At 42.8% G+C, this 115,343-nt stretch carries 97 protein-coding genes and 6 tRNA genes (2 of these 103 only partly in view); 28 read left to right on the top strand and 75 right to left on the bottom strand.

The window, feature by feature from the left end:
* From GGD38_RS18050 to GGD38_RS17975, 16 genes are all read right to left on the bottom strand, one after another.
* Positions 1–623, bottom strand: partial view of a zinc-binding alcohol dehydrogenase family protein gene (locus GGD38_RS18050; protein ID WP_375297648.1) — the 5' portion only. It extends 388 nt beyond the left edge of the window; the window shows 623 of its 1,011 coding nt (coding positions 1–623); its start codon is at positions 621–623; its stop codon lies beyond the left edge, outside the window.
* A 24-nt stretch (positions 624–647) separates the two neighbouring features.
* Positions 648–1,130, bottom strand: a complete 483-nt coding sequence (locus tag GGD38_RS18045; RefSeq protein WP_375297647.1) for a hypothetical protein — start codon at positions 1,128–1,130, stop codon at positions 648–650.
* Positions 1,131–1,139: 9 nt separating this feature from the next.
* A complete protein-coding gene (locus tag GGD38_RS18040; RefSeq protein ID WP_375297646.1) occupies positions 1,140–1,721 on the bottom strand; it encodes a DUF420 domain-containing protein in 582 nt (193 codons plus the stop codon).
* A 5-nt stretch (positions 1,722–1,726) separates the two neighbouring features.
* Entirely contained in the window at positions 1,727–2,539 is an 813-nt protein-coding gene (locus tag GGD38_RS18035; protein ID WP_375297645.1) for an SCO family protein, read from the bottom strand.
* Between the two features lie 199 nt (positions 2,540–2,738).
* The gene (locus tag GGD38_RS18030) at positions 2,739–3,215 is read right to left on the bottom strand and encodes a cytochrome C oxidase subunit IV family protein (RefSeq protein WP_375297644.1); all 477 of its coding nucleotides are present in this window, start codon (positions 3,213–3,215) and stop codon (positions 2,739–2,741) included.
* 69 nt (positions 3,216–3,284) lie between these two features.
* Complete coding sequence (locus GGD38_RS18025) at positions 3,285–3,959, bottom strand: cytochrome c oxidase subunit 3 (RefSeq protein ID WP_375297643.1); 675 nt, start codon at positions 3,957–3,959, stop codon at positions 3,285–3,287.
* A 30-nt stretch (positions 3,960–3,989) separates the two neighbouring features.
* Positions 3,990–4,559 (bottom strand): heme-copper oxidase subunit III, encoded by a 570-nt coding sequence (locus tag GGD38_RS18020; RefSeq protein WP_375297642.1) that lies wholly within the window; start codon positions 4,557–4,559, stop codon positions 3,990–3,992.
* Between the two features lie 45 nt (positions 4,560–4,604).
* Positions 4,605–5,507, bottom strand: coding sequence for a heme o synthase (cyoE, locus tag GGD38_RS18015; RefSeq protein WP_375297641.1), 903 nt, complete (start codon positions 5,505–5,507; stop codon positions 4,605–4,607).
* A 72-nt stretch (positions 5,508–5,579) separates the two neighbouring features.
* Entirely contained in the window at positions 5,580–7,388 is a 1,809-nt protein-coding gene (locus tag GGD38_RS18010) for a cbb3-type cytochrome c oxidase subunit I (protein WP_375297640.1), read from the bottom strand.
* Between the two features lie 48 nt (positions 7,389–7,436).
* Entirely contained in the window at positions 7,437–8,549 is a 1,113-nt protein-coding gene (locus GGD38_RS18005; protein ID WP_375297639.1) for a cytochrome c oxidase subunit II, read from the bottom strand.
* Between the two features lie 73 nt (positions 8,550–8,622).
* Positions 8,623–9,849: a quinol:cytochrome C oxidoreductase gene (locus GGD38_RS18000; RefSeq protein ID WP_375297638.1), complete on the bottom strand. Its 1,227-nt coding sequence runs from the start codon at positions 9,847–9,849 to the stop codon at positions 8,623–8,625.
* Positions 9,850–9,883: 34 nt separating this feature from the next.
* The gene (locus GGD38_RS17995) at positions 9,884–10,567 is read right to left on the bottom strand and encodes a c-type cytochrome (protein WP_375297637.1); all 684 of its coding nucleotides are present in this window, start codon (positions 10,565–10,567) and stop codon (positions 9,884–9,886) included.
* A 17-nt stretch (positions 10,568–10,584) separates the two neighbouring features.
* Entirely contained in the window at positions 10,585–11,178 is a 594-nt protein-coding gene (locus tag GGD38_RS17990; RefSeq protein ID WP_375297636.1) for a DUF3341 domain-containing protein, read from the bottom strand.
* Between the two features lie 56 nt (positions 11,179–11,234).
* Positions 11,235–12,686 (bottom strand): NrfD/PsrC family molybdoenzyme membrane anchor subunit, encoded by a 1,452-nt coding sequence (gene nrfD, locus GGD38_RS17985; RefSeq protein ID WP_375297635.1) that lies wholly within the window; start codon positions 12,684–12,686, stop codon positions 11,235–11,237.
* Positions 12,687–12,760: 74 nt separating this feature from the next.
* Positions 12,761–15,934: a TAT-variant-translocated molybdopterin oxidoreductase gene (locus tag GGD38_RS17980; RefSeq protein ID WP_375297634.1), complete on the bottom strand. Its 3,174-nt coding sequence runs from the start codon at positions 15,932–15,934 to the stop codon at positions 12,761–12,763.
* 117 nt (positions 15,935–16,051) lie between these two features.
* Entirely contained in the window at positions 16,052–17,341 is a 1,290-nt protein-coding gene (locus GGD38_RS17975; RefSeq protein WP_375297633.1) for a c-type cytochrome, read from the bottom strand.
* A gap of 265 nt (positions 17,342–17,606) precedes the next feature.
* On the opposite strand from GGD38_RS17975, the gene GGD38_RS17970 reads away from it, so the two are divergent.
* The 6 genes from GGD38_RS17970 (at position 17,607) to GGD38_RS17945 (ending at position 23,316) form a co-directional block, all read left to right on the top strand.
* The gene (locus tag GGD38_RS17970) at positions 17,607–18,674 is read left to right on the top strand and encodes a phosphoribosylglycinamide formyltransferase (RefSeq protein WP_375297632.1); all 1,068 of its coding nucleotides are present in this window, start codon (positions 17,607–17,609) and stop codon (positions 18,672–18,674) included.
* Positions 18,675–18,740: 66 nt separating this feature from the next.
* Positions 18,741–19,499 carry a carboxypeptidase-like regulatory domain-containing protein gene (locus GGD38_RS17965; protein WP_375297631.1) on the top strand — a complete coding sequence of 253 codons (759 nt, stop codon included), beginning with the start codon at positions 18,741–18,743 and terminating at the stop codon, positions 19,497–19,499.
* Between the two features lie 151 nt (positions 19,500–19,650).
* Entirely contained in the window at positions 19,651–20,943 is a 1,293-nt protein-coding gene (locus GGD38_RS17960) for a serine hydrolase domain-containing protein (protein WP_375297630.1), read from the top strand.
* Positions 20,944–20,965: 22 nt separating this feature from the next.
* Positions 20,966–22,489, top strand: coding sequence for a serine hydrolase (locus GGD38_RS17955; RefSeq protein WP_375297629.1), 1,524 nt, complete (start codon positions 20,966–20,968; stop codon positions 22,487–22,489).
* A 53-nt stretch (positions 22,490–22,542) separates the two neighbouring features.
* Entirely contained in the window at positions 22,543–23,088 is a 546-nt protein-coding gene (locus GGD38_RS17950) for a hypothetical protein (RefSeq protein ID WP_375297628.1), read from the top strand.
* A gap of 39 nt (positions 23,089–23,127) precedes the next feature.
* Positions 23,128–23,316, top strand: a complete 189-nt coding sequence (locus GGD38_RS17945; RefSeq protein WP_375297627.1) for a CsbD family protein — start codon at positions 23,128–23,130, stop codon at positions 23,314–23,316.
* A gap of 152 nt (positions 23,317–23,468) precedes the next feature.
* Here GGD38_RS17945 and GGD38_RS17940 read toward each other — a convergent pair whose 3' ends face one another.
* Positions 23,469–23,723, bottom strand: a complete 255-nt coding sequence (locus tag GGD38_RS17940; RefSeq protein ID WP_375297626.1) for a hypothetical protein — start codon at positions 23,721–23,723, stop codon at positions 23,469–23,471.
* 162 nt (positions 23,724–23,885) lie between these two features.
* Here GGD38_RS17940 and GGD38_RS17935 point away from each other — a divergent pair, with 162 nt between their 5' ends.
* On the top strand, positions 23,886–25,463 hold the full coding sequence (locus GGD38_RS17935) for an amidohydrolase family protein (RefSeq protein WP_375297625.1): 1,578 nt from the start codon (positions 23,886–23,888) through the stop codon (positions 25,461–25,463).
* 223 nt (positions 25,464–25,686) lie between these two features.
* Positions 25,687–27,861, top strand: coding sequence for a penicillin acylase family protein (locus GGD38_RS17930; RefSeq protein ID WP_375297624.1), 2,175 nt, complete (start codon positions 25,687–25,689; stop codon positions 27,859–27,861).
* Positions 27,862–27,976: 115 nt separating this feature from the next.
* Here GGD38_RS17930 and GGD38_RS17925 read toward each other — a convergent pair whose 3' ends face one another.
* From GGD38_RS17925 to GGD38_RS17900, 6 genes are all read right to left on the bottom strand, one after another.
* Complete coding sequence (locus GGD38_RS17925) at positions 27,977–28,690, bottom strand: hypothetical protein (RefSeq protein ID WP_375297623.1); 714 nt, start codon at positions 28,688–28,690, stop codon at positions 27,977–27,979.
* Between the two features lie 240 nt (positions 28,691–28,930).
* Positions 28,931–29,545 (bottom strand): hypothetical protein, encoded by a 615-nt coding sequence (locus GGD38_RS17920; protein WP_375297622.1) that lies wholly within the window; start codon positions 29,543–29,545, stop codon positions 28,931–28,933.
* A 470-nt stretch (positions 29,546–30,015) separates the two neighbouring features.
* Entirely contained in the window at positions 30,016–30,642 is a 627-nt protein-coding gene (locus GGD38_RS17915; RefSeq protein WP_375297621.1) for a hypothetical protein, read from the bottom strand.
* A 456-nt stretch (positions 30,643–31,098) separates the two neighbouring features.
* Complete coding sequence (locus tag GGD38_RS17910; protein ID WP_375297620.1) at positions 31,099–31,989, bottom strand: AbiJ-NTD4 domain-containing protein; 891 nt, start codon at positions 31,987–31,989, stop codon at positions 31,099–31,101.
* Between the two features lie 99 nt (positions 31,990–32,088).
* On the bottom strand, positions 32,089–32,532 hold the full coding sequence (locus GGD38_RS17905) for a clan AA aspartic protease (protein ID WP_375297619.1): 444 nt from the start codon (positions 32,530–32,532) through the stop codon (positions 32,089–32,091).
* A 32-nt stretch (positions 32,533–32,564) separates the two neighbouring features.
* Positions 32,565–32,984: a helix-turn-helix domain-containing protein gene (locus GGD38_RS17900; protein ID WP_375297618.1), complete on the bottom strand. Its 420-nt coding sequence runs from the start codon at positions 32,982–32,984 to the stop codon at positions 32,565–32,567.
* Positions 32,985–33,410: 426 nt separating this feature from the next.
* Between GGD38_RS17900 and GGD38_RS17895 the strand changes: the two genes are divergently transcribed.
* Complete coding sequence (locus tag GGD38_RS17895) at positions 33,411–33,725, top strand: hypothetical protein (protein ID WP_375297617.1); 315 nt, start codon at positions 33,411–33,413, stop codon at positions 33,723–33,725.
* Between the two features lie 58 nt (positions 33,726–33,783).
* Positions 33,784–34,116, top strand: coding sequence for a SymE family type I addiction module toxin (locus tag GGD38_RS17890; RefSeq protein ID WP_375297616.1), 333 nt, complete (start codon positions 33,784–33,786; stop codon positions 34,114–34,116).
* A gap of 116 nt (positions 34,117–34,232) precedes the next feature.
* Here GGD38_RS17890 and GGD38_RS17885 read toward each other — a convergent pair whose 3' ends face one another.
* From GGD38_RS17885 to GGD38_RS17850, 8 genes are all read right to left on the bottom strand, one after another.
* Complete coding sequence (locus GGD38_RS17885) at positions 34,233–35,285, bottom strand: hypothetical protein (RefSeq protein ID WP_375297615.1); 1,053 nt, start codon at positions 35,283–35,285, stop codon at positions 34,233–34,235.
* Positions 35,286–35,317: 32 nt separating this feature from the next.
* Positions 35,318–37,396: a carboxy terminal-processing peptidase gene (locus GGD38_RS17880; protein ID WP_375297614.1), complete on the bottom strand. Its 2,079-nt coding sequence runs from the start codon at positions 37,394–37,396 to the stop codon at positions 35,318–35,320.
* Between the two features lie 87 nt (positions 37,397–37,483).
* Entirely contained in the window at positions 37,484–38,017 is a 534-nt protein-coding gene (locus tag GGD38_RS17875) for a Uma2 family endonuclease (RefSeq protein WP_375297613.1), read from the bottom strand.
* A 96-nt stretch (positions 38,018–38,113) separates the two neighbouring features.
* Positions 38,114–40,126: a thiamine pyrophosphate-dependent enzyme gene (locus GGD38_RS17870; protein WP_375297612.1), complete on the bottom strand. Its 2,013-nt coding sequence runs from the start codon at positions 40,124–40,126 to the stop codon at positions 38,114–38,116.
* A 66-nt stretch (positions 40,127–40,192) separates the two neighbouring features.
* Positions 40,193–40,540, bottom strand: a complete 348-nt coding sequence (locus GGD38_RS17865) for a phage holin family protein (protein WP_375297611.1) — start codon at positions 40,538–40,540, stop codon at positions 40,193–40,195.
* Positions 40,541–40,795: 255 nt separating this feature from the next.
* Positions 40,796–42,088, bottom strand: a complete 1,293-nt coding sequence (locus tag GGD38_RS17860; protein WP_375297610.1) for a M16 family metallopeptidase — start codon at positions 42,086–42,088, stop codon at positions 40,796–40,798.
* Positions 42,089–42,119: 31 nt separating this feature from the next.
* A complete protein-coding gene (locus tag GGD38_RS17855; RefSeq protein WP_375297609.1) occupies positions 42,120–43,358 on the bottom strand; it encodes a M16 family metallopeptidase in 1,239 nt (412 codons plus the stop codon).
* Between the two features lie 237 nt (positions 43,359–43,595).
* Positions 43,596–44,798 (bottom strand): aspartyl protease family protein, encoded by a 1,203-nt coding sequence (locus GGD38_RS17850; RefSeq protein ID WP_375297608.1) that lies wholly within the window; start codon positions 44,796–44,798, stop codon positions 43,596–43,598.
* A 195-nt stretch (positions 44,799–44,993) separates the two neighbouring features.
* Here GGD38_RS17850 and mqnC point away from each other — a divergent pair, with 195 nt between their 5' ends.
* From mqnC to GGD38_RS17835, 3 genes are all read left to right on the top strand, one after another.
* Positions 44,994–46,118 (top strand): cyclic dehypoxanthinyl futalosine synthase, encoded by a 1,125-nt coding sequence (gene mqnC / locus GGD38_RS17845; RefSeq protein ID WP_375297607.1) that lies wholly within the window; start codon positions 44,994–44,996, stop codon positions 46,116–46,118.
* Positions 46,119–46,347: 229 nt separating this feature from the next.
* The gene (locus GGD38_RS17840) at positions 46,348–50,337 is read left to right on the top strand and encodes a response regulator (protein WP_375297606.1); all 3,990 of its coding nucleotides are present in this window, start codon (positions 46,348–46,350) and stop codon (positions 50,335–50,337) included.
* An 80-nt stretch (positions 50,338–50,417) separates the two neighbouring features.
* On the top strand, positions 50,418–50,723 hold the full coding sequence (locus tag GGD38_RS17835) for a hypothetical protein (protein ID WP_375297605.1): 306 nt from the start codon (positions 50,418–50,420) through the stop codon (positions 50,721–50,723).
* On the opposite strand, the gene GGD38_RS17830 is transcribed toward GGD38_RS17835, so the two are convergent.
* Both GGD38_RS17830 and GGD38_RS17825 read right to left on the bottom strand, forming a co-directional pair.
* Positions 50,720–51,412 (bottom strand): response regulator transcription factor, encoded by a 693-nt coding sequence (locus GGD38_RS17830; protein WP_375297604.1) that lies wholly within the window; start codon positions 51,410–51,412, stop codon positions 50,720–50,722. The genes GGD38_RS17835 and GGD38_RS17830 overlap by 4 nt on opposite strands.
* On the bottom strand, positions 51,409–52,959 hold the full coding sequence (locus GGD38_RS17825) for a sensor histidine kinase (RefSeq protein WP_375297603.1): 1,551 nt from the start codon (positions 52,957–52,959) through the stop codon (positions 51,409–51,411). Before GGD38_RS17825 ends, GGD38_RS17830 begins: the two co-directional genes overlap by 4 nt.
* 66 nt (positions 52,960–53,025) lie before the next feature.
* Here GGD38_RS17825 and GGD38_RS17820 point away from each other — a divergent pair, with 66 nt between their 5' ends.
* A complete protein-coding gene (locus GGD38_RS17820) occupies positions 53,026–53,814 on the top strand; it encodes a GLPGLI family protein (RefSeq protein WP_375297602.1) in 789 nt (262 codons plus the stop codon).
* Between the two features lie 363 nt (positions 53,815–54,177).
* On the opposite strand, the gene GGD38_RS17815 is transcribed toward GGD38_RS17820, so the two are convergent.
* The 3 genes from GGD38_RS17815 to GGD38_RS17805 form a co-directional block, all read right to left on the bottom strand.
* Positions 54,178–55,995, bottom strand: a complete 1,818-nt coding sequence (locus GGD38_RS17815; protein WP_375297601.1) for an alpha-amylase family glycosyl hydrolase — start codon at positions 55,993–55,995, stop codon at positions 54,178–54,180.
* Between the two features lie 61 nt (positions 55,996–56,056).
* A complete protein-coding gene (locus GGD38_RS17810; protein WP_375297600.1) occupies positions 56,057–58,873 on the bottom strand; it encodes an outer membrane beta-barrel family protein in 2,817 nt (938 codons plus the stop codon).
* 95 nt (positions 58,874–58,968) lie between these two features.
* On the bottom strand, positions 58,969–59,538 hold the full coding sequence (locus tag GGD38_RS17805; RefSeq protein WP_375297599.1) for a hypothetical protein: 570 nt from the start codon (positions 59,536–59,538) through the stop codon (positions 58,969–58,971).
* A gap of 146 nt (positions 59,539–59,684) precedes the next feature.
* On the opposite strand from GGD38_RS17805, the gene GGD38_RS17800 reads away from it, so the two are divergent.
* Entirely contained in the window at positions 59,685–59,852 is a 168-nt protein-coding gene (locus GGD38_RS17800) for a hypothetical protein (RefSeq protein ID WP_375297598.1), read from the top strand.
* Between the two features lie 163 nt (positions 59,853–60,015).
* On the opposite strand, the gene GGD38_RS17795 is transcribed toward GGD38_RS17800, so the two are convergent.
* On the bottom strand, positions 60,016–63,018 hold the full coding sequence (locus GGD38_RS17795) for an outer membrane beta-barrel protein (RefSeq protein WP_375297597.1): 3,003 nt from the start codon (positions 63,016–63,018) through the stop codon (positions 60,016–60,018).
* 190 nt (positions 63,019–63,208) lie between these two features.
* Entirely contained in the window at positions 63,209–66,979 is a 3,771-nt protein-coding gene (locus tag GGD38_RS17790; RefSeq protein ID WP_375297596.1) for an SNF2-related protein, read from the bottom strand.
* 449 nt (positions 66,980–67,428) lie between these two features.
* On the opposite strand from GGD38_RS17790, the gene GGD38_RS17785 reads away from it, so the two are divergent.
* The 3 genes from GGD38_RS17785 (at position 67,429) to GGD38_RS17775 (ending at position 69,924) form a co-directional block, all read left to right on the top strand.
* Complete coding sequence (locus GGD38_RS17785) at positions 67,429–69,078, top strand: M20/M25/M40 family metallo-hydrolase (RefSeq protein ID WP_375297595.1); 1,650 nt, start codon at positions 67,429–67,431, stop codon at positions 69,076–69,078.
* Positions 69,079–69,107: 29 nt separating this feature from the next.
* Entirely contained in the window at positions 69,108–69,542 is a 435-nt protein-coding gene (locus GGD38_RS17780) for an IPExxxVDY family protein (protein ID WP_375297594.1), read from the top strand.
* Between the two features lie 148 nt (positions 69,543–69,690).
* On the top strand, positions 69,691–69,924 hold the full coding sequence (locus GGD38_RS17775) for a 4a-hydroxytetrahydrobiopterin dehydratase (protein WP_375297593.1): 234 nt from the start codon (positions 69,691–69,693) through the stop codon (positions 69,922–69,924).
* A gap of 277 nt (positions 69,925–70,201) precedes the next feature.
* On the opposite strand, the gene rho is transcribed toward GGD38_RS17775, so the two are convergent.
* The 12 genes from rho to GGD38_RS17715 all read right to left on the bottom strand — a co-directional run bounded on the left by rho (position 70,202) and on the right by GGD38_RS17715 (position 83,692).
* On the bottom strand, positions 70,202–71,881 hold the full coding sequence (gene rho, locus GGD38_RS17770; RefSeq protein ID WP_375297592.1) for a transcription termination factor Rho: 1,680 nt from the start codon (positions 71,879–71,881) through the stop codon (positions 70,202–70,204).
* Between the two features lie 872 nt (positions 71,882–72,753).
* Complete coding sequence (locus tag GGD38_RS17765; RefSeq protein ID WP_375297591.1) at positions 72,754–73,491, bottom strand: 2-phosphosulfolactate phosphatase; 738 nt, start codon at positions 73,489–73,491, stop codon at positions 72,754–72,756.
* 115 nt (positions 73,492–73,606) lie between these two features.
* Positions 73,607–74,089: a cell division protein gene (locus GGD38_RS17760; RefSeq protein ID WP_375297590.1), complete on the bottom strand. Its 483-nt coding sequence runs from the start codon at positions 74,087–74,089 to the stop codon at positions 73,607–73,609.
* A 190-nt stretch (positions 74,090–74,279) separates the two neighbouring features.
* Positions 74,280–75,365, bottom strand: coding sequence for a glycine cleavage system aminomethyltransferase GcvT (gene gcvT / locus GGD38_RS17755; RefSeq protein ID WP_375297589.1), 1,086 nt, complete (start codon positions 75,363–75,365; stop codon positions 74,280–74,282).
* Positions 75,366–75,666: 301 nt separating this feature from the next.
* Positions 75,667–77,883: a PspC domain-containing protein gene (locus GGD38_RS17750; protein ID WP_375297588.1), complete on the bottom strand. Its 2,217-nt coding sequence runs from the start codon at positions 77,881–77,883 to the stop codon at positions 75,667–75,669.
* Positions 77,884–77,910: 27 nt separating this feature from the next.
* Positions 77,911–78,321 (bottom strand): PadR family transcriptional regulator, encoded by a 411-nt coding sequence (locus tag GGD38_RS17745; RefSeq protein ID WP_375297587.1) that lies wholly within the window; start codon positions 78,319–78,321, stop codon positions 77,911–77,913.
* Positions 78,322–78,362: 41 nt separating this feature from the next.
* Positions 78,363–78,665, bottom strand: a complete 303-nt coding sequence (locus tag GGD38_RS17740) for a hypothetical protein (RefSeq protein WP_375297586.1) — start codon at positions 78,663–78,665, stop codon at positions 78,363–78,365.
* 487 nt (positions 78,666–79,152) lie between these two features.
* A complete protein-coding gene (locus GGD38_RS17735; protein ID WP_375297585.1) occupies positions 79,153–80,574 on the bottom strand; it encodes a COG3014 family protein in 1,422 nt (473 codons plus the stop codon).
* Between the two features lie 37 nt (positions 80,575–80,611).
* Positions 80,612–81,199: a penicillin-binding protein activator LpoB gene (locus GGD38_RS17730; RefSeq protein WP_375297584.1), complete on the bottom strand. Its 588-nt coding sequence runs from the start codon at positions 81,197–81,199 to the stop codon at positions 80,612–80,614.
* Positions 81,200–81,319: 120 nt separating this feature from the next.
* Positions 81,320–81,799 (bottom strand): hypothetical protein, encoded by a 480-nt coding sequence (locus GGD38_RS17725; protein WP_375297583.1) that lies wholly within the window; start codon positions 81,797–81,799, stop codon positions 81,320–81,322.
* Between the two features lie 209 nt (positions 81,800–82,008).
* A complete protein-coding gene (locus GGD38_RS17720; RefSeq protein ID WP_375297582.1) occupies positions 82,009–82,953 on the bottom strand; it encodes an isopenicillin N synthase family dioxygenase in 945 nt (314 codons plus the stop codon).
* Between the two features lie 178 nt (positions 82,954–83,131).
* Positions 83,132–83,692: an ExbD/TolR family protein gene (locus tag GGD38_RS17715; protein ID WP_375297581.1), complete on the bottom strand. Its 561-nt coding sequence runs from the start codon at positions 83,690–83,692 to the stop codon at positions 83,132–83,134.
* A 93-nt stretch (positions 83,693–83,785) separates the two neighbouring features.
* Here GGD38_RS17715 and GGD38_RS17710 point away from each other — a divergent pair, with 93 nt between their 5' ends.
* Positions 83,786–84,619, top strand: a complete 834-nt coding sequence (locus tag GGD38_RS17710; protein ID WP_375297580.1) for a universal stress protein — start codon at positions 83,786–83,788, stop codon at positions 84,617–84,619.
* Positions 84,620–84,681: 62 nt separating this feature from the next.
* Here the strand turns inward: GGD38_RS17710 and asnS are convergent, their stop codons facing one another.
* Entirely contained in the window at positions 84,682–86,121 is a 1,440-nt protein-coding gene (gene asnS / locus GGD38_RS17705; RefSeq protein WP_375297579.1) for an asparagine--tRNA ligase, read from the bottom strand.
* 175 nt (positions 86,122–86,296) lie between these two features.
* Here asnS and GGD38_RS17700 point away from each other — a divergent pair, with 175 nt between their 5' ends.
* The 3 genes from GGD38_RS17700 (at position 86,297) to feoB (ending at position 90,234) form a co-directional block, all read left to right on the top strand.
* Complete coding sequence (locus GGD38_RS17700) at positions 86,297–86,545, top strand: hypothetical protein (RefSeq protein WP_375297578.1); 249 nt, start codon at positions 86,297–86,299, stop codon at positions 86,543–86,545.
* A 461-nt stretch (positions 86,546–87,006) separates the two neighbouring features.
* Positions 87,007–87,990 (top strand): 2-hydroxyacid dehydrogenase, encoded by a 984-nt coding sequence (locus GGD38_RS17695; RefSeq protein ID WP_375297577.1) that lies wholly within the window; start codon positions 87,007–87,009, stop codon positions 87,988–87,990.
* 120 nt (positions 87,991–88,110) lie between these two features.
* A complete protein-coding gene (gene feoB, locus GGD38_RS17690) occupies positions 88,111–90,234 on the top strand; it encodes a ferrous iron transport protein B (protein WP_375297576.1) in 2,124 nt (707 codons plus the stop codon).
* A gap of 384 nt (positions 90,235–90,618) precedes the next feature.
* On the opposite strand, the gene GGD38_RS17685 is transcribed toward feoB, so the two are convergent.
* The 6 genes from GGD38_RS17685 to GGD38_RS17660 form a co-directional block, all read right to left on the bottom strand.
* A complete protein-coding gene (locus GGD38_RS17685) occupies positions 90,619–91,107 on the bottom strand; it encodes a GNAT family N-acetyltransferase (protein ID WP_375297575.1) in 489 nt (162 codons plus the stop codon).
* A gap of 25 nt (positions 91,108–91,132) precedes the next feature.
* Positions 91,133–92,284 carry a methionine aminotransferase gene (locus tag GGD38_RS17680; RefSeq protein WP_375297574.1) on the bottom strand — a complete coding sequence of 384 codons (1,152 nt, stop codon included), beginning with the start codon at positions 92,282–92,284 and terminating at the stop codon, positions 91,133–91,135.
* Positions 92,285–92,294: 10 nt separating this feature from the next.
* Positions 92,295–92,657 (bottom strand): MmcQ/YjbR family DNA-binding protein, encoded by a 363-nt coding sequence (locus GGD38_RS17675; protein WP_375297573.1) that lies wholly within the window; start codon positions 92,655–92,657, stop codon positions 92,295–92,297.
* 11 nt (positions 92,658–92,668) lie between these two features.
* Positions 92,669–93,385 (bottom strand): 3'-5' exonuclease, encoded by a 717-nt coding sequence (locus GGD38_RS17670; RefSeq protein WP_375297572.1) that lies wholly within the window; start codon positions 93,383–93,385, stop codon positions 92,669–92,671.
* Positions 93,386–93,387: 2 nt separating this feature from the next.
* Complete coding sequence (locus GGD38_RS17665) at positions 93,388–94,467, bottom strand: mannose-1-phosphate guanylyltransferase (protein WP_375297571.1); 1,080 nt, start codon at positions 94,465–94,467, stop codon at positions 93,388–93,390.
* 135 nt (positions 94,468–94,602) lie between these two features.
* On the bottom strand, positions 94,603–95,580 hold the full coding sequence (locus tag GGD38_RS17660) for an SIS domain-containing protein (RefSeq protein ID WP_375297570.1): 978 nt from the start codon (positions 95,578–95,580) through the stop codon (positions 94,603–94,605).
* Between the two features lie 486 nt (positions 95,581–96,066).
* Here GGD38_RS17660 and recQ point away from each other — a divergent pair, with 486 nt between their 5' ends.
* From recQ to GGD38_RS17645, 3 genes are all read left to right on the top strand, one after another.
* A complete protein-coding gene (recQ, locus tag GGD38_RS17655; RefSeq protein WP_375297569.1) occupies positions 96,067–98,373 on the top strand; it encodes a DNA helicase RecQ in 2,307 nt (768 codons plus the stop codon).
* 211 nt (positions 98,374–98,584) lie between these two features.
* Positions 98,585–99,016: a hypothetical protein gene (locus GGD38_RS17650; RefSeq protein WP_375297568.1), complete on the top strand. Its 432-nt coding sequence runs from the start codon at positions 98,585–98,587 to the stop codon at positions 99,014–99,016.
* Between the two features lie 279 nt (positions 99,017–99,295).
* A tRNA-Phe gene (locus GGD38_RS17645) sits at positions 99,296–99,368 on the top strand.
* A 525-nt stretch (positions 99,369–99,893) separates the two neighbouring features.
* Here the strand turns inward: GGD38_RS17645 and GGD38_RS17640 are convergent.
* Positions 99,894–100,877 (bottom strand): helix-turn-helix domain-containing protein, encoded by a 984-nt coding sequence (locus GGD38_RS17640; RefSeq protein WP_375297567.1) that lies wholly within the window; start codon positions 100,875–100,877, stop codon positions 99,894–99,896.
* A gap of 74 nt (positions 100,878–100,951) precedes the next feature.
* On the bottom strand, positions 100,952–101,905 hold the full coding sequence (locus GGD38_RS17635; protein WP_375297566.1) for an alpha/beta hydrolase: 954 nt from the start codon (positions 101,903–101,905) through the stop codon (positions 100,952–100,954).
* Positions 101,906–102,104: 199 nt separating this feature from the next.
* Here GGD38_RS17635 and GGD38_RS17630 point away from each other — a divergent pair, with 199 nt between their 5' ends.
* The gene (locus GGD38_RS17630) at positions 102,105–102,755 is read left to right on the top strand and encodes a DUF2306 domain-containing protein (RefSeq protein ID WP_375297565.1); all 651 of its coding nucleotides are present in this window, start codon (positions 102,105–102,107) and stop codon (positions 102,753–102,755) included.
* Between the two features lie 296 nt (positions 102,756–103,051).
* Here GGD38_RS17630 and GGD38_RS17625 read toward each other — a convergent pair.
* The 11 genes from GGD38_RS17625 to GGD38_RS17575 form a co-directional block, all read right to left on the bottom strand.
* Positions 103,052–103,137: transfer RNA gene (locus GGD38_RS17625), tRNA-Tyr, on the bottom strand.
* A 48-nt stretch (positions 103,138–103,185) separates the two neighbouring features.
* Positions 103,186–103,277 (bottom strand) — tRNA-Ser (locus GGD38_RS17620).
* 47 nt (positions 103,278–103,324) lie between these two features.
* Positions 103,325–103,411, bottom strand: a tRNA-Ser gene (locus GGD38_RS17615).
* An 11-nt stretch (positions 103,412–103,422) separates the two neighbouring features.
* Positions 103,423–103,498 (bottom strand) — tRNA-Cys (locus GGD38_RS17610).
* A 91-nt stretch (positions 103,499–103,589) separates the two neighbouring features.
* Positions 103,590–103,662, bottom strand: a tRNA-Leu gene (locus GGD38_RS17605).
* A 272-nt stretch (positions 103,663–103,934) separates the two neighbouring features.
* Positions 103,935–105,998: an elongation factor G gene (gene fusA, locus GGD38_RS17600; RefSeq protein ID WP_375297564.1), complete on the bottom strand. Its 2,064-nt coding sequence runs from the start codon at positions 105,996–105,998 to the stop codon at positions 103,935–103,937.
* Positions 105,999–106,479: 481 nt separating this feature from the next.
* Positions 106,480–107,391 carry a bestrophin family protein gene (locus tag GGD38_RS17595; RefSeq protein ID WP_375297563.1) on the bottom strand — a complete coding sequence of 304 codons (912 nt, stop codon included), beginning with the start codon at positions 107,389–107,391 and terminating at the stop codon, positions 106,480–106,482.
* Positions 107,392–107,422: 31 nt separating this feature from the next.
* Complete coding sequence (locus GGD38_RS17590) at positions 107,423–107,932, bottom strand: hypothetical protein (RefSeq protein WP_375297562.1); 510 nt, start codon at positions 107,930–107,932, stop codon at positions 107,423–107,425.
* Positions 107,933–108,062: 130 nt separating this feature from the next.
* The gene (locus tag GGD38_RS17585; protein WP_375297561.1) at positions 108,063–109,436 is read right to left on the bottom strand and encodes an ATP-binding protein; all 1,374 of its coding nucleotides are present in this window, start codon (positions 109,434–109,436) and stop codon (positions 108,063–108,065) included.
* A gap of 8 nt (positions 109,437–109,444) precedes the next feature.
* Positions 109,445–110,134: a response regulator transcription factor gene (locus GGD38_RS17580; RefSeq protein WP_375297560.1), complete on the bottom strand. Its 690-nt coding sequence runs from the start codon at positions 110,132–110,134 to the stop codon at positions 109,445–109,447.
* 134 nt (positions 110,135–110,268) lie between these two features.
* Complete coding sequence (locus tag GGD38_RS17575; RefSeq protein WP_375297559.1) at positions 110,269–111,030, bottom strand: hypothetical protein; 762 nt, start codon at positions 111,028–111,030, stop codon at positions 110,269–110,271.
* Between the two features lie 329 nt (positions 111,031–111,359).
* Between GGD38_RS17575 and GGD38_RS17570 the strand changes: the two genes are divergently transcribed.
* Positions 111,360–111,869: an asparaginase domain-containing protein gene (locus tag GGD38_RS17570; protein ID WP_375297558.1), complete on the top strand. Its 510-nt coding sequence runs from the start codon at positions 111,360–111,362 to the stop codon at positions 111,867–111,869.
* An 18-nt stretch (positions 111,870–111,887) separates the two neighbouring features.
* Here the strand turns inward: GGD38_RS17570 and GGD38_RS17565 are convergent, their stop codons facing one another.
* Positions 111,888–112,109, bottom strand: coding sequence for a CDGSH iron-sulfur domain-containing protein (locus GGD38_RS17565; RefSeq protein ID WP_375297557.1), 222 nt, complete (start codon positions 112,107–112,109; stop codon positions 111,888–111,890).
* A 33-nt stretch (positions 112,110–112,142) separates the two neighbouring features.
* Positions 112,143–112,610: a hypothetical protein gene (locus GGD38_RS17560; protein ID WP_375297556.1), complete on the bottom strand. Its 468-nt coding sequence runs from the start codon at positions 112,608–112,610 to the stop codon at positions 112,143–112,145.
* A 234-nt stretch (positions 112,611–112,844) separates the two neighbouring features.
* Here GGD38_RS17560 and GGD38_RS17555 point away from each other — a divergent pair, with 234 nt between their 5' ends.
* Positions 112,845–114,005 (top strand): hypothetical protein, encoded by a 1,161-nt coding sequence (locus GGD38_RS17555; protein WP_375297555.1) that lies wholly within the window; start codon positions 112,845–112,847, stop codon positions 114,003–114,005.
* 93 nt (positions 114,006–114,098) lie between these two features.
* Here the strand turns inward: GGD38_RS17555 and GGD38_RS17550 are convergent, their stop codons facing one another.
* The 3 genes from GGD38_RS17550 to GGD38_RS17540 form a co-directional block, all read right to left on the bottom strand.
* A complete protein-coding gene (locus GGD38_RS17550; RefSeq protein WP_375297554.1) occupies positions 114,099–114,461 on the bottom strand; it encodes a DUF3127 domain-containing protein in 363 nt (120 codons plus the stop codon).
* 76 nt (positions 114,462–114,537) lie between these two features.
* Entirely contained in the window at positions 114,538–115,029 is a 492-nt protein-coding gene (locus tag GGD38_RS17545; RefSeq protein ID WP_375297553.1) for a hypothetical protein, read from the bottom strand.
* 246 nt (positions 115,030–115,275) lie between these two features.
* Positions 115,276–115,343 carry the 3' end of a hypothetical protein gene (locus GGD38_RS17540; RefSeq protein WP_375297552.1) on the bottom strand. 202 nt of this gene lie beyond the right edge of the window, so only the last 68 of its 270 coding nucleotides appear in the window; its start codon lies off the right edge, out of view; its stop codon occupies positions 115,276–115,278.

Here is a 115,343-nt window from a genome sequence, read left to right as displayed (position 1 = left end):
TTGATGGTGTGTGCCACCTGCAATTTCTCACGGCAAAACTCCAGGCGTTGTTCGTTTATGTCCATGGCAATTACATTACCACCGGCAATACGGGCAAACTCCATAATGCCAAGGCCTATAGGTCCGGCACCAATTACCAGCACAAATTCACCAGGCTGTACCGCCGCCCTGCGTACACCATGTGCGCCAATGGCCAGTGGTTCTACCAATGCCAGCTCATCAAAGCTCAATCCCTCACCATGCAGCAATGAATAGGTGGGAACAACCAGGTATTCACGCATACCGCCATCAACGTGTACACCACAAACTTTTATGTTGGTGCAGCAATTGGGCTTACCACTGCGGCAGGCAATACAGGTTCCGCAATTAAAGTAAGGGATAATGGTAACGGCTTCGCCGGGTTTAAAACCAACTGCACCACCCATAACATATTCAGCCGCCAGCTCATGGCCTAAAATCCGTGGATAATTAAAAAATGGCTGTGTACCTTCATAAGCATGCAGATCGGTTCCGCAAATGCCTATCCGTCTTATTTTAATTAAAGAATGTTTTTCGGGTGTAACCGGCATCTCACCATCCTGGTATTCCAGTTGTCCGGGAGTAACACAAACTAATTGCTTCATATTGAGAAATGTTTTTAATCAGAACTACTTTTTTCCTGCTCCTTCTAACCGCTTTACTTCATCGTTATTGAGGTTCAGGAACATGGTGATATTCGCTTTTCGCGGCGCAAACACCATCATGGCCAATAAATGAAATATGGCCAGGGCAAAAAATGCAAAGTTGCCCGAGATAATAAAACCTATTCCGGCCACTATGCCCGGCGCCTCAATCATTGCCCACCACATTATACACGCTGCGCGGTACATTTCCATCCTTTTCTCTCCTGGTTCGGTACTATTACGGGCGGCAAATATCCTTTTCTTGAAGATCTTAAAGCCACCTATCAGCAATAATGCTGATAGCAACACACAACCTACCTGCAGGTTCCTTTGCATGGGCTCATCGGCAATAACAGGAATACCCTGCAGCACAATAATGAGCGACACAATATCGAACATGGCCATACCTACCAGTAAGCCAATATGCACGATCTTTATTACACTAAATGCGTTGGGTTGATGTTGCATGAAACGTGATTAATAATACGGGCTTATGAGCAAATACACCAATACGCCCGTTACCGAAACATATAACCAAATAGGCCACGTTATACGGGCCAGTTTAATATGTTTAGGCCACTCGCCTATTAACGCCCGGTATGCAGTAAATAATACAAACGGGAGAATTATTGCTGCTAATGGAATGTGTGTAGCAAGAATTATATAGTAGAATGTTCTTTTGCCGCCTACCAATGCTTTTTCGGCTTCGGTAACCACACCATCATGATCGATATCGCCAAACTTGGTTTCACCGGCAAACAGGTGATGGCAAATGTAAGAAAGCAGGAAAATAACCGATAGTATCAATGCGGCCATCATGATCTTTTTGTGCTGCTCGTATTTACCCTGCCTTACTACCATTAACCCCGCCAGTAACAACAGGCTTACTATTGAGTTAACAAAAGCATTCAGTTTTGCAAACACATGCACATCAAAACCAAGATCAACGTCGAGTTTAATGCGGCTTAATAATACCACCGCGGCAAATACAACGAAAGAAACTACAAGGATCAGCCATTTGGCTTTATTATCATTTTTTGCCAGTACAGGAGGAAGCATACTTATTAAAATTTGGGTTCTTTTGCAGGTTTACGGGTGATCCATACAAACAGCACAACGGCCACTATTACGGCAATATAAATTGGCCAAATACTTTTCAGTTGTGCTAAAACCGGCGAAGCTTCGTTCTTTTCTTTTTCAAGCATCAGCAGGGTAATATCCTCTGCCAGGCGCGATAGTGATGCTGTATCTAAACCATTATAATATCCACGTACAACACCTTTTTTATCGAGTACTACAAATTTCTCGGTATGAATGAAATTTGAATCAACGCCTTCGCCATCCTGCAAACCAAGTTTCACCTCGTTCAATGCAAAATCATAGATGGTTTTCTTGGGGCCGGTAAGCATCCACCACACATCGCTGTTCACCCCAAAAGCATCGGCATATTTCTTTATCTGCGCTACGCTATCCCTTTCAGGGTCTACAGTAAATGATACAAACTGTACAAATGAGGTATCTATTCTTTTGGTAACATCCTTCATTTTAAGCGCATCCTGCAGGCCTTTCATATTCCTGGTAAGGTAGGGGCAAATTGAAGGACAGTGTGTGAAGAAATAGTCTGCCACTACGATCTTGCCATGCAGATCGTGCATGGATACTTTTTCGCCCAACTGGTTTTGCAAGGTAATATTGCCCACCTGGTGCCAAATGGTATCGCTTACTCTTTTCCCATTCTTTACCGTATCAATTACTTCATCGGCATAATAATGCGGCGGCATGTGAATGGCGTCGCGGCTTACCCCTTTTACTATGAAATAGCTTATTACTGGTAAGAAAATGGCAATACACAGGGCTAATAATGCTTTCTGACTCACGATTATTTCTTTTGCTGCGCAAAGTTACCTCACGAGGCAATGCCATGCAGCTTTTTATTAAAATAAGACACATTTATGTATTTCCAATAAGACACCTCTTTACAACTCTTTGTTCGCTAGCCGTTTCTACCTACAAAAAAAGAACCACCGCTGTAGCAGCGATGGTTCTTTTTTATATCACATTTAGCAGTAAAGTCAATTAATGTATTTTACCAGGCTCCTGGGTTTCACCATGCTTTTGCTCGCCATGTTCTTCACCATGTGCTGGTTGTGGAGCAGCTTTTTCTGTGCTACGCTCAATATAATGCCTATCGTAGGTATTACGCAGGTTTTTGTAAGAATTTCCATCCCACAAAAAGGCGGTAATAAACCAAATGAACAGCAATGCAGGAATTGAAATGGTCAATATCATATTCCTGATCTCATGACGCAAGTGCATGAACTCAGCTATAATAAAGAAAGCTTTTGCCAGTGTAAGAACGATGAACACACCATTCAATAAATGCTTAACCAGGTGCGGATTTGAAAATTCAACTGAATAATATCCGATAGCCAGTATAAGCTCAAATACAGTTATGTATAAAAGTATGCGGAAGGTTTTCCAGATCGCTTTTCTGTCGAAAGTATGTTGCTCGTCATGAGCGTGCTGATGTTCTGCTACATGTGCATTTTCCATAATCGCAATATTATATATAAATCAATTAACTGCCTATATTGTTATAAACCGTGTTGTTCTTGCTACAACCTAGAACAGGTAGAAGCAGGTGAATACGAATACCCAAACCAGATCAACGAAGTGCCAGTACAAACCAGCTTTTTCGATCATCAGGTAGTGACCTCTTCTGTCGAACACACCCTGGTAGGTCATGATGAACATAATGATATTGATCACTACACCACTCAATACGTGGAAGCCATGGAAACCAGTGATGGTAAAGAAGAAGTTGGTAAAGTTGGTTGAAGAAACGGTTCCATCGATGTTAGGGAAAGGATTGTGACCCCACCATGCACCCTGATGGTGTAAGTGCCACCATTCCCATGCCTGACAACCCAGGAACGCAGCTCCACCGAGGATGGTCCAGCCTAACCATTTCAAAACTTCTTTTCTATTGTTTTCATGGCCGGCGCCTACTGCCAGTACCATGGTTACAGAGCTCATGATGAGAATGAAGGTCATCAAGCTCACAAACGCCAACGGAATGCTCATTTCACCTACAACAGGGAATGATCTGAACACGTGATTGGGATCGGGCCATGAGTTAGTTGAAAAACGAATGGTTCCGTAAGAAATCAGGAATGCGCCAAAAGTAAAAGCATCACTCATTAAGAAATACCACATCATCAGCTTTCCATACTCCACTTTAAATGGGCTCTTTCCACCTGACCACATGCCTGTATTAGCCGTTGCTGCTTGTGCCATGTTACTATTTTAGTATTAGTAGTTCTGCAATTATAATTTAAACAAAAAGAACACGAACAAATAAACCCATAACAGGTCTACAAAATGCCAGTAGGTGCTCATTACTTCTACTGGTATTGAATTATAGTTTCGGATGCGTGCACTAAAGGCTTTGATAAACATTATTATCAATGCGACAACTCCGCCTAAAACGTGCACCGCGTGTAACCCGAAAATTACATACAGGAACTGGGCTGCCCCAGTTGGTCCTTTCAATTTGGAACCGGCATCCCATAACTGCGAAAATCCAATGATCTGCATAGTTATGAAACCAAAGCCCAATACCATGGTTACCGTTAATAAACGTCGGTATTGCTGCATGCCCCGCTCTTTGAACGATTTCAGCGCCCACTGCATAGTGAGGCTGCTGATAAGCATTACTGCAGTTGAATAATAAAAGAGCGTTGGCATGGTTACGGTTTCAAAACCAGCCATGCTGCCTTTTACAATATAGGCACTGGTTAAACCGGCAAACATCATAATGATGCTGCCTATGGCAACCCACAAAGTGAATTTGTGGGGATGTATTTTTTTTCTTTGCGTACTCACTGCTTCTGTCATCACGGTTTTTAAGTTTTATGATTCGTCGATGATGAATCTTGTTCCTTAATGTATCTTATCTGCCAGCAACGCCAGTAACACAACAGGCAAATAAATGTAGCTGCCGAACATTACGCGGCGGGCTGCTTTCTTCTCCATTTCACGATACAGGCGTATGCTTTGCCACAACATCAACAGGTTTGCTGCCAGTACAATGTAAAAGCTTACCATGCCGCTCATGCCTACCAGGTAGGGCAACATACCCACGGGTATCAATACAAGCGAATAGATGATCGATTGTATGGCCGAATACTTTGTGGGGCCTTCTACCGATGGCATCAGTTTAAATCCGGCATTGGTGTAATCCTTGTGTGCAATCCAGGCAATAGCCCAGAAGTGCGGAAACTGCCAGAAGAACTGAATGGCAAACAGCACCCACCCACCTGCGCTTAACTCATCCTGCCCTGCCGTCCAGCCAATTAAACAAGGTAACGCACCAGGTACAGCGCCTAACAGCACTGATATAGCACTTATCTTTTTTAACGGTGTGTACATGTATGCATATACAAACCAGCTAAACAGGGCCAAACCTGCCGATAACCAGTTAAAATAATAACCGAGTATAAACAAGCCGGCTGCAATGGAAATGATGACAAATGCCCAGGCTTCTGCCGGTTGCATTCTGCCAGCGGCCACGGGCCGTTTGGCAGTACGCGCCATCATGGCGTCGGTATCCTTCTCAACAATCTGGTTTACCCCATTGGCACTGCCGGTTACCAGCAAACCGCCTATAAACAACAGAATGATGTGAAGCCAGTCGAACTCAACCACTTTCGGCGCCAGCAGGTAACTGATAACAGAAGAGAATACAACCATGAAGCTGAGGCTGAACTTAATCAGCATCATATAATCTCTTACCTTACCGGCAATATTGAAAGAACTCTGTTGCTTCACGGTTACTTGCTCCATCAGTTATTGAATATTGTTTAGTGTGCCTTTTTCTTTGGCTAATTAGCACATTATCTCATTAGCACATTCTGCTTAGTGTTTGCTCTCATTCGCACTGATAGGCTCAGTTTGCGGAATGAAATCACGTCCATCCTTGCTATAGTCATAAGCCCAACGGTGAACTTCAGGTATTTCACCTTCCCAGTTACCGTGGCCAGGATGAATTGGAGCTGTCCACTCAAGTGTGGTAGCACCCCATGGGTTTTGTGTTGTTACTTTTCTTCCTTTGAAGATAGAGTAGAAGAAGTTGAACACAAACAGTAATTGTATAGCGAATACGATGATAGCTACAGTAGAGATGAACTTGTTCAGATCACCGAACTGGTTAAATGAAGCCCAGTTGCTGTAATCCAGGTAACGACGTGGCATACCGGCCAAACCTTCATAGTGCATAGGCCAGAAGATAAGGTAGGCGCCTGCCAGTGTAACCCAAAAGTGAATGAAGGCCAGTGTATTGTTCATGTAACGGCCATACATTTTGGGGAACCAGTGGTAAATACCGGCAAACATTCCAAAGAAGGCAGATACACCCATTACTATATGGAAGTGCGCTATCACGAAATAAGTATCGTGCAGGTGAATATCCAATGTAGAGTTACCCAGGAAGATACCAGTTAAACCACCAGAGATGAACAGGCTCACAAAACCTAATGCGAACAGCATACCGGGGGTGAACTTGATATTTGCCTTCCAAATGGTAGTTAACCAGTTGAACACTTTGATGGCTGAAGGTACAGCGATCAACAGGGTCAGCAATACGAACACAGAACCAAGGAATGGGTTCAAACCGGTTACAAACATGTGGTGCGCCCAAACCAGGAAGGCGAGGATGGTGATGGCGAACATTGAGCCCACCATGGCCATATAACCAAAGATCGGTTTGCGCGAGTTAACTGAGAGGATCTCAGATGCCATACCCATCGCAGGCAACAGGATGATGTATACCTCAGGGTGACCCAGGAACCAGAACAAGTGCTGGTAAAGGATGGCACTACCACCTTCATTTGGTAAAGCCTGGTTAGTAGCAGCAATATAAATATCTGACAGGTAGAAGCTGGTGCCGCCGTGACGATCGAACAGCAACAGAATGAAACCTGATAATAATACAGGGAATGATAAGATACCTAATACAGCAGTAAAGAACAATGCCCAGATTGTAAGAGGCAAACGGGTCATGCTCATACCTTTTGTACGCAGGTTCAATACAGTTGAAACGTAGTTCAAACCACCAAGCAGTGACGACACTACGAACAGCGCCATAGCTGTGATCCACAGATCCATACCCACTTTAGAACCAGGTGAAGCATCACCCAGGGCACTTAAAGGCGGGTAGGCTGTCCAACCACCACTGAATGGACCGGTTTGTACGAACAGTGAAGATAACATTACGATGCTACCGGCAAAGAAGAACCAGTACGACAGCATGTTCATCATGGGAGAAGCCATGTCGCGGGCGCCCACTTGCAAAGGAATGAGGAAGTTGGCGAACGTACCACTTAAACCACCGGTTAACACGAAGAATACCAGAACGGTACCGTGCATAGTTACAAGGGCATAATAGTTCTCGGGGGTAATTTTACCACCGCGTGCCCAGTTGCCCAGAATATCTTCCAGCCAGGGGAAAGTTTGATCGGGATAACCCAACTGTAAGCGGAATAATACAGACATCAAACCACCCAGTATGGCCCAGATCATGCCAGTTATCAGGAACTGCTTGGCAATGATCTTGTGATCCATGCTGAATACATATTTTGAAACAAACGACTGATGGTGATGATGCGCACCATGTTCGTCGTGATGCACTTCATGCGATGTAGCTACTTCTGCGTGACCGTGGCTCATTGTATCTTATTTTGAAGGTCGTAATTTAAATTCTGTTTCTGTTACCAGTTATTTTTTGGTTGTAACGTGCGCTGCAGAATCTACAACTGCAGGTTGTGGTGCAGGAGCAGCGGCTGGAGCCGGAGCAGCAGTAGCTGCTGGCTTGTAGCCTGGCTCTTGCTTGGCACGCCATAAAATAAACTCATCACGTTTTACTACCTTAATAAGCCCTTTCATTGAATAGTGGCCGTTACCGCACATTTGGTCGCAGGCAATTTCATATTCAAAATTGGGGTTATTTGTGATCTTCTTCATCTCTTCTGTAGTGAACTTAGGCGTAAACCACAGGGTTGTTGGAGTACCAGGAACGGCGTCCATTTTCAAACGGAAGTGAGGCAGACCTACGTCATGGATCACATCGCGTGAATTGATGATCAGTTTTACCGGTTGATCTTTTACCAACACCATAGCAGTGGTAGTAATGATATCATCGAATCCGGCAGCATCTGCTTTCAGGTTACGAACACCATTTGGCGTTTCCATGGTAGAATCTTTCCATACCATACCCAACATGTTGCCATTGGCCTCATCTATCATACGGAAATATTTCTTACCAAATGTATTGTCCTTACCGGGGTAACGATAGATCCAACCGAACTGACGACCGGTAATTTCAACCTGCATAGCATCCTGTGGAGCTTCGCCGGTGATCTTGAACCAGTAGTACAAACCAAAACCTACCAGTATACACAGGGTAATAGCAGGAACGGTAGTCCAAATAAGTTCCAGTTTGTTATTGTGGGGATAATAGAATGCTCTTCTTTTATCGCTATGCTGGTATTTGTAAGCAAACCAGAATAATAAGATCTGGGTAATGAAGAATACGATACCTGTAATAAGTAACGTGATCTTCAACATGGTATCGATGTTCTCACCATGCTCAGAAGCTGAAGGGAAAGGCATCAGCGTTTTGTGGTACAACGCTTTGTTGCACCAGTATACACCTATGATACCCAATACCAGGAACACTACCATCAAAAATCCATTGATCCTGTTATTTTGTTCGAAAGACTTTTTTTCTCCCTTTAATACGGAGACATACTCACTCGCCTTGGCTATCTGAAACGTAATCAGAAACCCAAGCGCCAGGATAGCTAATAAAAATAATCCGGTAGTTGTCATGATCTTTCAATAATTTTTATACTATCGAAACTGTGTTCGTTGTTTTATTAAGTCTCATACCGTTAAGCAATGCTTACGTATGATGTATAATACTCTCTTTGATGAACGGGTGGTTTTGGGCAACCAGGGGCGCTTTTGTTAAAGCACGGCCTACGGCAAACATGATCAAACCTACAAAACCGGCAGCCACACCAAAATCAAATACGTTCAGCGAAACCTTCTCAGGGAACAAGCTGGCGTGGATCATTTGATAGAAATCGAGCCAGTGACCGAAAATGATCAGGATAGCCATAAACGTAACCGTTGTATAATTTCTTTTTGAACCACGGCGCATTAATATTAATAACGGAGCCAGGAAGTTTATGATAAACATAAACCAGTACAGGCCGCTATATGCACCACTGTGGCTATGGCTGGTGATACGTGAATTGAAGTAAACAGTTTCTTCAGGCACGTTCGCATACCATATAAGCATGTATTGTGAGAACCACAGGTACGTCCAGAAGATAGAGAAGGCAAACATGAACTTACCCAGGTCATGAATGTGCTCTTCGTTGGTATACTCGAGGTAGCTTTGATTTTTCAGGAACACCACAAAGATGGTGATCAGGGCCATACCGCTTACAAAAGTACTGGCAAAGGTGTACCAGCTGTACATGGTAGAATACCAGTGTGCATCGATACTCATTAACCAGAACCATGGCGTAACGCTCATTACGGTCAATGCAAACCATACGATGAATACGGCAGCCCAAACGGTATTTTTAAAGATGTATTTACGACCAGCCTCAGCATCGGGCAGCGGAGTGGTATCCAGCTCACGGCTTAACTGACGCATTTTATAACCTAATACAATCCACAAACCAATAGACAGGATGGTCCAGGTAATAAAGAAACCTCTGTTCAAAAAGGCCGATTTGCCTTCGAGGATCTTATCGCCATGTGGCTCTAACCAATGGAATATATGAATGTCAGGAATTAACACCAGGCATAATAATACGATACCGGCTATAATACCTAAAGGAATTACTGCAACTGAGATCGCTTCGGTAACCCTACGGAAAGATAACTGCCAACCGCCCCAGGCCAGGGTAGTAGCGCAAATAAAAAACATGGCGGCATTGGTAACCAGCAGAAAGAAAACACTGTTCTGCAGCATGGTAGCCCAAAATCTAGCTGGGTGATGACCGGTTCCGTATAAAACAAAACCGATGATTACAGATAAAATGCCGACTCCCATCAAAGCCAATGACCAGGTTCTGTATCGTGCGGGGATGGCGAAAAATTCTTTAATAGCCATTATCAGTAATTTATATGTTCTGTGTTCGTGTCAGTTATTTTTTTGTTGTATCGGCAACTTTTGCTGCTGCAGGCGCTGCTGGTTTTGCAGCTGCTGCTGAATCAGCGGCAGGCGCTGCTGCGGCTGCAGGTTTACCACCACCCTGTTTTGATTTCACATAGTGAATGATCTGCCAGCGTTGTGTGGTGCTCAACTGAGAAGCGTAGCTACCCATTTGACCTTTACCATAAGTTACAGAATAAAACATCTGTCCCTCAGGCATGTTAACATATTTTGCATTACCTGCAAGGTTAGCAGGAGCTGCTGAGAACGGGCCATTACCACCATTGTACAATGGGCCATTACCATCGAGCGCCGTACCATGGCAGATACCGCAGTTTACAAGATATAAACGTTCTGCTTCTTTCATTTGTACTGCATCCAGGGCAGGTAACGGGTTTGTTACATGCACTGATTGTGCGTAGTTAGCGGTGTCGCCAGGCTTGTCTGCTGCCAAAAGAAAAGGCAGTAACTCACCACGTTTAATGGTACCTGCTACCGGCAAGCGGTTATAATGAATACCCTGCTTTGCGAGTGTATCAATAGGTGCATAGGTTTCATATGCCCGGCTGTAAGCCATGTCTGGCATATACACTTTGCCCGGACTTCTACGTACGTCACTGCAACTCCACACTATCACAGACATCACTAAAACAGAAATAATTGATAATTTTTTCATCTTAAAGTATTCAGATATTATGCAGAAACAGTTTCGCTTTGACCTTCAAACAATTTTTGATCTTTATCGTATCTACCTAACCACCATCCGGTTTCGGCATGTTGTACGTTTACGCCAAAAGCGCCAACACTGGTCAGGAATGAACTTAATTCCGCTTCGTTTGTCTTTTCAGGACACTCAATCACCATCGTAAACTGATCATCAGTTGAACGCAGGTTAAAGTGGTGTTTCTTTACGAAAGGCGCCAGCTGGCACAGGTAGCAGAAGGTGATCACCATACCCACGCAGGCACACAATACAGTAAACTCGAAGGTGATGGGAATCCAGGCTGGTAAAGCAAAGTGTGGTTTACCACCCACGTTCAAAGGGAAATCTTTGGTGAATACCCATGTCATGAATGACAACATAGAGGTAGTTCCAAAAATACCATATAAGAATCCGGCTGTGTGGATGCTGGTATCCCGTAAACCCATGGCGGTGTCTAAGCCGTGAATGGGAAATGGAGTATATACATCGTGCAGCTTATAACCTGATTTGCGTACTTTTTTAACGGCATCAAATAACGGCCCCTCATCATCAAAACAACCGACAACAAATTTTTTAACAGCCATATAAAGATTTTGATATTTCTTGTTTCGAGAATTCTGTTTCTGTAATGCCTCTACAATTAGTGATGATCGCTGTGAATATCGTGATACAAATGATCAACACTGTTCTTTTCAATTTGGAACATGTTCTTCTTATAGTTATCACCTGATCTTTTCAGGATGTGCTTGATCTCAGCCACCGCAATTACAGGGAAGAACTTAGAGAACAGGAAGTAACACGTAAAGAACAAACCGAACGTACCCATGTAGAACCCGATCTCCCAAATACTTGGGCTGTAGTAAGTACTCCAGCTACTTGGCAGATAGTCGCGGTAGATAGAGGTTACAATGATCACAAAACGCTCGAACCACATACCGATATTTACGATAACCGACATGAAGAAGGTAACTACCAGGTTACGACGCAATTTGCGGAACCAGAAGATCTGCGGAGAGATCACGTTACAACCCATCATCAGCCAGTAGCTCCATCCGTAAGGGCTGAAGATGTTCAACCTGTTTTGAGCGAATGCCCAGCTTTCGTTGGCGTTTTGACCATACCATGATATAAACAACTCGGTTAAGTAGGCAACACCCACAATAGAACCGGTTAATACAATTACTTTGTTCATCACCTCAATGTGCTCGAGGGTAATGTAGTCTTCCAGCTTCAGTACTTTCCGGCTTATCAACAACAGGGTTTGCACCATTGCAAAACCAGAGAAGATGGCACCCGCAACGAAGTAAGGCGGGAAGATGGTAGTATGCCAACCAGGTACAACTGAAGTTGCGAAGTCGAACGATACCACCGTGTGTACTGATAATACCAGCGGTGTACTCATACCAGCCAGTACCAGTGAAAGGCTTTCGTGACGTTGCCAGTGTTTGGTAGAACCGGTCCAACCGAACGACAACAGACCGTACATATATTTACGCCATTTCAATTTAGCGCGGTCACGTACGGTAGCAAGGTCAGGAAGAAGACCAGAGTACCAGAACAATAATGATACAGTGAAGTATGTAGAGATCGCGAATACGTCCCACAACAGCGGCGAGTTAAAGTTAACCCATAACGGACCGCGGGTATTTGCATAAGGCAGTACGAAGAACGCCATCCACACACGACCCATGTGCCAGATCGGGAACTGACCCGCACACATTACCGCAAAGATGGTCATCGCTTCCGCAGCGCGGTTCACACCTGTTCTCCATCCCTGGCGGAACAGCAACAGGATCGCTGAGATCAGTGTACCAGCGTGACCGATACCTACCCACCATACGAAGTTGGTGATGTCCCAGCCCCAACCTATCGTTTTGTTCAGGTTCCACTGACCAACACCATAGGTAACCTCGCGGTAAATTGAATACACACCAAAAAGTAACAGTGCTACTGAGATAAGAAAACCGGTCCACCAGAGGCGGCTTGGGTTTGCTTCAATAGGACGCACAATATCTTCCGTTACCTGGTGATAATCCTTGTTATTGTCTACCAGCGGAGGTCTTACTTGCGATTCGTATCTAATTAATGACATGTTATATGCTTTTAGCTATTCATCCCGGCGTATCGGGAAATCGTTAGCTGAAAAATTTAGTTTACCTGTTCAACTTATCCTTTGTGCTCTGCAGCATGTTCGGCTGCAGCTACGTGTTCACTACCGGTAAGCACACCTTCATTGCTGATCTCTTTGGTGTTTCTCACTTTCGCCAGATAGTTAATATTTGGCATGGTGTGAATTTCTTCCAGAGCGTAGTAGATACGGTTGTCGTTCTCAACACGATTTTTTGCGATCGCACTTTGAGAATTGTTCACGTTACCAAACACAATAGCGTCGGCTGAACATGCCTGTTGACAAGCAGTTTGGAAGTCTCTGTCTTCCAGCGGACGGTTTTGTTTTTTGGCTTCAAGCTTACCAGCTTGTGCTCTTTGCACGCAGAATGAACATTTTTCCATTACACCACGGCTACGTACTGTAACATCTGGGTTCAGTACCATGCGGGTGAGGTCATCGTTCATCATCAGTACAACATCGTCCAGTTTGCCTTCCTCAACCAGCGGTTGTTGGTTGTTAGCGAAGCTATCGGCGCCAGTGTAATCGGCCCAGTTGAAACGACGTACTTTATAAGGACAGTTGTTAGCGCAATAACGGGTACCGATACAGCGGTTGTAAGCCATCATGTTGATGCCTTCGCTGCTGTGGTGTGTAGCGGCCACCGGACAAACGTTTTCACAAGGAGCGTTGTCGCAATGCTGACACAGCATCGGTTGGAATACAGTTTGGATGCTTTCTGCATCATTAGGGTTACCGCTGAAGTAACGGTCGATACGCAACCAGTGCATATCGTGGTAACGCATAACCTCGTGTTTACCTACGATAGGAACGTTGTTCTCGATGTGACAGGCTACCACGCAGGCGCCGCAACCGAAGCAACTGTTGAGGTCGATGCTCATACCCCATTTAATGCCCGGACGGTCATAAACAGGATAGTGTGTACCATCTTTTTCGAACTTCTCGAGTCCGCCGAAATTCTTCAGTTCAGCAGCTCTTTCGTTCTTAACGACGTTAACGTCGTGTTTATATTCTTCGAGGGTTACTTCACGAATTACACCGTGACGGCCTTCGTAGCTGTTGTGTGTTTGACCCTGGGCAATTTTGTATGTTTTGCCGGTTGTAGACATTTCTGCCTGGCCATTCCATTCAAAGGTTGAACCGTTGAAGCTCAGTAAAGGATATGCGTTCTTACCCAGAACACTTACTTTACCGTCAACACCATCAGCAGCTAATACTGCACGGCCAACACCTTTATCACGACCATAACCTACAGCTATGGCGATTGTATTTTCCTGTGTACCGGGAACTACGATGATTGGCAGTTCCACTTCATTACCACGAACTTTTACTTTAATAACCGGCTTCTCAACATTAACCTCGTAACCGTCGGCAGATCTTCTGTCGGCCAGGTCAATGTCGAATTTCTTGGCCAGTGCAGGAGAAATAACCGCGTAGTTATCCCAGCTTACGCGGGTGATAGGATCGGGTAATTCGAGCAACCATGGGTTGTTAGCCTGTTTACCGCTACCAACACCCGTTTTTTGGTATACTACAACTTCAAACTCGCTGTTCTTCTTTTGTGTATTGGCAGCAGAAATTGCCTGTGCCACAGCGCCGTTATTGAAAGTTGCACCTGCTTCAGTACCTGGTGTTTCAATAACACCATCCTGTAAAGCTTTATTGAAGTTTGCCTGGCTGCCTAATTTAGTTAACCAGTAATTTTTAAGATATACATCCCATGCAGTGGGATTACCAGCCCAGTTTAACAAGGTTTGCTCGAAAGGTCTTGTATCGAACAAAGGATTGATAGTAGGCTGAATTAAGCTGATGTAACCAGCTTTTGGTTCAGTATCGCCCCAGCTTTCGAGGAAGTGAGGAGCTGGTAAAATGTATTTACACAGTTGGGTTGTTTCGTCTTTTCTGTCGTTGAAAGAAACAGTGAGTTTCACTGCTTTCAAGCCTTTTACGAAACTTGCTGAATCGTAGTATTCGTATACAGGGTTAGCACCGTAGATCAACAGGGCGCCAACTTTGCTTTGTTGCATGTCCTGAACCAGTGTAACCATTTCGCTATCGATACCCTGGTGCATCAGAATGGGGTTAGCCCAGCTGATGGTAGAACCATAAGCGCCGATGGCGTCGTTGATGGCGTTTACAATGATCTGAACCTGTACGTTGTTGCTTCCGCTAACTACCAGGCCTTTGCCACGGTTAGCAAGCAATTCTTTTGCTGCTGCTTCAATACCGGCTTTCAGCTTTCCGCTTACACCAGTAGCTCCCTGGCCATTCACTGCGCTTAATAAAGCAGCAGCTACGATACCAGCTTCAGACGGACGGTGAACAAAACGCTCGTCGGCAGAGGCACCGGTAGTGCTCATCATGCTTTCGAACTGGAAGTGTTTGCTCATGTCCTTCTTGGTCTTATTTACCTTACGGTTCTTGCTGTAGCCGTGTTGGAACTCAACAGGGCTCAGCCAGGTACATAAGAAATCGGCACCAAGGCTCACTATAGTTTGAGCGTTATCGAAGTTATATGATGGAATAGCGCGTTTTCCGAAGGTTGCTTCATTTGCCAGCAGCATACCGCTATAAGAGATAGCGTCGAACTGAACGTGTTTGCTGTTGGGGTATTTCGCTAAGAATTCTGCGATAACCTGTTTGGTAGAAGGCGATGTGATGGTTGAGGTTAATAAAACCAACTGACCACCGTTTGCAGCTAAAGCGCTCTTAATGTCGCGGTCGATTGCCTCGTAATTGGTTGCCGTGTTATTAGCAATAGGGTGAGGTAAACGGGCCGTATCATATAAGTCGAGCACCGACGCCTGCATGCGGGCAGAAGATCCACCCTTTGTGAAAGTAGAAAGTGTATTACCTTCTAATTTGATAGGACGTCCATCGCGCACTTTGGCTACAACTGGAATTGCTTCACCGCCACTTACATAAGTAGTAGCATAGTAATCAGCAACACCCGGCACCATATCCTGAGGCTTGTTCACATAAGGGATCGCCTTTCTAACTTTAGTTTCGCAACTGGCCGCGGCTATTGCAGCCGCTGTACTAAAACCAAGATATTTCAAAAAGTCTCTACGAGAGGCAGGACTTACATCAAGTCCTTTTTTATCAGCACTTTCAAACGGCAATTCTTCTTTGAACTCGTTTGAAATCGACTTTTCATAGGCCTCACTGTTATTGAGCTCTCCGAAACTCTGCCAGTACTTTTTGTTAGCCATTTATCTTAATATTTGAGAATTTGTGAATTTGGAAGTTTGAAAGCTTGTTTTTTATAACCTTTCTTTCAAACTGGGTTTTTATTCAACGGACCATTTACACCAATCAGCAGGCTGATATTAGTAGTGACATTTTTGACACTCCAGGCCGCCGATATCATTAACAGTTACACTGTCTCTCGTTCCAGCTTTGATCTCGTCGTGATACTTTTTGTAAATGCTGTAGAACTTGTTGCCTTCGTCGCCGTTTTTGCCGCCGAAGTTAACTTTAGTTGTACGGTGACAGTTGATACACCAGCCCATGCTGAGGTCAGCAAATTGGTATACTTCATCCATTTTCTGGATCTCACCATGACAGGTTTGACACTGTACTTTACCGGCATTTACGTGTTGAGCGTGGCTAAAGAATACGTGGTCGGGCAGGTTATGGATCTTTGTCCAGGCAATTTCCTGTCCTTTACCAGTGTATTTCTTTGTAGCTGGGTCCCAACCAGAAGCTGCATAGATCTTTTTGATCTCTTCTGTACCGTTTACCTCTGTACCATCTTCGCGATACAATTTACCAGCAGTGCCAGTGTACTCGTTGATGGTCATGTGACAGTTCATACAAACATTCACTGAAGGAATGTTGGCATGTTTGCCTTCCATCGCACCACCGTGACAGTACAAGCAACTGATCTGGTTTTGACCGGCGTGTACTTTGTGTGAGTAATAAATAGGTTGTTCAGGTTGGTAGTTTGTGCTACGTCCTAAACCAATGGCGCCTTTCACTATAAAGAAACCGCCAACTACAAAAAGGATCAGCGTTATTAAAGTGATGTAAGATTTGTTACGATAGAACGGAATTGGCTCATATGCAGGGATGCCATCCTGTTCGTCGGCCAATTTTTTCAGGTTGCTGTTCACTTGCAACATGATCAGTGCTACTACAGCAAGGATCAGGGTCAGTACGCCGTATAAGATAGAATTATCTTTTTCGTCGATAACCTGTGCACCACCAGCACCAGCAGGAGCACCGCCGCCACCAGCAGTTGGAGGACCTGCTTTGAACGTTTTTTCTACGTAGTCAATAACTGCGTCAATTTCTTTCTCAGACAATGATGCAAAGGCAGTCATCATTGCACCGCCAAACTTTTGTTTCAATCCCTGTGTATAGGGATCGGTTTGCATAAAACCAGCCGGATTATGAACCCATGCGTAAAGCTTTTTACGATCAGTCCAGGGGCCACGTGCTGTTACTCCTCCTAATGCCGGTCCGGTAAGATCTTTGAACACAGAGTGACAGGAAGCACAGTTATCACTGAAAATGGCCTTCCCATCCTGAGCTGAAATCTTATTTCCGAACGACAATAATAAAAAGAACAATGCACTGAAGAGGGTTCGCTTAACATTTGCTCGATGATCAATCATATTGTTGGATATGATGAAATTATGTGGAAAAATTTCCCGAATTGGGTGCAAAAATAAGTCAGGATTTTAACAAAATCACAACCTGTTTAAAATTTTTTTAATGTAGGCCTGGCGCGGGTTTCAGCGGATTTTACCATGTTCATTAAAACGGTTCAGTCAGAAATGTCATGCTTTTGTCAAGTTGACAACTAATGTTTCGCATCTCGTAAACGGATAGTAAAAACCACTTTTCTCCACCCCGATTTTTTCCTGCACTTTTGCGTTCATGTTTCATCGACTGAAACAAAAATGGAACGTTAATGGCACCCAGTTGATTTTAATACTGTGTGTTTTTGCCATTACCGGAACAACAACGGCCTGGTTAACCCGATCGGTTACCCAATGGCTGCAACTCGATGCTTCATCGTTTTGGTACTGGGCCATTAAGATAGGGATCCTCCTTTTTGGCTATCAGATACTGATCCTTCTTTTCGCCATTCCATTTGGCCAATTTAATTTCTTCTGGAATTATGAAAAGAAGATCCTTCAACGTATGAAGCTGATTAGCAACCCGTCGTTGCCAGGTAAAAAACAAAACCTAAATAAAATAAACGTAGATCATTATATGCTTAGCGCGGGGATTGAAGAAACAGGCACTAATCAATCGGCAATCGGCAATCGGCAATCGGCAATGTCCGATCAGCCAGCTGAAGAAAATCAGAAAGCTCAACATTCGGCCACTCAACCAAAAACCAAAAACCAGAAACCAGAAACCATTAATGTAGCCATTTTTGCGTCGGGGGCCGGTTCAAATGCTCAAAAGATCATTGACCATTTCAGGCAACATACCGAAATTAAAATAGCATTAATTGTTTGCAACAAACCAGGCGCAGGCGTATTAACAATTGCCCAAAAAGAGAATATTCCCACTTTAATAATAGAGAAGGAACCCTTCTTCAGAGGCAATGCCTACGTTGACGAACTAAAACAACATAATGTTGATTTTATTGTACTTGCCGGATTTTTATGGAAAGTTCCCGTTGCACTGGTGCAGGCATTTCCTTTATCTATAATAAATATACATCCTGCCCTGCTGCCAAATTATGGGGGCAAAGGCATGTATGGCCGTTTTGTGCATGAAGCCGTGATCACCGCCAAAGAAAAAGAAAGCGGCATCAGCATCCATTATGTTGATGAATTATATGATCACGGGAAACTGATCTTCCAGGCCCGCTGTACCATCGATGAAACCGACACAGCCGATAGCCTGGCCCAAAAGATTCACGCCCTGGAGCATGAACATTACCCGGTTATTGTTGAAAAAGTAGCCCGCGAACTGCAAAAACGCCGTTAAAACGGTCAGGCTTTTTATGTTAATATCATTTTCTTGCAGTAATATCACAAATTCAATTTCAACAGCTTGACATTACAACGGTACATAATTTTAATTTTACTGGTTTGCGGCTCACTCACAGGCTTTAGCCAGGTGCAAATTCAGGTTAAAGGAAAGGTGTTCGATATGAGCCAGCAGATACCGTTGGCAGGCGTGAGCGTAATGAGCACCGGCGGCAATGGTACCATCACCGATTCCCTGGGCCGGTACTCCTTATATGTAAAAGACACCGACTCCATCACCTTCTCCTATTTAAATAAAGGAACGCCTAAATACCCGGTGGCTTCCATCCCCAACCAGCAGAACTTTGAAATTTCGCTGCATGTAAATGTCACTGAGCTTAAGACCATTATGGTAAAACAACGGAATTACCATTTGGACTCTCTTGAGAACCGGAAGGAATATGCCAAAGCATTTAATTTTAGAAAGCCAGGCATTGGCATAGTTAGCCCCAACACGCAAAATGCAGCCGTTGGCGTTGACCTCGACCAGCTTATAGATGTTTTCAACTTCAAAAAGAACCGCCGCCAGGCTGCCTTCCGCGACAGGCTGATTGAAGAAGAAAAAGAGAAATACATTGATCATCGCTTTAGCCGGCCCCTGGTTATAAGGCTTACCCAATTACGCGGCCCCGAGCTGGATACTTTTATGACCCGCTACCGGCCCGATCTGGTTTTTATAGAATCGGCCACCGACTACGAGTTGCAGGATTATATTAAGAAGAGCTTTCAGAAATATGTGAAATTGAAGGAGATTATGGGTGAGTTGAAGAAGGAGAATGAGTAGTTGGAAAAAGTTGACATGTTGACGAGTTAACAAGTTGACTAGGATAAATAGAATGGCTGTGCGTTTTTAAGGGGCAGGTTGACATTCTACATTGAACATTCGATATTCAACATTCCTTCCTAACTTACTACCCTAAACATGACCAGCACTCATGAAACAGATCGTTATCGTAATAGCAGCATTACTATATTTTACTACAGCCTTCGCCCAATCAACTCATCCCGTGCTCAGCATAGCCTCAACTCCCGAGGCCGGCGGCTTCTCTTCAAAGCGTTTAAGCCGCATCGATACCGCGTTGAAAGAATATGTTGACAAAGGGCGAATGAACGGCGCCGTGGCCATGATCGTGCACGATGGCAAAATTGTGTATTACAAAAACTTCGGATATAACGACCAGGAAGCTAAAACACCTATGCCCAAAGATGGCATCTTTCGCATAGCGTCCCAAACAAAAGCCATTACCAGCGTTGCAGTGATGATGTTGTTTGAAGAAGGCAAATTCATGCTCGACGATCCTATTTCCAACTTTATTCCAGAGTTCAGGAACCCAAAGGTCCTCGACAAATACAATAAAGCCGATACAACCTATACAACCGTTCCGGCAAAAAGAGAGATCACCATTCGCGATCTGCTTACACACACAAGCGGACTGGGTTATGCACAGATCGGTACAACCGAAGCTAAAAACATATATTATAAAGCCGGCGTAATTGGCGGTATCGGCGTTCCCGATTTTGTGCTGGCCGATAAAATGAAGATCCTCGGCGGCTTGCCTTTATTTCACCAGCCAGGCGAAAAATGGACATACGGTCTTAATGACGACGTACTGGGTTACCTTATTGAAGTGGTATCGGGTATGAGCCTGAAAGACTTTCTGACCAAACGCATTTTTGAGCCGCTGGGCATGAAAGACACTTATTTTTATTTACCTGCCGATAAAAAGAACCGGTTGGTAATGCTGTATACAGAAGACAGCGCAACAAAGAAACTGGTTAAAATGCCAGAGAAATTAAATCTGTATGCAGATATGTACCGCGATTATCCCAAAATGAATGGTACTTACTATTCAGGTGGCGCCGGTTTATCATCTACGGTATACGACTATGCCATATTTCTGCAAATGTTATTGAACGGTGGCGAATACAATGGCAAACGGATATTAAGCCATAACAGCGTTCGTATGATGACCATGAACCAGATTGGCGATATCAGCCGCGGCGCCAATAAATTCGGCCTTGGTTTTGGCATTACCACCGAAAGAGGCAGCGCGCTGCTACCTACACAGGAAGGCACATACGAGTGGGGCGGCATGTTTGCCACTACGTATTGGGTAGATCCTAAGGAAAAATTAATTGGTTTGGTTTACCGCAATATATGGCCCACCAGTTGGGGCAGCCTGGGTAATTTATATAAGGTGCTGGTATACCAGGCCATGAACTATTAATAACCTCAAGCTTCATTACAATATGAAAAAACACCTCATACTGTTACTAAGCAGCCTGTTGTTTTTGGTTAACCTGTTTGCACAGGAAACACCTTCATTTGTAAAGGACAGTCTCGATGCATATGTACAAAAAGCACTGGCCGACTGGCAAATTCCTGGTGTAGCGGTATGCGTGGTAAAGGATGGAAAAGTGGTTGTAATGAAAGGTTATGGTGTTACCGAATTGGGCACTACGAATAAGGTAGATGAGAATACCTTATTTATGATTGGTTCTAATACAAAAGCATTCACGGCAACGGCCATGGCCATGCTGGCAGTTGATAAAAAGATCTCGCTCGATAGCCCGGTTATAAAATATTTACCCGATTTTAAATTGTACGATCCCTGGGTTACAAAACAGGCGAATGTTCGCGACCTGCTTTGCCATCGCCTGGGTTTTGAAACCTTTCAGGGCGATTTCATGTATTTCGATTCGGACCTTACCATTGCTGAAGTACGTGAAAAACTTAGCAAGGTAAAACCATTGTACAGCTTTCGCAGCCGCTGGGGTTACACCAACGCGGCATTTTTGACCGCCGGTGAAATTATTCCTAAAGTAAGCAATCAAAGCTGGGCCGGTTTCCTAAAGGAAAAAATATTCACGCCATTGGAAATGAACAATACATTGGCGCTATCAAATGACATTACAACTGCAACTAACAGAGCAACGGCACATACTGTTGCACAGGGCGTTCTAAAAAAAATTCCCTATGGTAAAATTGATAACCTGGCGCCTGCCGGTAGCATTTCTTCAAGTATAAACGATATGAGCCATTGGGTAATGGCTCAGTTGAATGGTGGTAAGTATAACGATAAACAGGTTATACCACAGGCAGCCATAGCACAAACCTGGTTGCCGCATTCTATTATGGGCAATGGTGGTCACCGATTTACAAGAGCACACTTCTTATTATATGGCCTTGGCTGGATGCTGCAGGAATACAGCGGTAGAAAAATTGTTTCGCACACCGGTGGTGTAAATGGTTTTGTAACCAGTGTAACCCTGTTGCCCGAGGAAAAACTGGGCATCCTTGTGTTTACCAATACTGATGCCAATAACTTTTTTGAATCGTTGAAGAATGAAATAATGGATGCTTATTTAGGTTTGCCGTATCGTAATTACAGCCAGGTACACCTGAATGGTTATAAAAAGAACCAGGATGAAGAAGCTGCATGGTTACAAAAAATGAAAGATACCATTGCACTGAACCGTCCCACTACCCTGCCACTGGCATCTTATGCCGGTACTTATGAACATAATGTATATGGTAAAATGACCATTGCCATTGAGAACAAAAAACTTATTGCCCGCTTCGAGCATCATCATGGCCGTTATGTTACGCTGGAACCATTAGGCGGCAATAACTTTTTGGCCACTTTCAATGATCCTTTATATGGTATAAAAGAATGGCCATTTACCACCGCCAATGGTAAAATAAGATCGGTAACCGTTACCATGGCCGATTTTGTAGAGTTTACGCCATATGAGTTCTATAAGAAAAAGTGACCTGCTTTTTAATGAAAAACTCATAGTATATTTCAGGTTGAAATATTAATGTTATGGATCAACTTAACCTCGGCATAGGAACCCGTTTACAACACCGCCAGCATGGCCCGGGTGTTATAGTAGGTATCAGGTACGCAACCTACCTCATCTCTTTTATAAATCATGGGATTAAAGAGATAGATAAAAACGATAGTTTTCTGGAAGAGATCATTCCTGAAAACGTTACCGAAGAAATAGAAACACACAGCGATGTTGAAAGATCGTTGTTGAAGATCTTACGTTTATGGGGCGGCTTCTCAGAGAACGTTCCATTAGGCGATCGCTGGAAGAATGGCCTTATGATTTTACAACCGGCCGATAAAACACAAAAGGGAAAAGAGGTGCCCATCGATGTGTTCTTTCATAAAATAGTGATGCTGCGCGATCGTTTACGTGTGTTGGAACAACAGATAAATGCACACAAAATATTGAGCGATGAGGATAAGGTGAACCTGCAGCAATACATTACCCGTATATACGGTTCATTAACAACATTCAATGTTTTATTCAGAAATAAAGAGCATTGGTTTATTGGTGAAAAAGGCGCCACAACCGATTAATGGTGGCACAGGTTTTTAACTGTTATTGAAAACAGTTATATGGACAAGCTAGAAATTAAAGGGAACTGGAATAAGTGGAAAGGAAAGATCAAACAAGCCTACGGGAACCTGACAGATGATGATATAAAATATGAAGAAGGCAAGGATGACGAATGGCTGGGCCGTATGCAGGAAAAGACAGGTAAAACCAAAGATGACCTGATCAAATGGCTTAGAGATCTCGGTTAATTACACTTATTCCAACAATAGTAAAGGTGGGTCGTACGGCCCACCTTTATATTTTTTTATATAAAAAAGAGAAGGCGCTTACTGCTCCTTCTCTTTTCTTGTACAGATGCAAAACCAACCTTGAAGTGAAAACAAATTATTTATAACTACTTTTAGTGTTTGGGCCTATTAATAGTGTCTTTTGTATGGGTACTGTCCTCGTTAGAGCCTGTAACCGGGGGTTGCGGATAAGCTGTAGATGGGTCTCGCTGGTGTGCGGAACTCATAGAATCATAATTCTGCTGATTTTCATTTGTAGAACTATCGTATCCCTGTGCATTTTTTGATGTGCCGCCATCGCCACAATACATTAGGCCGCATAAACCCAACGCGATCAACATTTGATAGAAATAGTTAGTCTTTTTCATAAGAATGCACTTTCCATTATTACTAAAATAATCATTCCAGCCTTACGCTTCACATCGCGCCGGGTTAGCAATTGCTGTGGAATTTTTGCAACAGACCCGCCCCTGCCCGCATAAAAACGCAGCCCAAAATGTTAAAACGGTTCCCTAATTTTAAAACCAACTATGAGAAAATTATTAACTGCACTTATTCTATTTGCAGGCACAGCCTGCATGGGACAAACATCCTGCGATATTTTAATACGTAATGGCCGCATTATAGATGGCGCCGGCAACAGCTGGTATTACGGCGATGTAGCCGTAACCGCTGGTAAAATAACAGCCATTGGTAAACTCACCGATTACACGGCACCAAAGATCATTGACGCAAAAAAAATGATCGTTGCCCCCGGCTTTATAGATGTGCATGGCCACGTAGAAGGCGCCATATTTCAATGGCCTACTGCCGACAACTATATTCTCGATGGTGTTACCACTGTGATAACCGGCAACTGTGGCGGTTCTTCCAGTAATTTAAAAAACTTCTTTCATCGTATTGACAGCCTGCACCCTTCTATAAACATAGCCACTTTATATGGCCATAACACTGTTCGCCAGGAAGTGATGGACCGCGATAATCGTTTACCCACAACTGCCGAACAACAACAAATGGAATCGCTGGTTGAAAAAGCAATGAAGGAAGGCGCGGTAGGCATCAGCACCGGACTTATTTATATCCCCGGCACCTTTGCCAATACCGAAGAAGTGGTGGGGCTGGCAAAAGTAGCCTCACTATATAACGGCGTATATGCATCGCATATTCGTAATGAAGAAAGCAAAGCTGTAGAGGCCATTAATGAAGCTATCAATATTGGCAAGGCTGCCAATATACCCGTGCAGGTTTCACACTTTAAAATAGGCGGCAAAGCCAACTGGGGCACCAGTAATATTACTCTTGGTTTAATTCAACAGGCGCGGCAGGATGGCTGGGATGTAACCATAGATCAATATCCTTATACCGCCAGCAGCACCAACCTGGGTGTGCGTATGCCCGACTGGGCATTTGCCGGCGGCAACGATTCTTTAAAAATTCGTTTACATAACCCTGCTACCCGTGCGCAAATAAAAAAAGAAATGCTTGCCCAGCTGGCTAAATACAAATTCAAAAACTACAGTTATTGTGTGGTGGCCAGCTATTCAACCGACAGCAGCTACAATGGTAAAAGCATTACCGAAATAAATAAACTGATGGGCCGCAAATCAAAGGCCGCCCAGGAAGCCGAAACCATTATGGATATGGTAGAAAAAGGCGGTGCACAAATGGTATATCACAGCATGAATGAAGAAGATGTGAAGTACATTATGCGATATCCATTCTGTATGGCCGGCGCCGATGCCGGGGTACCCATGCCGGGCAAAGGCATGCCGCATCCGCGTGGCTATGGCACCAATGCCCGCATACTGGGAAAATATGTGCGCGAAGAAAAAGTGATCATACTTGAAGAAGCCATTCGCCGCATGACATCATTGGCCGCACAGAAGTTCCAGCTAAAAGACCGCGGATTATTAAAAGAAGGCATGGCTGCAGATATTGTAATATTTGATGATAAAACCGTAAGTGATCATGCCACATTTGAACAGCCGCATCAGTATTCCACCGGTTTTCATTATGTAATTGTGAATGGACAGGTTGTTGTTGATGACAGTAAACATACAGGGGTTAGAAGCGGCGCTTCGTTGTATGGGCCGGCTTATAGGAAGTAGTTGCCGGTTACCAGGTGCCGGTTGCCAGTTGCCAGGAAAAGCAAATACAGTTATCGGGCGGCCAGGTACCTGTTCCCAAGAATACAAAACGCACAAAACAGTAGCGAGCCACGCGCTAAAATCCCGGCAACAGGTAACCGGAAACCGGTAACACTAACCTTGAAAGAATTAGCATCAATACCTACACCCTGAAACTTGCAACCTGAAACCTGTAACTTTAACTATGAAGTTCCTTCTAATCCTTTTACTGCCATTACAATTAGTTGCACAAACACGTGAAGAAATTTTACGCTGGGAGAAACAGGCAAAACAGGTAACCATCATTCGCGACTCATGGGGCATTCCGCATATATATGGAAAAACCGATGCCGATTGCGTATTTGGATTACTGTATGCCCAATGTGAAGATGACTTTAAACGGGTAGAAGCGAATTACATTGATATTTTAGGAAGAAGCGCCGAAGTATATGGTGAAAATAACCTGTATACCGATTTGTACACCCGGCTACTGGTAGACCCGGCCGGTGCGCAGGAAGATTATAAGAAGAGTCCGGCCTGGTTAAAGAAATTATTGCAGGCCTATGCCGATGGCATCAATTATTATCTATACAAACATTCAACAGTAAAGCCCGCTTTATTAACACGTTTTGAACCCTGGTTCCAACTCATGTGGACCGACGGCAGCATTGCAGCCATTAAATCGGGTGGACTCACCGTTGATGATCTAAAGAATTTCTATACCGGCGATCCTACAAGTATAATTCCCATCAAAACATCTGAGGAAGATACAAAAGCAACCGGTTCCAATGGATTTGCGCTGGCGCCATCACGTACCGCATCGGGAAATGCTATTTTGTATATAAATCCGCATGTAACGTTTTACTTCAGGCCCGAGGTGCATGTGATAAGTGAAGAAGGATTGAATGCCTATGGCGCAGTTACGTGGGGACAAATGTTCGTTTACCAGGGATTTAATGAGCATTGTGGGTGGATGCATACATCGGGTTATTCTGATGTGGCCGATCTGTATGCAGAGAAGGTAATTAGAAAAAGCGGCAAGTTCTTTTACGAATATAATAACAAGGAAATTCCTGTACAGCAACGGGAGATGAAGCTGCGCTACAAAGTGGACGATCAAATAAAAACAAAAACATTTACCACCTGGCATACACAACATGGGCCTATTATGGGCAGTCGTGATAGTAAATGGCTAAGTGTACAAGCTGTTAACCGCTCATTGAATGCATTGATACAATCGTACCTGCGTACGAAGGCAAACGGATTTGAAGCGTTCAAAAAGAATATGGAGCTCGTATCGAACGGATCGAACAACACGGTGTTTGCCGATGATAAAGGCAATATCGCTTATTGGCATGGCAACTTTATTCCGCGCAGAGATACCGCATTTAATTGGAACGAACCAGTTGACGGCAGCATTAGCGCCACCGCCTGGAAAGGACTGCATACATTGGATGAAACCATTCATTTATACAACCCGGCGAGTGGTTTTATTCAGAACTGCAATTCAACGCCATTTACGGCAGCAGGCAGTAGCAGTCCGAAAAAAGAGCAATATCCATCGTATATGGCAACCGAACCAGATAATTTCCGCGGCATATTGGCAGCGCGCTTAATGGAGAAGGCAAACAAGTTTACTATTGATAGTATTATTTCAGCGGGATACAACACCTATTTGGCTGCGTTTGAGAAGCTTATCCCTTCGTTGATATCGCGATATAAGGACTTATCTGAAACCGATTCTATTTATACAAAACTGGCCGGCCCTGTTGCCGAGTTAAAAAGCTGGGACCTGAAAGCCAGCGAAACTTCTATTGCCACTACGCTGGCCATTGAATGGATAACCAAATTACGCGGGCCTATTAACCGGATTCGCATAAATGGGCAGGAAGTAGATTATGTAACCCGGGTAAATGAATATGCCCGTTCGGGCGCCACAGCCGAAATGATGACGTCATTGATGGCTGTAGCAGATGAGCTCACCTACAAATTCGGCACCTGGAAAACGCCCTGGGGAGCAATAAACCGCTATCAGCGATTGAATGGCTGGTTACAGCCTTTGTACGACGATAATCAGCCAAGCCTTCCGGTGGGCATGGCAGCAAGTACCTACGGTTGCTTACCCTCGTATGTGAGTGCATACTTTAGTGGCAGCAAAAAAAGATATGGCTACAATGGCAACAGTTTTATTTGCGCTGTGGAATTTGGGAAGAAAGTAAAAGCCAAATCATTACTGGCTGGCGGCCAAAGCGGCGACCCGGCATCCAAACATTTTGGCGATCAGGCTGAGATGTATACGAAGGGTATTTTTAAGGATGTGCTTTTTTATAAAGAGGATGTGATGAAGCATGTGGAGCGGGAGTATCGGCCGGGGGAGTAATGAAAGAGGTAAGATGTATGAAGTAAGAAGACTTTGAGTATTCAGGTTTCTTTACTTTTTCAAACCTCAGACCTGATACTTCGTATTCCTACTTCTTACTTCGTACATCCTACTTCTATTTAATGATCAGCGCGCCGCTGCCAGATGTTGAAATAACTTTTGTACCGGCAGACTGCACCGAATAGCGGCCGCCAAAGTTTACACCCGCCATGCTGGTGTTCACAATAATATTTCCACCACCGGGCGATACCACATTAGCACCTCCTGCCGATACCACGTTTGCACCACCGGCAGACACGACATTTGCGCCACCCGCCGATACCACGTTACCACCGCCAGGAGATACTACATTCACTGCCACCTGCTGGCCATTTATAAAGAAGCCAACCAGCACATTGTTATTATTCCATGCGGCAGTCTTTATTTGCAAGTTCTGTTTGTTCAACGAGCTTTGAAACTCGTTAATGTATTTTTTTAGTTCATCGTAATTATTCCAGCTGCCGTTGTTGTAGTTTTTGATGTTCAGTTCCCATGCATTGGGCTGGCGATTGTATAGTTCTTTATACACCTGAAAGATCCAGGCATCGCCGGTAAGCGCGGGCATCGCAGTTGACTTTTTCGAATTGTAGGTCTTAATGTAGCCTACCAGTTCGTTGTAATTGTTCCAGCTGCCGTTGTTGTAGTTTTTGATATTGCATTCATCGGCAGAAGGCGTACGGTTGTAAAGCTGTTTGTAAGCCTGCGTTATCCAGGGATCGCAATTTTGAGCATTTGCAAAAGAAAAAAGGAACAGGCATAGCAAGGTTGCCAGGAAGATCTTGTTAATCATAAAGTGTTTTGGTTGTGTGTGCGTTAATTACACACATAAATATTAAATCTTCGGCATATATAGATGATTGTTATTGTGAATTTAAATAGAAGTTGATTGAAAGCAATAATTTCAAGTGACTTGCAACATTGATGTTTATTCGCGTGGCAACTGGAAGTGTGTTGCATAAAAAAAACCAGGTCCCACTTTTCAAATATTAAGTCAACACACCAATGGGACCTGGTATTTCTAATCAAATAATTATCCACCAAAAACCACACTGATAATATCGCTGGGCATGCCCACTTCATCATCACCTAGCAGTCCTATAGCCATATACTCGCGCTTTTCGGGTTGGCCGTTGGTAAGTGGGCGCTCATCGTCGTAAGGGGAATGATTGTCGCGGGCAAGAAATTCCCATTGTGCAGTTCCTACCAGGCGTGTATAGATGTTGACACCTGAAAAACTTTTCTTTACAAATGAAATACGTACGCGACCAGGCAGCACTTCTGCTTTTAATGTTGTTTTACTGCCCTTCAATACAGTCGTATCTACAGTAGTACCTATAATACCGAGATCAAGGCCAATGGCTTCGGTATAAGCAGTATGAGCTTTGATGCGGGTAACGAAACCACGAATGACGGCAAGCGCATCACTTTTCAAATCGTCTTTCACGGCGATGATCTGCTGCACCTCGGTTTTCTTTTGTTCAATCTCTGTGATCTTGGCGCTGGTTTCGTTACAGCGGGTTTCCGCTAATTTAATTTCCTCAGCAGTTAGTCCGAGCGATTGACCATAATTGCTGATCTTTTTACCATAATTTGTAAACCAGATTGCGAGCTGAGGCTCGGAACGGGGGATGTAGTCGGTGGCCATAGCTGTAGAGTTTAATGTTAAAGAATAATAGAAAAGTAATAGCTACACCAAAATCAGGAGATCAACGAAGGATCGGTTATGTTCACCGGATATATCGTTGCCGGCAACGGAGGTTGCGTTAACGGCAACCACGGTTTGGTTGATGGCAACGGAGGCTCCGTTGATTAAAACAACAGAACCGTTGAGTTGTACTAAAGAGCTGTTGCCATTTGCAATACATCCGTTGATGGCACCCAGGCATTGGTTGCATTCTCCCATTTCCCGTTGCCGGCAACTGCGCTGTTGTAGAATTCATCACAAGTTTTAACCGATTGATTTTGAATACCACTTTTTTGAAAGAAATGAAAGACAAAACAAAAATCTACCCGGATAGTTGATTTTTTACAACTTTTTAAAATTATCGTATAGATGTAAGCGCTACACGCCGTTTGTTGGTTGCAGATATGTGTACCAAACAAACATTACACTGATCAATACCGCTGCATTTGTTCTTTTATAAGGTTTACAACTTTTCGATACGATTCCTGGTTTTTAGCCATCAACAATATGATTTCATTTAATTTTTCTTTTAATTTACCACCTACGTCCTTTGCTTTGGCATAAAACATTGTTGACTTCTCATCATCATTGAAATGGTCATTATATAAAGAGAGCCAGAGATCTATTTCTTCTTTCAATAATGTAGCTTCTAATCTGGCCTCCGAAAGCCTGCCTGTATCTGTTTCACCAAAACTATCCTGGTGATTAAGATCGAAATACAGGTAAACTGAATTTATATCAATGTATTTGTTATCATTCAATTCGCCCAACCACTCACTATTATGTTCAATGATCTGCTCTATAAATTCGGTGTCGGGCTCCGTTTTATCCCATAATTTGGCATACATTTCATAAGCCTTTTTTGCATGGATCATGCGTTCATAAAAGGTATAATAGTAAGCCATGGCTTTTTCAGCCACCTGCAATTTTCTTTCATAAGTATGCTTTCTGAGATCCTTTCTTAAATCAAACTTATGGGTGAAAATGCGAACTAATTCGCGTAAGACTTCGGTAAGCAGCGAGCCGCTCAGGAAGCCAATGATAGCGTCTGTGGTCATAGTGATTAATTTTAGAGATGTGAAATATTAATCAGGGGCTTAACGTGGAGAGGGAAATCATGGGGGCGGAAAATGGAGAACATAAATCTAACAGCACCGGACATATTGGTTGGTGGGATTGCTGCATGGGGGAGGGAAAAAGTGAGACTAGTGCTTTTGATTGTGTAATTAACACAGCATTGGGGATTATACATTTACGGCAAGATCAAGTAATTTTTGGCAGTAGGCTATTTGGAAGAAATTTGAACTCGACATAGATTTTTCCGAAATCGTTGGAACCAAGTTTGGGCGGGATGATTTTTACGTTTTTGATTGCCCTTTTATTTGCGGGGTTGTTGATGAATTTTAGGTAGGCGGATGGGGTGAAGAGTTTAGTGTGTATAGATCTATAAAAGTTACGCATAGGGCTAATTAATATAAATTAAATAATCCGACCTTGTATAAGCCTATAGAATATCATTCAAATGTTATTCCTGCTTTTGCAGACTTTGCAATAAGATAATTAATAAAAGCACTGCATGAAACAAGCATAAATTTGGCATCTTCAAAATCACAATCTGCCATTTCGGTTAAACCATGCCTTATCCCATCAGCATCGCTTGTATATCCATAAATTTGTTTAAATCCTCTTTCTAAGGCTGCGTGAATTTTAATTTTTGATTTTATCTTATCAATAGCTCCAGCAAGAGTATCTTTTGAATTACCACTGATAATTTTGGTTATTGACTCTACAGCGGATATAGATTCTTTTATTGAATTTCGGTAATCTGGATTTTTCCGATCAGCAAGTAAATCTAATCCTGTTTTTAAATGCAAACTGACTATACTCAATTTGTCTTTTAACGAAGACGCTTCTTCAATTGTTAGTATCTCCTCCTCTGAAACAATCTGAAGCACTTTATTATTTACTATCCTATATCCTGCCACTTCTTTTTTTAATGCAAGATTACATTCCTCTATAAATTTTATTTGTGTTTGCTCAGTATAATATAAATCGTCAATTTTAGCACTTCCAATAAATTCTATCAAATCATATATCTCATACCAATCTGCATAGGTAAAAAACCATTTTTTCAAATAACCAAGAAATCCATCCGAGTTAATGACATCGCTAGCACTGTACTTAGGTATTTTATCAACTTGTAAATTAAAAAACTCTATCCAAATAAGTCGGCATACCTCTCCTCTTTTGGGTTGTAAATCTCCTTGGCACCTCACATTACTAAACTGATTAAAAAAGCCTTCCAACAAAATATTCCAGAGCCGATTCATAAGGTCACTATCAATTGACCCTATTTGCAGAACTGTTTTAATAGATTTAAATCCATTCCTTTGAGAAAATAACAATATAAAAACTATCTTCAGATTAAACTAATATAATTATTTACAAAAAAACCATCCGTACAACACGAATGGTTTCTATAATAAAAACGTTTGTCACGCCTACTAGGAGATTTTATGATTTTCAATCTTCTTAATTTTCATCTGCGCAAAATAAGGATGATCAGGATGCACGACGAGTTCCTGCCTTGCAGGATGAACCAATACATCCATATCTTCCATCGGAATTGCCCCCAGTAAAGGTTCAGAATCATCAGGTAATACCATCGCACGGCAAGTGGTTTGTCTATTTTTAAACCGTACTTCAACGGGCGCAACAACATTACATTCCACTATATGACCATTAGCTAATTGGGCCTTTCTAGTTTCAACGACAGGTAACTGTAACTGTTCCTGAATATTCTCATTAATACATAACATTATCGCACCGGTATCAACAAGTATGTTTACATGCATGCGCTTAACTTCATCAACGTCCAGAAGATTACGTCGAGACATTTCAAGATCGCCACCGTTAATTAATTCAATATCAGCATAAACTAGTCCCATACTGTGTTCAAATTGTTTATAAATTTAATAATTTATTTCTTCCCCAGCAACCGCTCCATCATCTCCACCTTCTCCCGCTCAGCCTGAAGCAATCGCTCATACAATTTCTCATTCTTATCTATTACCTCCATTAGCTTATCCAATGGATTGAAAGTACAGTTATTAATAGAACCTGACCCTCCACCATTATTGATGCTATTATCATGGAAATGGTTTGTTATGAAATTAACCACTGCCTCCGGATCATAGTTTTTAATAGCGTCAACAGAAGTATTTAAAGCTTTTGCTGCCTGCTCCAATATTTCAGGCTCAATACTCTCCTTGCCTTCCAGTAATGAGATCTTCTTTTGCGTCCAGTCATCCCCCATCAATTCAGCCAGTGTTTCCTGTTTCATTTTTCTTATTTCGCGTATGCTTTTTATATTCTCGCCCTGATGTGTTGAAATGGCCATACCGTTAGTGTTATAAAACAAATATAACTTTTTGATGTGATAAATAGCATAGCGGTAACTGAATAAAATATCACGGTTTTCGAATAAAATATTCACCGGCAGAATATATTATCTAATTACGGCTATGTTACTTTGTTCTTACAATAGCGTTTCGATTACGCTCAAAGTATTAGCCAAAAATAAAGCTCTAATTAGTAGCACCGTTCTGTAAACATCATTTTCTAATCCAAGAGCTTTATCAATTATGAACAACGTAATTCACATGGCGCCTGTAAGGCACCTTCCCCAAAAGTTGCTACACCATGAAGACCATAAACAGTTTGCAACCGAAGCAAGTGTAGATTTTTACAACGCCACCATTTCCTTTTTCGACAACCATCCACCCGGAAATTGGCCAAAGACCTGTATAAACTCATATTCGCTCTCATGGAGCACCAGGCTAACAACCAGCAGGCGGTTAATTTTGCAAGTTCTATTTACGACTTTAAGCAACTGCTGAATTTACTTGAAGAAGCCGATCGCCTTCGGCATAAAGATGATCTGTATAACCAGGCGTTTTTTGACTTTGTAACGGATTTCATGTACGAAAACGATCCATCAACCATTTACGGCCACCTTTGCCGGATAAGTCTCGATTTCATCAGGTATGAACTGCAAATAGGCTACCCCACCTTCATTAATGAATTCCTGCCCGATGTGTTGGCATTGCTTGAGTGGCTGAATAAAGGCGCTACCCTTTAAAGCTTAAGTGCAATTACGACCAGTAAACCTCCATTATAATAATCAAATAATTTAAACCATGAGTATTGAAGCAACTCAATGTGCGCCTATAAGCGCCACAGAAGACGAAACATGGGCTGCCGTTGAAGTTATTGTGAAAGCAGTAGCCTCAGATAGCCCATTGTGCAAGGCCCTGCAAACGATCCGTTACAATGGATACTATATAAGTAAAATGATAAGAGGTATCAAAATCGGTACACATTTCCAGGCCTCCGGTAAAAGCCATTCTACCGTACCCGAAATTTTGATAAGTGGCAAGTGGCTTCAACAAAAGGGTTTTAACCCCGGAAATAAAATATGGGTACTTCCTTTTTCTGAAATGCTGATTGTAATTCCACAAGGTCCCAAATAACCACCTTAAAAACAACAAGACCTGTCAGGTGCATTCAACTCACTAATTAAGCGAGCTCAAATGATGCACCTTACAGGTCTTCTTACTTCCTACCTCCTACTTCTTACTTCTTCTACCTACCCCTTATAATACGGCATATGCGTATCCTGAAATTTCTTCTGCGCTGCCTCCCAGGTATTCATTTGCTGGGTGCGCTCTTTATTCATGGTGTTATTTGTTTGATTGAATACGTTGATGCTTTCGTTGTACTCCTTCACCGCTTTGTTGTATGCATCAACATCTTCTTTCGTACGGCTGCTGGCCGATTTGGCTTCGAAGGCCTTCTTCGTTTTATTGAAGTTCTCTTCCTTCAAGTAAAAATCAGTAAGCTTGGGAACATCTGTTTCAGCTACCTTTTTATAATACTTCAACACTTCGCGGCATGCATTGGCAAGAGAAGGATCGCCATTAAAAGTTTTCAAGGTATCAATACCCTGAAAGCCTTCATTGGCAAATTTCAATAACGAACTGCGGCTTTGCTCTACATCATTGACCTTTTTATTGTTCATGGCCTCTACCATTTCCTTATCCATCCAATTGCATTTAAAGAAAATAAGGAACAGCGAATTTGTATAATCATTCAACTTACCTGCCGTTTCCAATTTAGAGCCCAGGGCGCTTTGTGTTTCATCGATGCGCACATTATACTTGGCAGCAAACTCTTTTGATGCCACTTGTACTTTATTATTTGCTTCGTTAAGCTTTTCGTCTATTTTTTCCTGTAACAGAAAATAGGCCGACATAGCATCGAACGATTGCTCAGCTACCTCTTCCATATCAACGATCTTTTTGTAGTCTTCGTTAAATACGCGGTACACAAGAGTAATGTAATCTATTGAGCCCTGGCGTAAGCTGTTATCGCCTTTATACTTTGGCAGGTCGGTTGTTTTGTATTTGCTTTGGTTAATGCTTTCCAGCACCTCGGCGCGCAGCTTTTCTACTTTGCGCGCCTTGCGTCCGTGCGCTGCTGCGCTCAGGTATTGCATATACTTCTGGTCCATATCGGTACGAGCCTTAAATATGGCTGTCATATACTCACCAGGGTTTTCAATGGCTTGTGCGTTTGAGGAAATACTAATAGTTACAAGGGCAATGATCAGGAACAACAGGTTCCATTTCTTTTTTTTCATAGCGAATGTTTGGCTGTATTAAGGGTTTTAGGTTACTGTTTCATAGCGGCCATTACGCGATAGGCGACCTTTACGTATGCATCATTCAACAGATCGTCTTTCCATTCTGCATCTAACTCACTATCCTGTTGTTTTTGTTTCTGGCCCGCAGGCTTCACCACTGTGTAGATAGCCTTCTCCTCTTTTGGCTTTTTAATTGCACCAGCCTGTTCATCCTTATATTTCCTATAATTCCAATAGTCTTCAATAAACAGGGAAATATCTTTCTTTACACGCCCGGCCTTTGTATAATCAATAAATTGTTGCACATACTTAAAGTAAGCCGATGTTTCCATTTCCTTCTTTGCAATGCCATCTGCCGCAGCCACTGGCAATGGCGCAAGTGGCTTATAGTATTTATTAGCATCGATCGTTGAGGCCGGCAATGCATATTTTTCATTCACCTCTCTTTCTGACGAGGCATCGGTTAAATCGGGTAACAATACATCGGGCTTAACACCATTAGCCTGCGCTGTTGTGCCATTTATACGAAACAGTTTTGAAGTTGTGAGCTTTATGTAACTGGACGCATCTTTTTTACCATTATAATTTTCCAGGTTAATAGTTGTATCAATCGGCAATACTATCTGCGATGTCGCTTTGCCATAGGTTGGCGATCCAACTATCAATGCACGATTATAATCCTGCATAACAGCCGCCACCAATTCCGATGCCGATGCACTGAACCCATTTACCAGCATCAACAATGGGCCGTCATAAATAGTACCACGCACCATATCTTTTAAAGTGGCAGCCTTGGGCTCGCGGGTCTTTAATTGCGCCACCGGACCGCCATCAATAAATATCCCCGATAACTCAATAGCTTCCTGTAACGAGCCGCCGCCATTATAGCGCAGATCTATCATCAGGCCTTCTATGTTTTCTTTCTTTAGTTTAACTATTTCTTTGGCCACATCATTTGCACAACCATTTATGCCTTTTGTACCTTCCCAATCAGAATAAAACGCAGGCAGTGAGATAAAACCTATTTTTCGGTCGCCCTGCAAAATGTAGCTCTTTACTTTTTCTTCTTCCTCTTCATCCGCTTCTTTCTCTAACCGCTCTTTTTGTAATGTAACCTGGCGTGTGGTGCCATCGGCTTTTTTCACGGTGATATTAACACTATTTCCACCCGATGAAGCAAGCACCTGCTCCACTTCTTTTACTTCGGCATCGGCCACATCAATAGGTTCTTTCTTTTCCCATTGTATGCTTTGTATTTTATCGCCCTGATTCAACCGGCCGCTTTTGTAAGCGGTACTACCAGGCTTCAGGTAATCTATTTGCGCATGTCCATCATTATCTTCAGTGAAAGTAACGCCATACTCAAGTGGCTTCTTTCCCAGCTGGCTTTCGAAATTCTCTTTGGCATCTAATGAAAAATACGTCGTATGAGGGTCGTATGTTTTAGCCAACGCACTGCAATACATATTGCCAATGATAAACTCCAATCCTTGCGGACTTTGCAAAATTCGTTTCACTGATCGCTTCAGTGTTATATTGGCCTTTCTGCGCAACGATGGTTCAAGGCTATCGATAATTTTTTTCGAAGGCAGCTTACCAGGAATAATAAGATTCGCATATTCTGTTATTCCATACAATACCGTATACTTTACCAGCTTGTACATTTTGGTGCGCATGGCAGTAACGTTGGCAGGGTAAGTGGTATCTTCCACTACCGTATACTTTTCTTTTAGCGAAAAGTTGAAAGGCGTTTTGCTTACGTTATCAAGCATGGTATCTGCCTGTTGCAGCCGCTGCTTGTAGGTGGTAACCAATAATTGAAGGAAGTTCGATTTGCGGCCTTTTATTTCATCATCGAGTTGCAGGCGGTAGGCTTCCAACTTCTTCACATCATCCTGTGTAAAGAAAATGCGTTCTTCGTCGAGCGAGGTCATCAGTTCGCGAAAAATAGCAGCAGATCGTTCATCATCTAACGGGCGGGGTTGAATGTGGAATTTCTCCACCATGCGGCTCACGAGGTAGGCATCGGTCACCGGTTTTTGAAGCGATTGTGCATACAGCACGTTACTACCAAACACTACAAGGATCAGAAAAAGAAGTTGGCGCATATTAGTTCCAAGGTTATTGTTTTCTACAGGGGGATTGAGGTGTGATCTTTTTCTTCTTCTATGTTATTTCATCAGCGCTTTCAAAACCTACCATATCTCTTTAAAATCTACGCGGGCTGTACATTCAGGAAAGAAAAATTCGTGCACAATGTCTTTGCCAGATTGTTTTAAATGATACTCACCACCCAGTAACTCATATACCTCTGCCTCAACTTTATCGGGTGCAATTACTATATAATATCGAATCCCCTGCTTTTCGTAAATACAATATTTTGTATAACGATCTTTTAGCTCTGTTTTCGGAGTTAATACCTCTGCAACCAGAACAGGTGCAAAATCAAGGACCTCTTTTGTTATTTCACCATCTACAATCAACAAATCAGGTTGTAAGATTATATCATCAGTTACCAGGTAATCTATTGGCAGATACCCTCCATATACTTTATAGCTTTCAATTAACACACCAAACGCCGCAGTTAAATTACTGGCAATTCTTTGATGATCAGGCCCGGGAAGCGGATGCATTGCCCAAGCTATCCCATCAATCAATTCCCATTTCCCTTCCCACAGAATCCAATCCTCGTATGTATAATGCGGTAATATTCTTACAGAACTTCTCAATGCTCTTACTTTTATAAAGATATAAAATCAATTTGAAAAGTGAAAGCACCGCAATTACATACTATTGATAATTAATTGTATTCAAGACCATTGACTCTAATACCTTAGCAACTTCACCACCGTTTCGCCCAACCTGCTTTTTGCCAGAAAGTTATTTTCCAGCTCCTGGTTAAAGGGTACCGGCGTATCTAATGAGGCGCATCGCAGTACCGGCGCATCGAGGTTCTGAAAACAATGCTCCCCTATCCAGGCCGCTATTTCACCACCAATTCCACCAATTAAAGTATCCTCGTGCAGCACCAGCACCCGGCCGGTTCTTTCAACTGCAGCTTTAATGGCATCGTAGTCTAGTGGCGCCAAGGTGCGCAGGTCAAGTATATCGATGGAGATCTCCGGATGCGCAGCCGCGTAGTCTTCTGCCCAAATTACTCCCTGTCCGTAGGTTATAATGCTTATATCTTCACCACTGCGCACATGTCGCGCTTTCCCAATTTCGGTTTCATAATACTCCGTTGGTACGTCGCCACTAACGCTGCGGTATAAGGCCTTATGCTCAAAATATAAAACCGGATTGGGATCATTGATGGCTGCTATCAAAAGCCCTTTTGCATCGGCAGGTGTTGATGGGTACACCACTTTTAACCCCGGCGTATGCACAAACCAGGCTTCGTTGGTTTGGGAGTGGAAGGGACCGGCCCCAACACCCGCGCCGCATGGCATGCGAATAACCACATTGGCACTTTGCCCCCAGCGGTAATGTATTTTGGCCAGGTTATTCACAATTTGCGTAAAACCCATGGTCACAAAATCGGCAAACTGCATTTCTATCATGCTGCGGTAACCCTGCAAGCTCAACCCTAATGAAGCGCCCAGAATAGCACTTTCACACAACGGCGTGTTACGCACCCGCTCCTTGCCAAACTCTTCTACAAAACCTTCGGTTATTTTAAATACACCGCCATATTCTGCAATATCCTGCCCCATCAATATAAGGTTATCGTGCTGCTGCATGCTTTGCTTCAGCCCTTCCTTAATAGCATCAATAAATCGGTGATGTGAAACTTCATCAGACTGCTGCACCGGCGGGTGTGAAAAATAAATTGACGAGCTTCGTACTTCGGGCTCCTTCTTCTCAGCATATACCTCCTGCAGTTCGCGTTCGGTATCTACATGCATTGGCTTTGCATTAAAGCCAATACTGCATTCTACATCAATATAATCTTTCAGGTCCTGGTGTATAGCATCTATTAACTCTTTGTTGAGTACATGCTTCGACATCAGGAACTGTTCAAAATTCTTTATGGGATCTTTCATTTCCCACACTTCAAACAAATAGGGAGGAACGTATTTTGTACCGCTGGCCTCTTCGTGGCCGCGCATGCGGAAGGTGGCGCACTCAACCAGGTAAGGCCGCTGGTATTCGGTGCAATATTTTTTTACGCCTTTTATGGTATCATAAACACCGAGGATATTATTTCCATCGATCTTCACTCCATCAATTCCATAACCGCGGGCTTTTTCAACCAGCGCCTCGCAACGGTATTGCTCATTCACCGGCGTGCTAAGTGCGTAGCCGTTATTTTCTATTACAAAGATCACTGGCAGGTCCCACACGGCAGCTACATTCACCGCTTCGTGAAAATCGCCTTCACTGGTGCCACCCTCGCCGGTAAATACCACCACTACCTTATTTTCTTTCTTTAGTTTATGCGCCAGCGCTATTCCATCTGCAATGCCTAACTGCGGCCCCAGGTGCGATATCATTCCACAAATATGATGTTGCGCATTTCCAAAGTGAAAGCTGCGCTCACGTCCTTTGCTGTAACCGCTCTGGTTTCCCTGCCATTGCATCAGCAATTTATGCAAGGGCATATGCCGGCTTGTAAATACACCCAGATTACGGTGCAGGGGCAGTATCCACTCATCTTCTTCCAGCGCCTGGGTAACACCCACTGCTATTGCTTCCTGACCAATGCCACTAAACCACTTGGAGATCTTTCCCTGCCGCAACAAAACCAACATCTTCTCTTCGATCATCCGGGGTAATAACAGGCTCTTATAAAAATGAACCAGTTGCTCAGTCGTCAAATCTTTGCTATCGAAGTGCATACAGTATGGTAATAAAATAATATACCATGAAGTTAGGGCAAATCAAATATCCATAGCGGGTGGCGGCTATTCTTTTTCGCTGGTTTTTTCTTTATATAATACCGACGTAACAATCGACAACAGCAGGCTGAACAAAAGCGCCCACCAAAACCCGTTCACCTGAAATCCTTTCAGCATTTTATCGGCCAGCAAAATGATAACGGCGTTGATCACAAATAAAAAAAGCCCTAATGTTACCAGGGTAATGGGCAACGTAATTAAGATCAGGATGGGTTTTACAATGGCGTTTAACACTGCCAGCACAAGAGCCAGCACTATTGCCGTTGTGAACGCATCTATTCGCACCCCGCTTAAAATATAGGATAATCCAAATGCAACGATGGAGGTTACGACGATACGCATGATGAAATTCATAGTATTAGTGGTTTAGTTATACATATGTCGGTGAGAATTGTAAATGTAACAAGCAGTCAGGTGAAGAGCAGGCTTTATCGTGAAACGGCAAACGTGAAACGTGAAAGGGCTCGCTAATTTCCCAGGTTCGCTCATGAACTTGCGCCGCCCAAATTTTTTTAGCCGATCACCGACAAAACGCGAGCCTTGAAATAGAGCGATCGTTTGCCGTTTCACGTTTCACGTTTGCCGATTGCCGATTCACGTTTCACTACCTTAAATAACCACCAACTCATAAAACTCCGCAGGATCCAAATACTTCTTCGCCAGTTCCTGCAGCTCTTTGGCAGTTATGGTCTTTATGATCTGAACGCTTCGATTGAAATAATCTTCATCCACATTGTTCAGGATCATACTCTTCCAACGGCCAATTACCTGAAAGGGCCCATCCAGATCGCCCAGAATGGTGCCTATCATTGAATTGCGCGTCATCATCATCTCTTCATCGTCTATCACCTCTTCGCGCAACTGCTCCATTTCATAATATACCTCCTTTACGGTTTCTGCTGTCACATCGCGCCCCGCTTCGGTGCTCACCATCCAGCCACTGGTCGCCGTAAAGTTCATTAAATAGCTGTAAATGCCATAGGTATAACCTTTCTCCTCACGAATATTACCCATTAACCGCGAACCGAAAAATCCACCCAGCACGTTGTTCAATACCTGCACTTTTTGAAAGTCGGGGTGGTTGCGGTTGGGGAAAGGCCGCGCAATGCGAATGGCCGACTGCACACCATCGGCATCATTTACTATGTGATACTTTTTCTCCTTTGCGGGTAACACAGGATGTTGTATTGCCTCGGCACCGCCTAAACCGGTACGCGGTTTTAATGGCAACTTGCCAAAATGCGTTTCCAGCGAATCAATAATTCCGGCAGGCAGTTTACCAGCTAAAAATATAACACAACGTCCCTCTTTGTAGTAATTATTGTAAAACGAAACCACGTCTTCACGGGTAACGCCCGTATAATCTTCCAGGTTGGTGTACTTTCCGTATGGGTGATCTTCACCAAACAAATAGGCATCTATTAACCGGCCGGCAACAAATTCGCCTTTCTGCAGGTTTACCTTTAACCGTTGCTGTGCGTTTTGCACATAGATATTCAGCTCTTCCTGTGGAAAAACGGCATCCTGTACCAGTTCGGCCACTACAGGCAGCAACTCGTTAACGTGTTTGCCTAAGGTATGCAGGGTTATGTCGGCCGTTTCGTTGTAACAGGCACGGTTGAGGTAAGCGCCGTGGTATTCAAAATGTTCGTTTATTTCAAAAGCATTGCGTTTGCTGGTGCCGTTCTTCAATAAAAAATTGGTAGCAGCGGCTACCGCCTTTTTAGTTTCGAACCAGTTACCGGCCGAAAATACCCAGTTCACCATTAAGGTATCTTCGGTACCCATATCAATTGCATATACTTCAACACCGTTACTGAGCGTATATTTTTTATAAGCCGGTAATTTTATATCAAAAGCAACCGGGTCTATAATTGGAGGAGCAATATTTCTGTTAGGCATATCTTCTTTTTAGTCGTCGTTTATTCGTCAATTAGTTCTCACTATAATACTTCAGTGTAGAACAATTATTTGTATTGAAAATCTTTTGGCTGTACTTCAAAATATCGTCGCCGGTTACGGAGAAGTATTTATCGCGGTCGCTGTTGAACAGTGAAGCATCGCCCAGTAATTCATAAAACGCCAGGTTGTTGGCGCGGGTGAGCACGCTCATATCTTCAAAGGCAAGCGTAGCCTCGGTTTTGTTCTTTATTTTGGTAAGCTCTTTTTCGCTGATGCCATGCTGTTTCAGTTTTTCAATTTCTTCATTGATGGCCTTTTCAGCGTCTTCCATTTTTACGCCTTTTATCAATTTGCCTTCAATGGCCAGCAGGCCTTTGTCCACCGTTCCAAAATGGTAACACTCTATTTGGCTGAACAACTGCTTTTCTTTTACCAGTTTTTGGTATAGGCGCGATGAACCACCGCCACCCAACACCTCGGTAATCAGGTCGGCTACATAATACCCATGATCGAGACGGTTATCCATATGCCATACCTTATAAATAGCATCGAGCGGAACGTTGGCTTTAACCTCCATTTCGCGGGCTTCGTTTTGCACAGGTTCATCAGGTATTTGGCGATTGTATTTATCTCCCATTTCAATATCGCCAAACCATTTTTCGGCCAGTTGGCGCACCTGGTCGGCCTTTACATGGCCTGCTACAACCAATATAGCATTTACCGGGCGGTAATGTTTAAAGAAGAAATTCTTTACATCCTGCAAGGTGGCATTTTCAATATGCGAAAGTTCTTTGCCTATGGTCATCCAGCGATAGGGATGTTGTTTGTAAGCCATTTCGCGCAACTTAAACCATACATCACCGTAGGGTTTGTTTATGTAATGCTCCTTAAATTCTTCAATAACCACTTTACGCTGCACGTCGAGGCTTTTTTCGCTAAAGCCCAGCGATAGCATGCGGTCGCTCTCTAACCAAAACGCTGTTTCCAGGTTTTCGGCCGGCAGCTGAATATAATAGTTGGTTACATCGTTGCTTGTGTAGGCATTGTTTTCGCCGCCCGCCATTTGCAGGGGCGTTTCAAAATCTTCAATATTAACCGAACCACCAAACATCAGGTGTTCGAACAAATGGGCAAAACCTGTTTTATTGGGATCTTCGTCTTTGGCGCCTACATCGTACATCACATTTAATACCGCCATTGGCGTTGAGTGATCTTCATGTACTATAACCCGTAATCCATTCGAAAGCGTGAATTTTTCAAATTGTATCATATGCCGTAATTGCTTTTATTGGGAAGTAAAACCTGTAAGGTTCGCCTTTGGGTTCTGAAAGAATATTAGGCTGACGCGATCCTGACAGGTCGGTCTTAAAAGCTGATCCGCCAGCAGGCGGATGCAATTGAACCTAATATAAGTTCAGGCTGAAAATGATGCACCTTACAGGTCAGCCCGTGACTACAAATTAACGACAAGTTGAGGTATTTGGTTGAAACTGATTGAGAAAAGACGTTACCGCCCGGTTAAGATGTTTTTCACCTTCAGGGTAAGCACAACGGGCCCCTCTTTTCGTAGCACCAACACTTTAAGCTTTTCGCCGGGCGTTTGCATCAGGTTCTTATATGTTTGAATATTATTACTGAAATTGTTCGCCACGGCCATAATTACGTCGCCTTCCTTAAAACCCGCCTGCTCGGCTGGGGATTCGGGCATAATATCAACTACCTGAATTTCACCGTCAACCACATACATGCCCAGCCCGGTATAGGAGTAATCAAACTGTTCCTTATAATGCGAATTGGGGGTCATGTAAATATCCTTACGCTCATAGTTTATAATCAGGTTGAACCGGCGCAACAGGTCATTACCAATTAACCCCGCCAGGGCCGGGTAGGCCGTTACATTATATTCATCGTCGAAAATATAGGTAGGAACGTTCCTGAACCTGAAGGGTCCCACCTGAACCTGCTTTATAACTCCCTGTTTCATAGGCGCTTTACCACCCAACCCCTCAGCCTGGGTAGCATACCATTTACGCTTGGGCTTTATAAAATTGCTGTCGCTTACAAAATCGGCCGACAACAGCAGGCACATGCCGGCGCCGGTATCAAAATAGAACCTTGAAGTAAGGGGTCGGTTGTCTCTTATATTAGCACCCAAAATTGGAATAGTATTGATGAGGGGTTTCAGCAAAAAGCCGCCACGGGGGTATTTGATGGTGCCTTTGGTGTAAACCGATATTTTGAGGCTGTCATAATCAACCGCTACAATATACCTGGCCAAAAAGCTAAGACCAATAATACCATCTATTTTTTCGCCATAGGCGCTGGTGAGTACATCGTAGTCATTAATATGAAAATCAAGGTTTTCTACATCCAAATTATCGGGCATGTGCAGGGTTTGCCGGTAAGAAAAATAAACCCGCCGTACCCCCGCAATGCCACGAATGGTGCGGTCGCTCAAAGTGGTTTGAACCTTTAAATAGCTGGCGGTGGCCGAATCGAGCGAAATGCCGCCGCTACCAGTATCGAGAATGAAATTAAGCGTATCGGGAAAATTGCTCAGCCTGGCCTTTAAAGTAATAATGCCCCCCGTGAGCAGTTTGAACGGAAATTTGGCAATAAGCTTTGCCGGCGGCGGAATAAATTCTTCCTGGGCCTGCACAAAAGATGCCGTCAGTATTAGTAGCAAAATGGGTATGGTCAACAATCGCATGGGTGCGCGGTTATGCAGTAAGTAAGATAAAATATTTATGTGAAACTGTTAAACCATTGGTATAAAAACACATAAACAACGCCCTTCGCCTGCTAAAATACTGCGAACAGGATATGTATACCATACGATTTACTTCTTATACCATACGTATTGAACCGATCGTTTAGTACTTTTGTTGCTACAATAAATTTTTCTATGCACCTGGATGATCTGTACGCGAAAGCCCTGAATTTTGAAATGCTGAGTATTGAGGAGGGAATGCACCTTTTTGAACATGCCCCCTTAACGGAACTGATGTTTGTAGCCAACGAATTACGTAAAAAACAGGTGCCTCATGGTAAAGTTACCTGGCAAATAGACCGTAACGTTAATACCACCAACGTATGTATTGCCAACTGTAAGTTCTGTAACTTCTTTCGCATACCCGGACATGCCGATGCCTATATTACCGATATTGATACCTATAAAAAGAAGATCGACGAAACCATCCGCTGGGGTGGCGATCAGTTATTGTTGCAAGGTGGCCACCACCCTAACCTGGGTTTACAGTTCTATGTTGACCTTTTTAAACAATTAAAGTCACTGTACCCTACCATTAAATTGCACACCCTTGGGCCCCCCGAAGTAGCCCATATCACCAAACTCGAAAAAAGCACCCACCGCGAGGTGCTCACCGCCCTCAAGGAAGCGGGTATGGATAGCTTACCTGGCGCCGGTGCCGAAATATTGGTTGACCGCGTTCGCCGCCTTATTTCAAAAGGAAAATGCGGCTCACAGGAGTGGCTCGATATCATGCACGAAGCGCATAAACTAAACATCACCACTTCGGGTACCATGATGTTTGGCCACGTAGAAACAATACGCGAACGTTTCGAACACCTGATGAAAATCAGAGAGGTGCAAGCTAAAAAGCCTGCCGAAGCCAAAGGTTTCCTGGCATTTATTCCCTGGACCTTCCAGGACGTTGACACTCTGCTGACTAAAATTCGTGGTGTGCACAACCTCACCACGCCCGACGAATATATTCGCATGATTGCCATAAGCCGCATCATGCTGCCTAATGTGAAGAACATTCAGGCCAGCTGGCTTACCGTTGGTAAACAAACTGCCCAAATATGTTTGCACTCAGGCGCCAATGACTTTGGCAGCATCATGCTCGAAGAAAATGTGGTAAGCGCCGCCGGCGCCCCCCACCGCTTCACTTTTAAAAGCATGCAACAGGCCATTAAAGAGGCCGGGTTTGAACCACAATTGCGTAACCAGCAATATGAGTGGCGCCAAATGCCAGCGCAAATAGAGGAGCAGGTGATTGATTATTAGTAGAATTATTTTTCATATGAAGCCCCGACAGTAACGCCGGGGCTTTTTATTGTCTGATAATCATCAATTTTCATTTGATTTGGCTTATTATTTCTCTTTAGCGGCCCGCATCTAAAGCTAAAAAAATGATAGATTACCCTTATTTGCACTAAAAAATAACGGTTGATATTCAATACAATCCTAATTTCAAAGTTATATATCCGGATAGGTATAGTATCCTGAAAAAACCATGAAGAGTCCCTTTCGTAAATTGATAAGAATTGCTGTAGTACTGCTTGCTGCCGTGCTTCTGTTCAATTTTTTTGGCTATTACATGATTCATCTGTCGAGCAAACAGAATGAAAAAATGGTAAAGCTGGTGAATATCAGCGCGCAACAGCAAACGCTTAGTCAGCTTATTACCAAAGACGTAATGCTGCTTACGAAAGGCAACCTGCCCGAACGTGAACAACAGGCCATTCGCGAAGACCTGAAAAAAGCCACCGACACCTTTATTGACTGCAACCAGCTTTTACGCGAAAAAATAAAGATCGAAACCGATGAACCGGTCACCAACGACCTGCTTGAAATAACCCGCGAACTTACAAATGCCCAAACCCATTTGAAAGGCATAGTTGCCGTGGCCCAGGAAGTGATTCAGGCCGATAGCCAGTTACTGGCCATTAATGGCGCATTGTACAAACAGCAAATAATCTATAGCGAAAGAAAGTTCTTCCCACTAATGAACGAAGTGGTAGAACGCTACACCGCTGTTGTTACCGATAGAATTGAAGAATCGAGCAATATCAATACCGGCAAATTCATTTCGCTTATCATTGCCCTCATCTGTCTTATTTTCCTGGTAATAGATCCTTTGCTGCGCAGCAATAAACAAAACTACGAAGCGCTGCAAGCCGCACGCAATGCCTTGCTGCGTGAAAAACAATATCTGTCGTCCATTCTCAATTCGCAAACCAACTACGTTATTCGTATAGACCGCAATGGCAATTTCACATATGCCAACCCGCAGTTTTTGCAATCCTTTAGGTATACCGAAAATGAACTAATGGGTGTTGGTTTTTTTACCACCATTCATCCCAAAGATCTGCACCGTTGCCAGGAAGTGGCCGATCAGTGCTGGCAACACCCGGGTACGGTTTTCAAATTACTTATAAAAAAACCAATTAAAAGCACCAATACTTTTCAGTGGACCGATTGGGAATTTATTGCCCTACAAAATGAAGATGGTGTTTCTGAAATTCAGGGTATTGGCGTGAACGTTACCGAAAAAGTAATTGCCGAACAGGCGCTGCAGAACAGCGAGCAAAAATTCCGGTTGCTTGCGGAGCATGCTGAAGATATTATTTCTGTTAGCAATCCCGAAGGCGTTTTCCAATACGTATCGCCTTCGGTTGAAAAAGCGCTTGGTTATAGCCGCGAAGAAATGGAAGGCCATAGCATTACCTCCTTTGTTCACCCTGAGGATGTGCATGTGTTCACACCGCACAAGGGCAGCATTGCATTGGGTAGAATTGACAACCTTACCCTACGCTACCGCATTATAACCAAATGGAGCGAATATATTTGGCTTGAAAGTATTTTGAAGCCGGTACAGGAAAACGGCGAAGTAGTAAAGATCATTACTACTTCACGTAACGTAACCGAACAAAAGAAAGCCGAGGCAGAACGTGAACAGTTGCTGGTTGATGTAAAACAATCGGAAGAACTGTTGCGCACCATTATTGATAGCACCCCCGACTGGATCTTTATAAAAGACCACAACCACAAGTTTCTGCTGGTAAACCAGGCCTTTGCCGATTCGCTGCGCAAAACACCAAAGGAAATTGTTGGTAAAGACGATCTTGAAATTGGTTTCCAGCCCGAATATGTTACCGGTGACCCGTCACGTGGCATTCGTGGTTTTTGGGCCGATGATGATGAAGTATATAAGACCGGCAAGGTTATGTACATACCCGAAGAGCTAAACTTTGCCAATGGTCAGCAGAATACTATGAGCACAGTTAAAGTGCCCATGAAAGATGCCGAAGGAACTGTGTGGGGTGTAATGGGCTTTGTACACAACATTACTCCGCTTAAAAAAGTAGAAGAGAACCTGCGTCGTAAAGACCAGTTATTACAGGCGGTAGCCGAAGCAACGCATTTGCTTATTAGTAACAACAACCTCGATCAGGCCATTGGCGAAGCCATTCAGCTGCTGGGTATGAAGATGCAGGTTGATGCGCTTAATGTATATAAGAACGAATACGTGCTGGCTGAGGACAAATGGTACACAAGCAGGTTATGGCAATGGGAAAGCGCCACCGATGAACTGATCTATCGTTCGCCCGAATTTCAAAATAAGGACCTTGACGTTAAGTCGCCCCTTTTTCAAACCCTTATACGGGAAGAAATATTCTGCAGCCATGTAAAGAATATCGACTATCCGGTTTTGCGTTCTTACTATGAAGAAAGAGGCGTTAAAACCGCCGCCGTGCTGCCCATATTTACCATGCATTATTTCTGGGGCTTTGTAGCCTTTAGCGATTGCACCCAGGAGCGCGACTGGACCATTACCGAATTCAGTATACTGCAATCATTTGCCGCCACCCTGGCCGCCGCCATCGAGCGTAAGCAAATGGAGCAGGAGCTGGTGCAGGCAAAGGATATGGCCGAATCGGCCAACCAGGCCAAGAGCGAATTCATGGCAAACATGAGCCACGAATTGCGTACGCCTATGAACGGCATCATTGGTTTTACCGACCTGGTGCTTACCACTTCATTACAACATTCACAACGCGATTACCTGGAGAATGTAAAGAAATCAGCATACGGTTTGCTCGATATCATCAACGACATTCTCGACTTCTCAAAACTGGAAGCAGGTAAACTGCAAATAGATAATACCTCATTTAGAATTGATGAACTGGTTGAAGAAACCATCGACATACTGACTGTAAAGGCTTTTGAAAAGAAGCTCGAAATGGTTTGCCATATCGATCCGTTATTGCCCAGCCGGGTTAGCGGCGACCCTGTTCGTATACGCCAGATCTTTGTGAACCTGTTGGGCAACGCCATTAAGTTTACACAGAAAGGCGAAATATTTGTGTCGCTGAAAAAAGCGGGCACCATATACGTTAAAGACAAAAAGAAATTCATCAATATCGAATTAAGCGTACGTGATACCGGTATTGGTATTCCCAAAGAAAAACTGGTAAAAATATTCGACAGCTTTACGCAAGCCGATTCTTCAACCACCCGTAAATACGGTGGTACCGGGTTAGGACTTACCATTTCAAAAAGCCTGGCTGAATTAATGGATGGCAGCTTGAACGTAGAGAGTGAAGCCGGCCGTGGCAGCACGTTCACCTTGCGCCTGCCGCTTGAAATTGTAAATCTTGAACCACAAATTACCGGCGCTTACCGCCCGCCATTAAAGAAAGTATTGGTGATTGATGACAATGCCAGCAACCGTTGGATGATGCAGGAAATATTCCGCTACTTCAACATCCCATGCGAAACAGCAAAAGGCGGCAGGGAAGCATTGGCCATTTTAGATCGCATACATGAACATGGCGAGCCGCTCGATCTTATTTTAACCGATCACCATATGCCCGAAATGGATGGCATGCAACTGGTACAGGAAATACGCAAATCATCAAAAGTTTTTGCACAACCTGTTATTATGATGCTGTCTTCTTTAGAGAAGAATTTGTTCCAACGCCAGGCAGAAAAGCTGGGCATACAAGCTTTTCTTAGCAAACCGGTTAAACTGTATGAATTATACGCTACGCTTTCTGCTATGTTCATCACAGGCACGCAACAGCCTGAGAAATTAAGCCCAATACCAACTATTGAAAAAATAGCTGATGCAGCAAGTATAATGGTGGTTGAAGACGAACCTATCAATATGATGTTGATCACAGAAGTATTGAGCAGAATGGGGTTTGCTGTTATTAAGGCCACCAATGGTAAACAGGCGCTTGAGCTGTTGCAACAGCAGGACCCTCAGCTGATATTTATGGATGTGAATATGCCCGAAATGGATGGCTTTACCACTACCCGCCTTATAAGGCAACTGCCCGAGCCGTACTGCCTCATTCCCGTAATTGCCCTTACTGCCGATGCCATGCAAGGCGATAAAGAAAAATGTATTGAGGCCGGCATGAACGACTATATTTCAAAACCCTTTAAGTTAGAAGAGATTGAAGCGGTACTAAAGAAAAGGATGTTGCTGGTGTAAAAATTTTAACATTTTACCCGTTACATTTTTACAACCGCTGCGACCCATTTTTTGTCTAATAGTCAAACTAAATTCAGAAAATGATCAAACAGCAAACATCGACCTCTTTGATATTTTGTGTGCTAATGGATATCATTGGCTACGCTACCTACACTATACCCTTTCTGGGTGAGTTTGGAGATATCATTTGGGCCCCCATTTCTGCACTCATTTTCTACAAAACATTCGGTGGTTGGAAGGGTGCGTTAGGGGGTGTATTTAACTTTATTGAAGAAGCGCTTCCGTTTACCGATTTTATTCCGAGCTTCACTATCATGTGGTTTTTCAAATACTTGAAAAACCCGCAGCAACAGCCAATAAAAACAATCAAGATCACTGGCCGTTAACCTACAACAAATCGGTAGCCGATACCCTTAATTGTAATTATTTCAAGCAGGTCGTCTTCTTTTAAGTAACCGCGCAACTTCGTGATGTAAACATCGAGGTTGCGCGAGTTAAAAAAGGAGTCATTGCCCCAAAGCATATTCAAAATGTCTTTGCGGCCAATGATCTTTTCGCGGTTCTCGTAAAGTAATTTAAGTAACTCGCTTTCGCGAAACGACAGCTTTCTTTCTTCATTAAAACCTGTTAACAGCTGGCGGCTAACAGAAAAGTTGTATTTGCCAATGGGTAATGTATCTTTTCCATTGGTAGTACGGGCGCCCTGTTCTTTTACCCGAAGTGCATTTTCAATACGTACTATTAATTCTTCCATACTAAATGGCTTGCGTATATAATCGTTGCCGCCAATGGAAAAGCCTTTTACCAGATCATCAGTTTGTGTTTTGGCTGTAAGGAAGATGATGGGCACCGTAGCATTTATTTCGCGTATTTCACCGGCAAGCGTAAAACCATCTTTATTAGGCAGCATTACATCCAACACGCACACATCGGGGTTTACCTTTTTAAAAACAGATAATACATTTACGCCGTCGCTTTCCATGGTAACTTCAAACTGCCGGCTCTCCAGGCTTTCTTTTACAATTTTGCCCAGGAATAATTCGTCTTCAACATATAGGACCTTGGTTTTACTCATAAGGCTGCGGGAAGTTTTATTATAAACTGGCTGCCAATACCGGGCTGGCTTTCTACATCAATTGAACCGTAATGCCGCTGAATAACATAGGCCACATAACTTAACCCTAAACCATACCCTTTTACATTATGGGTATTGCCTGCGGGCACCCTAAAGAATTTTTCAAATATCTTTTTATGATACTCAGCCGGTATGCCAATTCCGTTATCGGTTACCCGAAGTAAAATGCGTTCATTCTCCTCTCTTAGTTCAATATGAATGGAAGGGTTTTCCTTACTATACTTCAATGCATTATCAAGCAGGTTGAACAATACGCTGGTAATATGCAGGCGATCGGCTTCTACTTCAAACCGGTATCCCTGTACCTGCAAATTTACCTTGGCTTTGTATTTTTCAAATTGCAGCTTCATGGAGTTCACCACGTCTTTAACCAGCACGTTCAGGTCAACGATCTCTTCTTTTAATTCAACCTGGTGTTTTTCAAACATCGATAGCTTTAGTACTTTATCAACCAAAAACGATAACCGCTGCAACTCGTTCGATGAAATGGCCAGGTATTCTTTTGTTTTTTCGGGGTCTTGCAGGGCATCGAAATTTCGTAATGCCTCAATAGCCACACTTACGGTAGCAATAGGTGTTTTAAGTTCGTGGGTTATATTACTTATGAAGTCGTTCTTTATTTGTGTTAGTTTTCGCTGTTGCACAAGTGTGCGCATTAACAGCGCAAACGACAAAATGGTAAGCCCTACTAGGAATAGCGAAAACAAGATCTGCGGCCACATTTTTTGCAGGGCAAAGGGTGTTAAACTACCTACATCGAGATGATAGGTTATGGGGTGATTGATGCCAATGGTAATTTCATTTTCCTTTTCATAAAACGGCGGTCCGGGTATGTCGTCACGTGATGGGGCTTTACGGCTAAGAGGGGGTGAAGGCATGTCTTCCAACGACGTTACCTTATGGCTGGTAATAGTAAAGGGAATTAAAATGTTTTCTTTTCTCAGCCGTCGCCCATACCGCATTGTAAGTTCTTTTACACCAATAGTATCCTGCAATGAATCAACCCGGCTTAATACTCTTATTATTCCCGGGCCGGGGCCATCCTTAAAAATATGGATCTCTGAAAGTGAGTCGCCGGGTACGGCCCTCTCATGTATAAAATCGGTTGAAGTTTCCCTTACAAGTACATGAAACTTTTTCTCGTCCCCCAGGGAGTCAATTGCTCTTGCCCGCATGGCATCCAACATACCTACTGCGCCAAAACCGGCCCGCCTGAAATGTATATTCTGGCCAAGGCTGGTATCGAGCTTTAGCTTTTCTGCCCTAATATGTTGTACCGTTTCGCGAAACAGCACGTTGGTGCGAAAAGTTAGCTCCAGCTTTTTCTCCCTGTAATTCTTACGCAGCCAATATGCCTGGAAGGTTGCTACAGCTACAATAGCCAGCAACATTAAAACAACCGGAAAATACAAACGGCGCCTGTTCATAACACTACAAAAGTAGCCGTTTAAACCTGCCAGCCTAATACCATTAACCTTAATTAACATTAAACCAAGGTGCATTAACCTGTTACCGTTACCGGCTGCAATAGTTTTGAAACAAATAATACAATTATGAAAATGATATATGTTCTGGCAGGCGTATTAATGTCTTTGCAGTTGCATGCCCAGCAACAAACGGGGCGGGTAGTGTATGAATATACCCGGCAAATGCAAATAAGAATGGGTGGCCCCGGCGGGCCCGATCAACCGCCACCGCCACCCCATGCCCACACTATTAAACAGGAAGTACTGTTTGGTAACAATCAAATGTTGCGTCGTGCATTGGAAGACAATAATATTAACGACTTTCCGGGCGAAGGTGGCGGCATTCAGATCCGCGCTTTCGGCATGGGCGATGATGATATTACCTGGCTCAATTTTACTGATGGCCGTAAAGTGGAACAAAAAGAATTCGCAGCCAAACAATACCTGGTTAGCGATAGTATTCGTAAACAAAACTGGAAGCTTACCGGCGAAACCAAAACGGTATTGGGCTATGCATGCCAGCAGGCCACTACAACCCGCTATAGCAAACGCATGATGATGTCGATGGATAACGGCGAAATGGTCCGAAAAGAAGTGCCCGATACCAGCCAGGTGGTGGTATGGTTTACACCAACAGTTCCTGTACCAGCTGGTCCTGATTATGAAGGACAGTTACCTGGCCTGATATTACAAATTGACATTAACGGCAACACTACCTATAAAGCGATTGAAGTATCGCAGAAAGCAGATGTTACGGCTATTAAAGAACCAAAGAAAGGCAAGAAAATAACAGCTGAGGAATTTAATAAAGAAAGGGAAAAACTTATGGCCGAAATGCAACGTAATGGCCCCAGAAGAATTGGACATGGGGGGTAATTCAATGTAGTATTAAACGCATACCCTAATAATACGTAATAGTATTGCCATAATCATTATAAGACAGTGATGACCATCATAGATTAATTGAATAAATCATTCTACTTTCACCATGGTTTTTCATAGGATATTGGATTAACACGGGCTGGATTTCTATCCGGCCTTTTTTATATTCTTTAAACCGATAGCATCGGTTATTTTGTATTGTTACTTTAAAAAAGTTATCGCTAATCAATAATTCACTAAACCTGTAATTATGTGATGGCCGTCATAGATTTTATGATTTTAAGATGTTAATTTCAAAGTGGTTTTTCATAGGATATTGGATTAATACGGGGCTGGATTTCTATCCGGCCCTTCTTCTTAATCGCGCGAAAGTATTAATGCATTATAGGGACCCAAGTTAACAGCTATACTATACAGCTGGCCATCCTGTTTGCTTTCAAAGGTTTCAGCATCCAATGCTTCTGTATCAGTAAAACTTTCATCATACCCTTTCCAGTCGCTGTTAAAACGAACTTTCCATACACCTTCTTCGGGTACACCTATCACGTAATCCTTATGTTCTTTATTAGCAAAGTTTAGAACAACAATAGTACTGTCCTTAGGACCGCCATCGTACCAGCGATGAAAGGCAATAACTTTATCATTATTGTTTACGTGAATAACCTGCGAATGCTGTCCCGAGAGGCCTTTTGTTAATCCATCAACATTACGGCGCAGGCGAATACAATCGCGGTACAGGCGGGCAATGCCTTTAAAGGCGGAGAACTTTTCCCAGTCGAGGGGATTTTGATCATCGAATTCCTTGTTCTCAACGAACTCCTGGCCCTGAAAGATCATAGGTATACCCGCGCAGGTAAAAACCATTACGGCACCCAATACCGATCTCTTTTTGGCAAACCAGCCTTGCGAATCACCAGGCGCTATTTCTTCAGGCACCCGTACTTTACCATTGGCCACATCGTCGTGCGATTCGGTATAGATCACCCGTTGAAATGGATCGCCATTAAAATTGTGTGTAATAGCGTATTGAATTTTGTCCATATTGCGGTGTTCGTCTTCGGGCACCTTCAATTCATCGCGTACACTGAAAGTAAAGCTGGGGTCCCATTGGGTATTGAAACCCTCACCGCCATCTTCTAATTTTTTGGTGATCCATTCATTGTTTTGCAGGTCTTCGGCAATGGTTATTTTCCATGGGTACCGCGCTTTTATTTCTTCATTTATCCATTTCATAAGCGTCCAGCCCTCGGGCAGGTCGGCATCGGGCAGGTTTTTACCATGTACATTACGAACAAACAAAAGCGCATCGGTACGTAAGCCGTCTAAATGATAATCTTCGAGCCACATTAAAGCGTTATCGCGTAAATACTGTCGCACTTCGGGCCGGCCATAATCGGGGCGCGTATGACCCCAGGGTGTTTCAGCCCGCCAATCCTGGTAAAAATAAATACCACCGGCCCCATTCTCGCTCCAGCCATCAAATTGCCAAAGATCGAGGTCCGATGGGCCAAAGTGATTGTACACCACATCGAGTATAACCGCAATGCCCAGTTCATGCGCAGTATTGATAAGCGCTTTCAATCCTTTTACACCGCCATAGTCGCTCTCAATAGCAAAGGGGTGCGATAAATTATATCCCCACGAAAAGCCGCCCGGAAATTCGGTGGCAGGCATTATTTCAATAGCATTTACACCCAATGCTTTTAAATAGCCTAAGCGCTGCCTGGCCGTTTCAAAAGTGCCGGGCTTACCGTTTTCTTTTACATTAAAAGTTCCTATATGCATTTCATAGATCACCAGCTCGTTCCAGCTGGGCATATGAAAATCCTGATCTGTCCATTCAAAATGCGGATCGGTTATTATGGAGTTGCCGGCCGAGTTGGTCATTTCACGTGCATAGGGATCGTAGCGATGGAGCTCACCAATATCGGTTTGTAAAACATATTTGTATTCATTGCCTATTGCAGCATCCGGAACGTTCAGCCCCCAATACCCATTGCCTTCATGGGTCATTTGATTCTTGTTCTTTGCCCAGTTATTAAATGTACCTGTTACAAATACCTTTTTGGCGTGGGGCGCCCAAACTCTGAAAAATACGCCATTCTCGTGGGGAATAGCGCCCATTCCTTCAACCCTTACCGCAGGGGCTGCCAGCGTAGTGCTTTTCTTTGACATGGTAGTAAAGTTTGTGGATTTACATACCACCAATGCAATTTTGCTACCATGCCATAAGAGCTTATCTTCTAATAACATGAACATCGCTTACTTGGCCCGGCGCGCTCAAACCGTTCCTGGTAAGGCTGTAGGTAAAGCTTAGCAGGAAAAAGCGCTGCAGGTTCTTTACCCTTTTATCTTCAATATAGTTTTGGCTGGTACTGCGGCTTACGCCTATGTTTTGTTTTAACAGGTCGAAAGCCGATAGCTTAATTTCACCCCGGTTATAACGCAGGAACTGTTTGCTTACAAAAGCATTCCACAAAGGCACTTTTGCATTGAACCCACTGGCCAGTTGGTTATTAATGGTATAGGTAAATTCTGTATTAAAGTAAAAGCTTTTGGGTAGTTGCCAGTTTACTTCGGTACCATATGTATGGTTCAGGTATTCGGTATTTAAAGATGCCTGTAAACCATATTGCGTTTTGTAATAATTGGTGCCGGCCAATAACGATATGTCTAGCTTTTCAGTTGCACTGATCTCAAATCGCACTTCGGGCGAAATGTTTAAAGTATTAATGCTGTTTACTGCGCTATTGATGAATGATTTGTTTTTTGTATAACTGCCATTGGTACTAAAGTGTACCGAACCTTTCAAAAAGCGTATAGGCAATCCAAGGTGTACGCTACCGCTTATATCGTACGTTCCATCAACATTTACCGGCCGGGTGGTTTTTACACCAACTGAATCTATGGTATCAAAATCAACGATCTTGTTATCGGTACGGCGTACATTAAAAAAAGCAAACAGGTTCTTGTTTCTGAATGGGTTCACTGAGAAAAAATTAAGTTGCACCGAATGCGTTAACTCCTGTTTCAGATCGGCATTACCAGCTTTTATATTTAACGGGTCGGTGTTATCGGGTACGGGTTGTAATTGTGTTACCGATGGCTGTTTGGTAGTTGTTGTATAGTTCAGGCGCAGGTTACGGAATTTGGTGAAATTATACTGCATGCGCACATTGGGCAACAGGTTGTGAAATGTTTTGCTTATGGTAGTATCCTTACCCGCCGCAATACTCTGCCCTTCCAGCTCTGACTGTTGCCAGTTTACGCCAGCCGCTGCATTGAATTTTCGCAATTGCATTCGCCAGCGAATACCAAACTGATTGTACCCATAACTGTTTTCATAATCATTGGTAAGGCGATCGTTCAGGTGGTCGAACTTACCGCTTAGTTTATTATAATCGTACGTTGTTTTTTGTGCCATACTTACCGTATTACTTTTTGCCACACTGAATTCAAGCAATGACTTTTTAAAAATGGGCTCTGTATACACCAGTTTTGCTGTGTAGCCGTTCAGATCGCTGTTATTGGTATTGTGCTGGTTTATTGAATCGGTCCTTATAATTGTACCTGCGGTATTACGATAAGTATTGGTTGAAAACAAACTACCATCGCCCTCACTGTTATTCAGGTTGTTTTGTAAGCTCAACGAAAGTGTTCTTCCCGCTCGCCTGAACTTCTTCCTGAACAGCAGGTCGTTCCTGAAATTATATCCCTTATTATTCGACTCATTTTCACTATACCCACTGGTGCCCGGTTTACCGGTAAGCGATAAAGTGTTGTAATCACTTACAGATGAATTGGCAGTTTGCTGGTAACCAATAGAAGGCGATATTTTTATACTGTGAAAGGAATCTATTTGAATATCGGCGCCCAGGTTTAGCTTATGGCTATTATTGAGGTTCTTTGCAAATGAATTCTGATTATAATAGTACGATGAATCGCCGGGTAAAAAATACTGCCGTTGTATATGACTTTCGGTATTGGGGTTATAACGGTTGTAGAAATAGTTACTGGTAAAATTGGTTTTATTGCCAATGATATTATTGTAATTGAAGCCACCGCCCCAAATGGTTCTTATGCCATTGCTGTTATCGTTCTGGCCAGTAGGTTCATCGTTTCTCAAATTTATTTCAATACCGCCACCACCGCCCGATGGCTGCATATTGCTCATGCCTCCATTAAAGCTCAACATATCCATAAACGAAAACCCTTCCGAATTGGTATTGTTACCCATACCAATTACCGAAAGCTGGCGCGCACCCTTAAATGAGTTTACATTGAACCTGCCCTCGTAGCGGTTATTGGTGCCACCGCCAGCCATTGCCTTGCCAAACATGCCCTTCTTTTTGTCTTTCTTCAATTTCAGGTTAATGGTCTTTTCGCTATTACCATCATCAAAACCTGTAAGCTGGGCCTGGTCGCTTGCTTTATCGTATACCTGTACTTTATCAACCGCATCGGCCGGCAGGTTGCGGGTGGCCAGTTTAGGGTCATTGCCAAAGAACTCTTTGCCATCGACCAGTACTTTCTTTACCTCCTGCCCCTGTGCTTTTACGGTACCGTCTTTTTCTACTTTAATACCAGGCATTTTTTTCAGCAACTGCTCTACAGTGGCATTGGGTACTATTTTAAATGAACCTGCATTGTATTGCACCGTATCATCAATTAAGGTAACGGGCGGCGCTTCGGCAGTAACCGTTACTTCGCTTAGCATACGGCTAACATCGTTCATTATAATGTTACCCAGGTTCACCTGTTTGTTGTTATCGCCGATGGTAAAAAGCCGGCTGCTGTTGTGATAGCTTACATGGGTGGTGAGCAGGCGATATTCGCCATTGGCAAGCCCGGCTATTTCAAATTGCCCTTTGCTATCGGTCATTGTAAACGAAACCAGGGAGGAATCTTTTTTCTGCAGTAGTGTTATAGTAGCAGCCACAACGGGTTGTTTGGCCAGCGTATCAAACGCAACGCCTTTTACTACCCCGTTCTTTTGGGCCAGTAAGCATGAATACAAAAAACAGCAAATGATGAGCAGGTAAACCTTCTTCATACCGGGTAAATTTTCGTGTTGGTAAAACCGCTACGAAAATATTCTTACCCGCCGGCAACGAAGGTTAAGCAGGGTTGGTTTAATGTTAATGAAGGTTAATGTTTGGCCCACACCTGTACGGAGGCCGTTTCACTTGGGCTTTCTTCAAATACCTGTAAAACGATCTTCCACGCACCGGCATCTGCCAGTAACTGCATTTCAACATGCAGCTTTTGTATACTTCCTGTATTGGGCAGAAAATGGAAAGAAATGATGGTTTGTTTTTTATCTTTTTCAGGCGCCTGGTACTGGCCATTGAGGATGACAGGCTTTTGCCCTTCAAGTTTAACTATGGTATTGTGAATTTCGTTGTACAATTCGCTGAACCTTGTTTTTGCTTTCAGAAAGTCGTTCGAGGTGAACAACTCGCAGGTCCAGCTATACAATTCATTTGTTTTGTACTGGGTAAGTACGCAGTTCACCGAACCCGGAATTACAACCTTTGACTTATAATTAACACTGGGCTCATACGCCGAAATGCGATCTCCCTTAATATTGTTGAAGTGATTGGGATAGTCTTCTATCACCATTTTAAGTGCAGCGTTGGTGTTATTGGTGAATACGCTTTGTGCGCCAGCGCTCAGGCTTACTAATAAAGCCAGTAACAATGGGGTTACTTTGCTCATGGGTAGGGTATTTGTAACGGAAAAATAGTGAATTCCAACATGTTATTAACAGGTTAAATGCTAAATTCATACAAACACAATAAAAAAGCGCCATTGAACGTTACTTGGGGTAGCTTATTCACTTATTCATTATCAATTCAATACCAATGAAAAAAAATCCAATGTACCACGATGTACAAATTGCCAAGATCAACAAAACCATTTATCGCCCTTCTTCAAACATCATTCGTTTTGCAAAATCCCTGTTAGCGGTAATTATGCTGGGTAATTCGCCCATCAGCACTCCTTCACCGGTAAGAAGGAAATTCCACTAATTATTTAATATTATTTATAACGAATAGCACTTACCTCTGAAACCACAATTGTATGTGCTAGCACTCCCGGCTTCGGTCGGGAGTTTTTTATTTAGGGCATGTCCTAAATAAAAAATGCCACACCCCGGAGGTGCGGCACTTTTATACTATTTGGTTGGAACTATTAATTATTAATGGGGGTAGCTGGCATACCGCCAGTTGGTCCGCCTCCATTTATGTTGCGCTCCATTTGGCGTTGAATATTCCTTGGCATTCCCGGAGGGCCTCCACGACGCTGCTCGCCGGCACGGTTAAGGTTGTAAGTAAAGGTTAGCATGAAGTAACGCTTCAGCACAGTTGAGCGGGTATCCTGCACATAGCCATCACTTATTGTACGCGAAATGCTCTGGTTCTGGTTCAACAGGTCATTTACCGAAAACTTCAATTCACCATTCTTCTTTTTGAACAGCTGGTAAGCAAGGCTCGAATTCCACAAAGGAATGCTTTGGTTAAAGCCATCGGCACGGCCTGTGTTTATATAATAATCAAAGTCGGTTGATAATACAAAACTCTTCAGGAATGTATAACTAACATCGGCAGAATATGTTTGCGTAAAGTATTCATTATTCTGAATAGATTGCTGGCTATAAGTTGCCTTATTCCAGGCAACACTACCATTCAAGCCAACTATCAATGCGTCTTTGATGTTCAGGTTAATACCGGCAGTTTGCGTTATTACAAACGTGTTGGTAATATTTTGCTTTTGATACAGAACGTTGATGTCGCGGTTATACGAAATTGAGTTATTGAAGTTCAGGCTGCTTCCTTTCATTCTTCCCTGTAATGGCAGGCCAAATGTAATAAAAGATGAAGTGCTGAACGATCCATTCAGGTTCACCGGAACAGTATACTGCGCGCCGTAAGGCAACGTATCGAGACCGTATTTCTGCCTGATGTCTGGCATCAATGTATCGATGCTGTTAACGATCTTATTTTGCGTATTATTCAGGTTTATGTTTACGCTCAGAAATTTAAAAGTAGCGGCATCAAATGTATTATAGTTCAGGTTTACATTGTGTGTAAACTCCTGTTTCAAAGAAGGGTTACCATTGGTAACAGATAATACATTCGTTGCATCGGGCACCTCCTGCAACTGGTTTACCGACGGCTGGTTGGTTCTTCCCCTATAAAATAACCGCAGGTTCTTTGAGCGGCTGAACTGATAGCTAAAGTTTGCTGTAGGGAACAGGTTAGTATATGATTGCTTTATAGTAGTGTCGCCATACAATGCACGCTGGTTAAAATTATTCAACTCAGAATGTTCAACAGAGGCCCCAATTTGCCAGCTGTACTTCGCTTTCTGTACACGGAAATTAGCGCCGGCGCGATGGGCAATAAAATCATTCTCTAAATAGTTGGTCTGGCTTTTATATACCGAGTCGTATTTTCTTGCTACAGAATCATAATGTGAAAAAGCATCGCGGTCGCTGGTTGAATGGCGGTTGGTATAGGCATAGTTAAACTCCAGGATCTTGTTAAGGCCAATGGGTTCAGTATAAGAAGTACTGAGCACATTGTTCATTGATCTGGTTTTTTGGAGCGATTGAAAATCCTGACTTGTACCACCCGTTATAAGGCCCTTGGCATTATAAGTAGTTAATGGCGTTTGTGTAATACCCTTGCCTTCGCTATTGTTAATAGCGTTGTTCCAGCCAATTGTTAATGTACGGCCCAGCTTATGAAACTTACGGCGATACAATAAGTTATTGTTCAGGTTTATTCCATCGCGTTCATTACTGTTTATGTTTTTGCCTTCATTGGCAAGGAACTCGGGCGTTCTGGGCGATTGGGCACGTGTAAACAACGTATCATAAGTATACGATTCGGAATGTTGTAAAACCAGGCTTGGGGTGTACAACAAAGAGTTCATTGAGTCAATATAATATTCAAAGCGAAGATTGAACCGGTGGTTCTGGTTCTTCGTGTTGGAGAACATATCTTCACTCTGTAAGGTTGTAGAGTCGTCGTTGATAGTACGTTGCGTAAGGCTTTGTTGCTGTTTTTTGTTTTCGCTGGTTGAAAAGAAATAGCTGCCTGTAACATCTATCTTACTACCCCATTTATCGGTATAGTTAATGCCTGCATTGGTTGCTTTTGTAATACCGGTATTGCTGCTACCGAAATTACTGAAGTTGCCACCGCCGCCGCCAAAGTTTCCGCCGCCGCCACCGCCCCGGCGACCACCACCACCTCCGCCGCCGCCACTAAAGCCACCGCCTCCTCCACCGCCACCGCGTGAAGAACCATAACCACCCATATTGCCTACAATGTCATTAAATGAAAAGCTCGACTTATTGAGGTTGTTTGATCCAGCCAGTACGCTTATTCGACGGTCGTTATCGAAACGGTTAAACATAGCGCTTGCCTGGTAACGATCGTTATCGCCGGCCCCGGCAATAAAGCGTCCGAAATATCCTTTGCGTTTATCTTTCTTTAATTTGATGTTTATTGTTTTTGACCTGCTACCATCATCAATTCGGGTAAACTTAGCCTGGTCGCTCATATCATCAAACACCTGTACCGATTCAATCATATCGGCGGTTATGTTCTTGGTAGCCATTTTAGGATCGGTGCCAAAAAACTCCTTGCCATCAACATATACTTTTTGCACATCTTCACCCTGTGCTTTTACATTACCGTCTTTATCAACCTGCACACCTGGTAATTTCTTTAACAGGTCTTCGGCAGTTGAGTTAGGTTTTGTTTTAAAGGCATCGGCCCTAAACTCAACTGTATCTTTTTTAACGCTAATTGGCGGAGCTTCAACGACCACTTCTTTCAGCATGTCGTCTTTCTTACTCATGTAAACGGTGCCAAGCTGCACATTGGGCGTTTCCGCCGAAACAGTGAATTTAATATATTTTGGAGCATAACCCTGATAGGTGATCATTAAACGATAATTGCCGGCATTCAGGTTTTTTATCCTGAATTCGCCCTTGGCATCGGCCAGGGTATATGATACAACGCTTGTATCGGTTGCATGTAGAACGGTAACAGTAGCATCGGTAAGGTGATCAACATACATACTGTCGTATAACTTTCCCTGTATGCTGCCCGAAACATTCTGGGCAAAACCAGCGGAAGCAAATACAAGGAACAGGAAAAACAGGGTAAAAATCTTTTTCATGAATGGATTATGAACATTAGTGATATAACCTTTTGACGCTACTCCCACAAAAAACTTGTGTAAACAAGGCTTTCTGCCAAAAGTTTACCGTCTCGACAATTTTAATATGTTTTCCAAAAAGATATGCCACGATGCGGCATTATTCCATGCGTATCGTGGCATATTCACTTTATTAATGTAAACCAGGTTGTTAGCTGAAGAGGTATTCTACGTCTTCTCTTGTCAGTGACTTCACAAATCCTTCATCGTCAGTGATCAGGTCCTTGGCCAGTGACCGCTTTTTATCCTGCAGCTGTAATATCTTATCCTCAATAGTGTCTTTACAGATCATGCGGTAGGCAAAAATGTTCTTGGTTTGGCCAATACGGTGTGTACGGTCAATCGCTTGTTGCTCAACGGCAGGGTTCCACCACGGGTCAACTATGTACACATAGTCTGCCGCAGTAAGGTTCAAACCCACACCACCCGCTTTAAGTGAGATCAGGAACACGCGGCATTTTTCATCATTTTGAAAACGTTGAATAGCGCGTTCGCGATCAATGGCAGAAGTGCTGCCATCGAAGTATTCAAAGTCAACTTCCTGCTCTTTTAGTTTCTCTTTAATAAGGGCCAGCATACCCAGGAACTGTGAGAACACCAGCGCTTTATGGTTACTGATGTTTTCAGTGATCTCACGGGTCAGCTCTTCCAGTTTTATTGAGTGGTTAGGGAACTTCTCTGTTTCATTTAAAATGGCCGGCGAATCACATATCTGGCGCAACTTCATAAGCCCCTGTAAGATGGTGAGCTGGCTACGCTGTATACCCTGCTGTTCAATGGTGCCCATGATCTTATCGCGGAAGTCGTTGCGATAGGCATCGTATATAGCCTGTTGTTCTGATTCCATTTCACAAAACAGAATAGTTTCGATCTTGTCGGGAAGATCTTTGGCCACCTGCTCTTTTGTACGGCGTAATATGAATGGATATAATAGTTTACGTAAATGGTCTTTACGATCGGCCTCGCCAAATTTATCAATGGGAATAGCAAACTCCTGTCTAAAGAACTCCACACTTCCCAGCATACCCGGGTTCAGGAAGTTCATTTGGGCAAAAATGTCGAAGGTGTTATTCTGCAAAGGCGTACCACTTAAACAGATCCTGTTCTTTGAATTCAGCAGGCAGGCAGCCTTGGTAACCTTACTGGTTGGGTTCTTAATGGCTTGCGATTCATCGAGCACCACATAATCGAATGGTATTTCAACCAGCAGTTTTATATCGCTGCGTAAAGTACCGTATGTGGTAATAATGATCTCAGCGTTCATGAACTGTTCCTTCCCTCTTGTTCTTTCGCCACCATGGTGAATGTAGTAGGTAAGCGTGGGGGTGAACTTCTTGATCTCATTTTCCCAGTTAAACATCAACGTGGTGGGACAAACTACCAATGCACGCAGTTTACCATGACTGGTCCTATAATAGTTCAGATAAGATAAAGCCTGTACGGTTTTACCCAAACCCATGTCATCGGCCAGAATGCCACCCCAGCCAATTTCGCTTAAGTAATGTAACCAGTGATATCCATGCTCCTGGTATGGACGAAGCACACTCTTTAAGTGTTCAGGCAACGGTATCTCCTGTATCTTGTTAAAGCTTTTTAGTTGTTCGTACTTTTCTTCCAGCTTCAACACCAGCTCTTCTTCACTGCGGTTATCATACAGCTCATCAATTACGCTCATATGATATTTGGAAAGACGCAACTGGTTTTGCTTACCCTCGCCCACCCTAAACAGCAATGAATATTTTTTGATCCACTCCTCGGGTAAAATACCCAGGGTACCATCGTTCAGTTGTACAAACTGCTGGCGGTTGGCCAGGGCTTTCTTAACATCGGCAATGGTTACCTTTTGATCGCCAAACACAATATCAACCCGTGCATCGAACCAGTCGGTATTGCTGCTGATGTGGATCTTTGTTTGCGGGCGCGCGGTATTAAAACGGAAGTTCTTCAACGCATCAAACCCAAACACCGGGATCTTCATTTCCTTCATGGCATCAACAAACAGGAAGAACCAGTTATTCTTTAACACATCGCTTCCTTTCAATGCCAGCTGCTGGCCACCTTCGGGTCTTATAAAACCTGAGTGCAGGTTCTCTAATTTTTGTATGAAGCCCGTTTCTTTTTCTTTATTGCGGTGAACGATCACCACTCTTTCGGTATCGGGTATTACCAGTTCATCTTTACCACCGGGTTTTGTTTCAAACCCTTTGTAGGAGAACAATGGTTGAAATACCAGGTAATCGCCTTTCTCCTGAAGCACCACGCGTTTTTCCGGATCACCGTCCTTTACTTCGCTTACCAGGCTGCCATCAAAATCAACATGGTATTCTTTGGTAAGCGGCAATACCATCTTACGCAGTTGCTCGGGCCAGTCGGCCTTTGAATAAACCAGTTTTCCCTTTCCATGGAATTGTGTAACCAGGCTCACGTCTTCCGGCTTATCCCACAGAAATAAATTATCGTTATAAAAGAAAAGTAAACTGCTGTCGATGCCGTTTTCGCTGATGTTCACTTGTTGACCATTCAACTTTACCCAACATTCAATTTCATATTGGCTCTTACCGGCAATTACTTTAAAGAAAGGGGTAATATAGTCTGTAACTATACCGGCCGTATGCAGGTTCTCAGTTTTAAATACTTTCTTCCCGTTCAGGTAAAATACAAACGGATTGGCCGCTACATCTGTAAACAGCTTTTTCAGCTTTGGATGCAGGTACTCAACCATCAGGGCTTTTGTTTCTTCGGGCAGGTCATCTTCTTCGTGGTGAATGATGTTTTCCCAAATACCGCTGAATGGTGAATTGCGGTTAAGGTATTTGGTAACCTCTACATCCTGCATTTTACGCAGCTGAGGTATCATTTGCTTGTCGGCCTCGCTGTACACCTCAATGTTCACAAATTTGCTTAGGTCAAGCTTTTCAACCTTACCCGTGTATTGTGTGCCTTCTTCATTTATTTCGCCACTGATGGCGTCAACTGAAAAACCGGGATAGCTTTCATAATTGAAATTAAACACTACGCCTATGCGATGTGAAGAACGTTCTTCTTTGATATCTTCAACCGCAGCCTCTGCTTCTGTAGCGGCTGGCGTTTCAATTACCGGCTTTGGTTTCGACCTGGCGGCGTCCTGTGGTGAAATGCGTTTAATAGACGAATCGAGCACCCGTAAAAAAGGTTTGCCATCTTTATAGGTGAACTCAAATTTGCCATCGAGGTTATCGCTTAGCTGATAACCATAGGCCTCCAGTAATTTATTCTTTTCTTTATCCCAGTTACGAATACTGTCGAAGTAATAGGGGCCGTATGCATTCAACAATTGCAGAAAAACGATCACCTTGGGTAAACATAATGGATGCTGGCGGTCTTCGTAATTACAGCTGGTATCAAAATTCCGCTCTTCGTTCTTACGTATAACCACCTTCCAGGGCGTGCCATCGATGTTAACTGTAGCTTTTACAACTTCGTCCTGCGCATATTCTATATCGGCGCGTTGTGTACGAAGGTATTTTTCTGCTTCTGTATATACTTCGGGAGAGCAAAGCAACCGTAGTGTTTTCAGATCAATGAATTTCATCTTCAACACGGTATGCTTTTGATCATAATCCACCTTCTCGGTCTTCAACATATTTTTATCCAGCATTTCCTGCAGCTGAATAAGCGCTGCAGCTTCGTGCCGGCAAATATCGCCGAGGTTATAGGGACATGCACAACGAACACTCAGCGTTCGCGAATCTTTAAACTTCTGTATGTTTACTTTATAGTAGGTGGTATAGGAGTCGTCTTTCACCCTGAAGGTTACCGAGTCAAGGAGTTCGTCATAGTCCACCAGTTCAACATATCCAATGGCGTGTATCTTTTTCCCCCTACGGATCACTTCGTCAGTTCCATTGGTATATACATACTTAATAAGATGAGGTAGTGCCATGCTTAATTTTAAGTTTCCTAATCCAAATGTCAAAAGGGCAATCTGCAAAAGTAAAGGAAAAAAGGTGAGCTTATAAAGAAAAAACCGATCTTAAACAAAATTAATATGGTGGGCTGGCAGGCTGTTATTTCCGAATCATCCGGTTGCCAGTGTTTTATAAACAGATAATAAAATAATTTGTTCGCTCTCCCTTAAAAACGCCTTAAAAAATCAATTAAATGCTATTGTAAACAGCAATACAAATAATGCAGCTTTCTTTGATAAGGTATAGAAAAATGTGTTAAAAAAGTATTATTTCTTCACCAATAACTAATACAAAGAATGGCTGGCCTTGCGTTTCGCAGTTTTACACCCTTTTAAAAGATTGAGGATTTTATTACCAACAATTATTGGTATAGGCTTTGTCTAATTATAACTTTGTTTGCACCTAAGCCTGAAAAATTACTACAATGAACCCGTTCATGCGTTTATTGATCATTCTGCTGTTTGCTTCCTTTTCTTCGGTTGGCCAAAAATTGAAAAAAGCCGATAAAGTTGTGATTACCAACCTGCAGGCACACATAACGTACCTGGCAGACGATAAGTTGGAAGGTAGAAGAGCCGGCTCTAACGGAGAAAAACTGGCCAGCGAATACATAAGCAGCGAATTTCAAAAAGCCGGCCTTGAACCAAAAGGGGAAAAAGGTTGGCTACAGCCATTTGAAATATATGATGGCAAACAAATAAATGCTTCCACGCTGCTGTTCATAAACGATCGTGAACTGAAATTACATGATGAATATTTCCCTTTTGTATTTTGCCCCGGCGCCAGTATTGAGGCTGCCGTATCACCTGCCGTAAAAGAAACAGGCGTTCCCTGGTTTACCGATCTGAAAGATATAATTGAAGACAATAAAGAGAACCCGCATTTTGATATCACCAATGCCATTAAAACAATGGCAAATAAAGTTGCCGGTAAAGGCGCTACTGCATTGTTTGTTTATAACAGCTCAGCAATAGCCGATGAACTCAAATTTGATGCAAAGGATAATTCACAGCCTTTGACCATTCCGGTTGTGTATTTAACAGCAAAGGCCTGCAAACAATACCTGGCCGATGAATCGGCCACACTTGACCTGAAGTTAAAAACAGCTATAAGTGATAAAAAAAGAACAGGCCACAACGTTATTGGCTATATCAATAATGGCGCACCTGCAACTATTGTTATTGGCGCCCATTACGATCATTTAGGCTATGGCGAAGATGGTAACTCACTATTGCGTACTGCCGAAAAACAAGTGCATAATGGCGCCGACGATAATGCCAGCGGAACCGCTGCATTAATAGAGCTTGCCCGTTCGCTTAAATTGTCGAAAGACAAAAACAATAACTACGTATTCATTGCCTTCTCGGGCGAAGAATTGGGCTTATTTGGTTCGAAGTATTTTACCGAACACCCAACCATTGAGTTGCAATCGGTGAACTATATGATCAATATGGATATGATAGGCCGCCTAAACGACAGCAGTAAAACCATAACCGTTGGCGGTTATGGCACCTCGCCTGCCTGGGGTAATGTATTTACCGCATTAAGCAAACAAAAGTATTTTACCGTTAAATACGACAGCAGCGGCGTAGGCCCCAGCGATCATACATCGTTTTATTTAAAGAACATTCCCGTGCTTTTCTTTTTTACCGGGTTGCACAGCGATTATCATAAACCTACCGATGACGCCGGTAAGATCAATTATACCGGGGAGCTATTCATTATAAAATACATTGAAAGCCTGGTTACACAAACCAATACCAAAGGCAAACTGACCTTTCAAAAAACACGTGAACCTGCCACTACCACCACTGCCCGGTTTAGTGTAACCCTGGGCATTATGCCCGATTACACTTTTTCGGGAAACGGTGTACGGATTGATGGAGTGAGCGATGGACGCCCTGCTCAAAAAGCCGGACTGCAGACCGGGGATATAATTGTACAACTGGGCACCTTCGATACCAACTCGCTTGAAGCCTATATGCAGGCACTGGGCAGGTTTCATAAGGGCGATAAAACCACGGTTAAGTATAAAAGAGGGCCCGATACGAAAGAAGGCAATGTTGAATTTTAAGTTTTATACCTTTACGGCAATAAAATGGAATGAAACTTAAGCTCGACCTGGATGATTTGGCCAATGATTTTTTCGACAATACCCGTTTGCTGGGTATTGTGGCGCCCCTTAAAAGCTACCAGTTTTGCTGGCATCTTAATAATTTACTTCACTTCGATTTTCGCATAAACAACGATATAGAGATCCAACTGCAAAAGAAAAACCGCTACTATTACTTTTCGGTTTTTGAATATCGTGAACCCACCGGCAGCCTGGTACACTATTTATACAATAATCAGTACGACGGAGAATACCTGTTGCCCGAATTCAGACACCTTGACTTTTTATGGTTAATGAAAGACGACACCGTGACCGATGCTTTTTTTCATCAAATACTTGAATCGGTGAAAACCATATCGGGTGTTCAGTTGGTTATGGAGTTAACGAATGAGAAGATCAAGAATAAAGGCCACCTGATTTTTTAGTTGACGAGGAGTTGAAAAGTTGACAGAGTTGATAAAGGTGATAAAGGATTTACATTTAGAACCTGTATTCGCTTTCAGCCTTAGGCCTTCGGCTTTCAGCTGTATTTATTTGCTGCCCCGCTTCAATTAACACAAAATCTTCATTTATATGTGGACAGAAGAAAATAACAAACTATACCGGAAGTTCGAATTTAAGAACTTTTCCGAAGCTTTTGCCTTTATGACGCGTGTTGCTTTGGCAGCAGAAAAAATGGACCATCATCCTTTATGGACCAATGTGTATAACAAAGTAGAAGTATGGTTAAGCACCCACGATGCCGGTGATGTGGTTACCGATAAAGACCGGCAGCTGGCAAAGAAGATAGACGCACTGGTTAAATAGTTGACGAGTTAACAAGTTGACGAGTTGCCTCTGTGCAGCATGCCGCGTAATAGTTGAAAGGTTGATAAAGGTGATAGAGTTGATAAAGGGAATACAGCTCAGGCTGTTTTGTATTCGCTTTAGCCCTTCGGCTTTGGGCTTTCACTAGCTGTTTTTACGCTTGCCCATTCACGAAAGCAACCAACCTCCATATTCTTATATGCCTTTTAATAAAACCAATTAAAAAAGCCATCCCTTAATGAGATGGCTTCTTGTTATGTTTTGAGGCATGTGGCCTTCAGCCGTTCATGCTTGCTAAGAACTCGTAGTTGTCTTTTGTACCGCGCATACGTTTCAGCAATTCATGCATCGCTTCTTCCGTATTCATATCAGTAAGATACACACGCAGCAGGTTCATCCGTTGTAATACATCACGCTCTAACAACAGATCGTCACGGCGGGTTGATGATGCTACCAGGTCAATGGCAGGGAATACGCGCTTGTTTGCCAAACGGCGATCGAGCTGCAATTCCATGTTACCGGTTCCTTTGAACTCTTCAAAGATAACCTCATCCATTTTAGAACCAGTATCAATCAGGGCGGTTGCCAATATTGTCAATGACCCACCATTCTCAATTTTACGGGCGGCACCAAAGAATTGTTTAGGCTTTTGCATTGCGTTCGCTTCCACACCACCTGATAATACTTTACCAGATGCAGGCGCTACGGTGTTGTGCGCACGGGCCAAACGGGTGATAGAGTCTAACAGGATCACAACATCATGACCGCACTCAACCAAACGTTTTGCTTTTTGTAAAGCGATGGTAGAAACCTTTACGTGCTTTTCAGCAGGCTCATCGAAAGTAGAGGCAATTACTTCAGCACGTACGCTACGCTCCATATCGGTAACCTCCTCAGGACGCTCATCAACCAGCACCACCATCAAATAACACTCTGGGTGGTTGGCCGCAATAGCGTTTGCTACTTCTTTCAGCAATACTGTTTTACCTGTTTTAGGTTGCGCAACAATCAATCCACGCTGTCCTTTACCAATGGGCGTGAACAGGTCCATTATACGGGTGCTATATTGATTAGGTGCGGTGAACAGGTTTAATTTTTCGTAAGGGAAAAGTGGCGTTAAGTAATCGAACGGCACCCGGTCCCGTACATCTTCAGGTTGTTTACCGTTAATGGTTTCAACCTTCAACAACGCAAAGTATTTTTCACCTTCTTTTGGCGGACGAACTGCACCAAATATGGTGTCGCCGGTTTTTAAGCCAAATAGTTTTATCTGTGAAGGAGAAACATAAATATCGTCGGGAGAAGAAAGGTAGTTATAATCTGAGGAGCGTAAGAAGCCATATCCGTCGGGCATCATTTCAAGTACACCTTCTGCCATAATAACGCCGTCAAACTCAATGTTAAAGGCAGATTCGCGACGATGGGGATATGATTTTTGTTGCTGCTCTGAAGAAGGCTGTGGTTCTGCAATGCGCTCGTGGTGTTCCTGGTGGGCTGTTATGGTGTTATTCCCTTGCTCATCATCCTCTTCATCTTCTTCATCATGATGATCTTGAATATCTGTTAATTCATCTTCATCGCTATCATCATTCATTACTGGTAATATTGGTGTAGCTTCTTCTTCCTCTTCTTCTTCAGGCTCTGGCTTTTTGCGTCCTTTCTTTGCCGGAACCGGCTTTTCAACCACTACCTTCTTTTTAGGCGCTTCCTTCTTTAATTCTTTACGCACTGGTTTATCATCACCGCTTACCACATCAGCTTCTTCAGTTGCGTTTGCTGTAGTTGTTTTAACTACACGTTTACGTTTACCTTTTTCATCTGTCGCACCATTCTTTACTGCACTGGCTACAATAGCCTGCTTATCGAGTATTTTATATACTAGTTCCTGTTTGTCTAATTTTTTTGCGTTGGGTATTTTTAACTGTTCAGCTATATCTAACAGTTCTGGAACGAGCATGTCGTTCAATTGCAAAATGTCATACATAAAATAACTTGTGAGTTAACACCTTAATCAGACGAGCAAACTTTGTTCGTTGAAAAAATCTAGTGAAAAAAAATTGAAATGAGTTTATATGCGTGGAAAAGAATAACTGATGAGCTTTGTGAGTATCGGGTATGACTTATCAGCCCTATTCCAAACACAATAATACGCCAAATTTACAAAAAGCAAAAATTTTTGGGTTTGATCCCGCTTTTCTGTCACTTTTTTAACCCTGAAGGCACTTAATCAGGGAAATGGGCTACTTTCCACGGTCGGTTTAAGTCCTGCTTTATTTACTTAACTCTATCTCTGCGGCAACCTTATAATGAAATGATCTACAACCAGGCCGGTTTATTTGTTAATAGGTATGCAATTTCAGTTCCACCTTAATTGAATTGCAGCACAAATATTATAAAAAAATATTTACATTATGACTGATCTGCTGCAATTACCCGCTATTTTTTATAAAAAAGGGCGCCTGCTTCCTAAATATAAGCATAATTACTACTTACATGCACCTTATAAAGCCGGGTTATGCAATGTGTATAAGTTATTTATCAAAGATCAATAAAAGAACCAGAACACATAAGGTGTTACCCTTATGCCAGGGATCAGTAGCGGGTATTGGCCATTTACCATTATTTATAAGCTGTGCCATTAAACTGGTTAACAAACGAATAACAATTACGGTTAACCTAACAGTTATGCTTATCAACTAGCTGAATTGTATTTATCAGGATAGATCGTAACAATGCAGGAGTACCGAAAATAAGAAATCCCTGTGCAAATAACGCACAGGGATTTGAATTAGTTTATTAAAGGAAAGCTAAAGTTCAATAGTCGATTGCCTATTGATTGTGTATTACCAGTTTTCCATCTTCATAAAATGGCAGTATGTTAGCCATATCGGGCGTAAGGCAATAACGCATATCTTTTTCCAAACCAAAATTGGTAAGGCGCTGATAGTGGGTTGCATTCTTTTCTTTAAGGAACTCATACATGTCGCTTTTTGCGTTTTTGTATAAGGTTTCCGCAATACCCGAGCTATCGCAATTGATAGAAAAATGATCTTTTATTTGATGTATAACTGCACCGGCAAACAACATATCTTCCATATTAACACGGTCTTTCCATGCAGAGCAGCCCAGTAACACCGGCTGATTTTGCTGAACCAGGTACTCACACACTGCGGACAAGTTAGGGAACGAACCAGTGATAACATGTTGTGCGCCCCGCTCCAATGCCATATGCAATAACTTGGTTCCATTGGTGGTGGTTAACACCAGCGTTTTACCGCCGATAAATTCTTTAGAATATTCAAATGGAGAGTTTCCATATTCCAATCCCTCTGCAATTTTTCCATCGCGTTCGCCAGCCGTGATGGCTTCAATTTTCTTGCCCAGTTCAATACATTTAGCTACGCTATCAACCGGAATAATGCATTTGGCGCCATTGTACAAGGCGGTTGCAATGGTAGATGTAGCGCGGAAAACGTCAATTATTACTACAATGGTGTTGTTAATATCGTACAAATCAAGTAACGCTGGAGACGGAGATGTGTATAGAGTCGGTTTGCTGTTTGACATATTTCAATTAAACCGCAAAAGTAAGATTTTGGGGTGAGTGGTGAACGGCGAAAACTTAGGAAAGCGCTAAAAATTTGTAAACATTGTAACTGATGAATAGTCAATGTTGAACATCCTATTGTTTATTTTCCAATAGATGCTTCCATTTACTGCCCTCTGCATATTCCTTGATCACCTGATTACGTTGTTCCAATAGTTTTTCAAGATAGCCGGAAAGATAAATGCCACTGAAGAATTTGCCCAGTGGGCCATAGGGCGCTTCGAAATTAAAAATATCTATCATCAATGTACCATTTTCAATTGCCTTGAAATGGTGCTCATGTTTCATTTTTTTGAAATCGCCTTTTTTCATTTCATCAACAAAGGAAAAAGGCCTTTCCATGGCAGTGATCTGTACCTGCAATACCCGTGTTCTCATCAAATGTTTAGCTTTCCAGGTTACCGTTTCATTCAGGTTTATCAATCCCATTACGGTTCCCGCTACTGCTTCTTCGCGATGCTCAGACATTGACTTTTTATGCAATTCGATACTACGGCTCAAATCAAAAACTCTTTCTATAGGTGCAGCAATAAAGGTTGTTAAGTGGATTATGGGCATATGCAGGAATCAATTTTGAAAACGTCTTCCCCAAGCAGCAAGAAGTACGCCAAGGTAATAAAAAGCACCAAATCTCAAATCACAAGACCAAATAAATCCCAAAACACAAATCACAAAATTCAAAAACACATAAAATAAAAAAGGCACAAGTGGGATTCCGCTTGTGCCTTTTTATTATGTAATGTTTCTATTATACAAATGGGAACTTCACCACTTTTGCTTTCAGCAGTTTGTCGCGTACGCCAATGAAAATTTCTGAATCAATGGCAGTGTGGGCCACATCAACATAGCCCATACCAATGGCTTTTTGCAAGCTGGGCGCCTGTGTGCCCGAAGTAACAAAACCTATTTTATTTCCGGCCGCATCTTTTATATCGTAGTGATGACGGGGAATACCTTTATCTACCATTTCAAAGCCTACCAGTTTACGGGTAACACCGGCAGCTTTTTGTTGCTCAATAATGGGGCGGGCAGTAAAGTCTTTGGTGAACTTGGTGATCCAGCCCAAACCGGCTTCCAAAGGCGAAGTGGCATCGTCGATATCGTTCCCGTACAGGCAAAAACCCATTTCCAAACGAAGCGTATCGCGGGCGCCTAAACCAATTGGTTTTAATCCCTGGGGGCCACCCAGGTTAAACAGGGCATCCCAAATTTTATCGGCACTGCCATCCTTATCCTCAAAATATATTTCAACACCACCGGCGCCGGTATAACCCGTAGCGCTAATAAGCACATTATCAACCCCGGCAAATTTGCCCTTGGCAAATGTGTAATACTTTAAATTAAGAATATCGATGTCCGTTAAGCTTTGCAGCATTTTGGTTGCGTTGGGACCCTGTATAGCCAATAAACAGGTTTTGTCGGAAATGTTATGCATTTCCACATTCTTTGTGTTGAATTTGGAGATCCAGTTCCAGTCTTTTTCAATGTTGGAAGCATTTACTACCAGCATGTATACTTTATTCTCTTCAATGCAGTATACCAGCAGATCGTCAACAATGCCACCCTGTTCGTTAGGCAAACAGCTGTACTGGGCTTTGCCGGCTGTTAATTTGGAAGCGTCGTTGGATGTAACGCGTTGAATAAGATCAAGCGCATTTTCTCCTTTCAGAATGAACTCTCCCATATGGCTTACGTCAAAAACGCCGGCATTATTGCGTACGGCAGCATGTTCATCGTTTATACCGCTATACGAAATAGGCATATTATACCCGGCAAATTCAGCCATTTTAGCCCCCAGGGCTATATGCTTTTGCGTGAAAGGAGTGTTCTTCATACAGTATGTGTAGTTTTTGTTTGTGGGCGCAAAAGTAAAGAATCAATTGGCAATGCGCAATTGGCATTTGCCAAACATGGGGGTGAATGATGAATAAGGTGGGTGTTCAGGTTACCAGTTACAGGTTACCGGGTCCTTAATGGCAGCATGCCTTTCTTTGTTCAGCCTGTTGCCCAGGCAACTGGTACCTGGAAACCAGCAACAGTATTCCAATTAAAAAGGGCCCTATAGAGGGCCCCTGTTGTTCCAACTTCAACCCCGCCTGCTTCCGACGTTCGGATAACAGAGCGGCGGGGAGGTTTTATATAGCTGAGGACTGCACTTTTGCTGGTGTAGTATCCTTTTGGTTTTCCCTTGTTTTACGTTGGTAACGGTAACCGCCACCGTGGGTGCTATCGATCTCTTTGTTTAACTGTTTGCGCTCGCGTTCTTCTTCAATTTTCTGCTTTTTAAGTTCGCCCTTCAATTCCTCTTCAGTCATCTCTTTTTCGCGCTCTTTATATTCACCACGAAGTAACGCCTGAGGGTCAAGGTCTTTAACTTTCTTGGGGCCATCGGGTGTCATTATATATTCTTTACCATCTTCAACCCAATATGTACGTTCCCAGGTATCGCTAATGTCAATACTGCCGCGGTGGTTATAATTCACATCAAAATGATCGTAGCGTCCAACGTTCCGGTCTAACATAAACCTTTTACCAACCGGAACCTGCAATACCAGCAATACCTGTTGGTTGCGCCAGCGTTCGTTCTTGCTTATTGAAAATCCTTTGGGCAGGTACACGGTGCTGTCGTTTTGTGATATGGGGAAATTGATCTTCTCTGCAATACTTCTTGCCACTACAGGATCTTTTCCGCGGCTGAACCGCACCTTGGTTATATGAAAATTATTATCAAGGCTTTTCACCACATCAATACGCACCATATTCAGCATAATGGAATCGAGGTTGGCGCCAAACAAAGGCCACTCATTGTCCCAGTTCCAACCCCAGCCCCAGTCATTGCTATAGTAACGGTAGTTTATATTTTGCGAAGTAACATCGAGAAACAATTTACCGGTTGAAGGCTGGGTTAAAGTAACATTCTCCTCCACAAAATTTCTCGATTTAAAGCTTCGGATAATAGAGCCAACCAGTAACGCGGCGCTCATAATTCCGATAAACCATAAAGTTCCAAACACATAACCCAGGTAATGGTTTTTAGAGCGCACACCCATTATACGGCGCACCAGCCACGTGATCATAGAAATGATAGGTACTGCAAGGAACAGGAAAACGGTTAGCCAGGCCAGTGAGTTTTGCCAAAAACCTTCCAGTAAAAATTCCTTTACCGACATCAGAGGCACACTGCCAAAAAGCATAGCAATCAACACGCCAAATAAAGCAAGGGCAACAATACCTACAATAAACAGGAAGAAGGCTTTAAACAATACCCCGATTATATGTGCAATACCACTGCCGGCATTACGGGCCGTTGCCGAAGCCTCGGTAGTAAATGTTTTTACCCGTTCGCTTTTTGCATATTGCCTTGCCTGGCTGCCAAACTGCTGGGCGCTTTCTTTAACTTCATTTCCCCAGTTCTGTGCTTTAGATCTGAAACTCTCCAGGTCTTCCTTAACAGTATCACGAATTGAGTTCAGATCTACGCGCTCCCCCCGCATTTCAAGTTTTTCAGCTGCTGTAACGGCAACGGGTACCGCAATCCACAAAACAATATAACTTATAAACAATGTACTACCCAACGAACCCGATACTACACGAGGAATGAAAGAGAAAGTAAAATCGTCCCACCACCAATGAAAAGGGCCCGATAGCAAACCAAGAATGAAGGGCAACGCAAATATGAGGCGGGGCACCCAGGTGTTGATGTTCAAATAAGCAGCCAAACCACCACAAACACCAGCTATCACTTTATCGTCTGCACTACGATATAGCCGTTTTGTAATATTCGATTGAACCGACTGTGAAGGCACCGCTACCCATAAAATAAGGTATACAAGCAAACCAGAACCACCGGTGAAAAGCAATACCACAAAAATGATACGCATTATAACGGGGTCTATGCGAAAGTAGTTGGCCAGGCCGCTACATACACCGGCAATGATCTTATCATCGGCATTGCGAACCAGTTTGCGGTGCGTTGCATACTGTGGACCAGGGCCGGCCTGCGATTGTTGATGAGCGCCCTGTTGTTGCTCTTCGCCTGCACCCGCGCCGGTTGAAGCATTGGAAGCGCTACCGCCATTGGAGCCGGTTTCGGCTTCAAAGTCTTCGGGGCGGCCCATGCTTGCCATCACCGCTTGTACATCGGCGTCGGTAATGCAGGTAGCGCCTTTTTTTATTGTTTCTGAAAACAATTCAGCAATACGGCTTTCAATGTCGTTAATGATCTCATCGCGGCCTTCTTCGTTGGCGAAATACCTTCGCAAACTATCTATGTATTGCTTCAATATTTCGAAAGCAGTTTCCTCAATAGGAACTACCCTGCCCTGGAAATTTATATTGATTACCTTTTTCATGGTGAATAGTGTTTGTTGGTTGAAGTTTTAGTTGTTGGGTTGGGGTGTTTCCTTAGGATATTCTGAATTTTCAATGGCATTGTTCTCATTGACCGAGGTTGCCAGCGACTCCCTTTTGCTTGCCAGCGTATTCACTGCATTGGCCAGCTCGTTCCAGGTTGTTTCCAGCTCTTTAAAAAACTCTTCGCCTTTAGGGGTAAGCGAAAAGTATTTGCGGGGAGGGCCCGAATTACTCTCAACCCATCGATAGGTTAACATTTCTGCATTCTTCAACCGGGTTAATAAGGGGTAAAGGGTACCCTCCAGGATCTGGAGATTTGCCCCTCTCATTTCATCCACAATATCACTCGGGTAAGCTTCCCCGCGGCGAATGATTGAGAGTATGCAAAACTCCAGTATCCCTTTCCGCATCTGACTTTGGGTGTTCTCAATATTCATGGCTATACTTTTTCTCAGACCTACAAACTGTCTGTTTCATATTACTGGTTTATAGAATTGTTTGCTGCAGCTATCGGCTCTGCCTTTATGATCTGGTACAAACCCAATAACTGGAATATATTTTCAAAAGATCCTGTTTGCCGTTGCCCTTTAATGGTAATTGAATGGTCCTGCTGCTCAGGCCCCATTACTACTAAGTTATCGCTCTTCTCTTTTTTATCAACCCAGTTATACTGTTTACCGCCTAAGATCACCACTTCGGGCCTCGAGGCTTTTTGCTTATCCATATTAGCGCCCAACGTAAACAGGGCGATCAAAATGGCTATAATAATTGGGATTGGCATGGCTTGGTGTGAGGCAGGGTTTTATTCCCTTTCACATCACAAATATAAGGAGGTTTTTAGTACTATGCAACACATAGTACCATTCTAATCACGGTAATGTTTATAAAATGCTAATCAGCTTAACCAAAAACATTTGATTTTCAATGATTTTGGATTGAAGCATTCTTGAAACTAGGTTTTTGGGATTGTATGAGTGGTAGAAAAGCGAGGTCGAAAGGAGTTAGTTGGGCTGGGCCAGCTTTGGGATTTTGGAAAGGATCTATTTCACCTAGCAGGGACCTCACAGGGAAATAACAGGGACCTCACAGGGACCTTACAGGCATTTTACCCCTGTTAGGTCCCTGAAAAGTCCTTTTAAAATTCCTTTGAAGTCCCTGTTATTCCCATAAATGGCAATCAAAATTCTTTGCCCAGGGTAAATAGAATGGGCGGATAAGCTTTCCTTTTCAGGATGACTTATCCGCCCAATAATTCATTTATAGCTTTCTTACCTAAGCGTGCAAATATTCTGTACCTGTAAACGGCCAGTACCTTCAACTACCAGGTTTACCGGTTTGGTTTGCTGGTTAGGGCCGCTAAATGTTACCTGAATTTGGTTGCTACCGGTTTGCAATGGAATGCGGGTATATAATATAGTATGTGGCAGGGTTTGCCAGTTACGGGTGTCGGCCTTTTCAGATATTAAGCTGAACAGCTGAATGGCCGAAGCAAGCGCCTCTTTCTCATCTTTGTTCTTATCGTCTTTTTTAGGGCGGGCCGCGGCCTCTGCTATTTTCTTAATAGCAATACGGCTCAGCGCCTTGGACATCTCTTTTAAAAACCTTTCCCGCAAAGTGGCAAAAGCCAGATCGTTGATGTTTTCGGCCTGCTCAAAATTATATAGAACATTATTTACCAAAACGGTGCCGTGTGTATACGCCACCGGTTGCTCAAGGTATTTGGGAAACGCCACCCGCAGCGAGCGCAGATCGGCCAGTTTAATGTTTTCCGGGTTGAAGTTACTATCAAAAATAAAGGGCACATTGGTTGAGCCGCTGGGATCGGTAAACATAAAATTACCCAGCCCGTCTTTGGTAAGAGCAAAGAAAAAGCTTTGCTCCTGTTTTACCGGGGCCAGCCCGTTTTCCCAAAAAAGCACCAGCTCACCACCCGGCGCTGTAGCCGAAGGTTTGTAAGTAGTGTTCAGCAATGTTGAATAGTGTTGAACATCTTCGGTAAAACCATTGGCGGCAGCAGTACGTAACACATCCTGCTTCAATTGATCGGGCAGGCTTACACCATACCATTCACCTTTATTCTTTAAAAATACATCGGCCGCATTACGGTACGAGACAAACGCATTGTTCATATCGCCGCTTTGTTCATAAATAATACCCTGCAGTATTAAAGCCAGGGCATCGTCGCTATAACGGTTGGTATTAAAACCGGCTTTATCCTGTTGCGCATAGTTACGCAATGAAATACGCCGGGCCTCAACCATGGCATCTTCAGTTTTGCCCAGTCCCAGATAGTTCAGCGATTTGTAATAATGCACCATGAACTTTTCAAAATCTTCACCCTTATACGTTTCCATCATAGGGTTAAGCAAAGTGCCTACGGCTATATCACCTGCCGTTGTTCGGGCATCTTCAATAAAAAGATCGGCTTCATTAAAATACAGGTTGCTGCTATCGTACTGCTTTAGCAAATGCGCCATTTTCCCTTTTTCAAAAAGGTACAACAGCTTGTTGCGTTTGCGCAGCAATAGCTTGTTTTGATCAAGGGCCCTATACGCCTTATCGTACTGGTTATTGAGCACCTGCTCGTAATACGAGCCAATACGATTGTTGTATGTGACGCAGGAAAACAACAAGGGCATCAGGCATACTATAGCCAATGCCCTTATCATATGTTTTGATAATAAATTCATGGGGGTACCATTGCTGATCAACGGGCGTTGCGGTCAATTAGTTCTGTACGTATTTAGCTATTTTTTTATCGCCTATCCATACCACTTCATTGCTTTGCATGTTGGTAAGCTCAAGGTTTATTTGGTAGTACACAACCTTTTTACGCTTTTGTGAATCAACTATGGAGTTAATAGAACCTTGCAAAATGTAATCGGCTCCCTGTTCAAGACCAAATTTTTTCATGCTGCTGGCGCTGGCATTGGTTTGCTGATCGGCTCTTTCGGCACGCAGCTCTTCTCTTTTTTTACCACCCTGTACCAAACGTACGCGGCCGCTTTTTACAAATGATTGTTCAACGTCTTTTACAAAAGTTTCGGCTTCAATGTGCTCATGGCTTTTGTTGGTAACAAAACCTACGATCACCACGGGTCTTTGTCCGTTATGTTGTTCCTGGTGTTCGCCTACCCATTTTTCTCTTAAAATATCATCGATCATTTGGTCAGCCACCAGGCGGCTGTCGGTATTGTTCCAGCGGCCGCTAAGGTCAATTTGCTCTTGGGGGTCAATACGGGTTACTTTGTGTGCACACGAAATACTTGTACCGGCTACAACCAGGGCCATAACGGCCAGATAAACGTTTTTCATTTCTTATATTTTAAAGGAAACAGTAGTTATCAAAGATTCTTAGCGTGACTTTCTCCACTGGGGTCGCATTGGCTGCGGTCCCATACATTAGTATTCAAAACAATTTGTTGGTATTGCTTATTACCTGCTTAATAACCAGCCAACCGTTGCAGCGGTAGCAGCCAGGGGAATCAGGTTCCAGTTATTCCACCGGGAGCGATAGTAATTATGATATGGACGGTAATTATACCAATAGTTACCCGAATAACTGGGATAATAAGAATAAGATGGATAATTATAATTATAACCGTAATTATAATTATACCCGTAATCGTTATAGTAATAACCATAGCGGGCTCTTTCTAAACGTATCTGACGGCGGAAAGCCCTGCGGTCCTCGCGTCTTTGCTGTCTGTCGGCCATCCAGTCAATAGCCTTATAGGTATCCTGAATGGTTTCCCCGTGTGTAACGTTTAATGAATCGGCCATGCCCATGTACCTGGCCTGGCTTACCATATAATCGGGATTTTGGTCGGGCGCAAGTGATTGCGACATGCCCCACGTAGCTATAAGCATAGCAAGTGGTAACAGTAACAAGTTATAAAGTACATTTCGTTTCATTGATTGAGGTTTTACTTTTTATTGTAGTGCAAAGTTATTAACGAAAAAGACAATACATTAATTATTTCAATGTTGCCCTAATTCTTCCCGGGTACAGAATAGTAACGTTGTTTAGTTAATCAATGTTTGCTACCACTAAAATAATCAGCAACTCGTTAAGTAGGAGTTAAAGAAAAAAGCCCCAACGTTTGGGGCTCAAAATCAATTAATTATTTCTTTAATCCAATCTCGCGCAGGCGTTCATCGAGGTATTCACCGGCGGTAGCATCAGGAAAAGCCTTAGGATGGCTTTCATCGATACAACTTTCTAAGCAAGCCAGGCTCATTTCGCCTTTCGGATGCAGAAAGAAGGGGATAGAAAACCTTGAAGAACCCCACATTTCCCTTGGTGGATTTACGACCCTGTGCGTAGTAGATTTTAGTTTATTATTGGTAAGGCGTTGTAACATGTCGCCCACGTTCACTACTATTTGCTCAGGTAATGAAGTTACCGGTACCCATTCATTTTGTTTGGTTAGAATTTGTAATCCATCGGCCGAAGCGCCAACAAGCAGGGTTATTAAGTTAATATCCTCATGCTGTTCGGCACGAATGGCCGATTTTGGCTCCTGTGTTATAGGCGGATAATGAATAGCCCGCAAAATGGAATTGCCATTATGAATGTATTCGTCAAAATAATGCTCATTGAGCCCCAGATACAAGGCAATTGCCTGTAACAATGCCCTACCCGATTTCTCAAATGCGCGGTACGCTTTTGTAAACGTGGCATTGAATGCAGGCACATCGTTTACCTGAACATTATCGGGATATTCACTTTTAATAGGATCATTATCTTCAACCACCTGACCGAATTGGAAGAACTCTTTTAAGTCTGGCGCATCACTTCCCTTTGCATGTTCTTTGCCAAACGATGTATACCCTCGCTGACCAGCCAGATCCGGTATTTCATATTTCTTCTTTTCTTCGCCGGGTAAAGCAAAAAACTGTTGCACATATTTATACAGATCGGCAATGAGGTCATCGGGTATGCCATGATTCTTTACTGCCACGAATCCTACTTCTTCATACGCTTTGCCTAACTGATTAACAAATGCTTGCTTTAACTGTGGATCGCCAGATAAAAAATCGGCGAGGTTCACTACCGGTATTGCCATAAAAATTATTTATTCGGTTAATACAATGAATTACCTGAAATTTCGAGGGACATACAATTTACAAAACCCTGCAAGCTCCACAAAATTTAAGACAATAAATAATTGTTTACAGAATACCGGTAATTGGGTATTTCGAAGCATAAGCCGTTAGTAAGTGCCCATTACTTTACCCATAAAACTATAGCGCCGATGTGCTTTTTGTATTGGCAACATCTTTTTCCTGGGGCGTAACATCCAATACAGCATAATGCTTCACATCATTTATCAACATTTCATCCAATACGTTTACAACATTCTGGTAATTCGATTCCGGCGTTGGCTTTATCATTACCATAAGGTCTTCATGTTTACCAGCTTTCGTTTTGTCAAGCGCCGCCTGTTTTGTTCTAATAATTTGTCCCAGCCCATCTGTTACGGAATAACTGGTAACACCATAAGTATTTTCTTTTAATGCGCTCTCTAAATCGCCATGGTAATAAAAGATCCTGTTTGCATCGAGTGGTATTACTGTCAATGCGGTGCTTTGGCCAATGGGTGTAAGATCACCATCATCGGTATCTTTCGGCATTGCCAATTTCATCACTTTGGGGCTTGACATTGTGGTAGTGAAAATAAAAAAGGTGATCAATAAAAACCCGAGGTCAACCATGGGAGTTAAGTCAACACGGGTACTTAATTTTTTACTTCTGCGCGCACCGGGTTTGTTGCTGCCGGTGGCAGGTGCATTTATTTCAGCCATAAGTTGTTGGTTTGAAAATAAGATGCGGTGGCACAATTTTTCCATATATATAAGGAGCGGAAAAGAACTTTTATTAATTAAAAAAGAAAAAACATGAAAACACTGGTAGTTCCTACCGATTTTTCGTCTGTAAGTGTCAATGCAATGAATTATGCTGTTGACATGGCGCAGGCAATTAATGCCGGTATAGTGTTACTGCACGTGTACAATGTACCGGTATCCTTTACAGATCCCCCTGTGTCGCCCGTTACTACTGTTTCTATTGAAGAAGTAAAAAGGACCAGTATAGAACGGTTAGAGGAATTGAAAAAGAACCTGGTTATAGCCACTGCAGGACAAATTCAAGTATACACCGAGGCACGTTTAGGCGATACTATTGAAGAATTGGGAGCTATATGCAAATCGGTTCAACCACTTGCTATTATTATGGGCAGCCATGGCGCAACCGGGCTGGAGCGAATGATCATGGGCAGCAATACGCTCACCGCTATTCGCCAGTTAAAATGCCCGGTAATTGTTGTGCCACCCGGCACTACTTATCATGGCATCAAAAAAATTGGACTGGCTTGTGATTTTGAAAATGTAGTGCAGTCGACACCGGTAGAGTATATTAAAAATATAGTGCAGGAATTTGGTGCTGAATTGTATGTGCTGAATGTACAGGATATTGATCAGGATGATTTGGAAGAAACCACAATGGACAATGCTTATCTGGATGCCATGTTGGAAGATGTACGTCCTAAATATGTGCAGCTAACAGGCAAAGATGTAATGGAAAGCATCAGCAGTTTTGCGGAGCATAATAACCTCGACATGGTTATGATAATTCCCAAAAAACATCGGTTTATCGACAGGCTTTTTCATAAAAGCAAAAGTCGTGAACTAATAACCCATGCACACATACCGATAGTTTCCATTCATGAATAGCTATCAAAAAAGAAAAGGCGTCCCGCTATATAAGGACGCCTTTTTTATTTAAATATTATTGCTTAGAATTCTGCATTCTTCGGCGTTCTTGGGAAGGCAATTACGTCGCGTATGTTGGTCATACCTGTTACAAACAATACCATTCTTTCGAAGCCAAGGCCAAAGCCGGCATGCGGTACTGTACCATAGCGGCGGGTATCGAGGAACCACCACATTTCTTCAACAGGGATGTGCATTTCTTCCATGCGCTGTGTAAGTTTATCAAGGCGTTCTTCCCTTTGTGAACCACCAACAATTTCACCAATACCAGGCGCAAGGATATCCATGGCGGCTACGGTTTTACCATCATCGTTCTGGCGCATATAAAACGCCTTAATGTCTTTAGGATAGTTGGTAACGATAACCGGTTTTTTGAAATGCTTTTCAACCAGGTAGCGTTCGTGCTCGCTTTGCATATCGATGCCCCATTTCACTTCATACTGGAATTTCTTCTTTTTGTATGCTGGTGAATTAAGCAAAATGTCGATGGCTTCGGTATAGGTTATACGCTCAAAATTATTATTCAGTACGAACTCCAGCTTTTCAATCAATCCCATTTCGCTGCGCTTATCCTGTGGCAGTTGTTTTTCTTCTTCTGCCAGGCGTTGCGCCAGAAAATCCAGGTCTTCGCGGTTATTCTCCATCACATGGCGAATAAGGTATTTGATGAACTCTTCGGCCAGGTTCATATTATCTTCCAGGTCGTAGAAGGCCATTTCAGGCTCAATCATCCAAAACTCTGCCAGGTGACGGGCGGTGTTTGAATTCTCGGCTCTGAAGGTAGGCCCAAAGGTATAGATCTCACTAAAGGCCATGGCAGCCAGTTCACCTTCCAGTTGACCGCTCACTGTTAAGTTGGTACTGCGGCCAAAGAAGTCTTCTTTAAAATTGATGGAGCCGTCTTCGTTGCGCGGCGGATTGTCCATTGGCAATGTGGTTACACGAAACATTTCACCGGCGCCTTCGGCATCGCTGGCTGTAACTATGGGCGTGTGCATGTACACAAAACCCTTTTCGTTATAGAATTTATGAACGGCGAATGCCAATGCGTGGCGCACACGAAACACCGAACCAAAGGTTTGGGTACGGAAACGCAGGTGAGCGATTTCGCGTAAATACTCAAGGCTTGGACGGTTTCTTAATTGTAATGGATACTTTTCCGGATCGCAATCACCTAAAATTTCGATAGTAGTTGCTTTTACTTCAACTTTCTGGCCTTTACCCTGAGAAGCGATAAGGGTACCAGTTACTTTTACTGAAGCGCTTTGGGTAAGTCGTTTAAGGATAGCTTCATCAAACGTGCCCAGTTCAGCCACCACCTGTATATTATTATTGGTACTACCGTCATTAATGGCAATAAACTGATTATTGCGGAAGCCCCGCACCCAACCCATAACAATAACTTCCTGCCCGGTAGGCTCACTGGCCAGCAGATCTTTAACTTTTACCCGTTTGTTGAACATATCCTATAAGTTTTAAAACGTTTTACCCGCGTTCTGGCGGGCAGCAAAGATAAGTATTGGTAGAAGTTTGTGAGTTGAAAACAAGGAGGATAATAAATATTTGAGAAACTAATGAGTGTTTGTTACTTTTAAACCAACAACTTATAACCCATAAAAAGCCAACCGCTCATGTTTTATGAAAAGTAAGTTGTATACGCTTGAGAAAGCACCTTTTCTCACGCTTGGTGTTTCTCCACTTATTGCAGCGTTCAGATATTACGAAGACCTGCGCAAGGCAGTTCCGCCAAATGGCGATTTTCACCATGCATTTACCTTCTTTCTTACATTCCTTATAATTGGAATATTTTCCATTGGCTTGTATATAGGGTTTACTATTTCTGAACGAAACATTGCCCGCAATCTGGAAAAAACCAAGGCAGGCTAGGGTGAGGCAGTCGAGGAAAAGTATTGTAAATCAACGCTTAACGCCATCAAATAGTTGAAAAGTTGATACCGGTGATGGAGTTGATAAAGGAAATACAAGTTGACGAGTTAACCGGTTAACGAGTTGACGAGGAGTTGAAAAGTTGATAGCGTTGAGAAAGTTAATAGAGGAAATACAGGTTGACGAATAATTGAGGAAATTCAGGCGCAGCGAAGCCGAAAAACGTTGGCAAAAGCCAGTCACACTGGACAATGGCGAGCGCAGCGAAGACCCCAAAAACTGAACAACTGAATAACAGAATAACTTGCATCTAAGAACGAGTAACATTCCTGTACTTAGGGCTCTCACCTGTGAACTGTGAACCATGAACAGTGAATTGAGAACTACAAACTGAGAACATTTAGGTGAAAGACTGAGTTTCGTCAACTCAACTCCCTCGCCTTTCAGCTACTTTTGTTCCTATGAAAATCGCCTTCTTTTCCACGCAGCCATACGATAAGGAGTATTTCACAAAGTATAACACCAACCATGAGTTGGCATTTTTTGAGGCCCAGCTGAACGAGCAAACAGTTACCCTGGCCGAAGGCTGTGGGGCCGTCTGTGCTTTTGTAAACGATGTGCTGAACGCCGCCGTAATAAAAGGGCTGGCAGCCGGGGGCGTGCAACTCATTGCTATGCGATGTGCGGGCTACAACAACGTTGACCTGGAAGCAACAAAAGCCAACAACATTAAAATAGTGCGGGTGCCAGCCTATTCGCCATATGCGGTTGCAGAGCATGCCGTGGCGCTTATTCTTACGCTAAACCGCAAAACGCATAAAGCGTATAATCGCGTGCGGGAAGGCAACTTTTCACTGGAAAATTTAACCGGGTTCGACCTGTACGGTAAAACGGTGGGCGTTATAGGCACTGGCAAAATAGGCCAGGTGTTTGCCCAAATAATGAAGGGCTTTGGTTGCCGGGTGCTGGCATTCGACCTTATTGCCAATAAAGACCTGGAAGCAAAGGGCATTGAATACCTGCCGCTGGTAAAGCTGCTTCCGCAATGCGATATCATTTCATTACATTGCCCGCTTACCGATCAAACAAAACATATTATAAATGCTAATACACTGCGGTTGATGAAACCCGGCGTTATGCTTATCAATACCAGCCGCGGCGCTTTGATTGATACGCGTGATGCCATTCATGCCTTAAAAACATGTCACCTTGGTTACCTGGGCATCGATGTGTATGAGCAGGAAGAAAAGTTGTTTTTTCATAATTTGAGTGAGCAGATCATTGAAGATGACATTATTATGCGTTTGATGAGCTTCCCCAATGTGCTTATAACCAGCCACCAGGGTTTCTTTACCGATGAAGCGCTTACCGAAATTGCCAAAACCACCCTGCAAAATGTGCAGGATTTTGAGGCCGGCAAACCACTCGTGAACAAAGTAATCTAAGTGTTTTGTTATAATCACCTAGTTTTTACTTATATCGTAAATCCCGGCCGGGTATTAATTGGTAATTTTGCGGTCTCTTTTTAGCACCCTTTTGCTTAATGCAAAAGGGCATTTTTTGTAATGGCGAAGACGATACATATTGCATTAGTAGGAAATCCAAACAGTGGCAAAAGTTCCCTGTTCAATGTTTTAACCGGCCTGAACCAGAAAGTAGGAAACTTTCCGGGTGTAACGGTAGACAAAAAAGTAGGCTTCTGTCAACTATCAGATGAGGTTACCGCTTCTATTGTTGACCTGCCTGGTACTTATAGCTTATACCCCCGGCGTGAAGATGAATGGGTGGCTTACCGTGTTTTGATGCGGCAGGATAAAGAAGTGGATGAGCCTGAAATGGTAGTTTTAATTGCTGACGCCAGCAACCTAAAGCGCAACCTGCTATTTGCGTCGCAGATCATTGACCTGAAAATTCCTGTAGTGGTAGGCCTTACCATGATGGATATTGCCCGGCAAAAAGGCATTCAAATAGATGTGCCTGAACTGGAAAGAGAATTGGGTGTACCGGTAATTCCCATCAACCCGCGTAAGAACAAAGGCATTCAACCACTGAAAAAAGCGATAGAACAAACCGCCCTCGAATTATACAAAGCGCCTGTTCGCGATTTTATCAATAACGAAGCACTGGCACCGGCCGCCATTGGTAGTGTGAAGGAATTGTTTCCCGAGCTGAGCGATTATAAAGCTGTTCACTATCTCATCAACCACGAGTCGTTTTCCCTGCACAAATCAATACAGGATAAAATTGAATCTATTGAACAGGCTAATAACTTCAATCATACCAAAACGCAGGCAGAAGAAATACTGCAGCGTTATCAACGTATAGGCGCCATTCTGAAACAATCGGTAACTGAGCCGTCGCCGCTGCAAAAAACATTGTTCACCGAAAAGCTGGATAATATCTTTTTACACCGTCGTTGGGGTTATCTTATTCTGTTGGCTGTTTTGTTCCTTTTATTTCAAAGTGTTTTTTGGCTGGCCGAATACCCAATGAATGCGATAGACTGGGCATTTGGTGCAATTAGCGGCTGGCTTACCAATGTTATGTCGCCAGGCTGGTTTTCCGACTTATTTATTAATGGTATTGTGGCAGGCCTGGGTGGCATCCTGATCTTTATTCCACAGATAATGATCTTGTTTGGTTTGGTTACCATACTTGAAGACACGGGGTATATGGCCCGCATAAGTTTTTTAACCGATAAACTAATGCGCAAAGTGGGCTTAAATGGTAAAAGCGTAATGCCTATGATCAGTGGCTTTGCCTGTGCCGTGCCGGCCATTATGAGCGCCCGTAATATTGAAAACAAAAAAGAAAGATTACTCACTATATTGGTTACACCCTTAATGAGCTGCAGCGCCCGCCTGCCCGTGTATACCATTCTTATTGGGTTGGTTATTCCCAAGAAAATGTTTGCCGGCTTTTTGGGTTTGCAGGGTTTGGTAATGATGGGCCTGTACCTAATGGGACCAATAATGTCAATGTTGGTTTCATATATTGCCCGCTTGTTTATTAACATTAAAGAGAAAAGCTTTTTCATTCTGGAACTTCCGGTGTACCGGGCGCCCCGTTGGAAGAACGTGTTGGTGACAATGGTTAGCAAGGCAAAGATCTTTGTATTTGATGCCGGCAAAATAATCATGGTCATTAGTCTTATACTTTGGGCATTGAGCACGTATGGACCTAAAGCAAAAATGGCCGAGGTTGAAAGCCGGTACGAACAACAAATAAAAGAACATCCCGATCAGGAAGCCGAACTCAGCCGGTCAAAAAATACCGAGCTGCTGGCAAATTCATATGCAGGCATTTTAGGCCGCAGCATTGAGCCGGTGATTGAACCATTGGGGTACGACTGGAAAATTGGTATTGCCCTGATCACCTCATTTGCTGCACGTGAAGTGTTTGTTGGAACCATGGCAACACTGTATAGTGTTGAAGGTGGCGACGATGCCGATGAAAGTACACTGATGCAAAAAATGCATGCAGCTGTACGGCCCGATGGCAGTAAGGTATACACCCTGGCAACCGGCATTTCGCTAATGATATTTTATGCATTCGCCATGCAGTGTATGAGTACCCTTGCTATTGTTAAAAGAGAAACGCGTAGCTGGAAATGGCCATTGATACAACTGGTTTATATGACCGGGCTGGCTTATGTAATGAGTTTGATAGCTTATCAACTACTGAAATAGACTTACAATATTTAAACGATCCGCCTACGCTAAGGCTTCGGCGGACAAAGAAAAAGGGGCTCTCGACAGAGTCCCTTTGTGTTTTTGTCCAATCCATGAAAAATAAACCGTCCTAATAATATCTTTTATGTGCGTTGCAATCGCATTTATTACTTGAGTGTAAATTTAAATATGAATTACTGCATAGGCAACAACCAAGAACTCCCTTAACTATTGGCTAACAAAACCAGATCGCTACTTCATCATTTGTGCAATTCACACTTATATATAAGACAGTAAATGATATAAAAGGTTTGTTGTACAAATCTTAAATGGTTGTTAAAGCAACTTTCACAAAGAAGTGTATAAATAAGAGGAGATACAATGTAGGAGGGGTGCTTTTAATTACCCTATTAATTTACTTCGTTTTTCGAGCATTACTGTAGTGCGCCATATTCCATCGAGCTGGGCAATACGTTCGCGATAACCAATATAGCGAAAACCACATTGTTCGTGTAAATGAATACTGGCCCTGTTCTCTTCATGAATAACGCTCAACAACGACCAAATGTCGTTTTGTTCACTTAGGTTTATCAACTCTTCAAGCAGCATTCTGCCAATACCTTTTCGCTGGTGTTGCTGATGAACATACACGCTTACTTCGGCTACACCGCTATAACATTCCCTTGCCGATACAGGTGTAAGCGCAGCCCAGCCAACTGGTTCATTTCCATCCAGTGCTATTATTCTTGAGTGGGGAAGATATTTGAGGTTAAATGTTTCCCAGTTAGGCACTTTGGTTTCAAAGGTGGCCATACCTGAGGCAATACCATGGCCATAGATTTCAAGTACGGCACCGGCATGTTCGGCAAGCATTGGGATAAGCGTTATCATACAGCTAATTTAAAAAATTAACCGTTTATATTCGTGCTAAACGTTCAGCAGCCAGCGCCAGTGTTTCTTCTTTTTTGCCAAAACAAAAGCGTACTACTTTGTTATCGGTTGCATTTTGGTAAAACGCAGAAACGGGAATAACGGCTACCCCAAATTCTTTGGTGATGCGAACCGCAAAATCCTTATCGGTTTCATCGCTAATGCGATCGTACTTAGCACAAATGAAATAACTGCCCTTGCTATCGAGCATTGTAAAGCGGGTATCTTTCATCAATTGTAAAAAGTAATCGCGCTTATTTTGCAGAAAAGAAGCAAGGGATAAATAGGAGTCTTTATTACGCAGAAAGGTAGCCAGCGCCACCTGCGAAGGGGTATGACAGCTAAAGCAATTGAACTGATGCACTTTACGAAACTCGCTGGTAAAAGCGGCCGGCGCCACGCAGTATCCCAGCTTCCAACCCGTGCAATGATACACTTTACCAAATGAAAAACATATAAAACTTCTTTGCACCAGATCGGGGTAGCGCAGTATGCTTTGGTGTTTTACATTATCAAAAACAATATGCTCATATACTTCATCTGATACAATGATGATGTTGGTGTCTTTAACCAGCTCGCGCAGTTGCAGAATATCTTCTTCGCGCAGCACAGCGCCGGTTGGGTTGTGCGGTGAGTTCAGCATAATAACCCTGGTTTTGGGAGTTATCTTTTCACGCACTTCTGCCCAGTTGATCTTGTATTCGGGAAATTGCAAATTGATGCGTACCGGTACGGCGCCATTCACTACTATGTTGGGTATATAACTATCGTATGCCGGTTCAAAAACAATTACTTCATCGCCAGGTTGTAATACTGTAGTAAGCGCAGTATAAATAGCATAGGTGCCGCCGGGTGTAATTGTTATATCTGTGTCGGGACTTACAATTGAGTTATACAAAAATTCAATCTTTTCGGCAACGGCTTCGCGCAACGGCATCCAGCCGGGCATGGGAGCGTATTGATTATACCCATTGTTCATGGCTTCGGTTACCAAAGCGGTTAGCCCGGCGCTCATGGGAAAATCGGGAAACCCCTGTCCCAGATTCACAGCTTTATGCCCGGTAGCCAGGGCGCTCATAACAGTGAAAATGGTAGTGCCAACCTGGGGAAGTTTTGATTGAATTTGTATCGGCGTCAATGTGATAAGTTTATTTTTTATTACCCTTAAGCTGCTCTCGTGCTTTTGCCGGCAGGCTTTTTACAATTAGCTCATAAGAGTCATCGATCCATTCTTTCAGCAGGGTGTTGGAGGCGGCTCCATCAACCACAATGGTATTCCAGTGCTTCTTATTCATATGGTAACCCGGCTGAACGCAATCGTAGCGTTCGCGCAGCTCAATGGCTTTTTCGGGATCACACTTTACATTAAACTGCAATGGTTCTGAGTTCATGCCACAAAGCAGGAAGATCTTTCCGCCTACTTTATAAACCAGCGTATCGGGGCCAAAGGGTAGCGTTTCTTCCACAGCTGGTTTTGAAAGGCAATAATCGCGAAGAGATTCTATATCCATACACCTCTGTTTTACGATTTAATTTCTATACTGTCGGCATCTATTTTTTCTTCCCCCGTCATACGCAGGTATACCTGTACAGCAGTTATCACATCTTTCTGGCAATAGGTAGCAATGCGTTCCAGGTCTTTATCTTTCCAGTACACTTCCCAAACCATGCTGCCGTCGATATCATCTTTGGGGGTAGGAATGCCCAGCGTACAGGCCAGCAGGTTAAGTGAGGTGAATGTTTTAAAATCACCAAAACGCCAAAGGTCCATGGTATCGAGGTGACTTATTTCCCAGGGCTTTTTGCCGCGGGTGTTGAGTATGGCAGGCAGGGGAATATTATGAATGATCATGCGGCGGCACAGGAATGGAAAATCAAATTCTTTTCCGTTGTGTGCGCACAGGCATTTATTGGCGTCGGTAGCCCAACGTTTCAGCATATCGCAAAACTGTAACAACAATTCCTTTTCATCTTCGCCATAAAAACTTTTTATGATCAGCTTTTTTGTAGGATTATATCCTTGTATAATTCCACAACTGATGCATACAATTTTACCGAATTCGGAATATATACCGGCCCGGTTATAGATGGTTTCTACAGTTTCTTCTTCCTTATTGCGAATTAAATAGGCAGCTTTAACATCCCAAAGGGCTTTCCATTCGGGAGGTAATTTATCGTAGCAATCGTACTGCGGAACTGTTTCTATGTCGAGAAAAAGAATGTTGTTGAGTGTAACCATTCTTAAAGATACTTATCTCCCTTGTTCCTTTTTACTTCTGCAACATAATCTTTGATCTCCTGTTCTTTTTCTCTTTTGCAGATAAGTAACACGTCGTTGGTATCAACTACTATGTAGTCTTCCAAACCCTGTATTACCACTAATTTGCTTTCGGGTGTATGAACGATGCTACGCTGTGTATCGAATACCATAACATTACCTTTAATGGCATTCTCCTCTTTGTCTTTTGCGAAGTTATCCCAGGCGCTGTTCCAGCTACCCAAATCGCTCCAGCCGAAGGAAGAAGGAATTACATATACGTTATCGGCCTTTTCCATTATACCAAAGTCGATTGAGATATTGGTACAAAGCGGATAAATGCGTTGCAATGCAGGATTTTCCTGTGTGGTATTGAAATGTGTTTTTTCAGCTTCAAATACATCGAACATTTCGGGCAGGTGTTTCGCAAAAGCGGGTATGATGTTTTTTACCTGCCAAACGAAAATGCCGGCGTTCCATAAGAAGTCCCCGCTGGCCAAAAAGCTCTTTGCAATATCCAGTTCGGGTTTTTCTGTAAACAACTTTACTTTATACACATTGTCGCTTACCGTATATTGTTCAAATTGTATATACCCATAACCGGTATGTGGATAAGTGGGTTGAATACCCAGCGTTACCAATGCATTATGTTCACTAACAAAACCAAGCGCTTCGAAACAAACTTTATTAAATGCAATTGGGTCCAGTATCAGATGATCTGAAGGAGCTACTATAAGCGAAGCCTCGGGATCGAGCTGGCTCAGTTTATAGGAAATATAGGCTATACAAGGTGCGGTATTTTTGCGTGAAGGCTCGCCCAGGATATTCTGCAGAGGCAATTGTGGTAATTGCTTCTTTACAATATTTATATATTCACTTGAGGTAACTACAAAAATATTTTCAGCCGGTATAAAAGAAGCAAATCGGTCATACGTGGCCTGTATGAGTGTTTTTCCAGTATTCAATATATCGAGGAACTGTTTGGGGTAATTGGTACGGCTCATAGGCCAAAAACGGCTTCCTATTCCCCCCGCCATTATTGCTACGTAGTGATGTTTGTTCATTTTTGTAAAGTTGTCCTTCAGCTAAGCCTGAAATGTTGATATGTTAACTGGTGTAAAAACAATTCTGCTACAAACGAAAAATTGTCAACATTATTAGTTGATAAAGTTACAAACTTGCTGATCATTAAAAATAACTCAAATGAGCCCTTCCCTTATAAGATCGTGCAGGTGAACAAAACCATGGTATTCCATTTCAGCCGATACAACTACCAACTGATTGATATCGAACTTTCTTAAACGATCAAGCGCTTCAACAGCCAATGCATCGGCGGTGATCGTTTTTGGGTTAAGCGTCATGATCTCTTTGGCCGTCACGCTGTCTAAGGGAATATTCTTTTCGAGCATTCGTCGCAGATCGCCATCGGTAATGATGCCCAACAAGCGATTGTTATCGTCGGTAACAGCTGTTGTTCCCAGCCGTTTCTTTGATATTTCTACAATCACTTCTTTTAGTGAAGCAGCAGCACTAACCTTTGGTTTTTCGTTGTTTACATAGAGGTCGGATACGCGCAGGTATAATTTTTTTCCGAGAGTACCGCCAGGATGGAACCGGGCAAAATCTTCTGAAGTAAAACCTCTTAACTCCATAAGGGTTACTGCAATAGCATCGCCCATAACCAGTTGGGCTGTTGTGCTCGATGTGGGCGCCAGGTTGTTTGGGCAGGCTTCCTGCGATACGGTGGTGTTCAGAACAATATTCGACTGGCGGGCTAAAAACGAACCGATGTTACCCACCATACCGATCATGATATTGCCGAAATTTCTGACCAGTGGTACCAATACTTTTATTTCGGGGCTTTCGCCACTTTTGCTAATGATCATTACTACGTCATCCTGCTGTACCATTCCCAGGTCGCCGTGAATAGCATCTGCCGCATGCAAAAAAACGGCAGGTGTTCCTGTTGAGTTTAAGGTGGCAACCAATTTCTGGGCTATCAATGCGCTTTTGCCAATGCCACTGATAACCAGCCTGCCCTTCATGTTGTAAATGGCATTTACAGCTTTTTCAAAATCATCGTTCACCATAGTTTGTAAAGACGCTATGGCTTCTGCTTCCAACCCAATGGTTCGAAGCGCAACAGACTTAATATCAATGGCAGACACGGTTGACATATTAAGGCGCAAACCTACTTGAAAATGTTAATTGCACAAAGCTTTACTTAATTATTGCGGGTATCCTGTTCATTTTGCTGTTCATGTTATCCACAGCCCTGCGATGCATTATTTATCAAACGCTTATACCAACAACGGTGTTCGGCTTTTGTTAAGTTAAGCAGTTTATTCTTAAATCTGCTATAGTATCTTAGTTATCATACAACGAATTGCTATTACATGACTGAATGTCACTTAAGTAGCTTTTTAAATATGAGGATTTGACAATTAAAAGATTGGCATAACAACAAAAATGAATTAAATTCGCATCCCTTTACATGTTTTGCCTATTACATTCTTATCCTAAAGGGCCTGATTTAAAACCCATTCACCTGACGATTTGCTAAAGGGCAACAAGTACCATTTATTGACGTTAATAAAAACCGTCAATCAGGCTTGGTAATTATATTTTCTGAAACAATCTGTGCGAAGGAAACACTTTGAGCAATGTCAACCACATCAAAAAAATCACCGTCTAAAACGGCAAAAGTTCAGAAAGACAAAGACACAACAGTAGCAAAGAAAAAAATATCAAATTCTTCTTCTACTACTTCTACCATTACAAGCGCTTCTTTACATCAAGCTCTCCAGGAGCAATTTGGATTCGATCATTTCAAAGGCAACCAGGAAGCCATCATCAAAAGTTTATTGTCGGGAAAAGATACGTTTGTAATTAAACCTACAGGCGGTGGAAAAAGCTTGTGTTATCAGTTGCCCGCCATCATGAGTGAAGGTGTGGCTATTATTATAAGTCCGCTCATTGCGTTAATGAAAAACCAGGTTGACCTGGTGCGCAGTTACAGCAGTAAAGATGATGTAGCGCATTTTCTTAACTCTACGTTAACAAAAAAGGAAATTCGCGAAGTGCATGATGACCTGTTAAGCGGTCGCACAAAAATGCTATACGTTGCGCCCGAAACATTGACCAAACAGGAAAATCTGGAGTTCTTTTCAGATCTGAAACTTTCCTTTTTTGCAGTTGACGAAGCGCACTGTATTTCAGAATGGGGACACGATTTCCGTCCTGAATACAGAAGGTTGCGTGAGATGATGACGCAAATTAATCCTGACATACCGGTAATTGCGTTAACAGCCACCGCAACGCCAAAAGTTCAAAGTGATATTATCAAGAACCTGGCCTTAAAAGAACCAGAGATCTTTATATCTTCTTTTAACCGCCCCAACCTGTATTACGAAATACAGCCTAAGATCAAGAAAGATCAAACCGCCAAGAACATTGTGCGTTTCATTGTTCAAATGAAAGGCAAAAGCGGTATCATTTATACATTAAATCGTAAGACCACTGAAGAACTGGCCGACATGCTGATGGCCAATGGCATAAAAGCCGTTGCTTATCACGCGGGTCTCGACAGTAAATTACGTGCTGAACGGCAGGACCTGTTTCTGAATGAAGACGTTCAGGTTATTGTTGCCACCATTGCATTTGGAATGGGTATCGACAAACCGGATATCCGTTTTGTTATCCACTTCAACATTCCAAAAAGTATTGAGAACTATTACCAGGAAACCGGTCGCGCCGGCCGTGATGGACTGGAAGGAAAATGTATTCTTTACTATTCACATAAAGACGTTTCAAAACTCGAACACCTGATGCGCGATAAACCACTGAGCGAACGCGAAGTGGGTGCACAACTCATTAGTGAAACGGTAGCGTATGCCGAAAGTGGCGTATGCCGTCGTAAAATACTGATGAGCTATTTTGGTGAAGAGTATACCGACCAGAATTGCGGACAGTGTGATAACTGTTTACATCCGAAAGAACAGGTTGAAGCAAAAGACAATGTGGTGAAAGTATTGAAGGTGATCAAAGCGCTCGACGAACGTTTTGCATCTGACTATACGGTGAACATCATCATTGGAAGGTTAACGCCTAATATTACCATGTACCGCCATGAAGGCCTTGCCGAATTTGGTATTGGTAACGATCAACCCGACCATTACTGGAACTCACTGATAAGGCAAATGTTGCTGGAAGGATTGTTGAGTAAGGATATTGAAGATTATGGTGTATTAAAGATCACCAAGAATGGAGAAGCTTTCAGCAAAAAGCCAAAATCGTTCAAGATCGTTCTGAACAATTTATATGAAGAGGCCAATGCCGATGACGATGAAGGTTCAGAAGCAGCCACAGGTGCAGCAGCTGATGAAAAGCTGTTTGAAATGCTGAAAGAACTGCGTCAGAAAGAAGCCAAAAGAAAATCACTGCCACCGTTTGTGATCTTCCTTGAAACTTCGCTGCAGGATATGGCCACTTTATACCCCACTACATTGGAAGAGCTTGAAAAATGCTCTGGCGTAAGTAAAGGCAAGGCCATTCGCTATGGTAAACCGTTTATTGAAATGGTAGCCCGCTATGTTGAGGAGAATAATATTGTGCGCCCCGATGATTTCGTAATGAAAAGTGTGGTTAACAAAAGCGGTAATAAAGTATACATTATTCAACAGACCGATAAAAAGATCCCCCTCGAGGTTATTGCCAAAAACAAAGGCTGGCGTATGGATGAAATGCTGGAAGAAATGGAAACCATTGCAGCCAGCGGAACAAAGCTGAACCTTGATTACGCCATTGCCGAAATGCTTGATGAAAATGAGCAGGAGGATATTATTGAGTACTTCAAAGGTTGTGAAACTTCATCATTGCAGGTTGCATTGGAAGAACTTGCAGACGATAACTTTACCTGGGAGCAATTGAAGATCATGCGCATCAAGTTTCTGGCCCAGTACGGTATGTAATCGACGAAGCTTATTGAATTATATTGACCCCGACGGTAACCGTCGGGGTTTTATTTATACCCTGCCTTATGGCAGGGATCATTCATCGAACAATAACGAGCTTTAATCGAAATAAAAACCATATTTAGCTCCTTGTTAATACTTTAGATGCCAGAATCCCGTTTATGAGTGTAGAGATTAATTTACCTCCTAAACGATAAATTTAATCCTAATGAAAACCATTGTACTCATGGGCATTTCGTGCTTGATGCTGGCATGTGTGTATGGGGTAATGATAAAGAAGAGTGAGGTCAGCAATCTTTTATCTCTAAACAAGGCGAACAATACGGTTTCCTCATTTGGTTCTGACATGAACAAAGCCGCTCCGGCTATTGACAGTGCAGAAAATAAAACTTCCACCTCCAAAACTTTAGATGACAGCCACTGGATATATGATCCTCTTTTTGAAAAAGCGGCTGGTTCTGAATTAATAACAGATATTGAAGTAGACTTAGCAGCTCCACAGCAGAAGGATAATCCTGAAGCAATTAAGCGTGAGGCGCCGGAACAGGAGCATGCAACTCAACCAGAGGTAAAGAAGCTGATATTGGATTTAGGTAACGATAGTACGCCGGTGAAGAAGGATTTAGTGGAAGTGATTTAATAAAGAAATTTTTTGAACAAAATAGGATTAAGAAACTGCAATAAGGGCATGAATAATGAATAAGCCGACAGCATCCGTAGCCCACGGATGCTTTTTTTTGGCCAGAAAAATAATTAAAATCCTTGTGGCGTGCCGATGGATATCTGGCATCGCGCTATGGAATAATTGCAGAAAAAAAAATCGAAATCTTTTTACATTTTTTGGTGTTTTATTGGGAATATCTCCTATTTTTGCAGCCCGATTTAGCCAAACAGGTATGAAAAGGGAAAAATAAAAAAAGGTGCGGTAGCTCAGTCGGTAGAGCAAAGGACTGAAAATCCTTGTGTCGGCGGTTCGATCCCGCCCCACACCACGAAAAGCCTCTGATAAATATCAGGGGCTTTTTTATTTATATACAATTGTAAAAGGTCTTAAAAAACCTTCTCCCAAACTTTATATTTACCATCGGTGGCTTTTTATGCAATTTCCTGTGCTTATTATGAGTCATTCACCGCTTATTTTGGATCATCCGGCTGTTTATATGATATATCCCTTACTTAAATCGCCGCACCAATTGCTTTGTATGGATCATCAGTAGTTAGTTTTGTCTCGTTGGTAGGTAAAAACGGGACATCGGTACTTAAATATCGATTGTATATTAAAAACTTAGATCCCAAAAAAGGAAGGGACATTCCATAAAAATTGACTTACGAGCCAAAGTTGCCCAGGGATGTTCTTTAAAAAGCTATTTATGTTTCGTTATTAGCCACCAACGTGTCATACTTAGCCCGGGATGAGTCATAATAAGTTACTGCCACAGCATAATTAGTAACTGAGGTCTCATAAATAGTTACTAACGCCACATAAAAACCAAGAAGCGCTTCAATTTTTGATACATTTACAACAAACGTCCAATGTAAAAATTTATGTACTCAAGAATTTGACCTGATCCTAGTCTTGTCCGGCATTTAAATGACTCCCTAAACTCCAGCGGAGAACACTTAACCTTTGTTTTAAAAAACTTATTAAAGCTTTGCGGATACCCGAAGCCCAGGTTATACGCTATTTCTGCAATAGATAAATTGGTGGTTGAAAGCGCCGCTTTAGCCTTTTCAATAACCTTGTTGTGTATATGCTGCTGTGCGTTTTGGCCGGTTAGCGTACGTAGCAAATCACTTAAATAATGTGGTGAAAGATGTAATTCATCGGCTAAAAACTGAACCGTGGGCAATCCGTTTGTAAGCGCTGTTTCGCTGTTAAAGTAGTCGTCGAGTATTTTTTCAAGGCGGGTCAATACATCGTGGTTTACCGCTTTACGGGTATTGAATTGCCTTTTATAATATCGATTGCTGTAATTCAACAATAGTTCTATTTGGGAAATGATCACATCCTGGCTGCTGTCATCAATCCTCTCTTCCAACTCGCTTCCAATAATGCGGAATACAGATTCAATAGTTACTTTTTCTTTCTCAGAAAGATGGAGCGCCTCGTTAGTTGCATACGAGAAGACGTGATACTTTTTAATGTTCGCAGCTAAGGGATAGGTTTGTAAAAAATCAGGATGCACAAACAAATTCATTCCTTCATATTCCTCGGCATCATCGGGTGCATTAAGTAATTGATCGGGAGATACAAATACCATCCCGCCTTCGTCGAAGTCATAATACCCCTGCCCATATTTTACCTTCGCGGGTACCTGTTCCATGTAAGATATCTTATAAAAATTAAGAAGCAGGGAGGTCGGAAATTCTTCTTTTACCATTTTCACATCGCAATTGCGAATAAGGCTAACAAGCGGATGTGTTGGTTTTGGTAAACCAAGCAGCTTATGCAATTCGGAAATTGAATTGATCCTATGTGGTGTATTGTCCACTTGTTTCATATATTAAAAGTACAACTATTTAGGGTAGAGGAATTGCAAAGGGTTATCCCTTTGAATCGCCTCTACCCTGTTCTTTATAATTTAGTGGAGAAAAAGCTTGCGAGTTTATCAACAGCGGGTGTTACAAACGCTTTTTTATAATACAGGTCAACATGTGTTGCTCCTTCAATTATACACAACTCTTTGGAGTCTTGTGCGCCGGCCATTGCCTCATCAGTTATCCACTTTGTTACTGCTTCAGACCCTACTATCATTAATAATGGGCGGGGCGCTATCATTTGTACAAAGCGCAAGGCATCAAAACCTGCAATACGGTCAACACTGCTCCAGGTAAAAGTTTTTGCAGAACGAGGGTGTGCATATGGCGTCGTACAGTAATATTGCCAGCCTTCATAAACATGCTGTCCCAACGCTTTTGCCTGTTCTTCCGTTTCAGGAAATATTGGGAATGATGCAGGCGCCTCTCCTTTTGCTTCGGCCGTTCTGGCCGCAGCAGCATAGTTGAGCATATTTTTTATAATAGAAATGTCCTGAGTGCCATCACCGCCATTCCTGAATTGCCGGCCTATATCAGCAGCACTCACCGTTGCAATGGCTTTTACCCGCGTATCAGTAGCTGCTGCTGCAATTCCATAACCGCCCGATGCACAAATACCCAATACACCTATGCGCTCAGGATTCACAAAAGCAAGGGTACTCATAAATGAAACGGCCGCTTTAATATCTTCCACGCGTTGTGCAGGGTCTTCCAGTCCGCGAGGCAGGCCTTCACTTTCGCCCTGGTAAGCAGCATCAAAAGCCAGGGTAACAAATCCCTTTTCGGCCAAAAGGCTGGCATACAAACCAGCGGTTTGTTCTTTCACTGCAGTGCCGGGGTGGCCTACCACTATTGCAGGTAATGGTCCTGTTATTGAATCTATAGGTGCTGGCAGGTATAAATGGGCGGCAAGTTTCAATTTGTTCGACAGAAAGGATACGTCCTTTTTTGTAACCTGTGCGCTTACGTCCGCCTGAATGGTTGTGTTCATATTTCTTTGTTTAATTGTGATACACAAAATTCAAACACAGGGGGCTGCTGCAAGTATCCAAAGTACTGGTTCTATAAATCAAAACGGAGTTTCTTACAGGGGGATGTTAAAACCATCCCAAACTATAAAGAAAGTAAGCGGTTATAATGAAAGTTATGATCGCTTTTTTATATTTTGAATATCCAACACACTATAATTAGTGAAAATTGCCGCTACTATCTTCGGTTCTTTCATTGCCTATCTTGTACTATGTATAGGAACATTCCTCATGTTGCAAATGGCAATTGATTACTCGTCTTTTAAAACTGATATTCATTTTCTTCAATACAAACAGGAGTATATTCACATTCCATTGTGGAAAACAGCATTCTATATTCACGTTTTTAGTAGTGTGCTTGCGCTCGCGGCAGGACTAACTCAGTTTTCAGATCACGTATTAAAGAAGTACCGTCGGTTGCACCGGATTGTTGGGTGGATATATGTAGTTGGTATATTGATCATCAATTTTCCGGCTGCCCTTATAATGGCGTATTATGCCAATGGGTTACTTCCTTCAAAAATTGCTTTTACCGTCTTCGATTGCTTGTGGTTTTGGTTTACCTTAAAAGCGGTTATGGCTGCGCGAAAAAGAGACATCAGGCAACATAAACGGTTTATGATCCGCAGTTTTTCGCTTACCTTTTCAGCCATTACATTGCGCTCATGGAAAATAATACTTGCAAATACATTTCATCCAGATCCGTTAACCCTTTATATGATAGATGCCTGGATAGGCTTTGTTCCTAACCTGTTACTTGCCGAATGGTTAATATGGAAAGCACAAAGAAAAAGAGCTATCGCTCAATCCTGATATTATTAATTACCAGAAAGATTGTAACCCCCGCGATCAATATAAAACTTCCAAACCATATCAATACCCGAAACAACTTAGCATGTGCATTTCCGGCTTTAACCAGATTTTTATGCACTGCCTGCGATATAGCGGTAGCCGCCCAACCCGAAAGAAGTAGCAAAACAATGGGTAATAGAAGTAAAAGTGTCATAACAAAAGGGTTATACCATAATATTACTGTTTCGCATTGGTAATAAAAGTTAAGCAATTCTTAATCCATAGCATTATTCTTTACTTATATACGTTGATGCCTGTGGGCCGTGAAGGATTCGAACCTTCTGCGTTTCTAATGTACCAGATTTACAGTCTGGCGCAACTCCACCATCGTTGCCGACGACCCATGTAATACCCACCTTCTCCGCCGGCTGGCGGATACAGTGGGCAACGGCGGAGAGCAAAGGAATCGAACCTTCATCCCGTTGTTAAACGAGAAACATCTTAGCAGGATGCCGCAGCAAACCAATATCTGGCCTACTCTCCAATAAGAACATATAAGTCCGCCTTTGTTTAAACTACAGCGGACGATGCGGAAGGTGCAGGACTCGAACCTGCAAACGCTGTAACACGTACGGCAGTTTTCAAGACTGCTGCATTGCCAATTATGCTAACCTTCCAAAATACTAAGAGAGCAGGATGGGAATTGAACCCATATTAAATTGGTTTTGCAGACCAATCTCCATACCGGTATTGAGTACCTGCTCTTATGTAGCCGCACCGGGATTCGAACCCGGACTGGACAGGGTTTAAAACTGTTGTCTCCTTCCAATTGGACTATACGGCTATGCATAACAGTAGCCCCTGTGAGATTCGAACTCACACTATACTGATCCTAAGTCAGCAGCCTCTTCCGTTGGGCTAAGGGGCTAAAAACAAAAAACCCTTCAAGTTTTTTACCTGAAGGGCTTATGCTTATATAAGTTATGTATTTGCTTTAACTCTTATTCGCATGTATATAACTGCCCTTCAGCTCGCTGCTATAGCAACTGAGTGATAATGACAGTAAATATGAATTAGTGCGAATCATGACACAAAGCTAGCAAAAGAATTTTGATATCGCCAAACATTGCGCAATATATTTTTCTCACTAAAAAGGGAAGCTCTCCGCCAGCTGGCGGAGAACCTCCCTTGTTTACTTCATCATTTTACGCTAACGTTGTCTGGCACCAATTGGTAATCATGAAACGTTAAAGAAACCGTAGCACGGCCACTTGATAAACTTCTTAACGTGATGATATATCCGAACAGGCCTGACAAAGGAACTTCCGCTTTTATACACTGCACATTTCCTTTCATTTCAATTCCTCTGATGATGCCACGTCTTCGATTTAAGTCACCCGTAATGGCGCCCATGTATTCATCGGGCGTTGTTATATCAACTTGCATAACCGGCTCCAACATCTTTGGCGCCGCTTTCAACGCAGCAGCTTTAAAGCCCATACCGGCAGCCAGTTCAAAGTCCTGTGCATGCGAGTCGTTTTCATGAATGTCGCCATCAAACAACCTTACACGCATCGATTTCACGGGATAACCAGCCAGTACACCCGACTGCATAGCCGCGGCAAAACCTTTTTGAACAGAAGCAATGAACTCCTTTGGTATAGCGCCACCTTTGATCTCATCAATAAATTCAAGTCCCGGCAAATTCTGCTCACGGGGCGAAAGTTCAAAATGGATCTCGGCATAACTACCGGGACCACCATTCTGTTTCTTGAATATTTCCTTATGTAAAACAGACTGCGTTAAAATTTCCTTATAGGCTATTTGCGGCTGCCCTTTGTTAACCTCCACCTCGTATTCAGTAGCTAACTTTTCCAACACAACTTCCAGGTGTAACTCGCCCATACCCTTAAGGATCGTTTGCCCGGTTTCTTTATTTGTTTCTACCACCAGCGTAGGATCTTCATCTAACAACTGTGATAATGCCTCTCCCAATTTCACAGATTCTTTCGACGACTTCGCTTCAATGGAGTAACCGATCATAGGTTCGGGGAAGAAAATACTTTCTAACAATACTTTGTTGTCCGGATCGGCCAATGTATCGCCTGTTTTTACTTCCTTCAACCCAACCAGTGCACCAATGTCGCCAGCGCCAATTTGATCAACGGTTTCATACTTATCGCTCATGATGCGCATTAACCTGCTCACCCGCACTTTCTTTCCGGTGCGGCTATTCCACACAGTATCACCTTGCCGCAATACACCTGAATATACTCTTACCAATGCCAGCTTACCTGTATAATCATTAGTGATGATCTTAAACGCAAGCCCGGCAAATGGCGCATTCTCATCGGTTCGTACCACCTTCTGTTCTTCTGTCGATGGATCTATACCAGCAACATCAGTTATATCAACAGGCGAAGGCAAATATTGCACAACCGCATTAAGCAAAGGTTGCACGCCCTTGTTCCTGTAAGCAGCACCGCATACTACCGGCACCAATTGCATACTGACGGTTGCCTGGCGCAACGCCTTATAAATGGTTTTGGTTGTTATGGCAGCCGCATTTGTTGTGAACAGTTCAAACAATTCTTCATTGGTCAATGACAATTCTTCTAACAAATGATTGCGTTGCTTTTCTGCCTCCGGCAACAAATGGGCGGGGATGGCTGTCTCTTCAAATTGTTTTCCATCATCGCTGTTCCATAGTAATGCCCGCATGGTTATAAGATCAACAATACCACGATGATCGTCTTCGGCGCCAATTGGCAATTGCACCGGAACAGCATTCGCGTGTAACAATGTTCTTATTTCATTTACCACGCGCATAAACTCAGCACCCTGCCGGTCCATTTTATTGATCATAACAATACGCGGTATGTTATACCTGTTGGCCTGGCGCCATACCGATTCCGATTGTGGTTGTACGCCACTCTTTGCACAAAACACAGCCACGGCGCCATCGAGCACCCGCAACGATCTTTCTACTTCCGCCGCAAAATCAACGTGGCCAGGAGTATCGATAATATTTATCTGATACCTTTCACCCGCATAGTCCCAATAAGTAGTTATAGCAGCAGATGAAATGGTTATGCCTCTTTTCTCTTCCTGCGGATCGCTGTCCATCACTGTGTTTCCATCATCAACATTACCTAAGCGATGCGTAAACCCTGTATAATAAAGCATACGTTCGGTGACAGTTGTTTTACCAGCATCGACGTGCGCCATAATTCCAATATTTCTGAATTGTTGTAACCGTTTCATAAAGTATATCTGTAGAGAATAAATAAAAAAGCCCCCCGTTTGTAACGAGAGGCTTTCTGCAATATGCAAAACACACCTAACGTCACCGAACATGGTCAGTGAATACGCTAATTATTGTTTTGATTATGAATTTCATATTGCTGAATTAATAATAATATTTAAATGCCGGGGAAACAATCACGGGGAGACAAACAAAAACGCCTTCCCGAATATTGGGAAGGCGTAAACTATTATAATAGTAACGATTAATCCCTTTTATCCGGTAATGGGTTTGTCTCCCCATTTCCTATAAAGACAATACAAGTACTGGCAATTACAGCCCTGATGGCCGAATTAGCGTTTATACCTGTCTTGTATGTTATGGTCTTAATCATGATACTTAATGATCGAATTGAGATGCAAAACTATATAATTATTTCAAAACAACAAATCCCCGGACCAAAAGGGTGGGGATTTGTTTTACCTGACACTTGCTTCTTCCCTACAAGATATAATAATACTTTTCCTGATTTTTTACCTCTGGCAGGTCCTGATCGTGCATCAACTGTTTAAGATCACGTTCAATAGTACCTGCAATGGCGGTCATAGGTGTATCGGTTGGCTTGTTCTCAAAGGGGTCCTGTAAATGAATGGCCATTTTTTCTATCAGCAAAAATGAAGCACTGATGGCCACCACTAAAGGCACTTCAAGAAACCCGAAATAATCTATCACACCAAATGGCAACATGGCAATAAATAACAGCAAAGAGAAATGAATATATAAACTATAGGTGCTGGGGAATACAGTGTTCTTTATACGTTCACATTTGCCCATAGCATCACACAGGCGGGTAAGCGTTTTATCTATCTCCATTTGCTGGTACCTGTTTATATAACCTTCTTCAAGGGCGCGGCGCAGGTCTTTTCCATGCTGATCGAGCAGGGCCATTGGCACATTATTAAAGCGGGAAAGAACTTCCAATTCTCTTTTGCTTAAAAATTTATCTAACCCACTGGTAGGGTTCATGCGGCGCAGGCTTTGTCCCAGTGAATAACACCAGGCAATTTGCCGGCGTACCATCCGCTGCCGCCATTGGTGTACCATGTCTTCTTCATACTGGCTTTCAGTAAAATTGAGTACCTGCCGGGCCAATGTACGGGAGTCGTTCACAATGGCGCCCCATACCTGGCGGGCTTCCCACCAGCGATCATACGCCTGGTTGCTTCTAAAACCGAGCAGTAAAGATATTACTGTACCCAACACGGCCGGTACGGCTAATGGAATACTTATAGGCACTTCGAGGAACCATTCATGTATAACTGCTATAGCTAAACTATACACCAGTATTATTACCAATTCAATCTTTACTTTTCCAAACACATAACCAATCGGTATATTTTTTTTCAGTAACATCTTTCGTAAAGTTTAGCGTTATCAATTAATTTCATCTTTGTGCATTCAGCAGGCGCAACAAGGCAACTGCATCTTCTTCCACCGCCTGTATCTCGGGCATGGTTATAACCCGGCGTCTTGATTTGAACTGGCGTAAAAGAGGAACGCCGCTTTTTTTGAACATCCTCTCAGGATCGACGCTGTCAGCATGCACTTTAATAAATTCAAACTCTTCGGGATAAGCAATAAGATCAACATCATTGGCATCAACGAAGTTGCGGAACACAGCAGGGGTATTGCCATACAGGTGACGGAAGGTGATGGTGTTTACCTGTTTGGGAAACTGCTGTTTTATTTGTTTACAGCTATTTCTAAAAGCATCTGTTAACAGATCGTGATATGGTTTCCGCTGGTTCCTTATAAGATCACCAGTAAAGAATGGCATTTGAAAAGCGTGGAACAACATGATGTTCAATACCTGTTCGCCCATGGTTTGAATGGTGCTTTCAACCAGCTCAAAAGAAGCAGGAGTAAAATCGGTAGGTACCAATACATTGCGCATACTGTAATCATTAAATTGAACAATGAAGTTTACAGTACAAAATTGCCACAATGGTATTAGAGGCTCTTAAGAGGTACTTAAGAATGCATTAAAAAGTAAATAAGAATACGATTAGAGAAATTAGGAACCGTTAAGAAGACTGTGAATGTAGAACAACCTCTACAATAGTGCCTTTATTTTCTTCTGACCTTATTAGTAATTCCCCGTTGTGCAAACGGATAATATTACGCGCCAATGGCAACCCTACCCCATGCCCTTCGAACCGATCGGTATTGGAAGCCCGGTAAAATGGATCAAACACATATTTAAGCTCTGAGGCAGGAATACCTATACCTTCATCAACAACCTTGATGCTTATCTTATCTTTTACCACATACAGCGAAAGTTGTACAGGCTTGTCGTTACTGTATTTACAGGCATTTACAACAATATTAGTAATTGCCAGTTTTAACAAATGATAATTACCTTCTACAGATAATTGTTGTTCGTTTGGCGGCAGTTCGCCAAAATGCAGCTGTACATGATTTTCGGGATGCAGCTCATCGATGGCCGCTTTTACTTCACAAACCAGTTCATCCATTCTTACCACAGAACGGCGTTGCTTCTTGCCATCGAAACCACTTTGCGCCAGTGCCAGCAGGCTGCTGGTGAGGTGATCGAGTTTACCAGCTTCATTTAATATTACCTGCAAACTTTGGCGGTACTCTTCATTGGTGCGGGCTTTTTTAAGTGCGATATCTGCCTCGCCCATAATAGTTGTTAGCGGGGTGCGCAATTCATGTGAGGCGTTGCTTACAAAATTGTTCTGGGTTTCAAAAGCTGTTTGCAGGCGATCGAGCATAGTATTGAAAGTATTCGCCAGTTCGGTCATTTCATCTTTACCTTTCTTAAGCTCAAGACGCAGGTGCAGGTTATGCGCGCTAATGTCCTGCACTTTACTTATCAACTGGCGCAGGGGCTGAAAAGTTTTACGGCTAAAGAAGATTCCCACCGTGAATACCAGCAACACGCCAACAATAAAGGTGGCTATTTTGGCCTGTAACAACGTACTCAGCAGGCGGTTGGCATATTCATTCACAGCCGATTTAATTACTATGTAGGTTTTGCCATCGTCGTGGTATAAAATGCCTGCATAATGCACTTTGTCTTTATGAATATAAACCGTCTTCCCTTCTGCTTCTATAATGTTGTAGTAAAATGATTGCGGCAGGTTGCTCACCCTGGGTTCTATGGTATTGGAAACAGAGTCCCAGGTAAGCAGATATTCTTTTTCTTTGGGCAATACTTCCAGATACTGCTGCCGCAGCTCCTGGTAGGTTACTGTACTTAATTTATTTTGTTCAAAACGAAGTTTGGCGGCAACCCTTACACGCAATTCAAGGCGTTTAAGGAAATCGTTAGATGCAAACCGGCTGATAAAGTAAAACGTTGTAAAACTGATAAACAATATCAACAGTGCCGTAAGCACGGTAAACAGCAATGCGGTTTGTGTTTGGATCTTCAATGGTAAGGTTATTTTTTATCTTCTTTAAGAATATAACCCATACCTATCATGGTATGGATCAATTTCTGTGCAGGATTGATATCTATTTTTTTACGCAGGTAATTCACATATACGTCCACCACATTCGTGCTCATGTTAAAATCTATGCCCCATACATTTTCAAGCAGTTCCATACGGCTTAATACGCGGCCGCGGTTCTGTAACATAAATTCAAGCAACCGGTATTCTGTTGCCGTAAGGTTAACCGGCTCGCCATTGAGGGCGGCTGTGCGTGTACTGGTATTTAGCGAAAGATTGCCTATTTGCAGCACATCTGACTGTACATTATTACTGCCCAGTAATTTACGCCGGCCCAGGGTCCTGAGCCTGGCTTCCAGCTCGGCAAACTGAAAAGGTTTTACCAGGTAATCATCTGCGCCGCTATCGAGGCCGGCCACAATATTCTCTGTAGTGCCTAATGCTGTAAGCATCAGGATGGGCGTATCTATTTGTTGGCGGCGCAATTCCTTACACAGCTGCATGCCATTGATGCCCGGCAGCATAATGTCGAGCACCAGTACATCGAACTGGTTTTTAAGTGCCATATCATGCCCAATAAGGCCATCGGGCGCTACCGACACTTCATAGCCGGCTTCCTTTAAACCTTTGCTCAGCATACCAGCCAATGCTGCTTCGTCTTCAACTAAAAGAATCTTCATCCTTGATCGTATTATGGCACAAAAGTAACCCCCAATGGCCAAATGGCCAGTTTCGGCCCTGAAAGCCCATTAAAAAACAAATCCCCGCCAAAAATGGCAGGGAATGCTTTTTGTTGATCGGCTATACTTTTATATTAATACTCAAACTTCAATTTTGTTTCTCCATCATCTGAGGTCAATGGATATCCATCGCTATCGTAGGTGTAGGTAGTTTTGAGTTCATGATCAAACTGAGTTCCGCCGGGGAAATCATAATAGGCTGTTAACATTTCGTTCTTTGCAAAGAACTGCAGCGTATATCCAATGTCGAGCACCCATTTTGAGATGGTAGGGAAACCCGGCTTTTTGGTACCCCAGGTAAATGACACACTAAATGCTTCTTCCCCTTCCATGGTTGCTTTCTCCAGGTTGCCTGTGCTGTTATAAGCAAGGCTAACTGTTTCTTCCATATCGGCCACCTTCATTTGCTTTTTGATCTTTGTCACCTGGTTGTTAACAACAGTATAAGTAAGCACATCGTCCTGAGTTACATCATCGGGCTCGCCGGCAACTTTGTGCACTGCTTTTACGGTACCTGTAACAGGTAAGCCATTGCTGTACGTATAGGTGTAAGTGGTATAATAGTTATGGTCCCTGACCTCCATTTTTGTAACATTGCCCGATCCATCGAGGGTCAATGAAGTATACTCGAGGCCATCGGCAGTAGTAAATGATTTAAACTTGCTGCCTTCGTAAGTAAGGTTGTAAACACTTGTGCTGCCGTTCTCGGTTTTGGTAACTTTTTTCAACAGCTTTGTTTTGCCGCCGTTGTTACCATCGTTTGAATCTTTGTCTTTCTTACATGAACTAAAAACCAGCATCGTGAATGCACCGGCTAAAAGAACAATCTTTTTCATACTTGTAATAGTGTGTTGTTTGTTATTTGGTCCTTCTTCACCTGCATATTGTATTGGCTATACTTTGCTGGCGGTGAAGCACGATGCAATATTAGCATGCAAATAAGCCATAAACATTGGCAACTGGTGTGAAATGTGTTTTATGCTACATGAACTGTATAAACCCAATATTGCATCAACATCAAATTCAGGTTATCATTAAATATTATCAACTGCTTTTACTTGTACAATGAATGTTTTTTAACGAATGTTCCACGTTCATTCACAGATTCAATTTTTGTATAAAAGCCTGATAAAGAGGGTATCTTTGTACTTCCAAACATTGTATCATGTCGATTCGCATTTTTATTACCGGAGGTACTTTTGATAAGGAATACAACGAACTGAACGGTGAACTGTATTTTAAGGATACACACATGCAGGAGCTGCTTGACAAAGGAAGAAGCCAGCTACCGGTTAATATTAAAACGCTGATGATGATCGACAGCCTTGAAATGACGGCCGACCATCGCAACTATATTGCAACAGAATGTGAGCAATGTGAAGAAGACAAGATCGTAATAACCCATGGCACCGATACCATGGCAGATACTGCCCGGGTTTTGGCGAAGAGAATTACCGATAAAACTATAATATTAACAGGCGCTATGATACCCATTAAATTCGGTAGCTCCGATGGTTTGTTCAACCTGGGTAGCGCGCTCGCTTTTGTACAATCCCTGCCGCCAGGCGTTTATGTGGCTATGAATGGCCGCTATTTTAACTGGGATAATGTTCGCAAAAACAGACAGACGGGAATTTTTGAAGAACTGAAACCAGTAAGCACCAGTGCAGAATAAAACTGCCTGGTAGCAGTTTTATTTCTTTGGAGGCAGGTTGAAAGCAACAGCTTCATGTTCGAAATGACCTTTGTGCGCACCATCGCAAAACGGTTTGTTGTTCGACATGCCGCAACGGCAGAATGAAACTACTTCGCGACCGCCCAGGTCGTACACATTGCCATTTTTATCTACAACTTCAAAATCGCCTTCTACGCGTAAAGAACCATTGCTGTTTACTGTGATCTTTGTTGATGCCATTGTAAGTGGAAAATTTTAGGGTCGCAAGATACATCAATAGATAGCCTCGATACTCACTTCTTTTCCATTAAATAAAAATGAATTGCCGGCTACTTTATTCTGTAAGGTTTTTGCCAATGGGGCCTGCGGCGAAAGATAAATGATCAACCTGTCATCAATGGTTTGTTTACCCAAACCGGCAGCAATAAAAAATACCATACCGGCGCATTCAATACAGGCGCCGGGAAAAACTTTAGTATAAACCACATCGGTTTTTACTTCATGCAACAAAGCCAGTTCCTTTACCTGTTGCGCCAGTTGTTTTGAATGCATTTCTTTTTCCAACTGGTTCATGGCCCTGGCCGTTTCGTATTTATCGCCGGCAGAACTTTTTTCTTCGCTATTGGCTGCTTCCTGCGCATTTTTGATCAACGTTCTGGCAGCAGCCATCCGCTGCTCAATGATCTGCTGGCCAGTCAGTTTGAGTTTATTCTTAAATGCTATTTTTTCTGCTTCTGTCACTATGCTAAAGTAAAGGAAAGAATACAATATATACCAGTTGGTTCTTTTTAAGTATATGTTGCCGGTTACCGGTTGCCAGGTACCGGGCTGTATTTGTATTTCCTGGTAACCGGAAACAGGGACCTGGTAACCTTCGCGTTTGGTAATTTGTTAAAGAAATTCAAAAGACTCCAGATATGAATAAATACTTATGTAATTATAAACCCCAGCGCATCTGATAAGAAAACCAGAAATATGCATACCCTAAATAAGCTGTTCGCAAGTAGCCTTTTGATCGCCGGTGCCTCTGCCTTTATGTTTGGGAAGGAAGCTCCCCACCCTACACCACATTTGCCAACGCCGCCTGCCAAAAAAGTACAGGTTGCCGTACTGCTCGATGTAAGTAACAGTATGGATGGTTTAATTGATCAGGCCAAAGCACAATTATGGAACATGGTAAGTGTACTAGGTAAAGCTACCTGTAACGACGTTGCCCCTACCGTTGAAATTGCGTTGTACGAGTATGGCCGCCCTACCAACGACGCGCGTTCGGGTTATGTAAAACAGATTAACTATTTTACCCGCGATCTTGACGAGGTTTCACGCAATCTTTTCAAACTTACTACCAATGGCGGCGATGAATATTGCGGACATGTGATGTATACTTCTTTAACCAGTTTAGAGTGGGATGCCAACCCAGATAACTATAAAGTTATTTTCATTGCCGGCAATGAAGATTTCCTGCAAGGTGATATTCCCTTTACAAAAGCCTGTACCGAAGCCAAGAAAAAAGGCGTTACCATTAACACCATTTATTGCGGCGACAGAATGCAGGGTATTAAAGAACACTGGAACCTGGGTAGTGAATGCGGAACGGGCAGTTATACCAACATTAATCAAAACGCCCAGGTACTTGATATTCCTACACCATATGATACCATTCTTTTTCAGCTGAACATTCAATTGAATGGCACTTATATTGGTTACGGACAAAGCGGCCGGGCCAGTGCATCCAAACAAGCCGAAGTAGATCAACTGAACTATAGTAATAATAAAGCCGCAGCTGCGCAACGGGTGGCGGTGAAAAGTAAAAAGCAATTGTACGACAACCGCAACTGGGACCTGGTTGATGCCAGCGATGCCGATGCTTCGGTTGTTGATAAAGTAGATATGAAAACCCTGCCCGATGACTTAAAGGACAAAAGCCGCAGCGAGGTAAAACAAATTGTTGCTACCAAAAGCAAGGAACGCACCGCCATACAAAAACAGATCTCTGAGGTGTCGGTGAAGCGGGAGGCGTATATCAATGCGGAAAAAGCACGCCGGTCGGCCAATAAGAACGAGCAAACGCTTGAAACAGAAATTGAAAAAATACTCAGGCAGCAGGCCAAAAAGTATAATCTTACTATTCAATAACTGCAAAGGACGGTTCCAGCTAAATAAAAAGCGGAGGTAGTTAATGCAAAAGCAAAAAACTATCTCCGCTAACTTTTTTAATGAGTTGCTGCTTTAGAATGGCAGATCGTCGTCACCGGCTGATGATGCCTGGAAAGTTGTTCCCTGCACATCATTATAGCTGGAATTGTTATCAGGAGCAGCGCCGCCACTACCTTTTTTACCCATTTTCCATGCTTTTACGTCGGTATACCAACGACCATTGTATTCGCGGCTTTCTACATCAAAAGACACATCAACCAGGTCGCCGGTCTTAAAGCTACCCATATCAATTTTATCGCCCCAAACGGCAATGCAAACCTTTTTAGGGTACTGATCGCCGGTTTCAAGAATAAACTCCTGCTTCTTCCAGGTACCATTTTTTCCCTGGCCCGTTTGAAGCTGTAAGAACTGAATAATTTTGCCGCTGATATCCATAAGTAATATTTTCCTTTATACGAGCCAAAGGTAGGTTTAGGAACTGCATTTTAAGAAAAAGAAACCCCACAATTTTTTAACAGCCATCCTCCTCGCCTTCATCGTCAAAATGATCTTTGAGGCCCAATTCTTTACAGGTGCACCACTCGTTAAAAGGGCAGGAAGGCGGGTCGTAGGAGCAAAATTCAATGGTTTCAAAGCCGTTTTCCACAATGGCCACTTTTTTTTCCAGCACACTTATCAGCAGGTTATATTTTTGGGCAGCAGGTAATTTTTCGGGAATTTCTACCCCTATATTCCAGGTAAACAACAATTTCTCAAAAGCCAGGCTTACCGACTCCATTTGTTCATTGGTGAGCTTTTCTGCCGGTGGAAACTGTTCTTTTTGTAAACCGGAATAATAACTGAAATCATGCTCCGGTTCATTCTCAAGCCATCGCTCCACTTCTTCAAAATATCGTTCTATGGCCTCCACATCATTTTCTGCGGATATAGCATATGTATCAGGTTGTTCATCGCGACAGGCTTCGGCAATATCCGAAAGCAGGTGGTTAATATAGGACTGCATACAATAAAACTTCAATTACGCAAGCATAATCGTATTACATTAACAAGTAGCAATTACAAATTGAAGGGTTTAATTTTTCGGATAGCGCCATGTGCGCTATATATTATAACGGAGAAAAAGATTGTACATAGCCTACACCGTTATAATCTGGCTTTATATATTATTTGGAAAGTTAATTAATTATTGCAATAAAAAAAGCCTCCCGATACATCGGGAAGCTTTTACAAAAATTTCAAGAAGTTATTCTTAGGCTGCCATTCTGTTATGTAACTGATCGCCTATGGCCTCTGCTACATTTCTTGGAATGTTGCTCG

The organism is Niastella sp. OAS944, assembly GCA_024809215.1.
Lineage (GTDB): Bacteria > Bacteroidota > Bacteroidia > Chitinophagales > Chitinophagaceae > Niastella.
Note: the sequence above shows the minus strand (reverse complement) of the source record. Positions and strands in the feature narration are given on the sequence as shown.

Coding starts and splice junctions, on each gene's coding strand:
- GGD38_RS17750 (WP_375297588.1), bottom strand. CDS start 77,883: ATGAAAAAGGTAATCAATATAAATTTCCAGGGCAGGGTAGTTCCTATT.
- GGD38_RS17695 (WP_375297577.1), top strand. CDS start 87,007: ATGAAAATCGCCTTCTTTTCCACGCAGCCATACGATAAGGAGTATTTC.
- GGD38_RS17925 (WP_375297623.1), bottom strand. CDS start 28,690: ATGATTAACAAGATCTTCCTGGCAACCTTGCTATGCCTGTTCCTTTTT.
- GGD38_RS17780 (WP_375297594.1), top strand. CDS start 69,108: ATGAAACTTAAGCTCGACCTGGATGATTTGGCCAATGATTTTTTCGAC.
- fusA (WP_375297564.1), bottom strand. CDS start 105,998: ATGAAACGGTTACAACAATTCAGAAATATTGGAATTATGGCGCACGTC.
- GGD38_RS17590 (WP_375297562.1), bottom strand. CDS start 107,932: ATGCGCAATGTATTGGTACCTACCGATTTTACTCCTGCTTCTTTTGAG.
- GGD38_RS17815 (WP_375297601.1), bottom strand. CDS start 55,995: ATGTCAAAGAAAAGCACTACGCTGGCAGCCCCTGCGGTAAGGGTTGAA.
- GGD38_RS17975 (WP_375297633.1), bottom strand. CDS start 17,341: ATGATTGATCATCGAGCAAATGTTAAGCGAACCCTCTTCAGTGCATTG.
- GGD38_RS17740 (WP_375297586.1), bottom strand. CDS start 78,665: ATGCCAATCCCAATTATTATAGCCATTTTGATCGCCCTGTTTACGTTG.
- GGD38_RS17860 (WP_375297610.1), bottom strand. CDS start 42,088: ATGCCTAACAGAAATATTGCTCCTCCAATTATAGACCCGGTTGCTTTT.
- GGD38_RS18045 (WP_375297647.1), bottom strand. CDS start 1,130: ATGCAACATCAACCCAACGCATTTAGTGTAATAAAGATCGTGCATATT.
- GGD38_RS17945 (WP_375297627.1), top strand. CDS start 23,128: ATGGACAAGCTAGAAATTAAAGGGAACTGGAATAAGTGGAAAGGAAAG.
- GGD38_RS17545 (WP_375297553.1), bottom strand. CDS start 115,029: ATGCAGTCCTATATTAACCACCTGCTTTCGGATATTGCCGAAGCCTGT.
- GGD38_RS17775 (WP_375297593.1), top strand. CDS start 69,691: ATGTGGACAGAAGAAAATAACAAACTATACCGGAAGTTCGAATTTAAG.
- GGD38_RS17575 (WP_375297559.1), bottom strand. CDS start 111,030: ATGAAAAAGATTGTTCTTTTAGCCGGTGCATTCACGATGCTGGTTTTT.
- GGD38_RS17895 (WP_375297617.1), top strand. CDS start 33,411: ATGGAGCACCAGGCTAACAACCAGCAGGCGGTTAATTTTGCAAGTTCT.
- cyoE (WP_375297641.1), bottom strand. CDS start 5,507: ATGGAGCAAGTAACCGTGAAGCAACAGAGTTCTTTCAATATTGCCGGT.
- GGD38_RS17950 (WP_375297628.1), top strand. CDS start 22,543: ATGGATCAACTTAACCTCGGCATAGGAACCCGTTTACAACACCGCCAG.
- GGD38_RS17665 (WP_375297571.1), bottom strand. CDS start 94,467: ATGAACAAACATCACTACGTAGCAATAATGGCGGGGGGAATAGGAAGC.
- GGD38_RS17635 (WP_375297566.1), bottom strand. CDS start 101,905: ATGAACACAACCATTCAGGCGGACGTAAGCGCACAGGTTACAAAAAAG.
- GGD38_RS17825 (WP_375297603.1), bottom strand. CDS start 52,959: ATGTTAATTAAGGTTAATGGTATTAGGCTGGCAGGTTTAAACGGCTAC.
- feoB (WP_375297576.1), top strand. CDS start 88,111: ATGGCGAAGACGATACATATTGCATTAGTAGGAAATCCAAACAGTGGC.
- GGD38_RS17595 (WP_375297563.1), bottom strand. CDS start 107,391: ATGTTACTGAAAAAAAATATACCGATTGGTTATGTGTTTGGAAAAGTA.
- GGD38_RS17640 (WP_375297567.1), bottom strand. CDS start 100,877: ATGAAACAAGTGGACAATACACCACATAGGATCAATTCAATTTCCGAA.
- GGD38_RS17810 (WP_375297600.1), bottom strand. CDS start 58,873: ATGAAGAAGGTTTACCTGCTCATCATTTGCTGTTTTTTGTATTCATGC.
- GGD38_RS17790 (WP_375297596.1), bottom strand. CDS start 66,979: ATGGCACTACCTCATCTTATTAAGTATGTATATACCAATGGAACTGAC.
- GGD38_RS17735 (WP_375297585.1), bottom strand. CDS start 80,574: ATGAATTTATTATCAAAACATATGATAAGGGCATTGGCTATAGTATGC.
- GGD38_RS17980 (WP_375297634.1), bottom strand. CDS start 15,934: ATGGCTAACAAAAAGTACTGGCAGAGTTTCGGAGAGCTCAATAACAGT.
- GGD38_RS17955 (WP_375297629.1), top strand. CDS start 20,966: ATGAAAAAACACCTCATACTGTTACTAAGCAGCCTGTTGTTTTTGGTT.
- GGD38_RS17915 (WP_375297621.1), bottom strand. CDS start 30,642: ATGACCACAGACGCTATCATTGGCTTCCTGAGCGGCTCGCTGCTTACC.
- GGD38_RS18005 (WP_375297639.1), bottom strand. CDS start 8,549: ATGACAACTACCGGATTATTTTTATTAGCTATCCTGGCGCTTGGGTTT.
- GGD38_RS17730 (WP_375297584.1), bottom strand. CDS start 81,199: ATGAAAAACGTTTATCTGGCCGTTATGGCCCTGGTTGTAGCCGGTACA.
- GGD38_RS18040 (WP_375297646.1), bottom strand. CDS start 1,721: ATGCTTCCTCCTGTACTGGCAAAAAATGATAATAAAGCCAAATGGCTG.
- GGD38_RS17990 (WP_375297636.1), bottom strand. CDS start 11,178: ATGGCTGTTAAAAAATTTGTTGTCGGTTGTTTTGATGATGAGGGGCCG.
- gcvT (WP_375297589.1), bottom strand. CDS start 75,365: ATGAAGAACACTCCTTTCACGCAAAAGCATATAGCCCTGGGGGCTAAA.
- GGD38_RS17865 (WP_375297611.1), bottom strand. CDS start 40,540: ATGAATTTCATCATGCGTATCGTCGTAACCTCCATCGTTGCATTTGGA.
- GGD38_RS17675 (WP_375297573.1), bottom strand. CDS start 92,657: ATGGATATAGAATCTCTTCGCGATTATTGCCTTTCAAAACCAGCTGTG.
- GGD38_RS17650 (WP_375297568.1), top strand. CDS start 98,585: ATGAAAACCATTGTACTCATGGGCATTTCGTGCTTGATGCTGGCATGT.
- GGD38_RS17570 (WP_375297558.1), top strand. CDS start 111,360: ATGTCGATTCGCATTTTTATTACCGGAGGTACTTTTGATAAGGAATAC.
- GGD38_RS17555 (WP_375297555.1), top strand. CDS start 112,845: ATGCATACCCTAAATAAGCTGTTCGCAAGTAGCCTTTTGATCGCCGGT.
- GGD38_RS18025 (WP_375297643.1), bottom strand. CDS start 3,959: ATGGCACAAGCAGCAACGGCTAATACAGGCATGTGGTCAGGTGGAAAG.
- GGD38_RS17685 (WP_375297575.1), bottom strand. CDS start 91,107: ATGATAACGCTTATCCCAATGCTTGCCGAACATGCCGGTGCCGTACTT.
- GGD38_RS18000 (WP_375297638.1), bottom strand. CDS start 9,849: ATGGCTATTAAAGAATTTTTCGCCATCCCCGCACGATACAGAACCTGG.
- GGD38_RS17725 (WP_375297583.1), bottom strand. CDS start 81,799: ATGAAACGAAATGTACTTTATAACTTGTTACTGTTACCACTTGCTATG.
- GGD38_RS17870 (WP_375297612.1), bottom strand. CDS start 40,126: ATGCACTTCGATAGCAAAGATTTGACGACTGAGCAACTGGTTCATTTT.
- GGD38_RS17670 (WP_375297572.1), bottom strand. CDS start 93,385: ATGGTTACACTCAACAACATTCTTTTTCTCGACATAGAAACAGTTCCG.
- recQ (WP_375297569.1), top strand. CDS start 96,067: ATGTCAACCACATCAAAAAAATCACCGTCTAAAACGGCAAAAGTTCAG.
- GGD38_RS17995 (WP_375297637.1), bottom strand. CDS start 10,567: ATGAAAAAATTATCAATTATTTCTGTTTTAGTGATGTCTGTGATAGTG.
- GGD38_RS17970 (WP_375297632.1), top strand. CDS start 17,607: ATGTTTCATCGACTGAAACAAAAATGGAACGTTAATGGCACCCAGTTG.
- GGD38_RS17765 (WP_375297591.1), bottom strand. CDS start 73,491: ATGTCAAACAGCAAACCGACTCTATACACATCTCCGTCTCCAGCGTTA.
- GGD38_RS17820 (WP_375297602.1), top strand. CDS start 53,026: ATGAAAATGATATATGTTCTGGCAGGCGTATTAATGTCTTTGCAGTTG.
- GGD38_RS17795 (WP_375297597.1), bottom strand. CDS start 63,018: ATGAAAAAGATTTTTACCCTGTTTTTCCTGTTCCTTGTATTTGCTTCC.
- GGD38_RS17830 (WP_375297604.1), bottom strand. CDS start 51,412: ATGAGTAAAACCAAGGTCCTATATGTTGAAGACGAATTATTCCTGGGC.
- GGD38_RS17785 (WP_375297595.1), top strand. CDS start 67,429: ATGAACCCGTTCATGCGTTTATTGATCATTCTGCTGTTTGCTTCCTTT.
- GGD38_RS17565 (WP_375297557.1), bottom strand. CDS start 112,109: ATGGCATCAACAAAGATCACAGTAAACAGCAATGGTTCTTTACGCGTA.
- GGD38_RS17900 (WP_375297618.1), bottom strand. CDS start 32,984: ATGGCCATTTCAACACATCAGGGCGAGAATATAAAAAGCATACGCGAA.
- mqnC (WP_375297607.1), top strand. CDS start 44,994: ATGCACCTGGATGATCTGTACGCGAAAGCCCTGAATTTTGAAATGCTG.
- GGD38_RS17930 (WP_375297624.1), top strand. CDS start 25,687: ATGAAGTTCCTTCTAATCCTTTTACTGCCATTACAATTAGTTGCACAA.
- GGD38_RS17890 (WP_375297616.1), top strand. CDS start 33,784: ATGAGTATTGAAGCAACTCAATGTGCGCCTATAAGCGCCACAGAAGAC.
- GGD38_RS17905 (WP_375297619.1), bottom strand. CDS start 32,532: ATGGGACTAGTTTATGCTGATATTGAATTAATTAACGGTGGCGATCTT.
- rho (WP_375297592.1), bottom strand. CDS start 71,881: ATGCTCGTTCCAGAACTGTTAGATATAGCTGAACAGTTAAAAATACCC.
- GGD38_RS18030 (WP_375297644.1), bottom strand. CDS start 3,215: ATGGAAAATGCACATGTAGCAGAACATCAGCACGCTCATGACGAGCAA.
- asnS (WP_375297579.1), bottom strand. CDS start 86,121: ATGTTCAACAAACGGGTAAAAGTTAAAGATCTGCTGGCCAGTGAGCCT.
- nrfD (WP_375297635.1), bottom strand. CDS start 12,686: ATGTCATTAATTAGATACGAATCGCAAGTAAGACCTCCGCTGGTAGAC.
- GGD38_RS17550 (WP_375297554.1), bottom strand. CDS start 114,461: ATGGATATCAGCGGCAAAATTATTCAGTTCTTACAGCTTCAAACGGGC.
- GGD38_RS17835 (WP_375297605.1), top strand. CDS start 50,418: ATGATCAAACAGCAAACATCGACCTCTTTGATATTTTGTGTGCTAATG.
- GGD38_RS17940 (WP_375297626.1), bottom strand. CDS start 23,723: ATGAAAAAGACTAACTATTTCTATCAAATGTTGATCGCGTTGGGTTTA.
- GGD38_RS18020 (WP_375297642.1), bottom strand. CDS start 4,559: ATGACAGAAGCAGTGAGTACGCAAAGAAAAAAAATACATCCCCACAAA.
- GGD38_RS17920 (WP_375297622.1), bottom strand. CDS start 29,545: ATGGCCACCGACTACATCCCCCGTTCCGAGCCTCAGCTCGCAATCTGG.
- GGD38_RS17840 (WP_375297606.1), top strand. CDS start 46,348: ATGAAGAGTCCCTTTCGTAAATTGATAAGAATTGCTGTAGTACTGCTT.
- GGD38_RS17745 (WP_375297587.1), bottom strand. CDS start 78,321: ATGAATATTGAGAACACCCAAAGTCAGATGCGGAAAGGGATACTGGAG.
- GGD38_RS17960 (WP_375297630.1), top strand. CDS start 19,651: ATGAAACAGATCGTTATCGTAATAGCAGCATTACTATATTTTACTACA.
- GGD38_RS17715 (WP_375297581.1), bottom strand. CDS start 83,692: ATGGCTGAAATAAATGCACCTGCCACCGGCAGCAACAAACCCGGTGCG.
- GGD38_RS17760 (WP_375297590.1), bottom strand. CDS start 74,089: ATGCCCATAATCCACTTAACAACCTTTATTGCTGCACCTATAGAAAGA.
- GGD38_RS17700 (WP_375297578.1), top strand. CDS start 86,297: ATGAAAAGTAAGTTGTATACGCTTGAGAAAGCACCTTTTCTCACGCTT.
- GGD38_RS17805 (WP_375297599.1), bottom strand. CDS start 59,538: ATGAGCAAAGTAACCCCATTGTTACTGGCTTTATTAGTAAGCCTGAGC.
- GGD38_RS17580 (WP_375297560.1), bottom strand. CDS start 110,134: ATGAAGATTCTTTTAGTTGAAGACGAAGCAGCATTGGCTGGTATGCTG.
- GGD38_RS18010 (WP_375297640.1), bottom strand. CDS start 7,388: ATGAGCCACGGTCACGCAGAAGTAGCTACATCGCATGAAGTGCATCAC.
- GGD38_RS17885 (WP_375297615.1), bottom strand. CDS start 35,285: ATGAAAAAAAAGAAATGGAACCTGTTGTTCCTGATCATTGCCCTTGTA.
- GGD38_RS17720 (WP_375297582.1), bottom strand. CDS start 82,953: ATGGCAATACCGGTAGTGAACCTCGCCGATTTTTTATCTGGCGATCCA.
- GGD38_RS17710 (WP_375297580.1), top strand. CDS start 83,786: ATGAAAACACTGGTAGTTCCTACCGATTTTTCGTCTGTAAGTGTCAAT.
- GGD38_RS17855 (WP_375297609.1), bottom strand. CDS start 43,358: ATGATACAATTTGAAAAATTCACGCTTTCGAATGGATTACGGGTTATA.
- GGD38_RS17880 (WP_375297614.1), bottom strand. CDS start 37,396: ATGCGCCAACTTCTTTTTCTGATCCTTGTAGTGTTTGGTAGTAACGTG.
- GGD38_RS17935 (WP_375297625.1), top strand. CDS start 23,886: ATGAGAAAATTATTAACTGCACTTATTCTATTTGCAGGCACAGCCTGC.
- GGD38_RS17850 (WP_375297608.1), bottom strand. CDS start 44,798: ATGCGATTGTTGACCATACCCATTTTGCTACTAATACTGACGGCATCT.
- GGD38_RS17800 (WP_375297598.1), top strand. CDS start 59,685: ATGAAAAAAAATCCAATGTACCACGATGTACAAATTGCCAAGATCAAC.
- GGD38_RS17660 (WP_375297570.1), bottom strand. CDS start 95,580: ATGTCAACCGTGTCTGCCATTGATATTAAGTCTGTTGCGCTTCGAACC.